Origin of the sequence: Cellulomonas sp. C5510, from assembly GCF_019797765.1 — a bacterium.
In the GTDB taxonomy this organism is placed as follows: Bacteria; Actinomycetota; Actinomycetes; order Actinomycetales; family Cellulomonadaceae; genus Cellulomonas.
The window spans coordinates 2,457,457-2,572,799 of the sequence record NZ_CP081862.1 but is presented as its reverse complement, the minus strand read 5'-3'; the positions used below and the strand labels follow the sequence as shown (position 1 = coordinate 2,572,799).

General features: G+C 75.8%; 98 protein-coding genes (2 of these 98 only partly in view). 71 read left to right on the top strand and 27 right to left on the bottom strand.

The annotated features are described in order from the left end of the window. The 5 genes in view from frr to dxr are tightly spaced (at most 25 nt apart) and all read left to right on the top strand, a layout consistent with a single transcriptional unit that may run on beyond the window. Positions 1–56: the final stretch of a ribosome recycling factor gene (gene frr / locus K5O09_RS11910; RefSeq protein WP_222169746.1), read on the top strand. It extends 502 nt beyond the left edge of the window; only the last 56 of its 558 coding nucleotides appear in the window; its start codon lies beyond the left edge, outside the window; its stop codon occupies positions 54–56. Continuing rightward, entirely contained in the window at positions 56–910 is an 855-nt protein-coding gene (locus K5O09_RS11905) for a phosphatidate cytidylyltransferase (protein WP_222169745.1), read from the top strand. The genes frr and K5O09_RS11905 overlap by 1 nt, the downstream gene beginning before the upstream one ends. 13 nt (positions 911–923) lie before the next feature. Beyond that, positions 924–2,048 (top strand): 23S rRNA (adenine(2503)-C(2))-methyltransferase RlmN, encoded by a 1,125-nt coding sequence (gene rlmN / locus K5O09_RS11900; RefSeq protein ID WP_222169744.1) that lies wholly within the window; start codon positions 924–926, stop codon positions 2,046–2,048. Then, entirely contained in the window at positions 2,048–2,605 is a 558-nt protein-coding gene (locus tag K5O09_RS11895; protein ID WP_222169743.1) for a DivIVA domain-containing protein, read from the top strand. The genes rlmN and K5O09_RS11895 overlap by 1 nt, the downstream gene beginning before the upstream one ends. 25 nt (positions 2,606–2,630) lie before the next feature. Further along, a complete protein-coding gene (dxr, locus tag K5O09_RS11890) occupies positions 2,631–3,815 on the top strand; it encodes a 1-deoxy-D-xylulose-5-phosphate reductoisomerase (RefSeq protein ID WP_222169742.1) in 1,185 nt (394 codons plus the stop codon). Between the two features lie 30 nt (positions 3,816–3,845). Here dxr and K5O09_RS11885 read toward each other — a convergent pair whose 3' ends face one another. After that, the gene (locus K5O09_RS11885) at positions 3,846–5,264 is read right to left on the bottom strand and encodes an FAD-binding oxidoreductase (RefSeq protein ID WP_222169741.1); all 1,419 of its coding nucleotides are present in this window, start codon (positions 5,262–5,264) and stop codon (positions 3,846–3,848) included. Positions 5,265–5,572: 308 nt separating this feature from the next. Here K5O09_RS11885 and K5O09_RS19435 point away from each other — a divergent pair, with 308 nt between their 5' ends. The 4 genes from K5O09_RS19435 to K5O09_RS11865 all read left to right on the top strand — a co-directional run bounded on the left by K5O09_RS19435 (position 5,573) and on the right by K5O09_RS11865 (position 10,265). Next, complete coding sequence (locus K5O09_RS19435; protein WP_222169740.1) at positions 5,573–6,790, top strand: diguanylate cyclase; 1,218 nt, start codon at positions 5,573–5,575, stop codon at positions 6,788–6,790. 15 nt (positions 6,791–6,805) lie between these two features. After that, positions 6,806–8,122 (top strand): RIP metalloprotease, encoded by a 1,317-nt coding sequence (locus K5O09_RS11875; protein WP_222169739.1) that lies wholly within the window; start codon positions 6,806–6,808, stop codon positions 8,120–8,122. Between the two features lie 94 nt (positions 8,123–8,216). Further along, a complete protein-coding gene (ispG, locus tag K5O09_RS11870; protein WP_222172757.1) occupies positions 8,217–9,353 on the top strand; it encodes a flavodoxin-dependent (E)-4-hydroxy-3-methylbut-2-enyl-diphosphate synthase in 1,137 nt (378 codons plus the stop codon). Between the two features lie 6 nt (positions 9,354–9,359). Next, positions 9,360–10,265 (top strand): GNAT family N-acetyltransferase, encoded by a 906-nt coding sequence (locus K5O09_RS11865; protein WP_370635438.1) that lies wholly within the window; start codon positions 9,360–9,362, stop codon positions 10,263–10,265. Between the two features lie 30 nt (positions 10,266–10,295). Here the strand turns inward: K5O09_RS11865 and K5O09_RS11860 are convergent, their stop codons facing one another. Continuing rightward, the gene (locus K5O09_RS11860; RefSeq protein WP_222169738.1) at positions 10,296–11,462 is read right to left on the bottom strand and encodes an LCP family protein; all 1,167 of its coding nucleotides are present in this window, start codon (positions 11,460–11,462) and stop codon (positions 10,296–10,298) included. Positions 11,463–11,641: 179 nt separating this feature from the next. Then, positions 11,642–12,535 carry an Fpg/Nei family DNA glycosylase gene (locus tag K5O09_RS11855; protein ID WP_222169737.1) on the bottom strand — a complete coding sequence of 298 codons (894 nt, stop codon included), beginning with the start codon at positions 12,533–12,535 and terminating at the stop codon, positions 11,642–11,644. Positions 12,536–12,590: 55 nt separating this feature from the next. Here K5O09_RS11855 and K5O09_RS11850 point away from each other — a divergent pair, with 55 nt between their 5' ends. Further along, positions 12,591–14,402 (top strand): proline--tRNA ligase, encoded by a 1,812-nt coding sequence (locus K5O09_RS11850; RefSeq protein WP_222169736.1) that lies wholly within the window; start codon positions 12,591–12,593, stop codon positions 14,400–14,402. Positions 14,403–14,561: 159 nt separating this feature from the next. Here the strand turns inward: K5O09_RS11850 and K5O09_RS11845 are convergent, their stop codons facing one another. Then, positions 14,562–15,746 (bottom strand): DUF4439 domain-containing protein, encoded by a 1,185-nt coding sequence (locus K5O09_RS11845; protein ID WP_222169735.1) that lies wholly within the window; start codon positions 15,744–15,746, stop codon positions 14,562–14,564. 260 nt (positions 15,747–16,006) lie between these two features. Between K5O09_RS11845 and rimP the strand changes: the two genes are divergently transcribed. The 5 genes from rimP (at position 16,007) to rbfA (ending at position 21,688) form a co-directional block, all read left to right on the top strand. Next, complete coding sequence (gene rimP, locus K5O09_RS11840) at positions 16,007–16,624, top strand: ribosome maturation factor RimP (protein ID WP_222169734.1); 618 nt, start codon at positions 16,007–16,009, stop codon at positions 16,622–16,624. Between the two features lies 1 nt (position 16,625). Then, the gene (nusA, locus tag K5O09_RS11835) at positions 16,626–17,750 is read left to right on the top strand and encodes a transcription termination factor NusA (protein WP_222169733.1); all 1,125 of its coding nucleotides are present in this window, start codon (positions 16,626–16,628) and stop codon (positions 17,748–17,750) included. Beyond that, entirely contained in the window at positions 17,747–18,118 is a 372-nt protein-coding gene (locus K5O09_RS11830) for a YlxR family protein (protein ID WP_222169732.1), read from the top strand. The genes nusA and K5O09_RS11830 overlap by 4 nt, the downstream gene beginning before the upstream one ends. Before the next feature lie 174 nt (positions 18,119–18,292). Then, entirely contained in the window at positions 18,293–21,142 is a 2,850-nt protein-coding gene (infB, locus tag K5O09_RS11825) for a translation initiation factor IF-2 (protein WP_222169731.1), read from the top strand. A 93-nt stretch (positions 21,143–21,235) separates the two neighbouring features. Then, on the top strand, positions 21,236–21,688 hold the full coding sequence (gene rbfA / locus K5O09_RS11820) for a 30S ribosome-binding factor RbfA (protein WP_222169730.1): 453 nt from the start codon (positions 21,236–21,238) through the stop codon (positions 21,686–21,688). Positions 21,689–21,742: 54 nt separating this feature from the next. Here rbfA and K5O09_RS19220 read toward each other — a convergent pair whose 3' ends face one another. Further along, positions 21,743–21,973: a hypothetical protein gene (locus K5O09_RS19220; RefSeq protein WP_255595355.1), complete on the bottom strand. Its 231-nt coding sequence runs from the start codon at positions 21,971–21,973 to the stop codon at positions 21,743–21,745. A 123-nt stretch (positions 21,974–22,096) separates the two neighbouring features. Here K5O09_RS19220 and K5O09_RS11810 point away from each other — a divergent pair, with 123 nt between their 5' ends. The 7 genes from K5O09_RS11810 to K5O09_RS11780 all read left to right on the top strand — a co-directional run bounded on the left by K5O09_RS11810 (position 22,097) and on the right by K5O09_RS11780 (position 29,948). Further along, complete coding sequence (locus K5O09_RS11810) at positions 22,097–22,732, top strand: TetR/AcrR family transcriptional regulator (RefSeq protein ID WP_255595354.1); 636 nt, start codon at positions 22,097–22,099, stop codon at positions 22,730–22,732. Continuing rightward, the gene (gene truB, locus K5O09_RS11805) at positions 22,729–23,685 is read left to right on the top strand and encodes a tRNA pseudouridine(55) synthase TruB (RefSeq protein ID WP_222169729.1); all 957 of its coding nucleotides are present in this window, start codon (positions 22,729–22,731) and stop codon (positions 23,683–23,685) included. The genes K5O09_RS11810 and truB overlap by 4 nt, the downstream gene beginning before the upstream one ends. Before the next feature lie 166 nt (positions 23,686–23,851). Next, complete coding sequence (locus K5O09_RS11800; RefSeq protein ID WP_222169728.1) at positions 23,852–24,856, top strand: bifunctional riboflavin kinase/FAD synthetase; 1,005 nt, start codon at positions 23,852–23,854, stop codon at positions 24,854–24,856. 92 nt (positions 24,857–24,948) lie between these two features. Continuing rightward, positions 24,949–25,218 (top strand): 30S ribosomal protein S15, encoded by a 270-nt coding sequence (gene rpsO / locus K5O09_RS11795; protein WP_154730160.1) that lies wholly within the window; start codon positions 24,949–24,951, stop codon positions 25,216–25,218. Between the two features lie 214 nt (positions 25,219–25,432). Further along, positions 25,433–27,667 carry a polyribonucleotide nucleotidyltransferase gene (locus K5O09_RS11790; RefSeq protein WP_222169727.1) on the top strand — a complete coding sequence of 745 codons (2,235 nt, stop codon included), beginning with the start codon at positions 25,433–25,435 and terminating at the stop codon, positions 27,665–27,667. Position 27,668: 1 nt separating this feature from the next. Beyond that, positions 27,669–28,997 carry a pitrilysin family protein gene (locus K5O09_RS11785; protein WP_222169726.1) on the top strand — a complete coding sequence of 443 codons (1,329 nt, stop codon included), beginning with the start codon at positions 27,669–27,671 and terminating at the stop codon, positions 28,995–28,997. A gap of 114 nt (positions 28,998–29,111) precedes the next feature. Continuing rightward, on the top strand, positions 29,112–29,948 hold the full coding sequence (locus K5O09_RS11780) for an AraC family transcriptional regulator (protein WP_222169725.1): 837 nt from the start codon (positions 29,112–29,114) through the stop codon (positions 29,946–29,948). On the opposite strand, the gene K5O09_RS11775 is transcribed toward K5O09_RS11780, so the two are convergent. Continuing rightward, positions 29,945–31,120, bottom strand: a complete 1,176-nt coding sequence (locus tag K5O09_RS11775; RefSeq protein WP_222169724.1) for an MFS transporter — start codon at positions 31,118–31,120, stop codon at positions 29,945–29,947. The genes K5O09_RS11780 and K5O09_RS11775 overlap by 4 nt on opposite strands. 304 nt (positions 31,121–31,424) lie before the next feature. On the opposite strand from K5O09_RS11775, the gene K5O09_RS11770 reads away from it, so the two are divergent. The 8 genes from K5O09_RS11770 (at position 31,425) to K5O09_RS11735 (ending at position 39,111) form a co-directional block, all read left to right on the top strand. Next, on the top strand, positions 31,425–32,759 hold the full coding sequence (locus K5O09_RS11770) for a folylpolyglutamate synthase/dihydrofolate synthase family protein (RefSeq protein ID WP_222169723.1): 1,335 nt from the start codon (positions 31,425–31,427) through the stop codon (positions 32,757–32,759). After that, complete coding sequence (folP, locus tag K5O09_RS11765) at positions 32,756–33,655, top strand: dihydropteroate synthase (RefSeq protein WP_222169722.1); 900 nt, start codon at positions 32,756–32,758, stop codon at positions 33,653–33,655. The genes K5O09_RS11770 and folP overlap by 4 nt, the downstream gene beginning before the upstream one ends. Then, positions 33,652–35,046: a M20/M25/M40 family metallo-hydrolase gene (locus K5O09_RS11760; protein ID WP_222169721.1), complete on the top strand. Its 1,395-nt coding sequence runs from the start codon at positions 33,652–33,654 to the stop codon at positions 35,044–35,046. Before folP ends, K5O09_RS11760 begins: the two co-directional genes overlap by 4 nt. Beyond that, positions 35,030–35,653, top strand: a complete 624-nt coding sequence (gene folE / locus K5O09_RS11755) for a GTP cyclohydrolase I (protein ID WP_222169720.1) — start codon at positions 35,030–35,032, stop codon at positions 35,651–35,653. The genes K5O09_RS11760 and folE overlap by 17 nt, the downstream gene beginning before the upstream one ends. Continuing rightward, a complete protein-coding gene (locus K5O09_RS11750; RefSeq protein WP_222169719.1) occupies positions 35,650–36,420 on the top strand; it encodes an SDR family NAD(P)-dependent oxidoreductase in 771 nt (256 codons plus the stop codon). The genes folE and K5O09_RS11750 overlap by 4 nt, the downstream gene beginning before the upstream one ends. Continuing rightward, positions 36,420–37,778, top strand: a complete 1,359-nt coding sequence (locus K5O09_RS11745) for a hypothetical protein (protein WP_222169718.1) — start codon at positions 36,420–36,422, stop codon at positions 37,776–37,778. The genes K5O09_RS11750 and K5O09_RS11745 overlap by 1 nt, the downstream gene beginning before the upstream one ends. Before the next feature lie 11 nt (positions 37,779–37,789). Then, entirely contained in the window at positions 37,790–38,557 is a 768-nt protein-coding gene (gene dapB, locus K5O09_RS11740; RefSeq protein ID WP_255595344.1) for a 4-hydroxy-tetrahydrodipicolinate reductase, read from the top strand. A 95-nt stretch (positions 38,558–38,652) separates the two neighbouring features. Continuing rightward, a complete protein-coding gene (locus tag K5O09_RS11735; RefSeq protein WP_222172753.1) occupies positions 38,653–39,111 on the top strand; it encodes a hypothetical protein in 459 nt (152 codons plus the stop codon). 75 nt (positions 39,112–39,186) lie between these two features. Here K5O09_RS11735 and K5O09_RS11730 read toward each other — a convergent pair whose 3' ends face one another. From K5O09_RS11730 to K5O09_RS11720, 3 genes are all read right to left on the bottom strand, one after another. Further along, the gene (locus K5O09_RS11730) at positions 39,187–40,977 is read right to left on the bottom strand and encodes a bifunctional diguanylate cyclase/phosphodiesterase (RefSeq protein ID WP_222169717.1); all 1,791 of its coding nucleotides are present in this window, start codon (positions 40,975–40,977) and stop codon (positions 39,187–39,189) included. Positions 40,978–41,210: 233 nt separating this feature from the next. Beyond that, positions 41,211–41,771, bottom strand: coding sequence for a GNAT family N-acetyltransferase (locus K5O09_RS11725; RefSeq protein WP_222169716.1), 561 nt, complete (start codon positions 41,769–41,771; stop codon positions 41,211–41,213). A gap of 6 nt (positions 41,772–41,777) precedes the next feature. Further along, entirely contained in the window at positions 41,778–43,250 is a 1,473-nt protein-coding gene (locus K5O09_RS11720) for an NAD-dependent succinate-semialdehyde dehydrogenase (protein ID WP_222169715.1), read from the bottom strand. A 671-nt stretch (positions 43,251–43,921) separates the two neighbouring features. Here K5O09_RS11720 and K5O09_RS11715 point away from each other — a divergent pair. The 4 genes from K5O09_RS11715 (at position 43,922) to K5O09_RS11700 (ending at position 48,792) form a co-directional block, all read left to right on the top strand. Then, positions 43,922–45,415, top strand: coding sequence for an HNH endonuclease signature motif containing protein (locus K5O09_RS11715; protein ID WP_222169714.1), 1,494 nt, complete (start codon positions 43,922–43,924; stop codon positions 45,413–45,415). 169 nt (positions 45,416–45,584) lie between these two features. Next, positions 45,585–46,244, top strand: coding sequence for a DUF6518 family protein (locus K5O09_RS11710; protein ID WP_222169713.1), 660 nt, complete (start codon positions 45,585–45,587; stop codon positions 46,242–46,244). Positions 46,245–46,529: 285 nt separating this feature from the next. Beyond that, complete coding sequence (locus K5O09_RS11705) at positions 46,530–47,813, top strand: P1 family peptidase (RefSeq protein WP_222169712.1); 1,284 nt, start codon at positions 46,530–46,532, stop codon at positions 47,811–47,813. A gap of 160 nt (positions 47,814–47,973) precedes the next feature. Then, positions 47,974–48,792, top strand: a complete 819-nt coding sequence (locus K5O09_RS11700) for a thymidylate synthase (protein ID WP_222169711.1) — start codon at positions 47,974–47,976, stop codon at positions 48,790–48,792. A 7-nt stretch (positions 48,793–48,799) separates the two neighbouring features. Here the strand turns inward: K5O09_RS11700 and K5O09_RS11695 are convergent, their stop codons facing one another. Next, on the bottom strand, positions 48,800–49,120 hold the full coding sequence (locus K5O09_RS11695; protein WP_222169710.1) for an AzlD domain-containing protein: 321 nt from the start codon (positions 49,118–49,120) through the stop codon (positions 48,800–48,802). Beyond that, positions 49,117–49,863, bottom strand: a complete 747-nt coding sequence (locus K5O09_RS11690; protein ID WP_370635437.1) for an AzlC family ABC transporter permease — start codon at positions 49,861–49,863, stop codon at positions 49,117–49,119. Before K5O09_RS11690 ends, K5O09_RS11695 begins: the two co-directional genes overlap by 4 nt. Positions 49,864–50,144: 281 nt before the next feature. Between K5O09_RS11690 and K5O09_RS11685 the strand changes: the two genes are divergently transcribed. The 10 genes from K5O09_RS11685 (at position 50,145) to K5O09_RS11640 (ending at position 61,596) form a co-directional block, all read left to right on the top strand. After that, positions 50,145–51,104 carry a carbohydrate ABC transporter permease gene (locus K5O09_RS11685; protein WP_222169709.1) on the top strand — a complete coding sequence of 320 codons (960 nt, stop codon included), beginning with the start codon at positions 50,145–50,147 and terminating at the stop codon, positions 51,102–51,104. Next, positions 51,101–52,072 (top strand): carbohydrate ABC transporter permease, encoded by a 972-nt coding sequence (locus tag K5O09_RS11680; RefSeq protein WP_222169708.1) that lies wholly within the window; start codon positions 51,101–51,103, stop codon positions 52,070–52,072. Before K5O09_RS11685 ends, K5O09_RS11680 begins: the two co-directional genes overlap by 4 nt. Positions 52,073–52,183: 111 nt before the next feature. Continuing rightward, positions 52,184–53,557 carry an ABC transporter substrate-binding protein gene (locus tag K5O09_RS11675; RefSeq protein WP_222169707.1) on the top strand — a complete coding sequence of 458 codons (1,374 nt, stop codon included), beginning with the start codon at positions 52,184–52,186 and terminating at the stop codon, positions 53,555–53,557. Further along, positions 53,554–54,378, top strand: coding sequence for a glycerophosphodiester phosphodiesterase family protein (locus tag K5O09_RS11670; RefSeq protein ID WP_255595343.1), 825 nt, complete (start codon positions 53,554–53,556; stop codon positions 54,376–54,378). The genes K5O09_RS11675 and K5O09_RS11670 overlap by 4 nt, the downstream gene beginning before the upstream one ends. A gap of 59 nt (positions 54,379–54,437) precedes the next feature. Further along, on the top strand, positions 54,438–55,358 hold the full coding sequence (gene dapA / locus K5O09_RS11665; protein ID WP_222169706.1) for a 4-hydroxy-tetrahydrodipicolinate synthase: 921 nt from the start codon (positions 54,438–54,440) through the stop codon (positions 55,356–55,358). Positions 55,359–55,373: 15 nt separating this feature from the next. Continuing rightward, positions 55,374–57,059 (top strand): ribonuclease J, encoded by a 1,686-nt coding sequence (locus K5O09_RS11660; RefSeq protein ID WP_222169705.1) that lies wholly within the window; start codon positions 55,374–55,376, stop codon positions 57,057–57,059. A gap of 60 nt (positions 57,060–57,119) precedes the next feature. Next, positions 57,120–59,825, top strand: coding sequence for a DNA translocase FtsK 4TM domain-containing protein (locus K5O09_RS11655; RefSeq protein WP_370635435.1), 2,706 nt, complete (start codon positions 57,120–57,122; stop codon positions 59,823–59,825). A gap of 57 nt (positions 59,826–59,882) precedes the next feature. Next, the gene (pgsA, locus tag K5O09_RS11650; RefSeq protein ID WP_222169704.1) at positions 59,883–60,539 is read left to right on the top strand and encodes a CDP-diacylglycerol--glycerol-3-phosphate 3-phosphatidyltransferase; all 657 of its coding nucleotides are present in this window, start codon (positions 59,883–59,885) and stop codon (positions 60,537–60,539) included. Next, a complete protein-coding gene (locus tag K5O09_RS11645) occupies positions 60,536–61,087 on the top strand; it encodes a CinA family protein (protein WP_222169703.1) in 552 nt (183 codons plus the stop codon). The genes pgsA and K5O09_RS11645 overlap by 4 nt, the downstream gene beginning before the upstream one ends. Before the next feature lie 170 nt (positions 61,088–61,257). Continuing rightward, a complete protein-coding gene (locus K5O09_RS11640; protein WP_222172749.1) occupies positions 61,258–61,596 on the top strand; it encodes a helix-turn-helix domain-containing protein in 339 nt (112 codons plus the stop codon). 94 nt (positions 61,597–61,690) lie between these two features. Here K5O09_RS11640 and K5O09_RS11635 read toward each other — a convergent pair whose 3' ends face one another. Beyond that, the gene (locus tag K5O09_RS11635; protein ID WP_222169702.1) at positions 61,691–62,500 is read right to left on the bottom strand and encodes a DNA-formamidopyrimidine glycosylase family protein; all 810 of its coding nucleotides are present in this window, start codon (positions 62,498–62,500) and stop codon (positions 61,691–61,693) included. Positions 62,501–62,566: 66 nt separating this feature from the next. Further along, positions 62,567–67,648 carry a DEAD/DEAH box helicase gene (locus K5O09_RS11630; RefSeq protein ID WP_255595340.1) on the bottom strand — a complete coding sequence of 1,694 codons (5,082 nt, stop codon included), beginning with the start codon at positions 67,646–67,648 and terminating at the stop codon, positions 62,567–62,569. Positions 67,649–67,772: 124 nt separating this feature from the next. Between K5O09_RS11630 and K5O09_RS11625 the strand changes: the two genes are divergently transcribed. From K5O09_RS11625 to rny, 6 genes are all read left to right on the top strand, one after another. After that, positions 67,773–68,006, top strand: a complete 234-nt coding sequence (locus tag K5O09_RS11625) for a DUF3046 domain-containing protein (protein ID WP_222169701.1) — start codon at positions 67,773–67,775, stop codon at positions 68,004–68,006. A 66-nt stretch (positions 68,007–68,072) separates the two neighbouring features. After that, on the top strand, positions 68,073–70,355 hold the full coding sequence (locus K5O09_RS11620; RefSeq protein WP_222169700.1) for a phage holin family protein: 2,283 nt from the start codon (positions 68,073–68,075) through the stop codon (positions 70,353–70,355). Beyond that, positions 70,352–71,176: an MBL fold metallo-hydrolase gene (locus K5O09_RS11615; protein ID WP_255595337.1), complete on the top strand. Its 825-nt coding sequence runs from the start codon at positions 70,352–70,354 to the stop codon at positions 71,174–71,176. The genes K5O09_RS11620 and K5O09_RS11615 overlap by 4 nt, the downstream gene beginning before the upstream one ends. Before the next feature lie 238 nt (positions 71,177–71,414). After that, a complete protein-coding gene (recA, locus tag K5O09_RS11610) occupies positions 71,415–72,455 on the top strand; it encodes a recombinase RecA (protein ID WP_222169699.1) in 1,041 nt (346 codons plus the stop codon). A 731-nt stretch (positions 72,456–73,186) separates the two neighbouring features. Beyond that, positions 73,187–73,636, top strand: a complete 450-nt coding sequence (locus tag K5O09_RS19215) for a regulatory protein RecX (protein ID WP_255595335.1) — start codon at positions 73,187–73,189, stop codon at positions 73,634–73,636. Between the two features lie 304 nt (positions 73,637–73,940). Next, the gene (rny, locus tag K5O09_RS11600) at positions 73,941–75,488 is read left to right on the top strand and encodes a ribonuclease Y (RefSeq protein WP_255595333.1); all 1,548 of its coding nucleotides are present in this window, start codon (positions 73,941–73,943) and stop codon (positions 75,486–75,488) included. 56 nt (positions 75,489–75,544) lie between these two features. On the opposite strand, the gene K5O09_RS11595 is transcribed toward rny, so the two are convergent. The 4 genes from K5O09_RS11595 to K5O09_RS11580 form a co-directional block, all read right to left on the bottom strand. Next, positions 75,545–76,441: an amino acid ABC transporter permease gene (locus K5O09_RS11595; RefSeq protein ID WP_222169697.1), complete on the bottom strand. Its 897-nt coding sequence runs from the start codon at positions 76,439–76,441 to the stop codon at positions 75,545–75,547. Positions 76,442–76,490: 49 nt separating this feature from the next. Beyond that, positions 76,491–77,141, bottom strand: a complete 651-nt coding sequence (locus tag K5O09_RS11590; RefSeq protein ID WP_222169696.1) for an amino acid ABC transporter permease — start codon at positions 77,139–77,141, stop codon at positions 76,491–76,493. A gap of 75 nt (positions 77,142–77,216) precedes the next feature. Beyond that, positions 77,217–78,092 (bottom strand): glutamate ABC transporter substrate-binding protein, encoded by an 876-nt coding sequence (locus K5O09_RS11585; protein ID WP_222169695.1) that lies wholly within the window; start codon positions 78,090–78,092, stop codon positions 77,217–77,219. A 139-nt stretch (positions 78,093–78,231) separates the two neighbouring features. Beyond that, on the bottom strand, positions 78,232–79,020 hold the full coding sequence (locus K5O09_RS11580) for an amino acid ABC transporter ATP-binding protein (RefSeq protein WP_222169694.1): 789 nt from the start codon (positions 79,018–79,020) through the stop codon (positions 78,232–78,234). Positions 79,021–79,175: 155 nt separating this feature from the next. Here K5O09_RS11580 and miaB point away from each other — a divergent pair, with 155 nt between their 5' ends. Continuing rightward, on the top strand, positions 79,176–80,786 hold the full coding sequence (gene miaB / locus K5O09_RS11575) for a tRNA (N6-isopentenyl adenosine(37)-C2)-methylthiotransferase MiaB (RefSeq protein ID WP_222169693.1): 1,611 nt from the start codon (positions 79,176–79,178) through the stop codon (positions 80,784–80,786). Between the two features lie 73 nt (positions 80,787–80,859). Here the strand turns inward: miaB and K5O09_RS11570 are convergent, their stop codons facing one another. Next, complete coding sequence (locus K5O09_RS11570; RefSeq protein ID WP_255595330.1) at positions 80,860–81,366, bottom strand: YbjN domain-containing protein; 507 nt, start codon at positions 81,364–81,366, stop codon at positions 80,860–80,862. Continuing rightward, positions 81,363–81,941, bottom strand: a complete 579-nt coding sequence (locus K5O09_RS11565) for a YbjN domain-containing protein (RefSeq protein WP_222169692.1) — start codon at positions 81,939–81,941, stop codon at positions 81,363–81,365. The genes K5O09_RS11570 and K5O09_RS11565 overlap by 4 nt, the downstream gene beginning before the upstream one ends. Positions 81,942–82,125: 184 nt before the next feature. Between K5O09_RS11565 and K5O09_RS11560 the strand changes: the two genes are divergently transcribed. From K5O09_RS11560 to K5O09_RS11530, 7 genes are all read left to right on the top strand, one after another. Further along, complete coding sequence (locus K5O09_RS11560; RefSeq protein WP_222169691.1) at positions 82,126–82,614, top strand: YbjN domain-containing protein; 489 nt, start codon at positions 82,126–82,128, stop codon at positions 82,612–82,614. Then, the gene (locus K5O09_RS11555) at positions 82,611–84,629 is read left to right on the top strand and encodes an HSP90 family protein (RefSeq protein WP_222169690.1); all 2,019 of its coding nucleotides are present in this window, start codon (positions 82,611–82,613) and stop codon (positions 84,627–84,629) included. Before K5O09_RS11560 ends, K5O09_RS11555 begins: the two co-directional genes overlap by 4 nt. After that, entirely contained in the window at positions 84,626–86,614 is a 1,989-nt protein-coding gene (locus tag K5O09_RS11550) for a hypothetical protein (RefSeq protein ID WP_222169689.1), read from the top strand. Before K5O09_RS11555 ends, K5O09_RS11550 begins: the two co-directional genes overlap by 4 nt. 43 nt (positions 86,615–86,657) lie before the next feature. Continuing rightward, positions 86,658–87,446 (top strand): hypothetical protein, encoded by a 789-nt coding sequence (locus K5O09_RS11545; RefSeq protein WP_222169688.1) that lies wholly within the window; start codon positions 86,658–86,660, stop codon positions 87,444–87,446. Then, positions 87,443–88,399, top strand: coding sequence for a tRNA (adenosine(37)-N6)-dimethylallyltransferase MiaA (gene miaA / locus K5O09_RS11540; RefSeq protein WP_222169687.1), 957 nt, complete (start codon positions 87,443–87,445; stop codon positions 88,397–88,399). The genes K5O09_RS11545 and miaA overlap by 4 nt, the downstream gene beginning before the upstream one ends. Beyond that, positions 88,396–89,358: a diaminopimelate epimerase gene (gene dapF, locus K5O09_RS11535; protein WP_222169686.1), complete on the top strand. Its 963-nt coding sequence runs from the start codon at positions 88,396–88,398 to the stop codon at positions 89,356–89,358. The genes miaA and dapF overlap by 4 nt, the downstream gene beginning before the upstream one ends. A 101-nt stretch (positions 89,359–89,459) precedes the next feature. Next, positions 89,460–89,873, top strand: a complete 414-nt coding sequence (locus tag K5O09_RS11530; protein ID WP_255595327.1) for a thioredoxin family protein — start codon at positions 89,460–89,462, stop codon at positions 89,871–89,873. Between the two features lie 13 nt (positions 89,874–89,886). Here the strand turns inward: K5O09_RS11530 and K5O09_RS11525 are convergent, their stop codons facing one another. Continuing rightward, positions 89,887–90,498 (bottom strand): class I SAM-dependent methyltransferase, encoded by a 612-nt coding sequence (locus tag K5O09_RS11525; RefSeq protein WP_222169685.1) that lies wholly within the window; start codon positions 90,496–90,498, stop codon positions 89,887–89,889. Between the two features lie 120 nt (positions 90,499–90,618). On the opposite strand from K5O09_RS11525, the gene hflX reads away from it, so the two are divergent. The 3 genes from hflX to K5O09_RS11510 all read left to right on the top strand — a co-directional run bounded on the left by hflX (position 90,619) and on the right by K5O09_RS11510 (position 95,605). Continuing rightward, on the top strand, positions 90,619–92,172 hold the full coding sequence (gene hflX / locus K5O09_RS11520) for a GTPase HflX (RefSeq protein WP_222169684.1): 1,554 nt from the start codon (positions 90,619–90,621) through the stop codon (positions 92,170–92,172). A gap of 56 nt (positions 92,173–92,228) precedes the next feature. Then, positions 92,229–94,403, top strand: a complete 2,175-nt coding sequence (locus tag K5O09_RS11515; RefSeq protein ID WP_255595324.1) for an ATP-dependent DNA helicase — start codon at positions 92,229–92,231, stop codon at positions 94,401–94,403. Between the two features lie 230 nt (positions 94,404–94,633). Then, positions 94,634–95,605, top strand: coding sequence for an L-lactate dehydrogenase (locus K5O09_RS11510; protein ID WP_255596361.1), 972 nt, complete (start codon positions 94,634–94,636; stop codon positions 95,603–95,605). Here K5O09_RS11510 and K5O09_RS11505 read toward each other — a convergent pair. After that, complete coding sequence (locus K5O09_RS11505) at positions 95,553–96,596, bottom strand: LysR family transcriptional regulator (RefSeq protein ID WP_222169682.1); 1,044 nt, start codon at positions 96,594–96,596, stop codon at positions 95,553–95,555. The genes K5O09_RS11510 and K5O09_RS11505 overlap by 53 nt on opposite strands. Positions 96,597–96,677: 81 nt before the next feature. Between K5O09_RS11505 and K5O09_RS11500 the strand changes: the two genes are divergently transcribed. Continuing rightward, positions 96,678–97,742 (top strand): aminotransferase class V-fold PLP-dependent enzyme, encoded by a 1,065-nt coding sequence (locus K5O09_RS11500; protein ID WP_222169681.1) that lies wholly within the window; start codon positions 96,678–96,680, stop codon positions 97,740–97,742. Positions 97,743–97,880: 138 nt separating this feature from the next. Here K5O09_RS11500 and lexA read toward each other — a convergent pair whose 3' ends face one another. Then, positions 97,881–98,621, bottom strand: coding sequence for a transcriptional repressor LexA (lexA, locus tag K5O09_RS11495; RefSeq protein WP_222169680.1), 741 nt, complete (start codon positions 98,619–98,621; stop codon positions 97,881–97,883). Between the two features lie 293 nt (positions 98,622–98,914). Here lexA and K5O09_RS11490 point away from each other — a divergent pair, with 293 nt between their 5' ends. From K5O09_RS11490 to K5O09_RS11480, 3 genes are all read left to right on the top strand, one after another. Continuing rightward, entirely contained in the window at positions 98,915–99,352 is a 438-nt protein-coding gene (locus tag K5O09_RS11490; RefSeq protein ID WP_222169679.1) for a LysM peptidoglycan-binding domain-containing protein, read from the top strand. Positions 99,353–99,945: 593 nt separating this feature from the next. Further along, positions 99,946–100,461, top strand: a complete 516-nt coding sequence (gene nrdR, locus K5O09_RS11485; RefSeq protein ID WP_255596360.1) for a transcriptional regulator NrdR — start codon at positions 99,946–99,948, stop codon at positions 100,459–100,461. Positions 100,462–100,539: 78 nt separating this feature from the next. Further along, entirely contained in the window at positions 100,540–102,579 is a 2,040-nt protein-coding gene (locus K5O09_RS11480; protein ID WP_222169678.1) for a S9 family peptidase, read from the top strand. 190 nt (positions 102,580–102,769) lie between these two features. Here the strand turns inward: K5O09_RS11480 and K5O09_RS11475 are convergent, their stop codons facing one another. The 4 genes from K5O09_RS11475 to K5O09_RS11460 form a co-directional block, all read right to left on the bottom strand. After that, positions 102,770–104,470 (bottom strand): AMP-binding protein, encoded by a 1,701-nt coding sequence (locus K5O09_RS11475; protein ID WP_222169677.1) that lies wholly within the window; start codon positions 104,468–104,470, stop codon positions 102,770–102,772. A 61-nt stretch (positions 104,471–104,531) separates the two neighbouring features. Next, on the bottom strand, positions 104,532–105,581 hold the full coding sequence (locus K5O09_RS11470) for an aldo/keto reductase (protein WP_222169676.1): 1,050 nt from the start codon (positions 105,579–105,581) through the stop codon (positions 104,532–104,534). Between the two features lie 25 nt (positions 105,582–105,606). Continuing rightward, the gene (gene serA / locus K5O09_RS11465; protein ID WP_222169675.1) at positions 105,607–106,803 is read right to left on the bottom strand and encodes a phosphoglycerate dehydrogenase; all 1,197 of its coding nucleotides are present in this window, start codon (positions 106,801–106,803) and stop codon (positions 105,607–105,609) included. A 118-nt stretch (positions 106,804–106,921) separates the two neighbouring features. Beyond that, a complete protein-coding gene (locus tag K5O09_RS11460) occupies positions 106,922–109,153 on the bottom strand; it encodes an AAA family ATPase (RefSeq protein WP_222169674.1) in 2,232 nt (743 codons plus the stop codon). A 348-nt stretch (positions 109,154–109,501) separates the two neighbouring features. Here K5O09_RS11460 and K5O09_RS11455 point away from each other — a divergent pair, with 348 nt between their 5' ends. The 3 genes from K5O09_RS11455 (at position 109,502) to K5O09_RS11445 (ending at position 112,302) form a co-directional block, all read left to right on the top strand. Further along, positions 109,502–110,437, top strand: coding sequence for a proteasome assembly chaperone family protein (locus K5O09_RS11455; protein ID WP_222169673.1), 936 nt, complete (start codon positions 109,502–109,504; stop codon positions 110,435–110,437). 55 nt (positions 110,438–110,492) lie between these two features. Beyond that, the gene (locus K5O09_RS11450; RefSeq protein ID WP_222169672.1) at positions 110,493–111,785 is read left to right on the top strand and encodes a nitrate/nitrite transporter; all 1,293 of its coding nucleotides are present in this window, start codon (positions 110,493–110,495) and stop codon (positions 111,783–111,785) included. A 313-nt stretch (positions 111,786–112,098) separates the two neighbouring features. Continuing rightward, on the top strand, positions 112,099–112,302 hold the full coding sequence (locus tag K5O09_RS11445; protein WP_146952335.1) for a cold-shock protein: 204 nt from the start codon (positions 112,099–112,101) through the stop codon (positions 112,300–112,302). A 184-nt stretch (positions 112,303–112,486) separates the two neighbouring features. On the opposite strand, the gene K5O09_RS11440 is transcribed toward K5O09_RS11445, so the two are convergent. Next, the gene (locus tag K5O09_RS11440) at positions 112,487–113,272 is read right to left on the bottom strand and encodes a spermidine synthase (protein ID WP_255595309.1); all 786 of its coding nucleotides are present in this window, start codon (positions 113,270–113,272) and stop codon (positions 112,487–112,489) included. A gap of 231 nt (positions 113,273–113,503) precedes the next feature. On the opposite strand from K5O09_RS11440, the gene K5O09_RS11435 reads away from it, so the two are divergent. The 3 genes in view from K5O09_RS11435 to K5O09_RS11425 are tightly spaced (at most 38 nt apart) and all read left to right on the top strand, a layout consistent with a single transcriptional unit that may run on beyond the window. Beyond that, positions 113,504–113,941 carry an SAV_6107 family HEPN domain-containing protein gene (locus tag K5O09_RS11435; protein ID WP_222169670.1) on the top strand — a complete coding sequence of 146 codons (438 nt, stop codon included), beginning with the start codon at positions 113,504–113,506 and terminating at the stop codon, positions 113,939–113,941. Continuing rightward, positions 113,938–115,287 carry a DNA polymerase IV gene (locus K5O09_RS11430; RefSeq protein WP_222169669.1) on the top strand — a complete coding sequence of 450 codons (1,350 nt, stop codon included), beginning with the start codon at positions 113,938–113,940 and terminating at the stop codon, positions 115,285–115,287. The genes K5O09_RS11435 and K5O09_RS11430 overlap by 4 nt, the downstream gene beginning before the upstream one ends. Before the next feature lie 38 nt (positions 115,288–115,325). After that, positions 115,326–115,343, top strand: partial view of a DUF3040 domain-containing protein gene (locus tag K5O09_RS11425; RefSeq protein WP_222169668.1) — the 5' portion only. 372 nt of this gene lie beyond the right edge of the window; only the first 18 of its 390 coding nucleotides appear in the window; its start codon is at positions 115,326–115,328; its stop codon lies off the right edge, out of view.

Genomic DNA, 115,343 nt, shown 5'->3' with positions numbered 1-115,343 from the left:
TCGACCTGGTCGACCAGCTCCTGTCCTCCAAGGAGTCGGAGCTGCTCGAGGTCTGATGTCCGCTCCACCCGCCGTCGCCCCCGCCCCCGGCACCTCGCGTGCCGGGCGGGACCTGCCCGTCGCCATCGCCGTCGGCCTCGGTCTGCTGGTCGCCGTCGCGGCGTCGCTGTTCCTCCGCAAGGAGGTGTTCGGCGTCGTCGCGGTCCTCGCCGTCGGGGCGGGGCTGTGGGAGCTGGCGCAGGCGTTCGCGCGGCGGGGCGTGCACATCCCGGTGCTCCCGCTGCTGGTCGGTGACGTCGGTGTGCTCGTGTCGGCGTACGTCGCGGGCATGGAGGCGCTCTTCGTCGCGTTCGTGCTGACCGTCGGCGGGCTGGTGGTCTGGCGGGTGCTGGACGGCAGCGGCGCCGCGGCCGTGCGTGACGCGACAGCCGGCGTGTTCGCGGCGGCGTACCTGCCGCTCATGGCGGGTTTCGTCGTGCTGATGCTCGCGGCGGACGACGGGCCCCTGCGGGTCGCGCTGTTCATCCTGCTGTGCGTCGCGAACGACACCGGCGGGTACGTCGTCGGCGTCCTGATCGGGCGGCACCCGCTGGCGCCGTCGGTGAGCCCGAAGAAGACCTGGGAGGGCCTGCTCGGCTCGGTGGTGCTGGCGTGCGTCGTCGGCGTGCTGGGCGTGCACCTGATGTTCGACGGCGATCCGGCCGTGGGCGCGCTCCTGGGCCTGGCGACGGTCGCCGTGGCCACGCTCGGGGACCTGGGCGAGTCGATGATCAAGCGGGACCTCGAGCTCAAGGACATGGGGACGCTGCTGCCGGGGCACGGCGGCGTCCTCGACCGCATCGACTCCATGCTGCTCGCGGCGCCCGTCGTGTACCTGCTGCTCGAGGCGCTCCAGCCCGTCGCAGCCTGATCCGGGGGGACCCATGAACGCCACACCCGTCGCACTGAACCTGTCCGCGCCCACGCGCGGCGCCCGCGGGAAGCCGCCGAAGCACTTCGTGGACCTCACGCCCGAGGAGCGGGTCGCGGCCGTGACGGAGCTGGGGGAGAAGCCGCTGCGCGCCAAGCAGCTCGCGACGCACTACTTCAGCCACCTGACGGCCGACCCGGCGGCGATGACGGACCTGCCCGCCGCCAGCCGCGACAAGCTGGTCGAGGCGCTGTTCCCGCCGCTGCTGACCGCGGCGCGCACCATGCAGGCCGACGGCGGCACGACCGTCAAGACGCTGTGGCACCTGTTCGACGGTGCGAAGGTCGAGTCGGTGCTCATGCGGTACGCCCACCGGTCGACGCTGTGCGTGTCGAGCCAGGCGGGCTGCGGCATGGCGTGCCCGTTCTGCGCGACCGGTCAGCTCGGGCTCACCCGCAACCTGTCGACCGCCGAGGTCGTCGAGCAGGTCCGGCACGCCGCCGCGGCGTTGGCGGCCGGGGAGGTCCCGGGCGGCCCGACGCGGCTGTCGAACGTCGTGTTCATGGGCATGGGCGAGCCGCTCGCGAACTACAAGACGGTGATGGAGACCGTGCGCCGGCTGACCGCGCCGGTCCCGCAGGGCCTCGGCATGTCGGCCCGCAACATCACGGTCTCCACGGTCGGCCTCGTGCCGGCGATGCGGAAGCTCGCGGGCGAGGGCATCCCGGTGACGCTGGCGCTGTCGCTCCACGCCCCGGACGACGAGCTGCGCAACGAGCTGGTGCCGATCAACACCCGGTGGAGCGTCAAGGAGACCATCGACGCCGCGTTCGAGTACTTCCAGGCGACGGGCCGGCGGGTGTCCATCGAGTACGCGCTCATGCGCGACATCAACGACCAGGCGTGGCGCGCGGACCTGCTCGGCACGGAGCTGAACCGCCGGGGACGCGGCTGGGTGCACTGCAACCCGATCCCGCTGAACCCCACGCCGGGGTCGAAGTGGACGGCGAGCGATCCTGCCGTCGAGCAGGAGTTCGTGGCACGCTTGCGCGCACACGGCATCCCCACCACCGTCCGCGACACCCGCGGGTCCGACATCGACGGTGCGTGCGGGCAGCTGGCGGCTGAGGAGGACTGATGAGCGGCGGCACCATGTTCCGGCGGGTGACGGGCGTGCGCACCGGGTACCACCCGGAGGAGGTCGACGACTTCTTCGCGCACGCCCGCAGCGTCTACGAGCAGGGGCCGTCCGGCGCGCTGTCCAGCACGGACGTCCGCACCGTCGCGTTCGACCTGGTGCGCCACGGCTACTCCACGACGGCGGTCGACGCGGCGCTCGACCGGCTGGAGGCGGCGTTCGTCGCCCGCGCCCGCGCGGACTTCATCGCGGAGCGCGGCCGGCAGGCGTGGCTGGAGCAGCTCGCCGAGCAGGCGCGCACGCTGTACGGCCGGCTCACGCGGCCGGACGGCGAGCGGTTCTCCCCGCCGAAGGGCCGGCAGCCGGGGTACCTCGCCGAGGACGTCGACGCGCTGTGCCACCGGCTGGTCGCGTACTTCGACACCAACACCCCGCTGGCGGCGCAGGAGGTGCGCTCGGCGGTGTTCCGGCGCGCGAAGGGCGGCAGGGCGTACGCCGAGGGACCCGTGGACGCGTTCTTCGAACGCGCCGTCGACGTGCTGCTCGCCGCGGAGTAGCCCGGCCTCGGGCAGGATGGTGCGGATGAACGCGCGCACCGTCGTCCTGCTCGGCTCCACCGGTTCGATCGGCACCCAGGCCGTCGACGTCGTGACCCGGAACCCCGACCGGTTCCGGGTGACCGGTCTCAGCGCCGGCGGGGCGGACCCCGTGGCGCTGGCCCGGCAGGCGGTGGCGCTCGGGGCGCAGACGGTCGCGGTGGCGGACCCCGACGCCGCGGGCGCGGTGTTCGCCGAGCTCGTCCGCGCGTCCGCCGACGCGGGGCTGCGGCAGATGGGCGTCGAGGTGCTCACCGGCCCGGACGCGGCGACGCAGCTCGCGGCCCGTGGCGCGGACGTGGTGCTCAACGGGATCACCGGCTCGGTCGGCCTGGGTCCGACGCTCGCCGCCCTGGAGGCCGGCAGCACGCTGGCGCTGGCGAACAAGGAGTCCCTGGTGGCCGGCGGGCCGCTGGTACGCGCCGCGGTGCAGCGCCCCGGGCAGGTCGTGCCGGTCGACTCCGAGCACTCGGCGATCGCGCAGTGCCTGCGGGGAGGCGCCCGGTCCGAGGTGCGGCGCCTGGTGCTGACCGCCTCCGGGGGACCGTTCCGCGGCCGGTCCCGCGCGGAGCTCGCGGACGTGACGCCGGCGGACGCCCTGGCCCACCCCACCTGGTCGATGGGGCCGGTGGTCACGGTCAACTCCGCGACCATGGTCAACAAGGGGCTGGAGCTGATCGAGGCGCACCTGCTGTTCGACGTCCCGGTGGCGGACATCCAGGTGGTGGTGCACCCGCAGTCCGTCGTGCACTCGATGGTGGAGTTCGCCGACGGGTCGACGATCGCGCAGGCGTCGCCGCCGGACATGCGGCTGCCGATCGCCCTCGGCCTGTCGTGGCCGGACCGCGTGCCGGACGTCGCCACGCCGTGCGACTGGACCCGGGCGGGGTCGTGGACGTTCGAGCCGCTCGACGAGGACGTGTTCGGCGCGGTGGCGCTCGCCCGGGGCGCGGTCGCGGCGTCAGGGACGCACCCGGCGGTGTACAACGCGGCGAACGAGGAGGCCGTCGCGGCGTTCCTCGACGGCAGGCTGCCGTTCCTCGGCGTGGTCGCCGTGGTCGAGGAGGTGCTCGCGGCCTACGGGGGCGGTCCTGCCGGTTCGGTCGCGGACGTGCACGCGGCGGAGGCGTGGGCGCGCGCCCGGGCCCGGGAGCGCGTCGCAGCCGCCTGACGGTGGCGCCCGGACCGCCCGGCGCGACGCTCAGGCCCCCGGCAGCGGGACCAGCGCGCGCGCCAGACGGCTCGGCCGGCCGGTGAGCCGTTCCTCCGCGTCCGCCACTGCCGCCCCGCGCCGGCCGGCGGCGATGCCCGCCCACCGCACCGGTTCCGGCCCCCAGGGCGGTGACCGGTGCCCGACCCACGGCAGCCGGGTCAGCGCCGAGTCCGTGCCGGTGAGCAGGTCCGCGAGGGTCCGGCCGGCGAGGTTGGCGGTCGCGACGCCGTCGCCGCCGTAGCCGCCCGCCCAGGCGAGGCCGTCGTCCGCGAGCCCGACGGACGGGTGCCCGTCGCGGGACACGCCGAGGGGTCCGCCCCAGGCGTGCGTGGTCCGCGCGTCCCGTACGGCGGGGAACAGCTCCACCAGGGCGCCGCGGAGACTCCGCGTGACCCGCGGGTCCTGGTCGAACGCCGGGTCGACGGCCGAACCCCAGTGGTAGGGGGCCCCGCGGCCCCCGAACGCGAGCCGGTCGTCCGCCGTGCGCTGCCCGTGGACGAGCAGGTGCCGGGCGTCGGCGAACGTCTGCCCGCGCTCCAGCCCCATGAGGTCCCACGTGCTCGTCGGCAGGGGCTCGGTGGCGATCATGAGCGAGTACAGCGGTGCGAGCACGCGGCGCGTGCCGGGCAGCGTCGCCGTCCACGCCTCGACGGCGCGCACGACCTGGCGCGCCCGGACGGTCCCCTGGTCGGTGACGACGGCGCGGGGGGAGATCCGCAGCGCGCGGGTGCCCTCCACGAGGCGTGCGCCGCGGGCGGCCACGACGTCCGCGAGGCCGCGGACCAGCCGCGCTGGCTGCACCCGCGCGCAGTCCGGCGTCCACGTGCCGCCGAGCACGTCGTCGGCGCGGACGTGCTCGGCGACCTCCGCCGGGCCGAGCAGCTCCACCTCGTCGCCCCAGCGGCCGGCGTCGTCGGCCCCGGCGGTGAGACGCTCGAGCTGCGCCGGGGTGCGGGCCAGGGTGACCGCCCCCCCGTAGGCGAAGTCGCAGTCGATCTCCTCGGCGGCGGCCACGCCCCCCACTTCGACGACGGTGTCCCGCATCGCCGACCGCATGGACCGCGCGGCGTCCTCCCCGTGCCGGCGGGCGATCACGCCGGCGGGTACGGGGAAGCGCGCCGAGCACCAGCCGCCGTGGCGGCCGCTGGCGCCGTAGCCCGCCACGGCCTGCTCGACCACGAGGACGTCCAGCGCGGGGTCGGCCTCCAGCAGGTAGTACGCGGTCCACAGGCCCGTCAGGCCCGCACCGACCACGACCACGTCGGCGGTGGTGTCCCCGTCGAGCGGGTCGCGCTGGTCCAGCGGCCCGTCCGCGGACACCTGGTCGAACCACAGCGACAGCCCGGCGAGGTCCCGCCCCGCCGTCCACGCGAGCGACGCCCCGCCCTCGGGCCCGCCGCCCGTCACAGGACCGCCGCCGGGCGGCCACCGTCGTGCGGCGGTCTCCGGTCGGGCTGGGTCGAGCGGGCCCGGCGGGACGTGCCCCGCGGCACCGCCCCGGGCTGCGATCCGGGAGTCACGGCGCCGATGGTCACCCGCGGGGAACGGTCCGCGCAAGCGCTCCGCCCGTCCCGCGGCGACGCCTCCTGCCGGCCCGGTCGCGACGCGCCGGAATCGCCGGGCGGGTGATCCGCGGGTGAACCCGCCCTGCGGCACCGGCGCGGGGCGGGCGGGCGAGGTACCGTGCCTCGACCCTGACCACCCCGGAGAGCGCTATGTCCGCACCGTCGCCCGCCCCGCGGGACCTGCCCGTGGCACGCCGGTCCGGCGACCCGACGCTCGGGCTGATCCGCCGCGTGCTGCTGGTGTGCCTGGGCGCGGGTGCGGTCGCGATCGCCTCGGTCGCCGTGGCCCGGTGGGACGACCCGCTGCTGCGGGTGGTCTCCCCGGTGCTGTTCGTCGTGGTGCTCGCGTTCGGCTGGGTGCTGCTCCGCCGCCCGCGGACGACGATCCCCGTCGCCCGGCTCGTGCTGTCCGCCTTCGACGGGCTGTGGCTCGGCGTCCTGGCCGCCCGCCTCGGCGCGGACCACGGCGGGTGGGACGCGTTGTTCCCCACCACGTTCATGGGGCTGGCGCTGTTCGTGGTCATCGGCTTCCTCGTCTACCCGACGCGGTTCGCGGTGCTGCACGCCGGCGTCCTGGTGGTCGCCACGCCGGCGGTGGGGATCGTGGCGCTCGCCGTCGGGCCCGACGACGGCCGGCGCGGCGCCCACGGCGTGGACCTGCTGCGGTACGCGATGTACCTCGCGGTGCTCGCGGCCATGGTCTGGGTGCTGTCCCGCACCAAGGAGCACGCGACCCGGGCGTTCCTCGTCGCGGAGCACGCCAGCGCGGAGGCGGCGAGCATGCGCGAGATGGCGTACCGGGACGCGCTGACCGGCGCGGCGAACCGCCGCCGGCTCGAGGAGGAGCTGGCGTACCAGGCACGGGTCGTCGGGTCCGGGCTGGACGTCGCCCTGGTGTACCTGGACCTCGACCGGTTCAAGCTCATCAACGACACCCTGGGCCACGCCGTGGGCGACCGGGTGCTCGTCGCCGTGGCCCACACCCTCGAGCAGCAGGTCCGGTCGGGGGACCTCGTCGCCCGGCTCGGGGGCGAGGAGTTCGTCGTCGTCGCCCCCGGCATGGGCCTCGGGGACGCCCGCGAGATGGCCGAGCGGCTGCGCGGGCTGCTCCCCGGGGCGGTGCAGCGCGCCGCCGACGTGCACGTCACGGCGAGCCTCGGCGTGACGTCCCTGCGCCCGGGCGAGGATCCCTCGACCGCCATCGAGCGCGTGGACGCCCTCATGTACCGCGCCAAGCGCTCGGGGCGGGACCGGGTCGCCGCCGACGACACCGCAGGCAGCACCACCGACGTCCAGCCGGCACCCAGGTCGAGGGGGCAGGATGTGGGGTCGTCCGACCGTCGCCGACCGGCGACCGACCACCGCTGAACGGGAGCGTGCCGCATGGCCTACGTGATCGGCGTGCTCGTGCTCGTCGTGGGCATCCTGGTGTCCATCGCCCTGCACGAGGTCGGTCACATGGTGCCCGCCAAGCGCTTCGGCGTGCGGGTGAGCCAGTACATGGTCGGCTTCGGCCCGACGCTGTGGTCCCGCACGCGGGGCGAGACGGAGTACGGCGTCAAGGCGGTCCCGCTGGGCGGCTACGTCCGGCTGATCGGCATGTACCCGACGCCCGAGGCCGTGGGGAACCCGCCGGTGCGCGGGTTCTTCAGCAGGATGGCCGCCGACGCCCGCGAGGCCAGTGCGGAGGAGATCCGGCCGGGGGAGGACCACCGCGCGTTCTACCGGCTCTCGACCCCGAAGAAGCTCGTCGTCATGCTCGGCGGCCCCGTGATGAACCTCGTCATCGCGGTGGTGCTGCTCGCGGTGGTGCTCATCGGCATCGGCACGTCCGGGGCGAGCACCACGCTGGCGTCCGTCAGCCAGTGCGTGCTCCCCGCCGACTCGACGGCCACGGAGTGCTCGCCGTCCGACCCCGCCGCGCCGGGCGCCGCCGCGGGCCTGCGCCCCGGGGACACGGTCGTCGCGTACGACGGCGTGGACATCACGAGCTGGGACCAGCTGTCCGGCCTCATCCGCGGCACCGGTGACGAGGCGGTGCCCGTCGTCGTCGAGCGGGACGGCGAGCGGGTGACGCTGTCCGTCACGCCGGTGGTGGCCGAGCGCCCGGTGGTCGGGGACGACGGCCGGGTGGTCACCGGCGACGACGGCGAGCCCGTGACCCGCAGCGTCGGGTTCCTCGGCGTCAGCCCCGGCACCGAGCTGCAGCGCCAGCCGGCGTCCGAGGTCGTGACCCTGACCGCCGACGCCGTGTGGCAGACCGGCAAGGCCGTCGTGACGCTCCCCGTGAGCCTCGCGGGCATCGCGCAGAGCGCGTTCGGCGGCGCGGAGCGCGACTCCGGCGGGGTGCTCGGTCCCGTGGGCATCGCCCGGCTCGCCGGCGAGGTCGCGTCGAGCGACGCCCCGGGCGTGGGCGTGGCCGAGCGCGTGTCGGCGATGCTCAGCCTGCTCGCGTCGCTCAACATCGCGCTGTTCGTCTTCAACCTCATCCCGCTGGTCCCGCTCGACGGCGGGCACGTGGCCGCCGCCCTCTGGGAGGGCACCAAGCGCACCGTCGCCCGGGTGCGGGACCTGCCCCGCCCGCGTCCCGCCGACGCCGCGCGCCTGCAGCCGGTCGCGCTCGCCGTCTTCGTCCTGCTCGGGGGCATGGGCCTGCTCCTCGCGTACGCCGACGTCGTCGCCCCCGCCTCCCTGGGCTGACGCGCTGACGCGCGTCGCCGCCCCGGCGCGGTACGGGTGCACGCACGGCTCGCGGTGCGATGATGAGGCGGTGAGCACCCCCATCAGCCTGGGCATGCCGGAGGCCCCCGCCCCCGTGCTGGCCCCGCGGCGGCCCACCCGGAAGATCCGCGTCGGCAAGGTCGAGGTCGGCGGCGACGCGCCCGTCAGCGTGCAGTCGATGACGACGACCCTGACGTCCGACGTCAACGCCACCCTCCAGCAGATCGCCGAGCTGACCGCCGCCGGGTGCGACATCGTGCGGGTCGCGGTGCCGAGCCAGGACGACGCCGACGCCCTGCCGGCCATCGCCCGCAAGTCGCAGATCCCCGTGGTCGCGGACATCCACTTCCAGCCGCGGTACGTGTTCGCGGCCATCGACGCAGGCTGCGCCGCCGTCCGCGTCAACCCGGGCAACATCCGCAAGTTCGACGACCAGGTCAAGGAGATCGCCCGGGCCGCGCAGGACGCCGGAGTCTCCCTGCGCATCGGCGTCAACGCCGGCTCGCTCGACCCGCGGCTGCTCGCGAAGTACGGCAAGGCGACGCCGGAGGCCCTCGTGGAGTCGGCCGTGTGGGAGGCGTCGCTGTTCGAGGAGCACGACTTCCACGACTTCAAGATCTCGGTGAAGCACAACGACCCGGTCGTGATGGTGCGCGCCTACGAGCTGCTCTCCGAGCGCGGCGACTGGCCGCTGCACCTCGGGGTCACGGAGGCGGGCCCGGCGTTCCAGGGCACCATCAAGTCGGCGACGGCGTTCGGGGCGCTGCTCAGCAAGGGCATCGGCGACACCATCCGCGTCTCCCTGTCCGCGCCGCCGGTCGAGGAGGTCAAGGTCGGCATCCAGATCCTCCAGTCGCTCAACCTGCGGCCCCGCAAGCTGGAGATCGTCTCGTGCCCGTCGTGCGGGCGGGCGCAGGTGGACGTGTACACGCTCGCGGAGCGCGTCACCGCCGGGCTCGAGGGGCTGGAGGTGCCGCTGCGCGTCGCCGTGATGGGCTGCGTGGTGAACGGCCCGGGCGAGGCGCGCGAGGCGGACCTCGGCGTCGCGTCGGGCAACGGCAAGGGCCAGATCTTCGTGCGCGGAGAGGTGGTGCGCACCGTGCCGGAGTCCGCCATCGTCGAGACGCTCATCGACGAGGCCATGCGGATCGCCGAGAGCATGGACGCGGCGCAGGACGGCAGCGGCGGGCCCGTCGTCACGGTCGGCTGATCCGTGGTGCGCGGCGTCGAGGAGGACCTGGCCGCCGGCGGTGGGCCCGCCCACGCGGGGGAGCCACGCCTGCTCGACGACACCGACGTACCCGCGGCGCTCGCGGTCTGCGCGCAGGACCCGGTCGCCGCGGTGCTCGCCACGACGCGGTTGGAGCAGGCCGCGCTGCACGGGCTGCGGCGCGTCGGCGGGCAGCTCTGGGGCTACGACGCCGGAGGGAGGCTCGCGGCCGTGTGCTGGGCGGGGGCGAACCTCGTGCCCGTCGTCCCGGACGCGGCCGTGCGGGAGGACGCGCTCGACGGCTTCGCGGCGTTCGGGCGTGCGCAGGGCCGGCGGTGCTCCTCCGTCGTCGGGGACGCGGCGGCCGTGCTCGGGCTCTGGGACCGGCTGGCGCCGTCGTGGGGTGCCGTCCGGGAGGTCCGGTCGGACCAGCCGTCGATGGTCATCGACCACGCGCCCGCCGTCGATCCCGATCCGGCGGTGCGGCGCTCGACGCCCGGGGAGTACGACCTGGTCCTGCCCGCCTGCGTGCGGATGTTCACCGAGGAGGTCGGGTACTCGCCGGTCGCGGGCACCGGCGGCGCCTACGAGGCGCGGGTGCGGTCGCTGGTCCGCGAGGGGCGGTCGTTCGTGAGGATCGAGTCCGGGGCGTCCGGTCCCCAGGTGGTGTTCAAGGCGGAGCTCGGGGCGGTCGCGGGCGGGGTCGCGCAGGTGCAGGGCGTGTGGGTCGACCCGGCGCGGCGCGGCGAGGGGCTCTCGGAGGCGGGCATGGCGGCCGTGGTCACGCTGACGCGCCGCGCCGTGGCGCCCACCGTGTCGCTCTACGCGAACCACTACAACGAGCGAGCCCTCGCGGCGTACCGCGCCGTCGGCTTCCGCCAGGTCGGCACGTACGCGACGGTGCTGTTCTGAGGCGCCTGCCCGGCGTGGGCCGGCGGGGCGTCAGGGCGCCGTCGTGACCGCCGCGCCCGCCGGGTCGGTCCCGTCGCCGGTCGGCTCGCCCGCGAGCGGCTGATCCGCGTTCAGCCGCTCCCAGAGGGCGTCGGCGTCCGACGTCCACACCACGCGGTCGGGGTCGGACGGCGCCTCCGCGACCGGCACGGTCACCGGCGCGAGAGTCGCGGGGTCCACGTCGCGCAGCGTCAGCGCGATGCCCGCGAGCGACCGCAGACCGAGGCCGTCGCTCACGGACAGGGACCGGCTCACCGCGGTGAGCACCGGCATGAGCGTGCCCGGGTCGGTCAGCAGGTCGGTGGACTGCACCTGGGCGGCCAGGGCGTCGATGAGCTGCTGCTGCCGCTCGATGCGTGCCAGGTCGGAGCCGAGCTCCAGGCCGTTGCCGGTACCCGTACGGGCGCGCAGGAACGCCAGGGTCGTGGTGCCGTCGAACGTCTGCGGGCCGGCGGGGACGTGCAGGCCCGCCTTGGGGGAGTCCATCGCCTCGGGCAGGTCCATCGGTACCCCGCCGAGGGCGTCCACGACGTCCCGGACGCCGTCCATCTTCACGACGATGCTCTCGTCGGTGCGGACGCCCGAGTTCTCCTCGAACGTGCGGCGGGTGCACGCGGCGGCCGCGGCGAGGTTGCCCGTGCTGCCGGCCCCGATCATGAACGCGTCGTTGAACATCGCGGACTCGCGCGGTCTGCTCGTGCTGCCGTCCTCGAGCGTGCACGCCGGGATGCGGACGAGCGAGTCCCGGGGCACGGACACCAGGTCGACCCGCGTCCGGTCGGCGGAGAGGTGCACGAGGATCGTCGTGTCCGACCTCATGCCCTCGACCTCGCCCGCCAGCTCCGCGTTCTCGCCGTCCCGGCTGTCGGTGCCCATGACGAGGATGCTGAGCGGCCGGCCGGCGTACCCGTCGGCGGGCGGCGGCTCCTCGACCGCCCGGTCGTCCGCCAGGAACGCGTCCACGTCCGCGTGCTCGATCCCCGCGTCCACCGAGGCGTACAGCGCGGCGGCGCCGGAGACGCCCGAGAGCGCGACCGCCGCTGCGGTCGCGCCGGCGACGCGGGCGACCCTCCCGCGGGTGCGGGGCGGCCGGGCGTGGCGGACGGACCGGGCGGCGGCACGGGTGTGCCGGGCGGTACGGCGGCTGGCAGCGGTCATCCTCCGAGGCTAGGGACGCCGCGCGCGCACCGGTGGGTCACGGGGTGCAGCCCCCGCCAGGATCCTGTGCGCGAGGCGTGAAGACCACCGACGGCGGCGCGGCGGCCCTCGCGGCGCCGCGGCCCGCCCGGATCGGAGGGCCCGCCCGGCTCAGCGGTGCGCCCGGGTCAGCGGCCCGCTCAGCGCAGCAGCCGCGACATCCGCCGGTCGGCCAGCGGCGTGCCGCCGGTCTGGCACGTCGGGCAGTACTGGAGCGAGGAGTCCGCGAACGACACCTCGTGGACCGTGTCCCCGCACGGCACGCCGTCCCAGCCGGGGCAGGGCAGTCCCGTGCGCCCGTGCACGCGCATGCCCCGGCGCTTGGCGTCCTTGAGCTCCGCGGCCGGCCGGCCCGCGGACGCGGCGACGGCCTCCCGCAGCACCCCGACCGTGGCGGCGTGCAGCCGGGCGACCCGCTCGGTGTCGAACGACCGCGTCAGCGCGAACGGGCTGGTGCGCGCCACCAGCAGGATCTCGTCGGAGTAGGCGTTGCCGATCCCCGCGATCGTGCCCTGGTCGCGCAGGAGGCCCTTGACCTGCTGGTTGCGGGCGGCCATGAGCTCCGCGAGCCGCTCCGGCGTGAACTCCGGCGACAGCGGCTCCACCCCGAGCGTGGCGACCTGCGGGACGTCGGCCGGGTCGGTCACCACGGACACGGCGAGCCGCTTGCGGGTGCCGGCCTCCGTCAGGTCGAACCCCGAGCCGTCGTCCAGCCGCACCCGCAGCGCGAGCGGCGACCGCCCGGGGCGCACCGGCGTCGCCGGCAGCGACTCGGACCAGCGCAGCCACCCCGCCCGGGCCAGGTGGAAGACCAGGTGCAGCGCGTCCCCGCCGGCGGGCGGGCGGATCCCGAGGTCCAGCCACTTGCCGTGGCGCCCCGCGGAGACGACCTCCCCGCCCGTGAGGTCCTGCGGGGCGGGGCGGAACGTCTTCAGCGCGCTGATCGCCCCCACCTCGACGCCCGCGACGGTGCGCCCGACGGCGCGCTCGCGCAGGAACGCGGCCAGCGACTCGACCTCGGGGAGCTCCGGCATGACCCCATGGTGGCGCAGACGTCCGACACCTGCCGCTCCCACTAGGCTGCGGCCCATGCTGCTTCGCCTCTCCACGCTCTTCGTCCGCACCCTGCGCGAGGACCCGGCCGACGCGGAGGTGGCCAGCCACCGGCTGCTCGTCCGCGCGGGCTACATCCGCCGCGCCGCCCCCGGCATCTACACGTGGCTGCCGCTGGGCCTGCGGGTGCTGGGCAAGGTCGAGCAGGTCGTGCGCGAGGAGATGGCCGCCGCCGGCGCGCAGGAGGTGCACTTCCCGGCGCTGCTGCCCAAGGAGCCCTACGAGGCGACGGGCCGGTGGGCGGAGTACGGGCCGAACATCTTCCGCCTGAAGGACCGGCGTGAGGCCGACTACCTGCTGGCGCCCACGCACGAGGAGATGTTCACGCTCCTGGTCAAGGACCTGTACTCCTCGTACAAGGACCTGCCGCTCACGCTGTTCCAGATCCAGACGAAGTACCGCGACGAGGCCCGCCCGCGCGCCGGGCTGATCCGCGGGCGCGAGTTCGTCATGAAGGACGCGTACTCGTTCGACGTCGACGACGCCGGGCTCGAGGCGTCCTACCAGGCGCAGCGCGACGCGTACGAGCGGGTCTTCACGCGCCTCGGCCTCGAGTACGTGGCCGTGGCCGCGACATCGGGCGCGATGGGTGGCTCCCGCTCCGAGGAGTTCCTCACCCCGACGGCGATCGGCGAGGACACCTTCGTGCGGTCCCCCGGAGGCTACGCGGCGAACGTCGAGGCCGTCACGACCGTCGTGCCCGACGCCGTGCCGTGGGACGACGCGCCCGCCGCGCACGTCGAGGACACCCCCGACACCCCGACGATCGACTCGCTCGTCGCCCTCGCGAACGCCCGCTTCCCCCGCCCGGACCGGCCGTGGACCGGGGCGGACACGCTGAAGAACGTCGTTCTCGCGCTCGTGCACCCGACCGGGGAGCGCGAGCTGCTGGTCGTCGGGCTCCCCGGGGACCGCGAGGTCGACCTCAAGCGCCTGGAGGCCGCGGTCGCACCGGCCGAGGTCGAGCCGGCCGTCGAGGCCGACTTCGCCGCGCACCCCGAGCTCGTCAAGGGCTACATCGGCCCGGCCGTGCTCGGCCCGAACCGTGAGGGCCTGGCGGCCGACGCCGAGGGCCGCACCGCCGTGCGGTACCTGCTCGACCCGCGTGTCGTGCCCGGCACCCGGTGGATCACCGGCGCGAACGAGCAGGGTCGCCACGTGTTCGACCTCGTCGCGGGGCGGGACTTCACGGCCGACGGCACGGTGGAGGCCGCCGAGGTCCGCGCCGGCGACCCGGCCCCGGACGGCTCCGGCCCGCTGGAGCTCGCCCGCGGCATCGAGATCGGCCACATCTTCGCGCTGGGCCGCAAGTACGCCCAGGCGCTCGGGCTGACCGTGCTCGACCAGAACGGCAAGTCCCAGGTCGTCACGATGGGCTCCTACGGCATCGGCGTGAGCCGCGTGCTCGCCGCGCTGGCGGAGGCCAACCACGACGACCGCGGCCTCGCGTGGCCGGCCCAGGTGGCGCCCGCGCTGGTGCACGTCGTCGCGACCGGCAAGGACGCCACGGTGTTCGAGGCCGCGGAGTCGCTCGCCCGCACGCTCGACTCGCGCGGCATCGAGGTGCTGTACGACGACCGCCCCAAGGTCTCGCCCGGCGTGAAGTTCGCCGACGCCGAGCTGCTCGGGGTGCCGCTCACCGTCGTGGTCGGACGGGGCCTGGCGGACGGGGTCGTGGAGGTGCGGCCCCGCGTCGCGACCCCCGACGGCCCGCAGGCCGAGCAGGTGCCGGTCGCGGACGCGGCGGACCGCGTCGCGGAGCTGGTGGACGCGCTCCTGGCGCGCTGACCCGGGCCGGCCCGCTCCGTCCCGGGCGAGCGCGGACCCGACCCGACCGGCCCCGCCCCTCGACGCCGGCGGGGCCGCACGCGTCGCGGCGTTCCGCCGGACCCCGCGGCGAGGGCAACCCCGACTGCGGGGGAGGCGTGCGGCCGACCCGCGCGCGGGTCAGCCCGCGGTCGGCGTCGGCGTCGGGGCGGTGGGCGGCAGGCCCGGCAGGGCGGTGGGCGTCGCACCCCACGCCAGCGCCGCGACCGCCGAGGTGCGCAGGCCGTCGACCGCGGCGGTGCGGTCGGCCGTCGACGCGCCCGTGCCGAGCATCGCGTCGGCGTGGACGGCAGCCAGGTCGGTCAGCAGCCCGGCCGCGAAGGTCCGCACGGCCTCGGCGGTCGACACGTCGCCGTCCAGCTCGTAGGCGACGCGGCGGGGGTCCTCGGCGGTGCCCGCGACGCCGACGGCCTCCGCCCAGGCGGCCGCGGCGGCGCGGTGGGCCTCGGCGGCGGACCGGGCACGCGCCCGCTCGTCGTCGGCGAGCCGGGCGGCGGCGACCTCGAACCCGTAGCCGGCTTGGTCCTCGGCGAGCACGAGGGCGAGGGCGTCGGTGCGGTCCAGGTCCGCGCCGAGCGCGTCGGAGGATCCCGTCGCAGGCGGCTCCGGGGAGGCCGACGCACCGGCCGACGTGGACGCCGACGGCAGCGCCGCCGACCCGTCACCCGAGCCCGACCCGTCCGCGTCGCCGCCGGTCGTGAAGCCGTCCTCAGGTTCGGCGTCGACCACGGGCGGCTCCGTGCCGAGCGCGGCCGCGAGCCGGTCCGTCAGCTGGGCGCGGGACGCGGCGACAGCGGCGAGCAGCCGGGCCAGGCCCGGGTCGTCCGCCGTCCGGGCTCCGGCGCGCGCCTCGGAGGCCGCGTCGCCGAGCAGCGCCAGGACGTCGGCGGGGCCGGCGGCCGGGCCGGTGGCCGTCGGCGTGGGCGGCTGCGTCGCGCCCCCGGGCTCCGGGAGGCCCGACTCGTACACCCCGCCGAGGGCCGCCACCTGGTCCGCGGCCGTCGAGGAGACCAGGCCCAGGACGACGGCGACGGCCTCGTCGGCGCCCGAGGTGGCGGCGCCGGCCGCGTCGACCAGGGCCAGGGCGTCGTCGACGGCGTCCCGCCGGACCTGCTCCGCGGCGTCCGGCGCGGGCTCGGCGGGCGGGTCGGTCTCGAGGCGCAGGCCGCAGCCCGACAGCAGCGCGGCGGTGCCGAGCGCCAGCACGCCCGCCAGGGCGCGGACGCGCCGGGACCGGGCAGGTCCGGGGCGCGCGGCGGGGCGCGGGACGGGGCGCGTCAGCAGGCGCGGGGCGGTGCGGGGCATCGCGGGCGATCCTGCCACGGCGGCCCGCCACGCGGCCGGACCCGAGGTCCCGGCGGGGGCCGGTGTCGCGCACGTCGCACCCGTGCGCGGCTCCGTCGGGAGGGTGCGGCGCCCCGGAGTCAGTACGCTGGGCGCAGCACGCGGTCCGCCGCGCGCCGCTCCACCGTGCAGGACCGACAACCACACAGCGTCGACGTCCCCGGTGTCGGCGTGCGCGCGACGAGGCCGCACCCCGCCGAGGACCGACACAGGAGGTCAACATGCCCGCGCCCGTCAGCGCGCAGCGCATCCGGGAGACCATCGAGCCGGTGGTGGCCGCCGCCGGGCTGTGGCTGGAGGACGTCGAGCTCGCGCGCGACGCCGGCCAGCCGGTGGTGCGCGTCGTGGTCGACGCGGTGGAGGACGCCGAGGAGGCCGTCGACCTGGACGGCGTCGCCGCGGTGTCGCGCACCGTGTCCGACGCGCTCGACGCGCTCGACGGCCTGCCGGACCGGTACACCCTCGAGGTGTCGACCCGCGGGGCCGACGCCCCGCTCACCGCGCGCCGGCACTACGCCCGCGCCCTCGGGCGGCTGGTCGTCCTCGGTCTGGCCGACGGGACGGTGCTGGCCGGCCGCCTCGTGGACGTCGTCGCCGGCGGGGCTGACGGGGCCGACGGGGCTGACGGGGCCGACGGGGCCGACGGTGACACGGTGGTCGTCACCCCCGTGACCCCGGGACTCAAGGGCCGGCCCGCGAAGGTCGGCGACCCGGTGCGGGTCCCGCTCGAGCGGGTGCGCGAGGGCCGGGTGGAGGTCGAGCTCGTCAAGGACGGCGGGCGCGGCGAGGACGGCGCCGGCGACGGCGCGGCGGACGGGCCGACGGGCCGGGAGGACTGACGTGGACATCGACATGCAGGCGCTGCGGCTCATCGAGCGCGAGCGCGACATCAGCCTGGACGTGCTGGTCTCGGCCATCGAGCAGGCGCTGCTCTCGGCCTACCACCGGACGCCGGACGCCTACCCGGACGCCCGCGTCGAGCTCGACCGCCGGTCCGGGCACGTGACGGTGTGGGCGCGGGAGCGCACGGTGGTGCCCGCGCCCGACGCCTCCGACGTGGACGCCGACGCCGCCGCGACGGCCGTGCCGCCGACCACGACGGTGACGGGCCCGGAGTTCGACCACACGCCGGCGGGGTTCGGGCGCATCGCGACGGCCACGGCCCGCCAGGTGATCGTCCAGCGGCTGCGCGACGCCGAGGACGACCAGGTGCTCGGGCAGTTCCGCGGCAAGGAGGGCGAGGTCCTCGGGGGCGTGATCCAGCAGGGTCGTGACCCGCGCGTGGTGCTCGTCGACGTCGGCGGCACGGAGGCGGTGCTGCCCGCGCACGAGCAGGTGCCCACGGAGCAGTACGTGCACGGCGAGCGCATCCGCGCGCTGGTGCTGGACGTCTCCCGCGGGGCGAAGGGGCCGCAGATCACGCTGTCGCGCACCCACCCGAACCTCGTCCGCAAGCTGTTCGAGCTGGAGGTCCCGGAGATCGCCGACGGCCACGTCGAGATCACGGCGCTGGCGCGCGAGGCCGGCCACCGCACCAAGATGGCCGTGCGCTCGACCGTCCCCGGGCTCGGGGCGAAGGGCGCGTGCATCGGCCCGCTCGGGGCCCGGGTGCGCGCCGTGATGGCCGAGCTGCACGGCGAGAAGATCGACATCGTCGACCACTCGGACGACCCGGCCCGCATGGTCGCGAACGCCCTGTCGCCGGCGCGGGTGCTGTCGGTCACGGTCGTCGACCCCGCTGCACGTGCCGCCCGCGTGGTGGTGCCGGACTACCAGCTCTCGCTGGCGATCGGCAAGGAGGGCCAGAACGCGCGGCTGGCGGCGAAGCTGACCGGGTGGCGGATCGACATCCGGTCCGACGCGCAGGAGCCGGCCGAGGGCGCGGGGGCGCCCGCCAGGGCCGACGACGGCGCGCCGGAGGGCTCCGCGGGCCCGGCCCCGCGTGCCGCCGGTCGAGCAGAGTGACCTCGCGCGCTAGACTGGACGCGGCTGGGCCGGACGCCCGGCTCTCCTCGCCGAGCAGGCGCCACCCCCGACACCCCGCAGCGCACGTCGCCGCGCCGGTGGTCGTGGGCCCGGTGCGCACGTGCGTGGGGTGCCGGACTGCCGGACCGAGGTCGGCTCTGCTGCGCGTGGTCGCGGCGGCGTCGGACACGGGTGAGACCGTGCTCGTCGTCGACGTGCGTCGCGCGCTGCCGGGCCGGGGGGCGTGGCTGCACCCCGATCCTCACTGCCTCGAGCTCGCCGAGCGCCGACGTGCGTTCCCGCGGGCCCTGCGACTCGCGGGGCCGCTGGACACGTCCGCGGTCGGGGAGCACCTCGGGGCGGGGTGAGGCACGACCGTCGCCGCCGGGCGCCTGCCCGGTGGCATGTGCACCGTCGAACAGGAAAGCGGGTCGAAGAGCCGATGGCTGCCCGATGAGCACGCACCGATGAGTACCCAGCGATGAGTACCCAGCACTAACGACGGTCCACCCTGTCCTGGGCGGGCCGAGACAGGGAGAGATGTGGCCAAGGTCCGCGTCTACGAGCTCGCCAAGGAGCTCGGAGTCGACAGCAAGACCCTCATGACCAAGCTGAACGAGCTCGGTGAGTTCGTGCGCTCGGCGTCCTCGACGATCGAGCCGCCGGTGGTCCGCAAGCTGCGGGACACCTACCCGGCCGGTGGCGGCGCCAAGCCCGCCCCCGCCCGCCCGGCCCCGGCCGCCGCCCCCGCGGCGTCCGCCCCGGCACCCTCGCCGGCCCCGGCGGCCCGCCCCGCGGCGTCCGCCCCGGCGGCGACCCCCGGCCCGGCGCAGCGCCCGGCCCCCGAGGCCCCGGCCGCGTCCGCACCGGCGGAGCCCACGGCCCCGGCCGCCCCCGCCGAGCAGGCGGCTCCGGCGGCCCGTCCGGCCGCCCCGCGTCCGGCCGCCCCGTCGCCGCGTCCCGCGGCGCCGTCGCGCCCGACCGAGGGCGGTGACGGCCGCTCCGGTCGTCCCGGTGGCGCCCCGCGTCCCGGTGGGCCGCGTCCGGGCAACAACCCGTTCGCGCCCTCGCAGGGCATGCCGCGCTCCGGTGGCCCGCGTCCCGGTGGCCCGCGTCCGGGCAACAACCCGTTCGCGCCCTCGCAGGGCATGCCCCGTCCCGGCGAGCGCCGCTCCGAGGCGCCTGCTGCGTCCGCGGGTGCCGGCGACCGCCCGGGTGGCCCGCGTCCCGCGGCGCCGCGTCCCGGTGCCCCGCGGCCGAACCCCGGCATGATGCCCGGCCGCAGCACCAGCGGCGTCGGCCGTCCCGGTGACCGTCCCGCCCGCGCGGGCGGTGGCGGTGGCCGTCCCGGCGGTGGCGGCGGCTACGGCGGTGGCGGTGGCCGTCCCGGTGGTGGCGGCGGCTTCGGCGGCCGTCCCGGCGGCGGTGGCCGTCCGGGTGCCGGTGGCCGCGGCTCGACGCAGGGTGCCTTCGGGCGCGCCGGCGGCCGTCCCGTCCGCGGACGGAAGTCGAAGCGGGCGAAGCGCCAGGAGTTCGAGCAGATGCAGGCGCCGTCGCTCGGCGGCGTGCAGGTGCCGCGCGGGAACGGCTCGACCGTCATCCGCCTGCGCCACGGCTCGTCGCTGAACGACTTCGCCGACAAGATCGACGCCAACCCGGCCTCGCTGGTCACGGTGCTGTTCCACCTCGGTGAGATGGCCACGGCGACGCAGTCCCTCGACGAGGACACCTTCGGCACGCTGGCCACCGAGCTCGGCTACGTCGTGGAGATGGTCTCGGCCGAGGAGGAGGACCGCGAGCTGCTCGGGGCCTTCGACATCGACCTGGACGCCGAGCTCGAGGGGGAGTCCGACGAGGACCTGTTCCCTCGCCCGCCGGTCGTCACGGTCATGGGTCACGTCGACCACGGAAAGACCAAGCTCCTCGACGCGATCCGCTCCACGGACGTCGTCGCGGGCGAGGCCGGCGGGATCACGCAGCACATCGGTGCCTACCAGGTCCGCACGGAGCACGAGGGCCAGGACCGGGCCATCACGTTCATCGACACCCCGGGTCACGAGGCGTTCACCGCCATGCGTGCCCGTGGTGCGCAGGTGACGGACATCGCGATCCTCGTGGTCGCGGCGGACGACGGCGTGATGCCCCAGACCATCGAGGCGCTCAACCACGCCCAGGCGGCGAACGTGCCGATCGTGGTCGCGGTCAACAAGGTGGACAAGGAGGGGGCCAACCCCGCCAAGATCCGCCAGCAGCTCACCGAGTACAACCTGGTGGCCGAGGAGTACGGCGGCGACACGATGTTCGTCGACGTCTCCGCCAAGCAGCGGATGGGCATCGACGACCTCCTCGAGGCCGTGCTGCTGACCGCGGACGCCGCGCTCGACCTGCGGGCCAACCCCGACAAGGACGCCCGCGGTGTCGCCATCGAGGCGAACCTCGACAAGGGCCGCGGCGCCGTCGCGACCGTGCTGGTCCAGTCCGGCACGCTGCACGTCGGTGACGCGATCGTCGCGGGCACGGCCCACGGCCGCGTCCGGGCGATGTTCGACGAGCACGGGGACAACGTCACCGAGGCGGGCCCGGCCCGTCCGGTGCTGGTCCTCGGCCTGGCGTCGGTGCCGAGCGCCGGCGACACCTTCCTGGTGGCGCCCGACGAGCGGACCGCGCGGCAGATCGCCGAGAAGCGCGAGGCCGCCGAGCGTGCCGCCCTCCTGGCCAAGCGCCGCAAGCGCATCAGCCTCGAGGACTTCACGCAGGCGCTCCAGCAGGGCAAGGTCGAGACCCTCAACCTGGTCCTCAAGGGCGACGTGTCCGGTGCCGTCGAGGCGCTGGAGGACGCGCTGCTCAAGATCGACGTGGGCGACGAGGTCGACCTGCGGGTCATCCACCGCGGTGTCGGTGCGATCACGCAGAACGACGTCAACCTCGCGACGGTCGACAACGCGATCATCATCGGCTTCAACGTCAAGTACGCGGAGCGGGTGGAGGAGCTCGCCGAGCGCGAGGGCGTGGACGTCCGGTTCTACTCGGTCATCTACCAGGCGATCGACGACGTCGAGGCCGCCCTCAAGGGCATGCTCAAGCCGGAGTACGAGGAGGTGCAGCTCGGTACCGCCGAGGTGCGCGAGGTGTTCCGCTCCTCCAAGTTCGGCAACATCGCCGGTTCGCTGGTCCGGTCCGGGGAGATCCGCCGCAACTCCAAGGCGCGGGTGCTCCGGAACGGCAACGTCATCGGTGACAACCTCACCATCGAGTCGCTCAAGCGGTTCAAGGACGACGCCACCGAGGTCCGCGAGGGCTACGAGTGCGGTATCGGCCTCGGGTCGTACAACGACATCACCGAGGGTGACGTCATCGAGACCTGGGAGCTGCGCGAGAAGCCGCGTTCCTGACAGGTCCCGCTTGCGGGTCTGCCCCCACGCACGGAGCGTGGGGGCAGACCCGCGGTCGTCCGTCCGCGACGCGGGCGGTGAGAGGAGTTCGACATGGTGGACCACCCCCGGGCCCGCAAGCTCGCGGACCGCATCCAGCAGGTCGTCGCGCAGATGCTCGACACCCGCGTCAAGGACCCGCGCCTGGGTTTCGTGACGGTGACCGACGTCCGCGTGACCGGTGACCTGCAGCACGCGAGCGTGTTCTACACGGTGCTGGGCGACGACGAGGCCCGCGAGGGCACGGCCGCGGCACTGGAGAGCGCGAAGGGCCTGATCCGCTCGGAGGTCGGCAAGCAGACCGGTGTGCGGCTGACGCCGACGCTGGAGTTCCACCTGGACGCCGTCCCCGAGACGGCGGCCCACCTGGACGCGGCGCTGCTCGAGGCGGCCCGGCGCGACGCCGAGGTGTCGCAGCTCGCGCAGGGGGCGCGGTACGCCGGCGACGAGGACCCGTACCGCCGCCCGGCGGACGAGGACGAGGACGAGGCGGACGCCGCGCGCTGACCCCGGGTCACGTCCCGGCCCCGGCTGCGGCCCGGCTCCGGTCGTCCCGGGTGCTCAGGGCGCGGCGTACCCGCTGCCCTCCGCGGCGAGCGCCAGCCACGCCGGCCCGGCGGCCAGCGCCGTCGGGCCCGCGGGGAGCAGCACCCGTGCGCCGATGCGCGGCGCGACCAGGCCGGCGAGCGGTGCGACCACCATCGGCGCCGCCGTCCACGACAGGGTGCGCAGGCCCGCCTCCAGCGGGGAGCAGCCCTGGGCGACCTGCAGGTACTGCGCGAGCAGGAACACCGCGCCGAACGCGCCGAGCGGGCGTGGGGGTGCGGGCCTGCGCCGACATCCGCCTCCAGTGAGCATCGACTGATCACTGTGACCGGACAGGGTCGCTAGTTATCGACTGATAACCTGTCGCGCATGGATGTCGACGCCCGGAGCACCGTCGCCCGCGCGCCCCGGATGTCGGGCGAGCGGCGCCGCGAGCAGATCCTGGCCGCCGCGATGACCGTGTTCGCCGAGGGCGGCTACGCCGGGACCACCACCGACCAGGTCGCGCGGGCCGCCGGCGTCTCGCAGCCGTACGTCGTCCGGCTGTTCGGATCCAAGCAGCGCCTGTTCCTCGAGCTCTACCGGTCCGCCACCGGCCGCGTCCTGGAGGCGATGGCCGCGGTGGCCCCGGGCCCGGACGCCGTCGAGCGCACCGGCCGCGCGTCCATGGAGCTCATGGCCGACCGCGACCTGCTCCGGGTGCTCATGCACGGCTTCACGTCGGACGACGCCGAGGTCGGGCAGCTCGCGCGGCACACCCTCGGCGAGGTCTTCCGGCTGTTCCGGGCGCGCGTCGGGGCCGACGTCCCCGACGCCGACGAGACCGCCCGCCGGTTCGTGGCCGACGGCATGCTCTTCAACGTGCTGCTCAGCTCGGACGGCTTCGCGCACGCCGGCGAGGACGCCGGCCTCGACGCCCTGCTGCGCTGCTTCGCCCCCGAGGTGGTGGCCGCGGCCGCCGGGGAGGTGCCGGCCGCCGGTGCCGCGGCGGGGGAGCGCGCATGAGCCCCGCGCGTGAGCAGCGCCGCCCCGACCGCCCCCGCCGCCCCACCGCCCCGGACGGCCTGCTCGTCGTCGACAAGCCGCAGGGCTGGACCAGCCACGACGTGGTCGCGAAGGTCCGCGGGCTCGCCGGCACCCGCAAGGTCGGGCACGCGGGGACGCTCGACCCCATGGCCACCGGCGTGCTCGTGCTGGGCGTCGGCCGGGCCACCCGGCTGCTGACCTACGTGGTGGGCGCCGACAAGGAGTACACCGCCACCGTGCGCCTCGGCGTCGCGACCACGACGGACGACGCCGAGGGCGAGGTGCTGACCCGCGCGGACGCCTCCGGCGTGACGCGAGCCGCCGTGGAGGCGGGCGTCGCCGCGCTCACCGGCCCGATCCAGCAGGTCCCGAGCGCCGTCAGCGCGATCAAGGTGGACGGGCAGCGCGCCTACGCCCGGGTCCGCGCCGGGGAGGACGTCGAGCTCGCCGCCCGGTCCGTGACGATCCACCGGTTCGACGTGCACACGGTGCGGCCCGCCGTCGACGCGGGTGTGCCGGCGGTCGACGTGGACGTCACCGTGGTGTGCTCCTCCGGGACCTACATCCGCGCCCTGGCCCGTGACCTCGGCCGCGCGCTCGGCGTCGGCGGCCACCTGACCGCGCTGCGGCGCACCCGCGTCGGCGGCTACCCGGTGGCGGACGCCCGGACGCTCGAGCAGTTGGACGCGTGGCCGGCGGACGTCCCGCTGGACACGCTGCCCCTGGCGGACGCCGCCCGCGCGACGTTCCCCGTCCGCGAGCTCACCGGGGACGAGGCGCGTGCCCTGTCGTTCGGGCAGCGGATCCCCGCGTCGGGCTCGGGGGCGGGCGTCACGGTCGCGGCCGTGACGCCCGACGGGGAGCTGGCGGCGCTGCTCGAGGACCGCGGGCCGCACGCCCGCCCGGTGCTCGTGTTCGCCGCCGCGTCCTGACCCCGGCGCCGCGGGCGTCCCCGGCCGGGCCGGCCGCTCGCTCCTGCCGCGCCGGTCGGTGCGCCGGCGGCGGAGGCACCCGTCGCGCCGTGGCAGGCTTGTCCCCGCGCCGCGACCGCCGGCGCGCTCGACACGCGCCACGCGGCGCCGACGGACGGGAGTGCGTGTGCAGCGCTGGACGGACCTGGCGCAGGTCCCCGCGGACTTCGGGCCGTCGGTGGTGACGATCGGCAACTTCGACGGCGTCCACCGCGGTCACGTCGGCGTGCTGACGCGCATGGTCGCCGATGCGCGTGCCGCGGGCGCCCGGTCCGTCGCGGTGACGTTCACGCCCCACCCGCAGCAGGTGCACCGCCCCGAGACCGCCCCGCCGCTGCTCACGGGCGACGAGGACCGCCTGGAGCTGCTCGGGCAGACCGGCCTGGACGCGGTGCTGCTGCTGACGTACACGCTGGAGTTCGCCCAGCAGACCGCCGAGGAGTTCGTGCGCCGCTACCTCGTGGACGGGCTGCACGCGCGGACGGTCGTCGTCGGGCGCGACGTGCGGTTCGGACGCGGCAACGCCGGGGACCTCGCCACGATGACCGAGCTCGGGGAGCGGTTCGGCTTCGGCGTCGAGGTGATCGAGGACGTCGTCCCGGACGGGTCCGAGGTGCGCGAGCTCGGCGACGCCCTGGCCGACCCGCTGCGTCGCCGGTGGTCCTCGACGTGGGTGCGGGAGCTGCTCGAGGCGGGCGACGTCCGGCAGGCCGCGCGCGTGCTCGGTCGCCCGCACCGGATGCGCGGGACGGTGGTGCACGGCGCGAAGCGGGGCCGGGAGCTCGGGTTCCCGACGGCCAACCTGGCACCCGGCTCCGACGGGATGGTCCCCGCGGACGGGGTGTACGCCGGCTGGCTGCGCCGGCCCGCCGTGGCGCCGGGGTCGCCGGACGCCGTGCTGCCCGCCGCGGTCTCCGTGGGCACCAACCCGACGTTCGACGGTGCGCGGCGCAGCGTCGAGGCGTACGTGCTCGACCGCACGGACCTGGACCTGTACGGCGAGCAGGTGGTGGTCGAGTTCGTCGAGCGGCTGCGGCCGACGCTGCGCTTCGACTCCGTGGACGCGCTGGTCGCGCGCATGCACCAGGACGTCGAGGGTGTCCGGGGCGTGCTCGCCGGCGCCGCCGGCTGATAGACTCGCACAGCCGTCAGAACGGCCGCGGACCGAGAGCGCCCGGGTGGACCTGCCCCGGAGCACCGCGCAACGAGACAAACTGGAGAGCCGTGCCCCTCGACAGCGCCACCAAGAAGTCCATCATGGCCGAGTACGCCACCCACGAGGGTGACACCGGCTCGCCGGAGGTCCAGATCGCCCTGCTGACGCAGCGCATCAACGACCTGAACGAGCACCTCAAGACGCACAAGCACGACCACCACAGCCGTCGTGGGCTGCTGCTGCTGGTCGGCCAGCGTCGTCGCCTCCAGGGCTACCTGCAGAAGGTCGACATCGACCGCTACCGCAGCCTGATCCAGCGGCTCGGCCTGCGCCGGTGACCGCCTGACCGGCCCGGACCCCGTGCGGGGTCCGGGCTGGTCGCGCGTCGGGCCCCGGCCCGGCGCACACGTCCCACCCAGCAAGACACCAGCAACGACGGGTGCCGGTCGACGCGTCCGGTCCTCGGTAGTGGTTCCCGGAACGCGTGTCCGGGCTCCTCGATCGAAGACCGCCGTGACCGGTCCGGCGCCCTCAAGACGAAGGAGGGCACCCGTGGAGGGTCCCGAGATCCAGTTCGCCGAGGCCGTGATCGACAACGGCCGCTTCGGCACGCGCACCGTCCGCTTCGAGACCGGCCGCCTCGCCAAGCAGGCCGCCGGCTCCGCGATGGCCTACCTCGACGGCGAGACGGCCCTGCTGTCCGCCACGACGGCGGGCAAGCACCCCAAGGACCAGTTCGACTTCTTCCCCCTCACGGTGGACGTCGAGGAGCGGCAGTACGCCGCCGGCAAGATCCCCGGCTCGTTCTTCCGTCGCGAGGGTCGCCCCTCGACGGACGCGATCCTCGCCTGCCGGCTGATCGACCGCCCGCTGCGCCCCCTGTTCGTCAAGGGCCTGCGCAACGAGGTCCAGGTCGTCGTCACCGTCCTGGCGATCCACCCGGACGACGCGTACGACGTGCTCGCGATCAACGCCGCGTCCATCTCCACCCAGATCTCCGGCCTGCCGTTCTCCGGCCCGGTCGGCGCCGTGCGCATCGCGCTGATCGACGGCCAGTGGGTCGCGTTCCCGCGGTACACCGAGCGCGAGCGCGCGACGTTCGAGATCGTCGTCGCGGGTCGCGTGGTCGGCGACGACGTCGCGATCGCGATGATCGAGGCCGAGGCGCCCGAGAAGTCCTGGAACCTCATCAAGGACGCCGGCGGCGTCGCCCCGACCGAGGCCGTCGTGGCCGAGGGCCTCGAGGCCGCGAAGCCGTTCATCCGCTCGCTCGTCGTGGCGCAGCAGGAGCTCGCCGCGCAGGCCTCCAAGGAGACCCGCGAGTTCCCGACGTTCCCGGACTACCAGCCGGACGCGTACGAGGCCGTCGAGGGCGCCGCGGAGGGCAAGATCCGCGAGGCCATGCAGATCGCCGACAAGCAGACCCGCGAGGGCCGCCTGGACGAGATCAAGGCCGAGACGCTCGACGCCCTGGCCGCCTCGTTCGAGGGGCGCGAGAAGGAGCTGTCCGCCGCTGTGCGCTCCGTGACCAAGAAGGTCATCCGCCAGCGCATCCTCACCGACGGCTTCCGCATCGACGGCCGCGGCCTGCGGGACATCCGCACGCTGTCCGCCGAGGTCGAGGTGCTGCCCCGCGTGCACGGCTCGGCGCTGTTCGAGCGCGGCGAGACCCAGATCATGGGTGTCACCACGCTGAACATGCTCCGCATGGAGCAGCAGCTCGACACGCTGTCGCCCGAGACGCGCAAGCGCTACATGCACAACTACAACTTCCCGCCGTACTCGACCGGTGAGACGGGCCGCGTGGGCTCGCCGAAGCGGCGCGAGATCGGCCACGGCGCGCTCGCCGAGCGGGCGATCCTGCCCGTGCTGCCGTCGCGCGAGGAGTTCCCCTACGCGATCCGCCAGGTCTCCGAGGCGCTGGGCTCCAACGGCTCGACCTCCATGGGGTCCGTCTGCGCCTCGACCCTGTCGCTGCTGAACGCGGGTGTGCCGCTGCGCGCGCCCGTCGCCGGCATCGCCATGGGCCTGGTGTCCGACACGGTCGACGGCCAGACCCGCTACGCGGCGCTGACCGACATCCTGGGCGCCGAGGACGCGTTCGGCGACATGGACTTCAAGGTCGCCGGCACCCGCGAGTTCGTCACGGCCATCCAGCTCGACACCAAGCTCGACGGCATCCCCGCCTCCGTGCTGGCCGACGCGCTGACCCAGGCCAAGGAGGCGCGCCTCGCGATCCTCGACGTGCTGAACGAGGCCATCGACGTCCCCGACGAGATGTCCCCGAACGCCCCGCGCGTCATCACGGTGAAGGTGCCGGTCGACAAGATCGGCGAGGTCATCGGCCCGAAGGGCAAGATGATCAACCAGATCCAGGAGGAGACCGGCGCGGACATCTCCATCGAGGACGACGGCACCGTCTACATCGGCGCGACCGACGGCCCCTCGGCCGAGGCGGCGCGGGCCGCGATCAACGCGATCGCCAACCCGCACATGCCGGAGATCGGCGAGCGCTTCGTGGGCACGGTCGTCAAGACGACCACCTTCGGCGCGTTCATCTCGCTCTCCCCGGGCAAGGACGGCCTGCTGCACATCTCGCAGATCCGTCGCCTGGTGGGCGGCAAGCGCGTCGAGAAGGTCGAGGACGTCCTCGGCGTGGGCCAGAAGGTCCAGGTCGAGATCGGCGAGATCGACCCGCGCGGCAAGCTGTCGCTCCACGCGGTGGTCGAGGACGAGGCGCCCGCCGAGGGTGCCGACTCCGCAGCGGCCGAGCCGGCCGACGCCTGACGTGCCCCTGCACCTCCCTCTGGTCGCGCCCGGGCAGCCGGGCAGCGACCTGACCGCCGGGCAGGCGGGTGACGGCGAGCTCCGTCGCTCCGTCCTGCCCGGCGGGGTGCGCCTGCTCACCGAGCACGTCCCCGGGATGCGGTCCGCGTCCGTCGGGGCGTGGGTGGGCGTCGGCTCGCGCGACGAGTCCGACGGCCACCACGGGTCGACGCACTTCCTCGAGCACCTGCTGTTCAAGGGCACCGCGCGGCGCACGGCGATGGACATCGCCGAGGCGTTCGACGAGGTCGGCGGCGAGGCGAACGCCGCCACGGGCAAGGAGCACACCTGCTACTACGCCCGGGTGCTCGACGAGGACCTCCCGATGGCGGTCGACGTCATCGCCGACATGGTGACGTCCGCCCGCCTGGACCGCGACGAGCTCGAGACCGAGCGCGGCGTGATCCTCGAGGAGCTCGCCATGAACGACGACGACCCGAGCGACGTCGTCCACGAGCGCTTCGCCACCGTCGTGCTCGGCGACCACCCCCTCGGGCGCCCGATCGGCGGCACGCCGGACACCATCCGCGCGGTCCCGCGGGACGCCGTGTGGGCGCACTACCGGCAGCACTACCGCCCGGCGACCCTGGTCGTCACCGCGGCCGGGAACGTCGACCACGACGCGCTGACCGAGCAGGTCGTCCGCGCCCTGCACGACGGCGGCTGGTCGCTCGCCGACGGCGAGGCGCCCGCCGCCCGCCGGGGCCCGTCCGAGGCGCTGCCCGTCACCGCCGGGCCGTCCCGGGTCACGGTGCGGCGCGCCACCGAGCAGGCGAACGTCATCGTCGGCGGCACCGGTCTGACGGCCACGGACCCCCGGCGCTTCACGCTGTCCGTGCTCAACGCGGTGCTCGGCGGCGGCATGTCGTCGCGGCTGTTCCAGGAGATCCGCGAGAAGCGGGGCCTGGCGTACTCCACCTACTCGTTCGCCTCCGGGCACGCCGACACCGGCGTCTTCGGGCTCTACGCCGGATGCACCCCCGGGCGCGTCGACGAGGTGACCGACCTGCTGGTGGCCGAGCTGGAGCGGCTCGCGGACGGGGGCATCACCGACGCCGAGCTGCGACGCTCGGTGGGCCAGCTGTCCGGCGGCCTGGTGCTCGGTCTCGAGGACTCGGGGTCGCGCATGAGCCGGCTCGGGAAGTCCGAGCTGGTGCACGGCGAGCTGCTGTCCACCCAGGAGTCGCTCGACCGCGTGCGCGCGGTCACGGCCACGGACGTGCAGGAGCTGGCCGCGGACCTCGCGTCCCGCCCGCGCTCCGTGGTCCGGGTCGGCCCGTTCGGCGACTGACGGCCCTCGCGACGGGCCCGGCACCACGCGGTGCCGGGCCCGTCGCGCGTCCCGGGGACGCACCGGGTCCGAGGTCCCGTTCCCCTGGCGGCGTCCCCGGGCGATCATGGGGACATGGTCGCCGCCACGTCCGCCCGCCACTCCCTGTCGCTCGCGCCGGGACCCTCCGGTCTCGTCGAGGCGCTCTGGGTGGCGCGCGGTCCCCACGGCGCGCCGCCGCGCGTCGCCCTCCCGGACGGGCGACCGGCCGCGGTGGTGCGGCTCGGCGGCCCCGTGCGCTGGATCGACCCGCTGACCCGGGACGCCGAGGTCATCGGGTCGGTGCTGCGCGGACCCCGTACCGCGCCCCAGGTCGTGCTCGCCGCCGACCCCGCGGTGCCGTCGTACGAGGTCGGGGCCCGGCTCGCCCCGTGGGCGCTGTCCGCGCTCGCCCCCGACGGCGGGCTGCTGGTGGACGACCACCGGGGCCTGGCCGCCGCGCTGGGGCTCGACCCCGCCGAGCTCGCCGGGCGCCTGGGCGACGGGCACGACGAGGAGGCGACGGCGCGGGCCCTGGAGGACCTGCTCGTCGGGGCGGTCCGCCGTCCGGTCCCCGCGGGCGACCGCGCCGACCTCGAGCGGGTGGTGCAGCTCGCCGACGAGGAGCGCGGGCTCGTCCGCGCGATCGACCTGGCGCGCTCGGTCGACCGCTCGCTCGCATCGCTGCACGCGCTCTTCGCGGAGCGGGTCGGGCTGACCCCGTCGGCCTTCCTCGCCGGCGTGCGCATGTCCTGCGCCGTGCGCGAGCTCGGCGTCGACGACCGCGGCGACGCCCGCCGGGTGGTCGAGGTGCTGCGCAGCTACGCCGACGCCGGCTACCCGCAGCGCGAGGTCGAGCGGTTCACCGGGCTCAGCCCGCTGGAGCTGCGGCGCTCCGTGCGCGGCATGGAGGAGGTCCTGGGGACCGTCTAGGGTGACGCGTCGGTCGGTGCCGGCTCGTGCTCGTCCAGGTCGTTGCGTGCGACCGGCGATGCGACCACCCAGAGAGCGGAGGCGATGGCACCGGCCGCCGAGACCCACAGCACGCCACGTGCGCCGACGATGGTCGCAAGGCCGCCGCTCGCAGCGCTGCTCATCGGCAGCATCCCGCCGAGGACGACCTGGATGCTGGCGTTCACGCGTCCGAGCATGTGGTGCGGGGTGAGCCTCTGCCGCACGGTCAGCACCGCGACGTTGTAGATCCCGCGCCCCACGGCCCCGAGCAGCAGCCCGAGGACCGGTGCGGCGAGCCAGGGGCCTGGTCCCGCCAGGGGGACGAGCGCAGCCGGGAACGCGAGCAGCGCCGCTCCTCCGACGACGGTCCGCGTGGTCCCGTGCCGCCTCGCGACCGACCCGACGACCAGGTTCCCGACGACACCGCCGACGCCGCTCGCGGCCAGCACCAGGCCGACGGTGCTGCTGGGCAGTCCGAGATCGCGGACGAGCAGCACCGTCGTCATCGGCATCCCGAGCCCGATGAAGAAGCCGAGGAGCGCCGAGGCGAGCAGGACCTGCCGCAGCACCCTGCTTGCCGTGACGACCCGCATCCCGGTCAGGACCTCCCGCAGGAGATCACGCTCGTCCCGGTGGGTCGTGCGGGGCCGGTCGTGGCGGATGCGGCCGGTGCCCAGCGCCGCGAGGGACTGCGCCGTCGCGGCGGCGAGCAGCGTGGAGCCCGCCCCCAGGCTCTGGACGAGGATGCCGCCGAGGGCCGGACCTGAGGCGTAGGAGGCGCTGCGGACCGCCTGAAGGCGACCGTTCGCCACCATGAGGCGGTGCCGCGGCACCAAGGAGGGGATGAGGCTGAGGTACGCGATGTCGACGAACACGCCGCAGGTGCCGACGGCCAGCGCGGCGAGGCACAGGGCGGCCACGCCGATCCCGGACCAGGCACCGACGGCGAGGGAGGCGAGGAGCAGCGCGCGCCCGAGGGTGCCGACGACGATCACGGGTCGCGCGGGCCACCGGTCGACCCAGGCTCCGACGGGAAGCCCCAGCAGGACCGTCGGCGCGGTGAGGCACGCCGTGAGCATCCCGATCTGCCAGGCGCTGGCGTCCGCTGCGTAGAGCGCGAGGAGCGGCAGCGTGAAGCCCGCCAGCTGCATCCCGATCTGCGCCGTCCCGTCCGCCCCGAGGAGGGTGGGCAGGTCGTGTTCCGCACGCCGGGGACCGCGGGCGGATCGGGGTCCTGTTCTGAGCATGACACCCTCTCGGCGATACCGGACATTCGTGACAATGTGCTTCGCCGTCACGTCCGTGGTCGCGCGGCTGTGTGACCTGGCTTTGACACCGCTTCGGCTCCGGGCGAGCGTAGTGATTCCGATGCACACGTCAGGCGACCTGCTGTCGATTGTGTGCAAGGTCGGACGTGGGGGGACGAAATGCACGAGGGTGTGGGGTGACGGGGCCATGACGGAAACAGCGACGACCGAGCGGGTGTACGCAGCGCTCGGGGATTCTGTGCGGCACAACCGCGTCGGCGAACAGTTCGGGCTCACCGCCGTGAGCGAGGTGCTCCGGCGGCTCGGGAACCCTCACCACGGGCTGCCGGTGGTCCACGTCGCCGGTTCGGCGGGCAAGGGCTCGACCTCCCGGATGATCGCCGAGCTGCTCGCCGCAGCCGGCATGCGGGTCGGTCTCGCCACCAAGCCCCACCTCCACTCCGTCGCGGAACGGTTCGTCGTCGACGGGGTGCCCGAGGACGACGAGGCGCTGCTCGCACGCGCTGCCCGGGTCGGCCCGGAGCTGGCGGGGGTCGGAGCGAGCTGGTTCGAGGTCGTGACCGCCTTGGCGCTCGAGCATTTCGCGAGATCGCGAGCCGATGTCGCGGTCGTCGAGACGGGGATGGGAGGTCGTGACGACGCCACCAATGTCGTCGAGGCCGCCTGCTCGGTGATCACGAATGTCGGGGACGAGCACCTGGACCTGCTCGGCGGGGATGTGCTGTCGGCGGCCGTCCACAAGGCCGGCATCATCAAGAGCGGTATTCCGGTCGTCAGTGGCGTCACCGAGCCCCGGGTCCGGGACGTCGTCCGCGAGCGCGCTGACGCGCTCGGCGCCCCGTTGCTCGAACGAGGTCAACAGATCGAGCTCTCACCGGTGCGAGAGCGGGGGTGGGCCGGCTCCGTGTTCTCGGTCCGGATCGGTGAGGAGCCCCTGCCAGGCGTCGAGCTCGGGGCACTGGGCGCGCACCAGGCGGAGAACGCCGCTCTCGCGATCGCGGCCGCGCGGACCGTCGTCCCGGACCCCGAGCGGCTCGGACCCGACGCGATGCGTTCCGTCCTGCGGTCGCTGCGGATCCCCGGGCGTCTGGAACAGGTGCTGGAGCGCCCGCGGGTGCTCCTCGACGCGGCGCACTGCGCCCCCGAGTTCGCGGCGCTCGCGGTGGCGCTGCGTGCCCTCGACGGCGTCGGGCGGCGGTCGGCGCTCATCGCGCTGTCGTCCAGCCAGACGCCTGCCCGGGCGCTCGCGCCGCTCGCGGGGGTCTTCGACCGTGTCACGTTCTGCTCGTACTCGGGGTGCACCGAGTTCGGCGAGGTGCGAGGCCGGGACCCGCGTGAGCTCGCCGCGGCGTTCGCTGCGCTGGACCCGGCGGCCCGCGTCGACACCGGTGCCGATCCCGTCTCGTCGTTCGACCGGGCGCTGAGGCGGAGCGCTGACGGCGACCTGCTGTGCGTGACGGGGTCGTTCTCGCTGCTGGCCCCGGTGCGAGCAGCTCTCGGGCTGACGGGCGCTCGGGCATGACCGGGCGACCCGGCAGGGTCCGGGCGATCCTGCGCCTCGGGGGTCTGCAGATCGAGTGGGGGAGCCGGACGTACGTGCTGGCGATCGTGAACGCCACACCGGACTCGTTCAGCGGGGACGGGTTGTCCGCCCGTGGCGAGGGAGCGTACGCCAGGGCGGCCGGACAGGCGGTCGACGACGGTGCGGACCTGGTCGACGTCGGCGGGGTGCCGCTCTACGCCGGTGCCGGCCCGGTCAGCCGCGACGACGAGCTCGCTCGGGTGGTGCCGGCGGTGCGCGAGATCGTGGACGCCCTGCCCGGTGTACCGGTGTCCGTGGACACCTCGGACGCCGAAGTGGCACGGCGGACCCTCGACGAGGGTGCGGTGCTGATCAACAGCGCGTGGGGACTGCACACGCGCGACGGCCGCTGGAACCGGGAGCTGGCGCGTGCCGTGGCGGAGCGCGGTGCCGCCATCGTCCTGACGCACAACACGCGCGTGGAGCGCATCGTCCAGGAGACGTACGGCCCCCGGTGGGACGTGGGCTACGACGACCTGGTGCGTGAGGTCGTCGAGGACCTGCGCCGCCAGATCGAGGTGGCTGCGGAGTGCGGGGTCGCCGCGGATCGCGTGATCGTGGACTGCGGCCCGGGTCTGGGCAAGGGCCCCGAGGACAGCCTGCTCGCCGTCCGTGAGCTGCGCGCTCTCGCACCACTGGGCGCCCCGGTCCTCCTGGCGCACTCGCGCAAGAGCTTCCTCGGTCGTCTGGTGGGTGGGCGGCCGCACGAACGCGACGCGGCGACCGTGGCGGCGACCACCTGGGGCATCGCCCAGGGTGCCGACATGATCCGGGTGCACGACGTCCGCGCCAACAAGCAGGCGGCCTTGGTCGCCGACGCGCTGGTCCGCGGATGACACGGGCGGGCGCGTGGACCTGCCGGTGCGCTCAGCGACGTGGCGGCGACCAGGAGGAGGTCGTCCGCCGGCTGTCCGACCTGGTGCGGCTGGACACGACGAACCCGCCGGGGAACGAGTCGCTGGTCACGGAGTACGTGGCGGGCGAGCTCGCCGCGGTGGGTGTGCCAGCCGTGGTGCTCGAGTCAGCTCCGGGTCGGGCGAACCTGGTGGCAAGGCTGCGGGGAGCGGGGACCGGGCCGACCGTGATGCTCCTCGCCCACGCCGATGTCGTGGGCGCGTCTCCCGTCGGCTGGACCCACCCGCCCTTCTCCGGTCGGGTGGTCGACGGTGAGGTGTGGGGACGCGGCAGCCTCGACATGAAGGCGCACCTCGCGAGCTGGCTCACCCTCGTCGCCGGCCTGGCGGAGCACCGCGTCCCGCTCGGCGGCGACGTCGTGCTCGTGGTGACGGCCGACGAGGAGGCGGGCAGCCGGCTCGGGGCGCACTGGCTCGTCGAGAACCACCCCGATCTCGTCCGCGCCGATCTCGCGTTCTGCGAGGGCGGCGGGCAACGCATCCCGACGGCGGCGGGGCCGCTCTACACCGTCCAGGTGGCGGAGAAGGGCACCGCCACGGTGCGGGTCACGGCGTCGGGCACGGGAGGACATGCGTCGGTGCCGCGGGCGGACAACGCCGTCCTGGCGCTCGCCGACGCGTTGCACCGTCTCGGGCGATCCCGCACGCGGTCGCTCCCCACGGAGACGACGGACCTGATGCTCGAGGTCCTCGCCGCCAGCACCGCCGACCCGCACGTGCGCTCCGCGCTGCTCGACGTCCGGCGGCAGCCGACCTTCGAAGCGGCCGCGGGCCTGCCGCTGGTGCCGTTCCTGCGTGACTTCGTGGTGGCTGGGCTGCACAACACCGCCGTTCCGACGCGGCTCAGCGCCAGCGACCGGGTGAACGTCGCACCCGCAGAAGCCTCCGCGGTGCTGGACTGCCGTCTCGTCCCCGGGCAACGGCCGGAGGACTGGGTGGAGCACCTTCGGGCTGTGCTGGGCGGGCAGGTGCGGGTCGATCTCATCCGGGGCCGGGCCGGTCGGGAGGGGCCACCGGCCGACGAGCTGCTCACCGTGGTCGACGAGGTCCTCGACGAGGTCGACCCGGGGGGCCGGGCGCTGCCGTACCTGAGCTCCGCCGCCACGGACGCACGGGCGTTCCCCGGGATCCCGGTGCTGGGCTTCTTCCCGTCGGCCAGCGACCGCGACCTGATGCGACTGATCCACGGCGTCGACGAGCGCGCCCTGATCAGCGACGTCATGCACGGGCACCGGATCACGGGAGGACTCGTCATGCGCCTGTGCGGCGCGCAGATCGACCACGCGGAGGAGTGCCATGCTGGAGTGCAGTGACGACGGGGCGACGAGGGACGTGCGCGCGTTCGGGACGACGCCGCGTGCGGAGGCCGACCTCCTCCGTGCCGAGGCGGCTCTCGCCGACTTCGTGCGGGCGATGGGGGTCCCCGCGGACGCCCCGGCCACGCGGGCGACGCCCCGCCGGATGGCGCGGGCGTACGCCGAGTTCCTCACACCCCGGGCTTTCGAGCTCACCACCTTCGACAACGACGAGGGGTACGACGAGCTCGTCCTCGCTCGCAGCATCCCGGTGCGGTCGGTGTGCGAGCACCACTTCCTCCCGTTCGCCGGGGTGGCGCACGTCGGGTACTACCCGGGGGCGCGGATCGTCGGGCTGTCCAAGCTGGCCCGCGTCGTGGAGCACTTCGCGTGCCGGCCGCAGGTCCAGGAGCGGTTGACCCGCCAGGTCGCGCTGGAGCTCGAGCATGAGCTGCGACCGTCAGGTGTCGGCGTGGTGATCGAGGCGTCGCACTCGTGCATGACGCTGCGAGGTGCGCGGTCCTCGGGTTCGACCACGGTCACGTCGACGCTGCTCGGCACGCTGCGCGACAACCCGGGAACGCGTCAGGAGTTCCTGTCGCTGCTGCCCACGGGCACACGATGAAGGGCACCGTCGCGTTGGTGGCCGGCGGCGCGGGACACGCCGGGAGCTGCATCGCCCAGACGCTGCTCGACCGTGGGGCGACCGTGATCGCGCCCAGCCGGTCCCTCAGCCGGCTGAGCGCGCTCGGGGCCCGGCTCGACGCGCGTGGACCCGGCGAGCTGCACCTCGTCCGGGCGGACCTCGCCGACACCGCCGAGGCGGAGTCGTTGCGCGATCTCGTGCTGGAGCGGCACGGTCGGCTCGACTCGGTGATCGCGTCGCTGGGTACGTTCGAACGCGAGGCGCGGATCGACGAGATGGACCGCGCGACCTGGGACCGCCTGGTCTTCGACAACCTCACACCGCACTTCGTGGTGGCTCGCACGTTCGCCCCGGTGCTCGCCGACAGCGGCGGCGTCTACGTCACGCTGGCGGGGATCACCGCGAACGAGCCGATGACGTTCGCTGCCCCGATGTCGGTGACCGGCGCCGGCTTGCGGATGCTCCTTCGCGTGCTCGCGGCGGAGTACGCAGGTACGGCGATCCGGTGCCACGAGGTGACGCTGCTCGCGCCGATCCTGGACCACTGGTTCGGCTTCGCGCCGCAGCCGGGGTGGCTGACCGCGGACGAGGTGGGCCGCTTCGTCGCCGACGTCCTCGACCCGGGTTGGGCCCACCCGGACCGGCTGCTCCTGTCCCTCCCGGAGCCCGACTCGCCACGCGTGTGGCGACGACCGACGCCGCCGCGCCCGGTCGAGCACCGGACCTCGGCCGCGCGGGGGCGGTGATGCGGTTCGAGAACAGCCTCACCCGCGGGTTCCTCGCTGCGTGCGGGCCGGTCCGCGAGCTGCGGCGTCTCCAGGACGAGGGTGGGTTCCGGGAGGGCGCCCCGCTGCTCTCACGACCCGCGCTGCTGTCCGGGACGGAGACGGCCGAGCTCTCCGCTGTGGCGCAGGAGCTCCTCGTACTGCTGCAGGAGCTGCCGAACAGGCTGTACGACGGCGACCTGACCGCCTACCTGCGGGCTGTGGGCGCCGAGGACGTCGTGCTCGACGCGCTGGCGGCCGAGACGGGTGTCCCGACCGAGCTCATGGGCCGGGCCGACCTCTACCGGCAGCCCGACGGGACGTGGCAGGTGCTCGAGTGCAACGTCGGCCACCGCATCGGCGGGTGGACGGTGGACGAGATCGTCCGCCGTGCCCTGCGCGAGCCGGAGGTGGCCGGCTTCGCCGCTGAGCACGCCCTGGGATACCCCGGCACCCGGGCTCGGATGGTCGCGGCGATCCGGACGAGCGCGGGCCGGACCGACCCGGTGGTCGCGGTACTCGGGGCGCCCGCGTCGATGCGCCCGGGCGAGGACTGCTTCCCCTCGGTGGTGCGCGGGCTCCGGGCGGCGGGTCTCGACGCGGTCGGCGGTCACCTGGGGCAGCTCACCCGGACCCGCACGGGCAGGCTCGCGGTCGGCACCCGCGGCGTCGACGTCGTGTTCCGCATGTTCGGCCTCCCGGAGGTGGCCTCCGACCCCGCGGTGCTGCCCGCGCTCCGCGACGTCGGTGCCGCTGCGCGCGCCGGCAAGGTCAGCGTGCTCAGCGGCATCCACTCGGAGCTCGCGATGAGCAAGGCGAACCTCGCGCTGCTCAGCGACCCGCTCCTCCACGACCGCTTCACCGCGGGCCAGCGGCGTCTCGCCGAGCGGGTGATCCCCTGGACCAGGGTGCTGCGCCCCGGGATGACCACGGCCGCCGACGGGTCGCGGGTGGACCTGCTGCCCGACGTGCACCGACGCCGGGTCGACCTGGTCCTGAAGCCCGCCGCGGGGTTCGGCGGCCGTGGGGTCGTCGCGGGCTGGACGCGTCCGCAGCAGGCGTGGGACCGGCTCGTCGACGACGCCGTCGGTCACGGGTACGTCGTCCAGCAGCGGGTCCGGCCCGCGACCGAGCGCTTCCGTTCCTTCGACGGTGCCGCGGAGGAGGACGTCGTCCTCAACTGGGGCCCCTTCAGCATCGGCGGAGGCTACGCCGGGTGCCTGGTGCGAGGTCTGACCGCGGATGCGGGTGCGGTCGTGAACAACGACTTCGGCGCGCGGTTCACCGGGGTACTCAGCGGGCCCTCGGAGCCGTCGCCGGGTGCGCGGCGGTCGCACTAGGGTGGCGTCCCGTGACCGGAACCCGTGACCTCGAGCCGATCCCCGTCGCCGTGCTGGGTGCCTCCGGGCGCATGGGCCGCACGGTCGTCGCGGCCGTGGAGGCCGCCCCGGACCTGGAGCTCGTGGCCGCGCTCGACCACGGTGACGACGTCGGCCGCGTCGCTGCCGCGGGTGCCCACGTCGCCGTGGACTTCACGGTGCCCGCCGCGACCGAGGGCAACGTGCGCGCGCTCGTCGGCCAGGGCGTGCACGCCGTCGTCGGCACGACGGGCTGGTCGCCCGAGGCGCTCGCCCGCGTCGAGGCGGATCTCGCCGAGCAGCCCGGCGTCGGGGTGCTGATCGCCCCGAACTTCGCGCTCGGCGCGGTGCTCGCCATGACGTTCGCGGCGCAGGCGGCCCGGTGGTTCGAGTCCGTGGAGGTCGTCGAGCTGCACCACCCCGACAAGGTCGACGCGCCGTCCGGGACGGCCCGGCACACCGCCGAGGCCGTCGCCCGCGCCCGGCGGCAGGCGGGCCTCGGACCGGTGCCGGACGCGACGACGGCGGCGCTCGACGGAGCGCGCGGGGCGGACGTCGACGGCGTGCGCGTGCACGCGGTCCGGCTGCGCGGCCTGGTCGCGCACGAGGAGATCCTGCTCGGCAACGCCGGCGAGCAGCTCACGATCCGGCACGACTCGTTCGACCGGGTGTCGTTCATGCCGGGCGTGCTGCACGCCGTCCGGACCGTCGGGTCCCGGCCGGGGCTTACCGTCGGGCTCGAGCACTACCTGGACCTGTGACCGTGGAGGACGACCGGGTGGAGGACGCGGACGCACGGGACGGCGCGGCTGCGGGCAGCGGCACGGACGGTCCGCCCCGGCGGAACCGGACCGCGCTGGTCGCCGCGCTCGCGCTGACGGCGCTGCTGGCGCTGTACGTGTGGCTCGTCGCCGGACGCGCCGTCGCGCTCATGCGCACGGGCGAGCCGGTGGGCGTCGGGCTGGGGGTCGCGTTCGCGGTGCTCCCGCTGCTCGTGCTCGTCCTCGTCGCGCGGGAGTGGCTGCTCGCCGTCGACGTGCAGCGCATGGCCGACACGCTCGCGGCGCGCGGCGAGCTGCCGGTCGACGAGCTGCCGCGCAGCCCCGGCGGCCGCATCGACCGGGTGGCCGCCACGGAGGCGTTCGAGCTGGCGCGCGCCGAGGCGGAGTCCGCGGCCACCGGCGACTGGGGGCCGTGGTACCGGCTCGCGTTCGCGTACGACGCGGCGGGGGACCGCCGGCGTGCCCGCGCCGCGCTCCGGCACGCCTCGCGGCTGCACCGCGGGCGGACCGGGGAGCCGCGCGGACTCGGCTGAGGCGGGCGTCCGCCGGTCGCGTGCGGACGGCTCGCCAGGGCTCGACCGGCGGTGCGGGCGGTGCCGGCGGGGCGCTCAGCGCGCGAGGTAGGCCGCGAGGGCGTCCGGCGGCATCGGGCGCGCGACGTGGAAGCCCTGCATCAGGGGTACGCCGGCGGCGCGCAGCGCGTCCACCTGCTCCGCCGTCTCGACGCCCTCGGCCACCACGGGGAGACCGCGGTCGGCCGCCAGCCGGTGCACGAGCTCCACGATCAGCGCGTCCACGGGGTCGTCCAGCATGTGCGCGACGACCTCGCGGTCGATCTTCACCGCGTCCACGGGCAGCCGGGTGACCTGCCGCAGGGCGCCGAACGCGGCGCCGAGGTCGTCGAGCGCGATCGGCACCCCCGCCGCCCGCAGCTCCCGCAGCGCCGGCTGCGCGCGGGCCAGCTGGGCGTCGGTCGCGGCCTCGGAGAGCTCGAGCCGCACCGTTCCCGGCGCCACGCGGACCTCCGTGAGCACCCGGAGCACGCGGTCGGCGAGCAGCGGCTCGTCCAGCGCGGCGGGGGACAGGTTGACGTTCACGGTCTCCGGCGCGCGGTCGCCGAGCGTCGCCCGCCACCCCGCCAGGTCACGGCACGCCGCGGCCAGCACCCACAGGTCGAGGTCCAGCGCCCGTCCCGCCGCTGCGGCGCGGGCGAGGGGCTCGGCGGGACCACCGAGCTCGCCGTCGTCGTCGCGGCAGCGCAGCAGCGCCTCGACCTCGCGCGCGACGCCGTCCGCCGTGCGGGCGATGGGCTGGTAGTGGACCTCGAGGCCCCACCACGCCGAGCCCTCTGCCGCACGCCCCCGGTCGTCATCGTGCCGGGCGCCGTCGCCGCGGCCCTGGCGCGGGACCCGGCCGTCTGCGGTCGCGAGGTCGGCGCCAGCGAGCCGCACGCGGTCCCCGCCCGCCTTCTTCGCCCCGTACATCGCGAGGTCCGCCTCCCGCAGCAACCGGTCGCTGTCCACCAGCGGGCCGGCGCCGACGGCGAGCCCCACGCTCGCCCGCGAGTGCGCCGCAGCGGGCAGCGCGGGGTCGCTCGCGGCGAGCGCCGCCCGGAGGGTCTCGCCCAGCCCGAGCGCCGACGAGCGCCACGGCGCCGCGGCCGTCTGCGGCTCGAGCAGGCGGGCGAGCGCGAACTCGTCACCGCCCAGGCGCCCGACCACGTCCCCCGGCAGCGCAGCCGCCGCGAGGCGCTCGGCCACCGAGTGGAGCAGGGCGTCCCCTGCCGCGTGGCCGAGGGAGTCGTTGACCTCCTTCAGCCGGTCCAGGTCGACGAACGCCAGGACGACGGCGCCCTCGCCGCGCTGCGCCCGCGCGCAGAGCTCCCGCAGGCCGTCGACGAACCAGGCACGCGACGGCACGCCGGTCAGGTGGTCGTGGGAGGCCTCGTGCGCGAGCTCGGAGGCCAGCGCCTCCATCAGCGTCGTCGGGTCGAGGACGCCCACCGGCTCATCGTCCGGCCCGAGCACCACCATGTCGGAGTAGCCGTCGCTCTGCGCCAGCCGTTCGGCGGCCTCCGTGAGCGACGCCGACACCGGCACCCGCGGGGCGTCCCAGCGGGCGACCTCCGCGACCGGGCGGCGGCCCCACAGCGATCGCCCGAAGCCGTAGCGGCCCGTCATCGTCGTCAGGAAGTCCTTGCGCGCCACCAAGCCGTGCGGTCCCCCCGGCTCGCGCGGCGCCACCAGCACCGACGAGACGGTCCAGCGGGTGCGGAAGCCGACGTCGACGGCCTCGCAGGGGTCGGTCGGGGCGACGACGACGGGCTCGGACGTGAGGTCGGCGAGCGCGCGTCCGCGGTCGACCCGCCGCCAGGCGGCGAGCGTCGGGGGAGGGGCCACTCCTGGACGATCGTCGTCGCGCCGACCGGCATGAGCCCGCGGCGCGCGCCGACGGCACGTGTTCGCGCACCGTTCACCGGGACGTCCACCCGGACACCCGGTGTGCGCCACGGGCGGGTGACGGGCGCGCGGGCGGGTGACGGGGGCAGGTGCGGGCGGCGTCCGTGCAGGTGCGGGCGGCGTCCGTGCGGGTGCGGCCGAGACGGCCGCGGGCAGCGGCGCGCCGCCGCCGGTCAGATCGCGGCGCCCCACAGGTGCTCGGTGATCTCCCGGGGGTCGTCCTGCTCGCCGAGCACCCGGCGTCCACCCACGTCACCGAGCCCCGCGGAGCCGAGGAACTGCTCCCGGGCCACGTCGCCCCGGATCACCCATGTCTGCACCGACGTCGCGCCGTCCTCGTCCCGCAGCAGGTCCACGACCGCGGCGAGCAGGCGCGACCCGTGCCCCTGCCGGCGCTCGGTCGGCTCCACCTCGAGCGCCAGGATCTCGCCGCCCGGGGTGTCGTCCCCGGTGCCGGGGGGCGCGACCACCGGGACCACGGAGGCGAAGCCGACGAGCCGCGGCCCGTGCATCGCCACGAGCACGCGGTACCCGCGTCCCGGGGGGCTGGTGATCGCCGCCCGCCACTGAGCAGCGAGGCGCGCCGGGTCGACCGCGTCCAGCACCTCGGCCCCCAGCGTCTCGGCGTGCGTCGCCCGCCAGGCGGCGAGCTGCACGGCGGCGATCGTGGTCTCGTCGCCGGGGACCGCTGGGCGCACGGACACGTCGGACGTCGCGGAGGTGAGGGGGCTCATGGCGGCTCACAATGCCACGTACAGCGGCTCCAGGTACTCCTCGATGCCGGCCTCGCCGCCCTCGCGCCCGACGCCCGACGACTTCACGCCGCCGAACGGGGCCGACGCGTCGGACACCATCCCCCGGTTGATCCCGAGCATCCCGGTCTCGACCCGCTCCGCCAGGCGCATCACCCGGGAGACGTCGCGGGTGCACGCGTAGGCGACGAGGCCGAACTCGGTCGCGTTCGCCAGGCGGACGCCGTCGTCCTCCGAGCCGAACGTCACCACCGGGGCGACCGGGCCGAACACCTCCTCGCGCACCGTCCGGGCGTCCTCGGGGACCCGGTCCAGCACGGTCGGGCGGTAGAAGTACCCGCGTCCGCCGGGGCGACCGCCGCCGGTACGGACCCGCGCCCCGGCGTCCGCCGCGTCGGCGACCAGCTCGTCGACCCGGTCCACGGCCGAACGCTCGATCAGCGGGCCGACGGTCACGTCCGGGTCGGTCCCGCGGCCGACGACCAGCCGCTCGAACGCCGCGGTCAGACGGTCCGTGAACTCGGCCGCCACCGGCTCCTGCACCAGGAAGCGGTTCGCCGCGACGCACGTCTGGCCGGCGTTGCGCATCTTCGCCTGCACCGCGGCCTCGACGGCCAGGTCCAGGTCGGCGTCGTCGAACACGAGGAAGGGAGCGTTGCCGCCGAGCTCCATCGACGTCCGCAGCACGCCGTCCGCGGCCTGCTTGAGCAGCGTCCGCCCGACCTCCGTGGACCCGGTGAACGACAGCTTGCGCAGCCGCGGGTCCGCGATCACCGGTCCGGTCACCGCCGCCGAGGACGACGTCGGCACCACGTTCACCACGCCGGTCGGCAGGTCCCGGGCATCCAGCTCCGCGCGCACCAGCTCGGCGAAGTACGCCGTCGTCAGCGGCGTCAGCCCGGCCGGCTTGATGACCACCGGGCAGCCCGCGGCCAGAGCCGGCGCGACCTTGCGGGTGATCATCGCGATCGGGAAGTTCCACGGCGTGATCAGCAGCGCCGGGCCGACGGGTCGGCGCAGCACCAGCTGGTGGTGCGTGCCCGCCGGTGCGCGCCGTGCGAGCCCGTCCAGGCGCACCGCCTGCTCCGCGTACCAGCGCACGAACTCCGCGGCGTACTGCACCTCGGCGCGCGCCTCCGCGAGCGGCTTGCCGCCCTCCGCCGTGATCAGTGCCGCCAGGTCCTCCGCGCGCGCCGTCATCGCGTCGAACACCGACCGCAGCACGTCCGAGCGGGTGCGCGGAGCGACCTCCCGCCATGCCGGGAACGCGCGGTGCGCTGCGTCGAGCGCCGCCAGGCCGTCCTCGGGCGTCGCATCGGCGACCTCGAACAGCACGTCCGTCGTCGCCGGGTCCGCGACCGGGAACGTGCCGCCGCCACGGGCGTGACGCCACTCGCCGCCGATCAGCAGGCCGGTCGGCGTGTGTGCGGCGACGTACGGCGGCAGCGGCGAGGTCGTCATGCGTCCAGTGTGGATCCGGAGGGACGCGCGGGCACCTGCGGGCCCCCGCGAGCCGCCGCGCGGGGGGCGGGTGCGGGGCTGCCAGGGCCCGTGCGGTCCTCCACAAGCGGCGGCGCGGGTTCGGCTGTGGAGGGGGCGCGGGACGTGTCGGGGGTCGCCGGTAGCGTCGTCGTATGCCATCTGACCTGCGAGGACGCCCTCCGGCGACGCGTGCGCGGGGCGCCTCGACCGGTGCGCCCGGGGCCGCCGGCGCGCGGACGGCGTCCGCTCCGAACCGTCGTGCCGCTCCGAGCCGTCGTGCCGCTCCGAGCCGTCGTGCGTCGACCACCCGTGTCGCGGGCGGCGCGGGGGATCGCGGGGTGCTCCGGGGTGATGCCGGTGCGCGTGGTGTCCCGCCCGGCACCGGTGGCGGGCGCGTCGCCCCGGGAGGTGTGCCGGGGCGCGGGACGGCTCCCCGGAGCCGTGTCCTGCGGCCGGTCCGGGCGTGGCGGGTGGACGTGTCGGTCCGCACCGCGAGCGGCATCCCGCTGGCCGACCCGTCCGCCCGTCCGCCGTCCCGCACACGCGCCCTCGTGCCGGACGGCGGACGTGCGCGCGGTCGGTCCGGCACCGGCGCCCGGGGCGCGTGGACGCCCGCGGGGCCGACTGCGGCCGCATCGCCGACGGTCCCCGTGCTCGACCCCGTGGCGCGCTTCCCGTTCCGGCCCGGTGCAGGCGGGGAGAGGGACGCGGCGGTCCTCCGGACCACCGACCCGCCGGTCGCGGCGATGGCCCCGGGGCCCGAGCTCGCCGCGCTCGTGGCGGACCTGGACCCGGACGGCGTCTCCGACCACGGCCTCGTCGAGCTCACGGCCGCCGCCGTGCGCCTCACCTCCTGGGCGCACGCCGTTGCGGCGCGGTACGCGGCTCTGCTGGCCGAGCGGCCGTCGATGAACCCGCCGTGGTCGCGCCTCACGCGCCCGCCGGCGGAGTCGTCCGTCGCCGGCGACGAGCTCGCGATGAGGCTCGCGTGGTCCTCGCGCGCGGCCGGCCGCCTGGTCCGCGACGGGCGCGCGTTCGGCCACCACCTCGGGGCCACGGGTGATGCCCTCGCTCGTGGTGACCTCGATGCCGTCCGCGCCCGCGTCCTCGTCGACCGGCTGGACGATCTCCCGCTCGTGGTCGCCCTGGACGTCCAGGAGGCGGTGCTCACCCGGGCGCACTCCCGGACCGCCGCGCAGCTCCGCGCGGACGTCGAGCGTGCGGCGATCGCCGTGGACGCCCGCGACGCCGCCGCACGGCGCGAACGCGCCCGGACCCGACGGCGTGTCGACAGGCCGCGGGTGCTGGCCGACGGCATGGCCGGTCTCTGGGCGGTGCTGCCGGCTGCTGATGCGATGCGGCTGGACTCCGTGCTCGGGGCCGCGGCGCGGACAGCTCGCAGTGCCGGCGACCCGCGCACGCTCGACCAGCTCCGCGCGGACGGCCTGGTGGACCTCGTCCTGCACACCGCGTGCGCCGAGCCGGACGACCGGACCGTGGCCCGGTCGTCACCGGGATCCGTGGGAACCGCCGCACGACCGAGCGACCCGTGCCCGGACGGCCGACCGCGGTGCCCGGCGCGACGGGGCAGCGCCCAGATCCGCGTCACCGTCCCGCTGACGACCCTCATGGGTGAGGACGACGAGCCGGCGCACCTCGCCGGCTACGGACCCGTCGACGCCGGGACCGCCCGGGCCCTCGCCGCGGGAGGGGTCTGGCGGCGGCTCGTCACCGACCCGCTGTCCGGCGCGGTCCTCGACCTGGGTCGGACCCGCTACCGACCGACGACGGAGCTCGCCGAGCACGTCGTCGCGCGGGACCGCACCTGCGCCCGGCCGGGCTGCGGCGTGCCGGCGGAGTCCTGCGACCTCGACCACACGCTCGAGTTCCACGCCCTGCCCGCGAGCGATCCGGACGAGAGCCGCGCGCTCGGCTCGACGGGAGCCGGCAACCTCGGCCCGCTGTGCCGGCGGGACCACCGCCTGAAGACCGACGGAGGCTTCGTCCTGCGCCAGGTGCGGCCCGGCGTGTTCGAGTGGCTCACGCCGACCGGTCACCGGTACCGCTGCGTGCCCGGTCTCGACCCCGCGCTCGCCCTGCACCCGCCACCGAGGGACCCGTGGCCGTCACCGCCACCCTTCTAGACCGACCACCGGTCGTCCGCGTCGGGTTCCCGCTCGGCCGGTGGCCGCCCCTGGGCGTCGCGGCCCTCCCGAACAGGCCCGGCTCGTACGCCCGCGGTGGGAAGCCCGGTCGGTCGCTGTCCGGCCGAGGTCGGACGACGTGCGTGCCCCCATGCGGTCGGATGGGTGCGTGCCGACCACGAGCCCACACGCCCCCGCGACCGCCGCCCAGCCCTCCGGTGCCCTCCGCACGGTGGGGTGGCCCGCCGGGCTCGCCCTCGCGGTCGCCGCGGGCCTGCTCGCCGGGACGCTCACCTCGTTCGGGCAGACGCTGCTCGGCGACACCCCGTTCCAGGGGCTGGCCATCGCCGTCAGCCCCTGGCTCGTCGCGCCCTTCCTCGTCGGCGCGACGGCCCGCCGGTCGGCCACCGCAGCGCTCGCCGGCCTCCTGACCTGCGCCGGGCAGGTCGCCGGGTACTACGTGGCCGCGGACCTCCGGGGGTTCGCGGTCGGCTCGGCGTCGATCCTGCTGTGGAGCCTCGCCGGTGCGATCGGCGGTCCGGTCTTCGGCATGGCGGGTCGGCTGTGGCGGAGGACCCGGTCCGATGACCCGCGGAGGGCGGGCGCCGGCGCGGCGCTGCTCGCCGGCTGCTGGCTCGCGGAGGCGCTGGTGACCTACCTCGTGGTGCTGCACCGCCCGGAGGAGGCGCTGGTCTTCGCCCTCGTCGCCGGGTTGCTGGTCGCGCTGCTCGGTCGCGGGGGAGGCCACCGGGCACTGCTGATCCGGCTGCCCGTCGCCGTCGCTGCGGGAGCCGCGGGGTTCGCGGCGCTGCACGCCGTGGTCGGCTGACCGGCGCCACCAGCGGGCGGTCGACGAGCGGGACAGGTGCTGGCAGGCCCCTGTGAGACGGCGGCCCGGACGGGGTGGCGCGTCCGCGTGAGACGCGGCCCGGACGGGATGGCGCGTCCGCGTGAGACCGCGGCCTGGAACGCGAGCGAGGGTCGCGGGACGGCGCGGTGCACCGACGGTTCAGCCGTGGCCGGGTCGTCGTCCGGCGCGGTCTTCCCGGCAGCGTCCGCGCAAGCCCCCGTCGCGTCCGGCACGCCGGGTCCGCGCACGTGGCACGGTGGAGCCATGACCGAGTCAGCGCAGGCAGCCGCGCCCGACGACTCCAGCCCCGCGCGCGCCCCCGAGGTCCCCCCGGCGGAACGCGTCGCCGCTCCCGCTCCGTCCCGCGGTGACGGCGGGGTCGCCCCGTCCTCGGGCAGCATCACGGATGTCACGGGCGTCCGGGTGGGGCAGGTGACGCGGGCGGGTGACGGGTGGCTCACCGGCGTGACGGTGGTCCTGCCGCCGGCCGGCACCGTCGCCGGCGTGGACGTGCGAGGCGGTGGACCCGGCACGCACGAGACCGACGCGCTCGATCCCCGCACGCTCGTCCCGACCGCCGACGCGGTGGTGCTGACGGGTGGCTCGGCGTTCGGGCTCGTGACGGCGCACGGGGTGCAGCGGTGGCTCGCCGAGCACGACCGGGGATACCGCGTCGGCACGTCGCCCGGGGAGGTCGTGCCGATCGTGCCGGCGGCGGCCGTGTTCGACCTCGGCCGCGGCGGGCGGTTCGACGCCCGGCCGGACGAGGCGATGGGGTACGAGGCGGCCGCCGCGGCCGCCGTTGCCGCGGAGCACGACCCGGTCGACCGCGGCACGGTCGGGGCGGGCACCGGCGCGGCGATCGCGATGCAGACGCGCAAGGGCGGTGTCGGGACGGCGTCCGTCAGGTTGCCGGCACCGTGGGACCAGGTGGTCGTCGGGGCGCTCGCGGTCGTCAACGCAGCCGGCGCACCCGCCGGGTCGCCGAGGTCCTGGCCGACTCCCGCGTCCGCCGCGCCACCGCCCGCGTCCGCCGCGCCGACTCCCGCGTCCGCCGCACCACCGCCCGCGTCCGCTGCGCCGCCGACGGCCTCCGCCGCGCCACCGCCCGCGTCCGCCGCGCCACCGACGACCTCCCCCCGCGCCGCTGACCCGGCCCGGTCGGGGTCCGGCGCGGACTCCGTCGCGCCGCGGCTCCGCGGTCACCAGGCCCCGCCCGCGCCGCTGAACACGACGATCGCCGTCGTGGCGACGAACGCGGCGCTCGACCCGGCGGAGACGTCACGCACGGCGACGGCGGCGCACGCCGGTCTGGCGCGGGCCCTCGACCCGGTCCACACGCTCGTCGACGGCGACACGGTGTTCTCGCTCGCGACGGGCGAGCTGGCGTTGCCGGCGTCCCGGCCGGAGCGGGTCGTGGCTCTCGTGCAGCTGCAGGCCGCCGCCGCGCACGCGCTCGAGCTGGCCGTCGCCGACGGGATCGCCTCGGCGACGGCCGTGCGCACGCCGGTGGTCGACCTCCCCGTGTGGGACGGGCCGACCCGGTAGGGATCCGCGCCCCGTGCCCGCGCCCCCGGGCGACCCTGCGCCGCGATCTCGCGCTCGCGCCCGCGCGCCCGCACCCGCCGCGCTCCGCGGGAGGCGCGGCCCGGCGGACGGGCCGCGTGCCGCTGCCGGGGCGTCGGTGGCCGCGCCTACGATGGCCCGCATGACCGTCGAGCACCGCGCCGTGACCCGCACGCCCTACGAGGACCTGCTCGCGCTCGTGCTGGACACCGGCACGCCGAAGGCGGACCGCACCGGCACGGGCACGCGGAGCGTCTTCGGTCACCAGATGCGCTTCGACCTGTCGGAGGGCTTCCCCCTCGTGACGACGAAGCGCGTCCACCTGCGCTCGGTGGTGGGGGAGCTGCTGTGGTTCCTGCGCGGCGACTCGAACGTGCGGTGGCTGCAGGAGCACGGCGTGCGCATCTGGGACGAGTGGGCGGACGCGGACGGCGAGCTCGGGCCGGTGTACGGCGTGCAGTGGCGGTCGTGGCCCATCCCCGGCGGCGGCACGGTCGACCAGCTCGCCCAGCTGCTCGAGAACCTGCGGCGCGACCCGGACTCGCGGCGTCACGTCGTCTCGGCGTGGAACGTCGCGGACATCCCGTCGATGGCCCTGGCGCCGTGCCACGCGTTCTTCCAGTTCCACGTCGCGGACGGCCGGCTGTCCTGCCAGCTCTACCAGCGTTCCGCGGACCTGTTCCTGGGCGTGCCGTTCAACATCGCCTCGTACGCGCTGCTGACGCACATGGTCGCGCAGCAGGTGGGCCTGGAGCCGGGCGAGTTCATCTGGACCGGCGGCGACTGCCACATCTACGACAACCACGTCGAGCAGGTGCGCGAGCAGCTGACGCGCGAGCCGTACCCGTTCCCGACGCTGCGGCTGCGGCGCGCGGAGTCGCTCTTCGACTACTCGTTCGACGACGTGGTGGTCGAGGACTACCAGCACCACCCGGCCATCAAGGCCCCGGTCGCCGTCTGACGCGGGCTCAGGGCATCCCGAGGTAGCGGAGCAGGGCGGCGGTCGCCGCCGCCAGCAGCACGACGACGACGAACGGCGCCCGCAGCAGCAGCGCCACGGCGGCGACGACGAGCGCGACGAGCCGGGCGTCGAGGACGAGCACGCCGTCGGTGGTCCCGACCTGCACGGCGACCAGGGCGGCGAGCAGCGCAGCGGTGACGAGCGCGGCGGTCCGGGTCACGCGGGGGCGGGCGAGCACCCGGGCGGGCAGCAGGTGGCCGGCGACCTTCGTCGCGAGCACGACGGCGGCGGACGCGAGGACCGCCACCCAGACGGTGAGCCGGCTCACGGCTGCACCACCGGCCCCGCGGTCCCGTCGGATCGGCCTGCTTCCCGGACCACGCCGCCGTCCCCGCTCACCCTGCCGTCCCCGGGGCCCGCCCCGTCGGGGTCCCCGAGGACGCCGACCACGACGGCCAGGGCCGCCGCCGCGAGCACGGGCACGCCGGCCGGGACGACGGGTGTCAGCGCGAGCGCAGTCGCCGCCGCCGCGACGGCCACCACCCGCACGGTCCGGGTGCGGGGCCCGGCGAGACGCGGCCAGAGCAGGGCGAGGAACGCCGCGACGGCGGCCGCGTCGAGGCCGTAGCGCCGGGGGTCGCCGAGGGCGTCACCCAGCAGCGCGCCGAGCAGCGTGAACGCGTTCCACAGGACGAACACCCCGGCGCCCGTCCACCAGAACCCGGCGCGCGTCGACGCGGGGCCGGGCTGGGCGGTGGCGACCGCGGTGGACTCGTCGATGGTCAGGTGGGCGGCGAGCAGCCGTCGCCACCCGCGCGTGCCGAGCAGCGGCGCGACCTGCACCCCGTAGAGCCCGTTGCGCACCCCGAGGAGCCCGGCGGTCGCGACCGCCGCACCGACCCCGCCGCCGGCGCCGAGCACGCCGACTGCCGCGAACTGCGACCCGCCGCTGAACATCAGGAGGCTCAGCGCCATGGTCTGCGCCAGGTCCAGCCCGGCGGCGACGGACAGCGCCCCGAACGACACCCCGTACAGCCCGGTGGCGAGCGACACGGACAGCGCGGTCCGCACGGCGCTCCGCACCGCTGCGTCGGGAGCGGCCCCCGGGTGCGCAGCACCCGGCCGGCGCGGCGGACGGGGTCGCGGCAGCACGAGCCGAGGGTAGGACGCCGCCCGTCGGCGGCGTCGCGCTGACCGGCGGGTGGACGTCCGTCGCCGCAGGTGAACGGGGGGACAAGGCTGGCCGAACGTCGGAGCGGACCCCTGTCGCCCGCGCCGGACCACGGCGCAGAGTGGCGAGGGCCGCAAGGGCGCGGGCCGCGACCTGATCCCGACCCGATACGGACTCCTTCGTGACCACTGCCGATGTCCTCGCCCCGCCGCCGGCGTCCGCGCCGGCCCGCGCGCCGGTGGCGCGCACCGGGGCCCTGCGTTCGCGCCGCCGCCGGTCGGCGCTCCTCTGGTTCCTCCTGCTGGCGGGGCCGAACGTGGCCCTGCTGCTCGTGTTCGTGTACCGGCCGCTGGTGCAGTCGTTCTACCTGTCGACCCTCCAGTGGAACCTCGGATCCCCGGTGGCCCGCCAGATCGGGCTCGGCAACTACGTCGAGCTGTTCACCTCGCGCGGCTTCGCCCAGGTCGCGGGCACGACGGTGGTGTTCACGGTTGCGACTGTCGGCGGCGCCCTGGTGCTGGGTCTCGGCCTGGCGCTGCTGCTGAACCAGCGGCTCCGCGGCCGCGGGTTCGCGCGGACGGTGGCGTTCGCGCCGTACGTGCTGTCGGGCTTCGCTGTCGGCATCCTGTGGCTGTTCATCTTCGACCCGCGCTACGGGCTGATGCGTGAGGTGCTCAGCTGGGTCGGGGCGAGCTCCCCGCAGTGGTACACCGAGCGCCCGTGGCCGCTGGTCATGGTGATCGTGGTGTACCTGTGGAAGAACCTCGGCTACGTCGCGCTCATCTACCTGGCCGGGCTGCAGTCGGTCCCGCAGGACCTCAAGGACGCCGCGGCGCTCGACGGGGCGTCCCCGGCGCGGACCCTGCGGTCGATCGTCCTCCCGCTGCTGACGCCGACGTCGTTCTTCCTGCTCGTGACGATGATGCTGGCGTCGCTGCAGTCCTTCGACCTCATCAAGGCCATGACCCAGGGCGGTCCGCTCGGGTCGACGACGACGCTCATGTACTCCGTGTACCAGGAGAGCTTCGTCAACGGCCGGGCCGGCTACGCCTCGGCCGTCGCGACGGTGCTGTTCGTCGTGCTGCTCGCCGTCACGGCGGTGCAGATGCGGTTCGTCCAGCGGAAGGTGCACTACGCATGAGCGTCCTGACCCCCCGTCGGCCCGTGGCCGAGGACGGCCCGCGCCGGACCCCGTCGCAGGGCGGACCGGACGAGTCCGCCGCGCCGGACGCCGATCTGCCCGCCGGCCGTCGCCCCCGCCCCACCCCGCACGGCTCCCGGCCAGGGCGTCGCCGCCGTCCGCCGGTTGCCGGCTACCTGACGATGGTGCTCGCCACGGTGGTGCTCGGTGCCCCGCTGGTGTGGATGCTGCTCGCGAGCGTCAAGTCGTCGGGCGAGCTCTACCAGGTGCCGCTGCAGTGGCTGCCGGAGGCGCCGAGCCTCGACAACTACGCGCAGGCGGCGAGCACCGTGCCGCTCGGCCGGCTGCTGGCGAACAGCATCGGGATCACCGTGGTCGGGGCGGGCCTCAAGGTCGTGCTCGGGCTCGCCTGCGCCTACGCCCTGGTGTTCCTCGACTTCCCGTTCAAGAAAGTCGTGTTCGGGCTCGTCATCGCGACTCTGATGATCCCGCCGCAGGTGACGATCATCCCGAACTACACCCTGGTGGCGGGTCTCGGCTGGCTGAACACCTACCAGGGCATCCTCGTGCCGGGTCTGGCGAGCGCGTTCGGCACGTTCCTGTTCCGGCAGCACTTCCTCACGCTCCCCGGCTCGATCCTCGAGGCCGCGGAGCTGGACGGCGCGGGGCACTGGCGGCGGCTGTGGCGGTTCGTCGTGCCGATGAGCACGCCGACCATCGCGGCCGTGACCCTCGTGTCCGTCGTGACCGAGTGGAACGACTACCTGTGGCCGTTCCTGGTGATCGACCGGGCCGACCGCATGACCCTGCCGATCGGCCTGACCCTGCTGCAGAACATCGACGGCATGACCAACTGGGGCGTGCTGCTGGCCGCCACCACCGTCGTGACGCTGCCGATCCTCCTCGTCTTCCTCCTCCTCCAGCGCCGGCTCGTCGCCGGCCTCACCGCGGGCGCCGTCACGGGCTGAGCCCCGTCGCGCCGCCCGTCACCCCACCCCCCTGACCGGCGGGTGCGCCCCTGCGCGCCCGTCCCCCGAGCACCGGACCCCCGGTGCACGACCCCCTGAAGGAGCACTCACGTGTCCCACCCCCGCAGCCTCCTGCGTGACCGCCGCGTCACCGTCGGACTGGCCGCTGCCGTCGCCGGCGCCACGCTCGCCCTGACCGCCTGCGGCGGCCCCGCCGTGGGCGCCGGCTCGTCGGACGGCGAGACGTCGGCCGACGCGACCGACTGGTCGCAGGTCGAGCCCGCCTCCGAGATCACCTGGTGGTCGAACCACCCCGGCCAGTCGCAGGCCGTCGAGGAGCAGCTCATCGAGGCCTTCGAGGCCGAGAACCCGGACATCACGGTGAACCTCGTGACCGCCGGCGCCAACTACGACGAGGTCGCGCAGCGGTTCCAGGCCGCCTCGCAGACGGACGAGAAGCCGGACCTGGTCATCGCGTCCGACGTGTGGTGGTTCCGGTACCACCTGAACGACCAGATCATGCCGCTCGACGACGTCTTCGAGCACCTCGACGCGGACGCCGACGACTTCCAGCCCGGCCTGTACGGCGACTACGAGTACGACGGGCAGCACTGGGCCGCGCCGTACGCCCGGTCGACGCCGCTGTTCTACTACAACAAGACGATGTGGGACGCCGCGGGGCTGCCGGACCAGGGCCCCGAGACGTGGGAGCAGCTCCAGGAGTGGAGCACCGCGCTCGACGAGCAGGTGCCCGACGGCGGTTCGCCGTTCGGTCTCAGCCTCGGCACGTCGTGGTCCGCCTGGTGGTTCGAGAACATGATCTGGGGCCAGGGCGGCCAGTACTCCGACGAGTTCGACGTGACCCTCGACTCCGACGAGGCGCTCGCAGGCGGGCAGTTCCTGCGCGACCTGTTCCACGGCGACGACGCGATCGCCACGGTCTCGGCGGACGACTCCATGGCGGACTTCGCGTCCGGCCTGATCGCGTCGACCATCGGCTCGACGGGCTCGCTCAAGGGCGCGCTCGACGCCGCGTCGTTCGAGGTGGGCACGGCCTACCTGCCGGACGGCCCGCAGGGCGGCGGCACGCCGACCGGCGGCACGGGGCTGGCGATCTCGTCGTCCAGCACCCCGGAGGAGCAGCTCGCCGCGGCCATGTTCCTGGAGTTCCTCACGAACACCGAGAACACCGCCACGTTCTCCCAGGCCACGGGCTACATGCCGGTGCGGACCTCGGCTGTCGAGTCCGACACCATGAAGGCCGTGTACGAGGAGTTCCCGCAGTTCCGGACGGCCGTCGACCAGCTCGCCGAGAAGGCCCGCCCGCAGGACTACATCCGGGTGTTCGTCCCGGGCGCCGACGCGCTCCTCACGGACGCCATCGAGCAGATCGTGCTCGAGGGCACCGACCCCGCCGAGGCGTTCGACTCCGTCACGCCGCAGATCGAGACGGCGTACCGCGAGAACGTGGAGCCGTACCTGTGACCGAACCGTCGCAGGACCGGACCGGGGTCGCCCTCGCGGGCGGCCCCGGTGCCGGGGCGCCGCCGGTGCTGGCGTCGCGCCCGCGGGTCATCGCCCACCGCGGCAACTCGGCGGTCGCGCCGCAGAACACCCTTGCCGCCTTCGAGGCGGCGTGGCGCGCAGGGGCGGACAGCATCGAGATCGACATCCAGCGCACGGCCGACGGCCACGTCGTCGTGATCCACGACGACACGGTGGACGCCACGACGGACGGGCAGGGGAGTGTCGCCGAGCTGCCGCTCGACGCGCTGCGCGCCCTCGACGCCGGCTCCTGGTTCGCCGCGGCGTACCGGGGCCAGCGGGTGCCGACGTTCGACGAGGTGCTGGAGCTGCTGGTGCGGCGGCCGGGCATCGAGCTGCTGCTGGAGCTCAAGGGGGTGTGGACGACCGAGCAGGTGCACCCCGTCACCGAGGCCATCCGCAGGGCCGGGCTCACCGGCCGGGTGGTCGGCCAGAGCTTCTGGCCGGAGTCGGTGGCAGCGCTCGCGGAGGCCGACCCGGCGCTGCGGCGGGGGCTGCTCGTGTTCGAGGTGCCGGACGGCGTCGACGAGCTGGTGCGGCTGTGCACCGGCCTCGGGGTGATGACGTGCAACCCGTACGGCCCGCTGCTCGTGCAGCACCCGGAGCTGGTCGCGCGGCTGCACGCGGCCGGGCTGCAGGTCATGGTCTGGACGCTCGACGAGCCCGAGCACTGGGCCGTCGCAGCGGCGCTGGGGGTCGACGCGGTGATCACCGACCGGCCCGACCGCCTGGCCGGCTGGCTGGCGGCGCACCCGTCCTGACCCCGCGACGGGGTGGACGCGCAGCGCGGGCGGGGGGTGTGGGGCGGTACCGTGACCCCATGCTCCCCGCCACCCCGTCGCGTCCGTTCGGCGCGGTGCTCACCGCCATGGTGACGCCCATGCGGGACGACGGCTCGGTCGACCTGGACGCCGCCGTCTCCCTCGCCACGCACCTCGTGGACCACGGGCACGACGGCCTGGTGCTCAACGGCACCACGGGGGAGTCCCCCACCACGCACGCGCCGGAGAAGGCCGACCTGGTGCGCGCCGTCGTCGACGCCGTCGGCGACCGGGCGGCCGTCGTGGCGGGCGCGGGCTCCAACGACACGCTGCACGCGGTGCGCATGGCGGAGCAGGCCGCGGAGGCGGGCGCCGACGGCCTGCTCGTGGTCAGCCCGTACTACTCGCGCCCGTCGCAGCCCGGGGTGGTCGCGCACGTCACCGCGGTCGCCGACTCCACGCCGCTGCCCGTGATGCTCTACGACGTCCCGGGCCGCACCGGCGTCCGGCTGGCGCAGCCCACGCTCGACGCGCTCGCCGCCCACGACCGCGTGGTCGCCGTGAAGGACGCGACCGGCGACGTGTACGCCGCCGCGAAGGCCGCCGCGCGGACCGGGCTCGCCTGGTACAGCGGCGACGACTCGCTGCTGCTGCCGTTCCTGGCGCACGGCGCCGCGGGCATCGTCTCGGTGGTCGGCCACGTGGCCGGCCCGCAGCTCGCCGCGATCACCGCGGCCCACGACGCCGGGGACAACGCCCGCGCGCTCGAGATCTTCCTGTCGATCGCACCGGCGGTCGACGCGCTCAACGGCCAGGGGTTCCAGGCGGTCGCGGCGAAGGCCGCGGTCTGGTCCCTCGGGCTCATCCCGTCCCGACACGTGCGGCTGCCGAACGTGGCCGCACCGGACGACGACGTCGAGGCGGTCCGCGCCGGCCTACGCGCCGCGGGCCTCGCCGACGTCCTCGCCACCACGCAGTGACAGACCAGGAGAAGAATGTCCCACCCGCACCCTGACCTCGGCCTCCCGCCCACGCTCCCGGAGGGCGGCCTGCGGATCGTGGCCCTCGGCGGCCTCGGCGAGGTCGGCCGCAACATGGCGGTCCTCGAGTACGGCGGCCGCCTGCTCGTCGTCGACTGCGGTGTCCTCTTCCCCGAGGACCACCAGCCCGGCGTCGACCTGATCCTGCCGGACTTCGACTACATCTCCGACCGGCTCGACGACATCGACGGCATCGTCCTGACGCACGGGCACGAGGACCACATCGGCGCCGTGCCGTACCTGCTGCGCCTGCGGCAGGACATCCCGCTGATCGGCTCGCAGCTCACGCTGGCGTTCGTCGAGGCGAAGCTCAAGGAGCACCGCATCACGCCGCTGACCCTCGCGGTCAAGGAGGGGCAGACCGAGCAAGTCGGCGCGTTCTCCTGCGAGTTCGTCGCGGTGAACCACTCGATCCCGGACGCGCTCGCCGTCGCCGTGACGACCCCGGCCGGCACGGTCCTGCACACCGGCGACTTCAAGATGGACCAGCTGCCGCTCGACGGCCGGATCACCGACCTGCGCGCGTTCGCGCGGCTGGGGGAGAAGGGCGTCGACCTGTTCATGGTCGACTCCACCAACGCCGAGGTGCCGGGCTTCGTCAGCCCGGAGCGGGAGATCGGGCCGGTGCTCGACAGCGTGTTCGCCACGTCCGCCCGCAAGATCGTCGTCGCGTCGTTCTCCTCGCACGTGCACCGCGTGCAGCAGGTCCTCGACGCCGCCGCGGCGCACGACCGCAAGGTCGCGCTGGTGGGGCGCTCGATGGTCCGGAACATGACGATCGCCGCCGAGCTCGGGTACCTCAAGGTGCCCGACGGCGTCCTCGTGGACGCGAAGCGCCTCGGCGACCTGCGCGACGACGAGCTGGTGCTCATGTGCACCGGGTCGCAGGGCGAGCCGATGGCGGCGCTGTCGCGGATCGCCAACAACGACCACAAGATCTCCGTGGGCCCCGGCGACACGGTGATCCTCGCGTCGTCCCTGATCCCCGGCAACGAGAACGCGGTCTACCGGGTCATCAACGGCCTGACCCGGCTCGGGGCGCGCGTCGTGCACGGCGGCAACGCGAAGGTGCACGTCTCCGGCCACGCCAGCGCCGGCGAGCTCCTGTACTGCTACAACATCCTGCGACCGCGCAACGTGATGCCGGTCCACGGCGAGGTCCGCCACCTGGTCGCGAACGGCGCCCTCGCCGTGAAGTCCGGGGTCCCGGCCGACCGGGTCGTGCTCGCGGAGGACGGTGTGGTCGTCGACCTGGTCGACGGGCGCGCGAGCGTCGTCGGCGCGGTGCCGTGCGGGTACGTGTTCGTCGACGGCTCGAGCGTCGGCAACATCACCGAGACCGACCTCAAGGACCGCCGGATCCTCGCCGACGAGGGCTTCATCTCGATCTTCGCGGTCGTGAGCTCGACGGACGGCAAGGTCCTGGCGACGCCGACCATCCAGGCACGCGGGTTCGCCGAGGACGACGCGGTGTTCGAGACGATCCTCCCCGACGTCGTGACGGCGCTGGAGGACGCGACGCGGTCCGGAGCGGTCGACACGCAGCAGCTCCAGCAGGTCGTGCGGCGGGTCGTGGGACGCTGGGTGTCGAACCGGCTCCGCCGCCGGCCGATGATCATCCCGGTGGTCGTCGAGGCCTGACGCGGGCCACGCCGGGGCGCCTGCGGCGCAGGACGTCCCGGCGCGGCTACCGTGAGGATCATGGCCGCACGTCCGTCCTCCACCGCCACCCGTGCGGCTGCGCCGTCGTCGCGCGCCCGCGCCGCGGCTCCGGCGGGGCGCTCGTCCGGCTCGCGCGGCCCTGCACCCGCCCCGCGGCCCGCTCTGCCGGTGCGGATGGTCCGGGGTCTGTGGATGGGCTGCGCGCACGTCGTCGGCGGCGCCGCACGACGCATCGGCCACGGTGCCCGCGACCTCGACCCGGCGCTGCGGCGTGACGGGGCGGCGTTCTTCCTGCTCGCGCTCGCCATCGTCGTCGCCGCGCGGGAGTGGTGGGGCCTCGACGGCATGGCCGGCGACGCCGTGCACGTGGTGGTCGCGGGGACGTTCGGACGCGTCGCGGCCGCCGTCCCGGTGGTGCTGGTGGGCATCGCGGTCCGGCTCATGCGGCACCCCGACCGCAACCAGGCGAACTCGCGCATCACGATCGGGCTGACGGCGATCACGTTGGCCGCCTGCGGGCTGGTGCACGTCCAGCAGGGCCTGCCGGCGCCGTCCGGCGGCTTCGAGGCGGTCCGGGACGCGGGCGGCATCGTCGGCTACCTGGTCGGCACCCCCCTGGTCAGCCTGGTCACCGTGTGGGCGACCGTGCCCCTGCTGGTCCTGCTCGCGTTCTTCGGCGTGCTGGTCGTCACGGCGACCCCGGTGAACCAGATCGGCCCGCGCCTGCGCGCCCTGTACGACCGGCTCACGGGCAACCACCGCGACGAGGAGCCCGAGGACGACGACGCCCCGTTGGTCATCAACGCCGGGCACACCGCCGTCGAGGAGCCGCCCGGGAAGCCGTCCCGCCGCGGGCTGCTGGCGCGGCTGCGGCGCGCCGCCGCAGCCCCCGTCCCGGACGACGACCGGCTCGACGGGTACGCGGGTGACGAGGCGTTCGAGCGTGCCGCGTACGTCGAGGCGCGCCGCCGCGAGGAGGAGGCGACCGCCGTCCTCGAGCCGGAGGAGCTCGACGCGCCCGGGACGGCCGACGCCTCGGCGTCGCACGGCGGCACGGTCCCGCCCGGCACCGCGCCGACGGAGGCCGTCACGGCGGTGTCGACGTCGCACGAGCCGGTGCCGCCGCCGACCACGGGCGTGCCCCGCGGCGAGCAGCCGATGCTCGGCGGCGACGTGCTCTACACCCTCCCGTCGGAGGACTCGCTGGCGAAGGGCGCGCCGCACAAGGTCCGCTCCGCCGCGAACGACCGCGTGGTCGAGGCGCTGACGAGCGTCCTGGAGAACTTCGAGATCGACGCTCAGGTCACCGGCTTCACGCGCGGGCCGACCGTCACGCGGTACGAGGTCGAGCTCGGCAAGGGCGTCAAGGTCGAGCGCGTCACGGCGCTCAGCAAGAACATCGCGTACGCCGTGGCGTCGGCTGACGTGCGCATCCTGTCGCCGATCCCCGGCAAGTCCGCGATCGGCATCGAGATCCCCAACACCGACCGCGAGACCGTGTCGCTCGGCGACGTGCTCCGGTCGAGCGCGGCGCGGCGCTCCGAGCACCCGATGGTCATCGGCGTCGGGAAGGACGTCGAGGGCGGCTACGTCACGGCGAACCTCGCGAAGATGCCGCACCTGCTGGTCGCCGGCGCGACCGGCGCGGGCAAGTCGTCGTTCGTGAACTCGATGATCGTGTCGATCCTCATGCGGTCCACGCCGGACCAGGTGCGCATGGTGCTGGTCGACCCGAAGCGCGTCGAGCTCACGATCTACGAGGGCATCCCGCACCTCATCACCCCGATCATCACCAACCCGAAGAAGGCCGCCGAGGCCCTGGAGTGGGTGGTCCGGGAGATGGAGGCGCGGTACGACGACCTCGCGATGTTCGGGTTCAAGCACATCGACGACTTCAACGTCGCGGTGAAGGCCGGCAAGGTGAAGCCGCTGCCCGGCTCCGAGCGGAAGATCGCGCCGTACCCGTACCTGCTCGTGATCGTCGACGAGCTCGCGGACCTCATGATGGTGGCCCCGCGGGACGTCGAGGCGTCGATCCAGCGGATCACCCAGCTCGCGCGCGCCGCCGGCATCCACCTCGTGCTCGCCACGCAGCGCCCGTCGGTCGACGTGGTCACCGGCCTCATCAAGGCGAACGTGCCGTCGCGGCTGGCGTTCGCGACGTCGTCCCTCACCGACTCCCGCGTCGTCCTGGACCAGCCGGGTGCCGAGAAGCTCATCGGGCAGGGCGACGCGCTGTTCCTCCCGATGGGCGCGGCGAAGCCGATGCGCACGCAGGGCGCCTGGGTCACGGAGTCGGAGATCCACACCGTCGTCGAGCACGTGAAGCAGCAGCTCAAGCCCGTGTACCGCGAGGACGTCGCGGCGGCGCCGGCCAAGAAGCAGGTCGACGAGGACATCGGCGACGACCTCGACCTGCTGCTGCAGGCCGCGGAGCTGGTCGTCACGACGCAGTTCGGGTCGACGTCGATGCTCCAGCGCAAGCTCCGCGTCGGGTTCGCGAAGGCGGGTCGCCTCATGGACCTGCTGGAGTCGCGCGAGATCGTCGGCCCGTCCGAGGGCTCGAAGGCGCGCGAGGTGCTCGTGACCCCCGACGACCTGCCGGGGACGCTCGCGATGCTCCGCGGGGATCCCGGTGGCGAGCCCGCCGGGGAGGGGGACCGGTACGCGGCTCCGGACGGCCGGATGCCCGGCGAGCCCCCCGAGGCCGTCGACTACTTCGACGACGCCGACGACCTGCGCTGACCTGCTCGCGCGGCGCTGCGCTCGGAGGCAGGGGACAGCTGCCCGTAGGCTGTCGGGGTGAGCCGCCCTTCGCCGTGGAACGTCGCCAACGTCCTGACGGTGCTGCGCATCGTCGTGGTGCCGTTCGTGGCGTGGGCGCTGCTCGTGGACGGCGGCGAGGACGTCGCCTGGCGCCTCGTCGCGACGGCGCTGTTCGCCCTCGCGGCGGCGACCGACCGGGTGGACGGGTACCTGGCGCGACGGTTCGGGCTGGTGACCGACCTCGGCAAGCTGCTCGACCCGATCGCCGACAAGGCGCTCATCGGGACCGCCCTCGTGGCGCTGTCCTGGTTGGGGGAGCTGTCGTGGTGGGTGACCGCGGCGATCCTCGCGCGCGAGCTGGGCATCACGGCGATGCGGTTCTTCCTGCTGCGCTACCTCGTGCTGCCGGCGTCGCGAGGCGGGAAGATCAAGACGGTGCTGCAGTCGCTGGCGGTCGGTCTGTACCTGCTGCCCCTCGGCTCGCTGCCGGCGTGGGTGGACGTCGTGGCCGCTGTGCTCATGGGAGCGGCCGTCGTGGTCACGCTCGTGACCGGTGCCGACTACGTGCGCACCGCGGTTCGGGTGCGCCGGGAGCACGCCGCGGGCGGGGATCCGGACGCCACGCTCCGGGCGGCCGAGACCGGGACGACGTCGCCCCGCGGTGACGGCGGGGCGGTGGCGTCGCCGCGATGAGCCTGCCGTCCGGGCACGGTGACGCCGGGCGCGCGGCCGCGCTGCTCGCGGCGCTGCGGGAACGCGGCTGGACCGTCGCGGTCGCCGAGTCGCTGACGGGTGGGCTGGTCGCCGCCGAGCTGGTCGAGGTCCCAGGGGCGTCCCGGTCGCTGCGCGGCGGGGTCGTGGCGTACACCACGGACGTGAAGGGCTCGGTGCTGGGCGTCGACCGGGAGCTGCTCGCCGCGCGCGGCGCGGTGCACCCCGAGGTCGCCCGGCAGATGGCGGAACGGGTGCGTCCGCTGCTCGGCGCCGACGTCGGGCTCGCGACCACAGGTGTCGCCGGTCCGGACCCGCAGGACGGGTTTTCACCCGGGACCGTCCACGTCGCGGTGTCGACGCCGACGGGCTCGGTGGTGCGCACGCTGGCGCTGGCGGGCGACCGCGAGGCGATCCGGGCTGCGACCTGCGACGCCGTCCTCGCGGAGGCGCTGCGGGCCGTGCGGGAGGCGCCCGGGGGCGGTGGTCCGGGAACACGGGGCCCGGCGCCCGCGTTGGACCACACGTGATGAACACCAGGCCGTCCGCCCGTCCCGGCGCTGCCCGACGCGGCGGCGACATGTACGGTGGGAGCCTCCCCACGCGGGGCCATAAGGGTGTCGCACTCGTCAGGACCGCGCCCGCGGGCGCCCCGGCGGTGCGGCAGGAGCAGGATCGGGACATGAGAGGAGGACGCCGGATGGTCGTGTTGCGCCGAGAGATCGGTGACGTGCTGCGGGATGCCCGCCAGCGGCAGGGTCGGACCCTGCGCGAGGTGTCCTCCGCCGCCCGTGTCTCGCTGGGCTACCTCAGCGAGGTCGAGCGGGGTCAGAAGGAGGCGTCGTCGGAGCTGCTGGCCAGCATCTGCGAGGCGCTCGACGTACCCCTGTCGCTCGTGCTGCGCGAGGTGAGCGACCGCATCGCCGTCGCCGAGGGTCTGCTGATCCCCGACACGGTCCCCGTCGACCTCGCGTCGGCTCTCGGCGGCCAGGACAGCTCCTGGACCCGCCACCGTCCGGAGCTCGCACCGGTCGGCTGAACCCGCGGGGACGATGCCCCCACGCACACGCGACGCCCGGTCGCTCCCGCCCTTCGCTCGGCGGGACGGCCGGGCGTCGTCGCGTCCGGGGCGGTCAGTGGTGGGCCGTCGCGGGGCGCTGGCACACCCCGCAGAAGTACGCCGGACGCTCCCGCGGCGGGGCCCCCGCGAGCCCCCGCCGCACCGGTGCGCCGCAGCGGCGGCACGGCTCGCGCAGGCGCCCGTGGACCCACGTCGTGCGGCCCCGGTACGTCTCGCCCGTCGTGCTGGGGAGCGGGGTGCCGACGGAGCGGAGCATGATCGCCCGGGCGACGCGCAGCAGCCGGCCGGGGTCCGCCACCTCGTCGGCGGGGGTCCACGGCCAGATGCGCTCGAGGAACAGCGAGTCGGCCATGTAGATCGTCCCGATGCCGGCGACGACGGTCTGGTCGAGCAGCACCTCGCACACCGGTGTCGCGCCGCGGGCCTCCCAGCGCCGCAGCGCCTCGGGCAGGCCCGTCGTCTCGAAGTCGTCGGCCAGCAGGTCGGGTCCCAGGTGACCGATGAGGGTGTGCTCGTCGCGCGTCGGCACGACGTCGAGCATCCCGATCAGCTCGCCGACCGCCGTCCACGTCGCGGCGCCGAGCACCGCCCGGACGGCCGGGCCGGCCGCGCGAGCGCCGGGCGTGCCGGTGCGGGCCACCCGCCACGACCCGTCCATCCGCAGGTGCGTGTGCAGGGTGCGGCCGTCGTCGAACCGCGTCAGGAGGTGCTTGCCGTACGACGCGGTGCCGAGCACGGTGCGCCCCACCAGGTCCACCGTGGCGGCGGTCGGCCAGCGGAGGTCGGCGCGCACGAGCTCGCGGCCGGCGAGCGCCTCGTCGAGCCTCCGGGCGGTGCGGCGCAGGATGTCGCCCTCAGGCACGGCGGTGCCCCCTGCGTCCCCTGTGCCCGCGGTCGGGAGCGCCCGCTGCGGGCGGCGGGTCGGCGGTCACCGCGCACCGCGCAGCCGCAGCCCCCGGGGCGTGGCCCCGAACCCGGCCGCGGCGAGCGCCCGCCCGAGCGGTGTCCCCGAGGCACCGAGCAGCTCCTCGCCGTCCGCGCGCACGAGCGTGACGCGACCGAGCCGGCCCTCCCGCACGGCGTCGGCGAGGCGTGCGGTCGCGAGGCGCAGCACGTCGTCGTCCTCGGTGAAGGTCAGCACGGTGCGGCCGCCGCGCTCGAGGTACAGCGCGAGCTCCCCGTCCACCAGCACGACGACGCTGCCCGCCTTGCGCCCCGGCCGGTGACCGGTCGACGCGTCCGCGCGCGCTGGCCAGGCGAGCGCGGCACCGTACGGGTTCGCGGGGTCGGTCGCGGCGAGCAGCGCGACGGCGCGGTCGGCGTCGGGCGGCGCGGACTGCTCGGCCAGCCGCTCCAGCGTGCGGGCGTCGGCGCGGAGCTGGTCCACGGCGCCGGGCAGCGCGAACTGGGAGCCGCCCAGGTGCTCCACGAAGTAGCCGCGCCGCACCTGTCCCGCCTGCTCCAGCGCGGCCAGCACCCGGTAGACGGCGGCGAACTGCCCGGAGATGCCCTCAGCGGGCGCGACGGCGCGGGTCAGCACGCCGTGGCGGTCGAGCAGCTGCGCCGCCAGCGCGTGCGCGCGCCGTGTCGGGTCGGTCTCCCGCGGGGGCAGCATCGACCAGCGTCCACCACCCTCGCCCGCCGCGGGGACGCCCGGCGCGGGCACGCCGGCGAGACCCGGGCTGCGCAGCCCGAGGCCGGAACCGCGCAGGCCCGGTCGCCCGCCGTAGCGGCCCATGGTCAGGGCGCGGGCCCGCGGGGACGCCCCCGGCCCGGCGGGGGCGCGGTGCGCCGTCCGTCCGCCGGCGAGCCGGGCCCGCAGCGGGGCCAGGCCGTCGTTGGTGACCAGCCCCGCCCAGACGAGGTCCCACAGGGCGTCGACGACGGCGGACTGGCTCGCCGGCTCCTCGAGGTCGCCGGCCACCCGGGAGGCGAGCGCCCCGGCGAAGTACGCGCCACCGCCCTGCAGCGCAGCCACGAGGGCCCGGTGCAGCGGGGTGGCCAGGTGGGCGGCGGCGGGGTCGTCGTCCGGGGCGGCGAGCGGCGGCAGCGTCAGGTCGGCCGTGCCCGCGAGGTGCAGGCTGACCAGGCCGTCCCGGCCGGGGAGCGTCCCGTGACCCGCCCACAGCACCTCGCCGGCGGCGGTCAGCTCGTCCAGGAGCGCCGGCGAGTAGTCCGCCACGCGGGCGGGCAGCACCAGCGACTCGAGCGCCGACGCGGGGACGACCGCGCCCGCGAGCTGCTCCACGGCCCGCGCGAGTCCGTCGGCCCCGCGCAGGGCGCCGGGCGCCGGGCGGTCGGCCCGGGCGGTCGCGTGCTGCCACACGGGCAGGAACCGGCCGAGTGCCACCTGGGGCACCGGCTCGACCTCCGAGCGCAGTGCCGCCAGCGACCGGCGTCGCAGCGTGCGCAGGACGTCGGCGTCGCAGTACTCGTCCCCGACGCCGCCGAGGGCGTCCGGTCGCAGCCGGCCCTGGACCACCACGCCGGCGCGTTCCAGGGGCCGCAGTGCGGACTGCACGACCGCCGTGCCGAGACCGAACCGCGCTGCCGCGTGCGCCGCGGTGAACGGCCCGTGCGTGCGGGCGTGCCGGCGCAGCAGGTCGCCGAGCGGGTCGGGCAGCACCTCCGTGAAGACCTCCGGGACGCCGACCGGCAGAGCGACCCCGAGGGCGTCGCGCAGCCGGCCCGCGTCCTCCACCGCGGCCCACTGCTCCGCGCCGGCGCCGCTCACGCCCGAGATCCTCACCCGGATGAGCCGCCGCGCGCGCTCGAGGTCCGCGAGCCAGCCCGCCACGTCGCCGCGGACGTCCTCCCGGGTGCGGGCCTCGACACCGTCCAGCGGCAGCGGGCCGTGCCGGCGCAGCACGTCCGCCACCTGCTCGGCGGTGCGCGCCTGGCGGTCCGGGTCGGTGCCGGTGAGCTCCGCCTCGGTGCGCAGCACCGCGTCGGGGTCGAGGAGGTCCGCCACCTGCGAGCCGCCGCCCCCGCCGAGCAGCTCCTCCAGCAGCGTGGGGTCGAGGGTGAGTGCGGCCGCCCGACGCTCGGCCAGCGGGGCGTCGCCGTCGTACAGGAACTGCGCCGTGTACCCGAACAGCAGCGACTGGGCGAACGGCGACGGCCGGGCGGTCGTCACCTCGACGACCCGCACGCGCCCGGCGGAGACGTCCCGCATCAGCTCGACGAGCGCGTCGATGTCGAAGTCGTCCTGCAGGCACTCGCGCACGGCCTCCAGGAGGATCGGGAAGTCGGGGTACCGCGACGCGACGCCCAGGAGCTGGGCGGACCGCTGCCGCTGCTGCCACAGCGGCTGGCGCCGGTCGGGCCGGCGGCGCGGGAGCAGCAGTGCGCGCGCCGCTGCCTCCCGGAACCGGGCGCCGAACATCGCGGAGCCCCCGAGCTCGGTGCGGACGGCGTCGGCGACCTCGTCGGGCTCGATGAGCAGGTCTCCGGCGTCGACGGGCACCGGGTCCGCGAGGCCGCCGGGCGCGCTCGCCGCGGCACCGTCCGTCGACCACGCGTCGGGCGCGGACCAGCCCAGCAGGTCGCCGACGGGGTCGGATGCGGCGGCGAGCACGTCGGGCAGGCGCAGCACGATGCCGTCGTCGGCGTGCATCGCGGCGGCGTCCACGCCGAACCGCTCCCGCAGCCGGGCCCCCAGCACCAGCGCCCACGGCGCGTGCACCCGGGCGCCGTAGGGGGAGTGGACGACGACGCGCCAGTCCCCGAGCTCGTCCCGGAACCGCTCGACGACGACGGTGACGTCGCTGGGCAGCGCACCCGTCGCGGCGCGCTGCTCCCGCAGGTAGCCCAGCAGGTTGTCCGCCGCCCAGTCGTCGAGACCGGCCTCCCGCACCCGCGCTCGGGCGTCGGCGTCGGGCAGGTCGGCGACCTCGCGCGCCCACGCCCCCATCGCCCGGCCGAGCGACGCGGGGCGCCCCTGCGAGTCGCCCTTCCAGAACGGCAGCCGGCCGGGCACGCCCGGCGCCGGCGTGACCAGCACGCGGTCGGGCGTGATGTCCTCGATGCGCCAGGTGCTCGACCCCAGCGTGAACGTGTCGCCGACGCGCGACTCGTAGACCATCTCCTCGTCGAGCTCGCCGACCCGCTTGCCGCCGCGGGTCCGTCCGCCCGAGCGCTCCGGGTCGACCGGGACGTCGGCGGTCTCCGAGCCCGACGCGAGGAACACGCCGTACAGCCCGCGGTCCGGGATCGTGCCGCCGCTGGTGACGGCGAGTCGCAGCGCGCCCGGCCGCGCGCTGAGCACGTCCGTGGCCCGGTCCCACAGGATGCGGGGACGCAGCTCGGCGAACTCCTCGCTGGGGTACCGGCCCGCGAGCATGTCGAGCACCGCGCGCAGCGTGGCGTCACCCAGCGTCGCGAACGGGGCCGCCCGCCGCACGACCGCGGCGAGCTCGTGGACGGTCCAGTCCTCGGTGGCGACCATCGCCACGACCTGCTGCGCGAGCACGTCGAGGGGGTTCGCGGGCACCGCGACGGGCTCGATCTGACCGGCCCGCATCCGCAGCGCCGTCACCGCCGCGGGCACGAGGTCCCCGCGGAACGTCGGGAAGACCACGCCGTGCGACACGGCGCCGACCTGGTGGCCCGCCCGGCCGATGCGCTGCAGCCCGCTCGCGGCGGACGGCGGGGCGCCGACCTGGACGACGAGGTCCACCGCGCCCATGTCGATGCCGAGCTCCAACGACGACGTCGCGACGACCGCGGGCAGCCGCCCGGCTTTGAGCTCGGACTCGGTGCGGGTGCGCTCGGCGCGGCTCATCGAGCCGTGGTGCGCGCGGGCGAGGATCGTCGTGGCGTCCCGCACGTCGACGCCGACGGCCGTGCCGGACTGCGCCGTGACCTGCGCGGCCCAGAGCGTGCCGGGGTCCGGCACGTCCTCGCCCTGCCGCTCCGCCCACACCTCGTTCATGCGGGCGGTGAGCCGCTCGGCGCCGCGGCGGGAGTTGGTGAACACCAGGGTCGACCGGTGCTCGGCGACCAGGTCGACGACCCGCTCCTCCACGTGCGGCCAGATGGACGGGCGGGTGCCGCCCTCGGCCGCCGCCTGCCCCGTGAGGTCGCGCTCGCCCGGGGCCAGGGGGGCCACGCCGTCCCCCGGCGCGGGTGCGCCGGGGCGCCCGCCGGACCCGTCGCCGGGCAGCGGCGCGGCCAGGTCCGTGAGGTCGGGCACCGGCACGACGACGTCGACCCGGATCTCCTTGCTCGACGGCGGCTGCACGACCACGACCTCGCGGCCGCCCTCGGCCGGGGGCCGCCCGCCCGACAGGAACGCCGCGACGCGGTCGACCGGCGTCACCGTCGCGGACAGCCCGACGCGCTGGGCCGGACCCGGCCCGCCGGGTCGGTCGAGCAGCGCGTCCAGCCGCTCCAGCGACACCGCGAGGTGCGCACCCCGCTTGGTCCCGGCGACGGCGTGGATCTCGTCGAGGATGACGGTCCGCACGCCCGCGAGCCCGGCGCGCGCGCCGGACGTGAGCACGAGGAACAGCGACTCGGGCGTGGTGATGAGGATGTCGGGCGGCTTGGTCGCGAACGCCCGGCGCTCGCTCGGCGGGGTGTCCCCGGTGCGCACGCCGACGCGCACCTCCGGGAGCGTCACGCCGCGCCGCGTCGCGGCCTGCCGGACGCCGACGAGCGGCGACCGCAGGTTGCGTTCCACGTCGGTCGCGAGCGCCTTCAGCGGCGAGACGTAGAGCACGCGGCAGCGCTGCAGCGGGTCCGCGTCCGGGTCCGGCGCGCCGTCGGGTCCGCCGGAGGGCTCCGCGACGATCCGGTCGAGGGCCCAGAGGAACGCCGCGAGCGTCTTGCCCGAGCCGGTCGGCGCGACGACCAGCGCGTGCCGTCCCGTCGACACCGCGTCCCACGCGCCGGCCTGCGCGGCGGTCGGGCCGGCGAACGCCCCGCGGAACCAGTCCCGGGTCGGCGCCGAGAACCGGTCGAGCACGTCGGTGCCGGTGGGGGCGTCCGGCGGCGGGGGTGGCGTCACCCCGTCATTCTGGCGCGGGCCACCGACAGCCGCCCTGCCGGCCGGTGTGAGCCGGGCGCGCCGCGCACGTACGCTCGGCCGGGGCGGTCCGGTGGACCGCCCCGGCGGAGGGACGGGAGGCGCGGTGCGGTACCGGGAGTTCTGGCAGCTGGTCGACGAGGTGCTCGGCAGCGCCCACGGCCGGGTGCTCGTGCACGAGCTCGTCCTGCCGCGGCTCGACGGCCGCACGGCGGAGCAGGCGCTGGACGCCGGAGTGGAGCCCCGGGACGTGTGGCACGCGCTGTGCGACGAGCTGGACGTCCCCGACCCGCAGCGCTGGGGCGCCGACCGCCACCGGCAGGCACCGCCGCGCCGCTGAACCGGCGCTGTCGCGGAGGTCGGCGGGACCGGTCCGCGGGCGGCGCCCGCGTGGCAGGCTGGGACCGTGCCGTCCGACGACCCGCGCCCGCGTCGTGGCTGGTGGTCGGTCACGCTCAGCGACGTCGGCGACGCACTGCTCGGGCTGGTCACGACGGCCGTCGGCCTGGGCGTCGCCATCGCGGTGGTGGACGGGGTCCGGGCGACCAACCCCGGCGCGGTGGTGCTCGCCGCGCTGCTGGTCGGCGCGGGGGACCTGGTGCTGCGCCCGCCGCTGCGCGTGCTCGCGCGGGTGGGCGGTGCCATGGGGGCGCTGGTCGCCGGGCTCGGCGCGCAGGTGGCGGTCGTGTGGCTGGCGCTCTCGCTCGGCCCGGGCCTCGAGGTGCGCAGCGCGTGGGCCGTCGTCCAGGTGCTCGTCATCACGGCCTGCGTCATGGCGGTGGGCCGCTGGGTGTGGGGCGCGTCCGACTCGGACTACGTCGTCGGGGACGTCCTGCGGCGCGCCCGCGCGCGGGCACGCCGCGCGGGGGAGGGCGGCGGCGCCGTCCCCGACCACCGCCCGCCCGGGCTGCTGGTCGTCCAGCTCGACGGCGTGGGCACGGCGGTGCTGGAGCAGGCTCTCGACGCCGGGCTGGCCCCCACGATGGCGCGCTGGCTCGAGTCCGGCAGCCACCGGCTGACGAGCTGGTGGGCGCAGGCGCCCTCGACCACGCCCGCGAGCCAGGCCGGGCTGCTGCACGGCGCCGCCGACGCGATCCCCTCGTTCCGGTGGTGGGACCGTGAGGCGGGCCGGCTCGTCGTCACCAACCACCCCGACGACGCCGCGATGGTCGAACGGCGGCTGTCCGACGGCCGCGGGCTGCTGGCCGACGGGGGAGCGGCCGTGTCGACGATGTTCTCCGGCGACGCCGCCCGGCAGCTCCTCGTCATGAGCCAGGCCCGGCGCGGCATCGGCCCGGGGACCTCCTACCTCCGGTTCTTCGCGAGCCCCTTCGTGCTGGCGCGCGCCGTGACGCTCACCGTCGGGGAGATGGTCAAGGAGCTCTACCAGGGCCGTCGCCAGCGGGTCCGCGACGTGCGTCCGCGGGTGCCGCGCCGCGGCTGGTACGTGGTGCTGCGCGGTGTCACGAACGTGCTGCTGCGTGACCTCGCGACGTCCCTCGTCGCCGAGCAGCTCGTCCGCGGTGCGCCCGTGGTGTTCGTCGACCTGGTCGACTACGACGAGATCGCCCACCACGCCGGGCCCACCCGACCGGAGTCGCTGCGTGCGCTCGACGGTCTCGACGGAGTGCTGGACACGCTGCAGCGGGTCGCCGCCGCGGCCCCGCGCGACTACCGGGTGGTCGTGCTGTCCGACCACGGGCAGGCGCTCGGCCCGACGTTCGCGCAGGTCGCCGGCGAGCCGCTGGTCGAGGCCGTGCGGCGCCTCGTGTCCGCCGGCCGCGAGGAGCCGTCGTGGGGCGGGACGCCCGGCGCTGCCGGGGGCGCGGGCGGAGGGCGCGCCGGGGCGCGGCACGGGGGCCCGGGCGGTGCCCCGGAGGTCGACGCCGTCCAGGCCGCCTCCGACGAGGAGTGGGGGCCGCTCAACGCCTTCCTGTCCTCCGCGGCCTCGCGCCACGGGGAGGACCGCGCGGTCGTGCTCGGTCCTCCCGGCAAGGACCGGCGGGACGGCGAGCGCACCGCGGCCGGGGACGGTGCCCCACCCCCCGAGGTCGCGGTGACCGGCTCGGGCAACCTCGGCATGGTCTGGTTCCCGCGCGAGCCCCGGCGCCTGGTGCTGGAGGAGATCGAGACGCGCTGGCCGGGACTGGTCCGCGGACTCGCCTCGACGCCGGGCATCGGCCTCGTGCTCGTCGACACCGCCGCGCGCGGGCTCGCCGCGGTGGGGACCGGTGGCATCGCGTGGCTCGAGCCCGACGGGGCGGACGGCCTGCCCGCGGTGGACGGCACCGACCCGGTGGCCCGCTACGGTCCCCGCGCCACGGCGGACCTCCGGCGGCTCGGGCGCCTGGGCCACGTCGGGGACCTCGTGGTCCTCTCCGACGTCACGCCCGGCGGGCGGGTGCACGCCTTCGAGGGCCAGGTCGGCTCGCACGGCGGTCTCGGGGGCCCGCAGAACCGGGCGGTCCTCCTGCACCCCGCGGAGCTGCCGGTCGACGACGACCTGCTCGAGGACGTGGACGGCGAGCGCATCGCCGTCGGCGCCGACCGGGTCCACCACCAGCTGCTGCGCTGGGCCACCGCGCTCGGGCTCCGCCGGGACGCCACGCCGCCTGCTGCCGCCGGGGAGGAAGGTGCGGCGCCGGCAGCGGGGCCCGCGGGGCGGCTCCGTCCCGGGGACGGCTCGTGACCTCCGGCGCCGCCCCCGGGACCGCCCCGGCGGCCGGGGCGACCCTGCGGTGGCTCGGGCACGCGACGGTCGTGCTCGACGTCGGCGGCGCCCGCCTGCTCACGGACCCGCTCCTGCGCCCCCACGCCGGGTTGCTGCGCCGCCGGGCGCCCGCCCCCCGAGCCGCGGACTGGGCGGGTCCGAGCGCGGTCCTGGTGTCCCACCTGCACCACGACCACGCGGAGCTCGGGTCTCTCCGGCTGCTCCCCGGGGTGCCCGTGCTGGCGGCCGGGGCCAACGCGCACTGGCTCGCGCACCAGGGCCTGGACGCGGTGGGGCTGGGGCCGGAGGAGTGGTGGACGGTGCCCGGGACGGACGTCCGGGTCCGTCTGGTGCCGGCGGTGCACGGGCACCGGCCGATGCCGCACCGGCCGAACGCGGCGCACGGCTTCCTCGTGGTGGCACCCGGCCTGCGGGTGTGGTTCGCCGGGGACACCGCGCCCTACCCGCAGATGCGCCGCCTGCCGGAGCTGGCCGGTGGTCCGCTCGACGTCGCGCTCGTGCCCGTCGGCGGCTGGGGACCGCGGTTGTCGGGCGGGCACATGGACCCCGTCCAGGCCGCGGAGGTCTGCGAGCAGGTCGGTGCGCGCTGGGCGGTCCCGGTGCACTGGGGGACGCTGCACGCTCCGGCCTCGCGCCGGCTGCCGCCCGGGTGGATGGACCGCGCGGGCCCGGCGTTCGCCCGGGCGCTGGACCGCGGGGCGCGCGCGCGGCCGCTGCTGCTGGCGCCGGGCCAGGCGGTGCGGCTGGGGGAGGCGGAGGGGCTGTCGGGCCTCGTCTGACGCCGCACGACACGCCGGGGCGCGCGGATGTCGAGTCGAACAGGTGTTCGGGTACTGTGGCCGACGTGACGCGCCGCGGGTCGGGCGCGGGCCGCGGAGCCGTCCACAGGTGGGACGGCGGCGGGGCCTGTGGACGACGCGGGGTGCATGTCGGTGGTCGGGCATAGCGTCACAGCACGACACGGAGACCAGCCCCCGCAGGCGCAGCGCGACGCTGCACGAGACGACGAGGTGTGACATGCCCGCTCCCCAGGACCGCGAGAAGGCCCTCGAGGCCGCACTCAGCCAGATCGACCGCCAGTTCGGCAAGGGCTCGATCATGCGCCTCGGCGAAGAGGGGCGTGCCCCTGTCGAGGTGATCCCGACCGGCTCGATCGCCCTCGACGTCGCGCTCGGCATCGGTGGCCTGCCCAAGGGCCGCGTCGTCGAGGTGTACGGCCCGGAGTCCTCCGGCAAGACGACCGTCGCGCTCCACGCCGTCGCGAACGCGCAGCGCGCCGGCGGCATCGCGGCGTTCATCGACGCCGAGCACGCGCTGGACCCGGACTACGCGAAGAAGCTGGGTGTCGACACCGACGCCCTGCTCGTCTCCCAGCCGGACACCGGTGAGCAGGCGCTCGAGATCATGGACATGCTGATCCGCTCGGGTGCGATCGACATCATCGTCATCGACTCCGTCGCGGCGCTCGTGCCCAAGGCGGAGATCGAGGGCGAGATGGGCGACAGCCACGTCGGCCTCCAGGCCCGCCTCATGTCGCAGGCGCTGCGCAAGATCACCGGTGCGCTCAACGCCTCCGGGACGACGGCGATCTTCATCAACCAGCTGCGCGAGAAGATCGGCGTGTTCTTCGGCTCGCCCGAGACGACGACCGGTGGCAAGGCGCTCAAGTTCTACGCCTCCGTGCGCATGGACATCCGGCGCATCGAGACCCTCAAGGAGGGGTCGGACGCGGTCGGCAACCGCACCCGCGTCAAGATCGTCAAGAACAAGATGGCGCCGCCGTTCAAGCAGGCCGAGTTCGACATCCTCTACGGCGTCGGCATCTCCCGTGAGGGCGGCCTCATCGACATGGGTGTGGAGCACGGCTTCATCCGCAAGTCCGGCTCCTGGTTCACCTACGAGGGCGACCAGCTCGGTCAGGGCAAGGAGAACGCGCGCGGGTTCCTGCGTGACAACCCGGACCTGGCGGCGGAGATCGAGAAGAAGATCAAGGAGAAGCTCGGCATCGGTGCGAAGGTCGACGTCCCGGCCGGCGCGGAGGTGAAGGTCGACTTCTGATGCCGGCCGAGCACGATCAGGTCGCGCGGCCGGCCGGACGCGGTGCGTCCGGCCGGCCCGGGCCGTGGGACGTCCCGGAGGCCGCTGACGGGTCGGCGTGGGACGACCGCTCCGCGGCCGACCCGTCGGCCTGGGACGACGAGCCGGCAGTGCGGGACGACCGCCCGGCCGCAGCAGCCGAGGCGCCCGAGCGGCACGTCGCGCCCTCCGTGTGGGACGACGACCGACCCGTGCCGTCCGTGTGGGAGGACGTGCCCGAGCGGCCGGCATCGCAGGACGCGCCCGAGCGGTCGGCATGGCAGGACGTGTCCGAGCGAGTTCACGACCGTCCCGCCCGGATGCCCGCTGAGCACGGGCCGGCCGCCGACACGACCGCTGCCGAGCGGCCCAGCGCTCGTTCCGCCACTCACCCCTCGGTGCGCCCCACCGCCGCCGAGCTCGCGGAACGCGTGGCCGAGGTCCTCGCCCGGCCGACCGGCGACGGTCCGACCTCCGCGCGGCGGGCGTCCGGAGCGCGTGGCCGGTCGGCAGGCTCCCGGGACGTCGGCGGCGTCCCGTCCGACGAGGGGGATGCCGACCGTGGTCCCGGGTCGTCCCGGAGCCGTTCCGGCGCGGGAGGCCCACGCCCCACGCGGGGGCGGCGCAGGGCACCGGCGGGCGAGCCCCCGGCGAGCGGCCCCGCGGCGACGGACGCCGAGCCCGACCCCGAGTCGGTCGCACGGTCCGTCGCGTTGCGCCTGCTGACCGGGGCGCCGCGCAGCCGGGCGCAGCTCGCCGAGGCGATGGCACGCAAGGACGTCCCGGAAGAGGTCGCCGAGCGGGTGCTCGACCGTTTCACGGACGTGGGGCTCGTGGACGACAGCGCGTACGCCGAGATGCTCGTCCGCACCCGGCACGCCGAACGGGGGATGTCGCGGCGCGGCATCGCGCAGGAGCTGCGGCGCCGCGGCGTCGACGACGTGACCGCCCGCGACGCGCTCGCGCAGGTGGACGACGAGGACGAGGAACGGGCGGCGCGCGCGCTCGCCCGCAAGAAGCTCTCCGCCACGCGCGGCCTCGACCGGGAGACGCGGCTGCGGCGCGCGTACGGCGCGCTCGGCCGCAAGGGCTACGGCGGCGAGCTCGTCGCCCGCGTCGTGCGCGAGGAGCTGGCGGCGGAGGCCGCGGACCTCGACGGCTGACGCCGGCGCCGAGCCCCGTCGCCCGCGCCGACCACCGTGCTCGGCGGTCGCAGCGATCGTCATCGCGTGCGCCGTCCGGGCGCAGGCGGCCCGGCTCGTCGCCGGCACGCCCGCGGTGCCGCACGGCGGCTCGCCCCCGTCCGTGCGTCGTGCGTCGTGACGCCCGGGGCGGGGTGGAGAATGGACCGTCGTGCCGGCAGCCGGGCGCGCCGCGCCGAGCGGTGCCCGACGGCCCGCGCGACCGAACCGATCCCAGTCGCCAGGGCCTCCCGGCCTCGGCCCGTCCCGGACGAGGAGCGTGCCCGTGCAGGACGTCGCGGTCGTCATCGGCCTCCTGCTGGCGTGCCTCGTCGCCCTGGTGCTCGTGCTCGTCGCCCGGCGGGAGGCGGCAGCGGTCCGCCGGCAGGCGCACGAGGACGTGCAGTCCATCCGCGACGAGGCGCGCGCCTCCCTGGCGGACGCGCAGCGTCGCGAGGTCCGTGCCACAGGGCGTGAGGAGTCCGCGGCGGTCGCGGAGCGTGCGGCCACGGCGCGCGAGCGGGCGGCCGCCGAGCAGGAGCGCGCAGCCGCGGCAGCGCGGGAGGCCGCGGAGGAGCTCCGGCGCGGCGCGGCGGACGCGCGGGCGGCCGCCGAGCGGGACGCGGCGGAGCTGCGGGCATCCGCCGCGCGCGAGGCGGCGGAGGTGCGGTCCCGCGCCGAGCGGGAGGCGCTCGACCAGCTCGAGGCGGCCTCGGGGCTCACCGCCGAGGAGGCGCGCGCGGAGCTGGTGCGCCGGGTCACGGCGGAGGCCCAGGCGTCCGCCGCCGCGACGGTCCGCCGCATCGAGGCGCAGGCTCGGCGCACCGGGGACGCCCGGGCGCGGCGGGTCCTCGCGACCGCCGCACAGCGCACGGCGGTCGCGACGAGCAGCCAGAGCACCGTGACGCTGCTGCCGCTGCCGTCGGACGAGATGAAGGGCCGGATCATCGGCAAGGAGGGCCGCAACATCCGGCTGTTCGAGGCGCTCACCGGTGTCAACGTGCTGGTCGACGACGCACCCGACGCCGTCGTGCTCTCGTGCTTCGACGCGGACCGCCGCGAGGTCGCCCAGGTCGCCCTCGAGGCGCTCATGGCGGACGGGCGGATCAACCCGCAGCGCATCGAGGCCGCGTACGCCGAGGCGGTCGCGGGCGCCGACGACCGCGCGGACGACGCCGGGCTCGCGGCGGCCGAGCGTGCCGGCGTCCGCGGTCTGGACACCGAGCTCGTGCGCGTGCTGGGCCGCCTGCGGCTGCGCACCTCGTTCGGGCAGAACGTGCTGGACCACGTGGTCGAGACGGCGCTGCTGGCGGCGCAGGTCGCCGGGGAGCTCGGTGCGGACGTCGAGGTCGCGCGCCGTGCCGCGCTGCTGCACGACGTCGGCAAGGCGCTCACCGGGGAGGTGCCCGGCACCCACGCGACGGTCGGCGCGGCGCTGGCGGAGCGCCACGGCGAGTCGCCGGCAGTGGTCAACGCGATCGCCGCGCACCACGACGAGGTGCCCGCGGAGACGGTCGAGGCCGTGCTGGTCCAGGTGGCGGACGCCATGTCGGCGTCCCGCCCGGGTGCCCGCCGCGAGGACGTCGACCAGCACGTCGAGCGGCTGGAGAAGCTCGAGGAGCTCGTCGCCGGCCACGCGGGCGTGCGTCGTGCGCTGGCCATGGCGGCCGGGCGGGAGATGCGGGTCGTCGTGGAGCCGTCGCAGGTCCCGGACACCGACCTCGGGCAGCTCGCGGTGGAGATCGCCCGGCACATCGAGCGGGACCTGTCCTACCCGGGCGAGATCACCGTGACGGTGGTGCGCGAGGTGCGCGCGAGCGCGACCGCCGGCTGACCCGCGCGCGCCCGCGGACCGCCGTCCCGCAGGAGCGCCGCCGTGCCGCCGGACCGTCAGACCGCCGACCCGGTACCCCCAGGGCCCCCGCCGGCGGTCGCGGCCGCCGCCGCGGTGAGCGCCGGGTCCGTGCCGGAGCGCCCGGCGGTGCGCGCGCTGCGGCCCTGCAACCACACCGCGAGCCGCGTCAGCGACAGGTTCACCACGAGGTAGGTGCCCGCGCCGAGCACGAACAGCGCCACGTAGTACCGGTTCCCGAAGTACTGGGCGTTGTTCTGCATGGCCTTGAGCAGCTCGGGGTAGCCCACGATGAACCCGAGCGACGAGTCCTTGAGCAGCACGACGAGCTGCGCGACGAGGCTCGGGAGCATGGTCCGCACCGCCTGCGGGAGCAGCACGAGGCGCATCGTCTGCCACCGCGACAGCCCGATCGCCGCGGCCGCCTCCGACTGGCCGCGGGGCAGCGAGGCCAGGCCCGCCCGCAGGATCTCGGCGATGATCGCCATGTTGTACACGGTGAGACCGAACACCACGGCGGCGAACGCGTCCCACCCGAAGCCGAGCAGCGCGAACAGCATCATCAGCAGCACGGGCAGGCCGCGGAACAGCTCGATGACGACGGTCGCGGGCGCGCGCAGCCAGCCGATCCGGGTGGTGCGCCACATCGCGAGCACCAGCCCGAGCACCAGGGCGAGCGGCGCGGCGACCACCGCCGCGCGCAGGGTCGCGCCGAGCCCGACGACGACCATGGAGCGCCAGACGTCCTCGGCGGTCTGGTTCTTGGGCGGGTCGTAGAGGACGTCCCAGCGGTCGGCCCCGAACAGGCCGCGCTGCTCGGCGTACCGGTAGGCCAGGGCGAGCAGGACGATCAGCGCGAGCGCGCCGGCGACCGAGCCGATGCGTTCCCGCCGGCGGGCGCGCGGGCCGGGCTGGTCGTACAGGACGGAGCTCATCGCGGTTCCCCCTCGGGCTCGTGGGTGCGGCGGTCGTGGCGGGTCGGGGTCACCGGGCGAACGCCACCTTCCGCTCGAGCACCCCGGCGAGGTAGCCGGCCGGGATGGTGAGGACGAGGTAGAACACCGCGACCCCGGCAAGCGCCTGGATGGCCTCGGCGGGGTTCGCGAGGGCGACGCGGCGGCCGGCGGCGGTGAGCTCGACGACGGCGAACCCGGCCGCGACGGAGGTGTTCTTCGCGAGCGCGATGAGGACGTTGATCAGCGGCGGCACCACGGACCGCACCGCCTGCGGCAGCACCACGAGCCCGAGGGTCTGCCCGAAGGTCAGCCCGATGGCCCGGGCGGCCTCCGCCTGCCCGACCGGCACGCCGTTGATGCCGGATCGCACCGCCTCGCAGACGAACGCCGACGTGTAGGCGGACAGCGCGATGACGGCCGTCCAGAACCCGAGCGGCGGCAGGATCCCGAACTGCGGCGCGACGAACACGAGGAAGAAGAACACGAGGGTGAGCGGCGTGTTGCGCAGCAGCTCCACCCACGCGACGGCCGCGCCCCGCAGGGTCGGCAGCGGCGACACGCGCAGCGCGGCGAGGACGGTGCCGACCACGAGCGCGAGAGCGCCGGCCAGCAGCGTGAGCTGCAGCGTCAGGCGGAAGCCGTTCAGGTAGGCCGGCAGGTTGTCGGCGATCAGGTCCACGCAGGGTCCTCCACGGCGTGCGGCGGGAGCGGGACGGGTGGCGCCGGGCGGGGTCGCCCGGCGCCACCCGCGGCGTCAGTACCGGTCGACGGCCGGCGGCTCGGGCGTCGGCAGGACGGTGCCGGCCGTGGCCTCCCACGCCTCGGTCCACGTGCCGTCCTCATACGACTGCTCCAGCACGTCGTTGATCCACATCCGGAAGTCGGTGTCGTCGAGCGCGAGCCCGATGCCGTACGGCTCCTCGGTGAAGGGCTCGCCGCGCACCTCGAAGGTGGGGTCGTCCGCCGCGAACCCGGCGAGGATCACGTTGTCGGTGCTCATGGCGTCGACCTGGCCGCCCCGCAGCGGCTCGAGGCAGTCGGAGTACGCGCCGAACGGCACGACCTCGGTGTCCGGGAAGTTCTCGAGCAGGTTCGCCTCGGGCGTCGAGCCGGAGACGGTGCAGACCTTCTTCCCGGCGAGGTCGTCCGGGCCCTGGATGTCCTCGTTCTCCGCGAGCGTGAGGATCGACTGCCCGGCCTCGTAGTACGGGCCGGCGAACGACACGACCTCCTTGCGCTCGTCGTTGATCGTGTACGTCGCGATGACGATGTCGACCTGGCCGGACTGGATGAACGACTCCCGGTTGGAGGAGATGGTCTCGGTCCAGTCGATGCCCTCCTCGGGGATGCCGAGCGCGCCGGCGATGATCCGGCCGATCTCGACGTCGAAGCCCTCGGGCGTGCCGTCCGGCCCGACCAGCCCGAACAGCGGCTGGTCGAACTTGGTGCCGATCGTGAGGGAGCCGGCCTCGGCGAGCTCCGCCATCGTGGACCCCTCGGGGAAGTCGGCGGCCTCGACGTCGGAGACCTCCGGGCTGGCCCCGTCGCCGTCGTCCGAGCCGCCGCAGGCGGTCAGGGCGAGGACGGAGGCGGCGGCCAGGGCGATCGGTCCTGCGGTGCGGGTTCTCATCGGGCTCTCCTCGGGTCGCGTATCGGTCGTGTCGTGTCGTGTCGTGCCGGGTTCCGGTCGGTGCGGTGTCGCCAGGGGCGGTCGGGCGGGTAGGGGTCGGGGGACGCCGGTCCGGGTCGCGCAGGGCCCGGGGGGCCGGTCAGTGGGTGAGGATCTTCGACAGGAAGTCGCGGGCGCGGTCGCTGCGCGGGGCCGTGAAGAACGTCTCGGGGTCGGCCTCCTCGACCACCGCGCCGCCGTCCATGAAGACGACGCGGTCGGCCGCACGGCGGGCGAACCCCATCTCGTGCGTGACGACGACCATCGTCATGCCCTCACCGGCCAGAGCCACCATGACGTCGAGCACCTCGTTGATCATCTCGGGGTCGAGGGCGGAGGTCGGCTCGTCGAAGAGCATCACCTTCGGCTCCATGGCGAGCGCCCGGGCGATCGCGACGCGCTGCTGCTGCCCGCCGGAGAGCTGGGCGGGCAGCTTGCGGGCCTGGCTCGCGACGCCGACGCGCTCGAGCAGCTCCATCGCCCGATCCCGGGCCTCGGACGCCCCGAGGCGCCGCACCTTGCGCAGGCCGAGCGTGACGTTCTGCAGGACGGTGCGGTGCGCGAACAGGTTGAACGACTGGAACACCATGCCGACGTCCGCGCGCAGCCGCGCCAGCTCGCGTCCCTCCGCGGGCAGCGGCCGGCCGTCGAGCGTGATCGTGCCGGACTCGATGGTCTCGAGCCGGTTGATCGTGCGGCAGAGCGTCGACTTGCCGCTGCCGGACGGGCCGATCACGACGACCACCTCGCCGCGGTGCACGGTGAGGCTGACGTCCTGCAGCACGTGCAGGTCGCCGAAGTGCTTGTTGACGTGGTCCAGGACGACGAGGGGCTCGCCGCCGGGCGGGTGTGCTGCTGCGGGGGCCGGGGCCGGGTCGGGCTGCGCCATCCTCGGAACCTAGGCGGCGGATGTGACAGGCGCCACCCGTTCGGGTCACGGGACGGTCACAGGATCGCCGTGACCGGGGCCCTCGGGCAGCGTCGGCGCACCGGGTCGCGGCCGCTCGCGAGGGCCCGCGGGGGACGGACGTACCCTTGTCCGCGATGAGCACGACGACCACGCCCCCCGCCGCGACCGGCCTCGCGGACCTCGCCGTCCCGACCGCCGGTGCCGCCCCGCGCACCTACCTCGTGAAGACGCTCGGGTGCCAGATGAACGTGCACGACTCCGAGCACATGGCGGGCATGCTCGAGCAGGCCGGCTACGTCGCCGCGTCGCCGGAGGCCGCGGCCGCGGAGGACGCCGACGTCATCGTCATCAACACGTGCGCGGTGCGCGAGAACGCCGCCGACCGCCTGTACGGCAACCTCGGCCGGCTCGCCGGGGCGAAGCGCTCGCGCCCCGGCGGGATGCAGATCGCCGTGGGCGGCTGCCTCGCCCAGAAGGACCGCTCGGGGATCGTCGAGCGCGCGCCCTGGGTGGACGTCGTGTTCGGCACCCACAACCTCGACGTGCTCCCGGTCCTGCTGGAGCGGGCGCGGCACAACCGGGCCGCCGAGGTCGAGATCGAGGAGTCGCTGCAGGTCTTCCCCTCGACACTGCCGACGCGCCGCGAGTCGGTGTACGCGGGCTGGGTGTCGATCAGCGTCGGGTGCAACAACACGTGCACGTTCTGCATCGTGCCGCACCTGCGGGGCAAGGAGCGCGACCGGCGTCCGGGCGACGTGCTGGCCGAGGTCTCCGCGCTGGTGGAGCAGGGCGCGATCGAGGTGACGCTGCTCGGGCAGAACGTGAACTCCTACGGCGTCGAGTTCGGCGACCGCGGCGCGTTCGCGAAGCTGCTGCGCGCCGCCGGCGCCACCCCCGGGCTCGAGCGGCTGCGGTTCACCTCCCCGCACCCGGCGGCGTTCACCGACGACGTCATCGCGGCGATGGCGGAGACGCCCGCCGTGATGCCGAGCCTGCACATGCCGCTGCAGTCCGGCTCCGACCGCATCCTGCGGGCGATGCGGCGGTCCTACCGGTCCGAGAAGTTCCTGGGCATCCTCGACCGGGTCCGCGAGCGGATGCCGCACGCCGCGATCACGACCGACATCATCGTCGGGTTCCCCGGGGAGACCGAGGAGGACTTCGCGGAGACGCTGCGGGTGGTCGAGGCGTCCCGGTTCTCCTCCGCGTTCACGTTCCAGTACTCGCCGCGCCCCGGCACCCCCGCGGCCGACCTGCCGGACCAGCTCCCGAAGGCCGTCGTGCAGGAGCGCTACGAGCGCCTGGTCGCGCTGCAGGACCGCATCGCGCTCGAGGAGATGCAGGCCCAGGTGGGGCGCACGGTCGAGGTGCTGCTGGCCGAGGGCGAGGGACGCAAGGACGGCGAGACCCGGCGCCTGTCCGGTCGCGCCGCCGACAACCGCCTCGTGCACCTGTCCCTGCCCGACGGCCTGGACCCCGGCGACGCGCCCCGGCCCGGCGACCTGGTCACGGTCGACATCACCCGGGCGGCTCCGCACCACCTGGAGGCCGACTCCGGGGCGCACGGCGGCACCTTCGCGGTGCGCCGCACCCGCGCGGGCGACGCGTGGGAGCGCGGGCAGCAGGGCGGGGACGACCACGCGCACAGCGGCGCGGGCGACGCCTGCGGCACCGGGGCGGGAGCCGGCGGACCGGCGGCGCCGGTGCTGCTGGGCCTGCCGACGGTCGGCGCCGGGCCGCGCTGAGGTGCGCCGAGCCGCGCGGGGGACGACCCCTGCGCGGGTGCCGCCCGGTGCCGCTCCGGTACCGGGCGCGGTGTCAGACCTGCGGCGGCAGCAGCGTCTCGAACGACGCGAACGCCTGCACCCCGGTGCCGAGGCCGCACGACACGAGCTGGTCGAGCTGCTCGTCGGTGACGCCGTGCTCCAGGTCGGTCGACACCTCGCTGTACACCGCGACCTGGCCCTCCTCCTCGCGGAGGTAGAGCTTCGGCCAGATGCGCTCGCGGTTCCAGTCGTTCAGGGCGAGCGCCACGGTCCGCCGGCCGTCCACCGGGAGCTGGCGGTGCCACCGGCCCCGGACCTGGAGGATCTCCTCGTGCTCGCCGAGCAGCAGGAACCAGAACCGCGAGTCGTTCCAGACACCGGTCAGGTCGCCGTCCTCGTCGACGCGGAAGTGGTAACCCCGCGCGGAGAGCGTCGCGGCGACGCGGTCGCGGGTGAGCGGCGTGGGCCGGGCCTGCGGGGCGACGCGCCGCTCACCGGGGCCCTGCGCGGTGCGCGGCGCGAGGACGCGGGACAGCCACCCGGGCGTGCGCGCCGTCACGGGGCCACCGCCGCCGGGTCGGGGTACAGCTCGTCGATCGCGTCGAAGAACGTGCTGGACGTCGACACACCGCAGAACAGGAGCTGGCTGAGCTGCTCGTCGGTCGCGCCGTGCTCCAGGTCGGTGGACACCTCCGCCACGACGTGCACCATGCCGTTGTCGCGGACCCGCACGTACGCCTTCGGCCAGATCCGCTCGGCGTTCCACTCGGTGCAGGCGTCCAGCACCTCCTCGAGGCGCTCGATCGCGATCTCCCGGTTCCACTGCCCGCGGACCTGGAGGATCTCCTGCTGGTCGCCGAACAGGAAGAAGTAGAACAGCCGTCCCCGCCACAGGCCGCCCAGGTCGCCGTCGTTGTCGACGAAGTAGTGGAAGTCGTGGTCCTCGAACCACCGTCGGACGCGCTCGGGCGTGAGCGGTGCGGGCCGGCCGTCGTCGACGGTGACCGTGCCGGGACCCGTCCCCGTGCGGCTGCCGCGGCCCGGCACGGGCGCACCGGAGGCGCCCCCGGGCTGCGGCGCAGGACCCGGTCGGTCCGGGTCGCGGCGCGACCGGCGATTCCGGAACAGACCCATGCCGGAAACCCTACCTGCGGCCGCCGACGACGCCAGGGATCGGCGGCCGTGGCCGTGCGCAGGCCACCGCCCGGGCCCGGGTCCTGGGCTTAGGCTCGTCCGAGCAGGGGGTGGCGCGCCCACCACCTGCCCCGACGCCAAGCAGCGGCGCCCCCTGTGCGCCGCACGAGCACTGAGGACGGACATGGGGTTCTTCACCAAGCCGGAGGTCACGGGCTCGGCGCCTGCCCCGCAGACGCTGTCGCACGACCGCATCACGGCCGTGCTGGACGCACGCGACATGCGCTACGGGGTCGACGACGACGGCGACATCGGCGGCTACTGGGACGGGCACCTGTTCTACTTCTTCCGTCTCGGCGGCCAGCAGGAGTACCTGCAGGTCCGCGGCCGCTGGAACCGGAAGGTCGCCGTCGACGAGTACGCCCGCGTCGTCGACCTCGTCAACTCCTGGAACTCCGAGAAGCTGTGGCCCAAGGGCTACGTCCGCGCGGAGGGCGAGGTGGTCGGCGTCTACGCCGAGCACACCGTCGACTACGAGCACGGACTCACGGACGAGCAGCTCGACCTGCACCTCGCCTGCGGCATCACCACCGCCCTGAGCCTGTTCGAGCACCTCGACGAGCAGTTCCCGGAGCAGGCCGCCGCGGCGAAGGCGGAGCTCGAGGCCGAGTGACCGCACCGCTCGAGCCCACCACCGGGCGGGCGTTCCAGGTCGACCTGCACGGCGTCGTCGACCTGCTCGCCCGCCACCTGTACTCCGGCCCCCGCGTGTACGTGCGCGAGCTGCTGCAGAACGGCGTGGACGCGATCACGGCGCGGCGCGCAGTGGACCCTGGGTGCCCGGCGACCGTGCGGCTGCGGCCGCTGGCGGACGGCTCGCTCGCGGTGGTGGACTCGGGCGTCGGGCTGACCCGCGCGGAGGCCGAGGAGCTGCTGGCGACGGTCGGCCGCTCGTCCAAGCGCGACCTCGACCTCGGGCTGGGCCGGGAGGAGTTCCTCGGGCAGTTCGGCATCGGCCTGCTGTCGGCGTTCATGGTCGCCGACGAGATCGAGCTCGTGTCCCGGTCCGCCCGGGATCCGGCAGCGCCCGCGATCCGCTGGGTGGGGCGCGCGGACGGCTCGTACGACCTGGCGGAGCTGCCCGCGGCGGACCTGCCGCCGGGCAGCTCGGTGCTGCTGCGGCCGCGGCGGGACCTCGAGCACTGGCTCGCGGGGGAGACCGTGGCGGCGCTCGCAGCGGAGTTCGGGTCGCTGCTGCCCGTCGACGTGGCCGTCGAGGTGCCGCTCGGCGGGCCGGGCACGACGAGCGGGGACGTGTCCGGCGCGGGCGAGAACCAGGCCGGCGACCCGGCCACCCGGGCGCGGCAGCTCGCCGACGGCCGGGCCCGGCGGGGGCACGCGTGGCGCCGCGTCACCGTCACCGACCTGCCGTGGGCGCGCACGCACGCCGACGACGCCGAGCGGACGCGAGCGCTGCAGCGGTACTGCGAGCGGACGTTCGGCTTCACGCCGCTGGCGCACCTCGACCTGGAGGTCCCGCTCGCCGGCGTCACCGGCGTCGCCTTCGTGCTGCCGGCCGCGGTCCCGCCCGGCGGCGGTGGCACGCACCGCGTCTCGGTCAAGCGGATGCTGCTCGGTGCGCGCGTGGAGGGGCTGCTGCCGGACTGGGCGTTCTTCGTGCGCTGCGCGATCGACGCCTCCGCGCTGCGGCCCACGGCGTCGCGCGAGCAGCTCTACACCGACGAGGTGCTGCTCGCGACGCAGGAGGCGCTCGCCGGGCAGGTCCGGGACTGGACCCTGCGCACGCTCGAGTCGGGGACAGCGCTCGCGCGGCAGTTCGTCGCCACGCACCACCTGGCGGTGCGGTCGCTCGCGCTCACGGACGACACGATGCTCGACCTCGCGGCGCGGATCCTGCCCTACGAGACGACGGACGGGACGCTGACCCTGGCCGAGGTCGCGCAGGAGCACGGGCGGGTCGTGTTCGCCCCGACGCTGGAGGACTACCGGCGGATCGCCCCCGTCGCGCGGGCGCAGGGCGTGGCGGTCGTGAACGCCGGCTACGTCTACGACGCCGACCTGCTGGCACGGCTCGCCGGGCGCAACCGCCTCGGCGTCGAGGTGCGCCCCCTCGGGGCGGGTGACATCGCCCAGGTGCTCGCCGCGCCGACGCCGGAGCGGGAGCTGGAGACGCTCGACGCCGTGCGCGCGGCGGGCGCGGTGCTGCGCCCCCAGGACTGCGACGTCCTGCTGCGCACGTTCGAGCCGGCGGACCTGCCGGCCGTGCTCCTGCACGACCGGGACGGCGACCACCAGCGCGACCTGCACGCGGCGATGGCGGAGGCCGACGACGTGTGGAGCGACGTGCTCGCCGGGTTCGCCGAGCCCGCCGCCGCCCGCCGGCTCGTGCTGAACGACGCGAGCCCGGTGGTCCGGGACCTCCTGGCGGCCCCGCCCGGCGAGGTCGCGGCCGCGGGGGTCCGCTCGCTGTACGTCTCGGCGCTGCTGCTGGCCGGCGAGCCGCTGCGCGCCCGGGAGTCCGAGCTCATGACCGGGTCGCTGGCGGTGCTGCTGCGCGCCGGCCTGGGGTCCGCGGGGCCCGCCGGCGCGGGCGCCGGACGGCAGCACGACGAGGACCACGAGCCCGACGAGGACGCCGGGGGACCGGCGGGACAGGAGCGCGCGTGAGCCGCACGCTGGACGACGCCAACCGCGAGATCTCCCGGGTGCGGCAGATGCCGTACGGGCTCGCCCGGACGCAGGCCGCCGAGCGGCAGGTGCGGCTGGTCGACGCCGAGGGGCCGGACGCCGCCCGGGCGTACGCGCTCAGCACGCTCGTCGAGGCCTACCAGTGGGGCGGGGAGGTGGACCGGTCGTTCGTCGCGTTCGCCCGGCTGCTGCGCTGGTGGGACGAGCACCCGGAGCACTTCGACGCGCAGGACCGCCACGCGCTGTTCTGGTCGTTCAAGTGGATGGTCAGCGCGCTCGCGGACTTCCCGACGGTGCCCGCCGAGCAGATCGACCGGACGCTCGCCGACATGGAGCGCCGCTACGCGCTCGCCGGCAACGGCATGGACGCGGTGGCGTACGAGCGCTTCGCGTGGGCGCGCCAGCGCGGCACGGCGGACGCGGAGACGGCGTACCAGGCGTGGGTGGCGACGCCGCGGGACGACTGGTCCCAGTGCGAGGCCTGCGACCCCGGTGACCGCGCGGCGTGGCTGCTCGCCACCGACCGCGTGCCGGAGGGCATCCGCCTGATCGAGCAGACGCTCACCCAGGACCCGTCGTGCGCGTCGGAGCCGGCCGACATGCTGTCCTACCTCGCGGAGGCGTACCTCGACACGGGGCGACCGCGCGACGCCGCCCGCGCGCACCGCCGGGCGGTCGCGGCGCTGGCCGAGGCGGAGTCCGACATGGTCGGCGCCCGCGGGCGGCGCATCCGGCTCCTGGCGCGCGGTGGTCAGCCCGACCGGGCCCTGCGCGCGATCGAGGCGGACCAGCAGTACCTGACGGGAGGGGACACCCCGTACTCGCGCCTGGCGTTCTCGCGCCTCGTCGGGGCGGCGACCCACGTGCTGCGTCCGGAGCACGGGGACCGGCCGCTGCGGCTGGACCGGGTCCCCGCGGCGACGGTCGCCGAGCTGGACGACTGGCTGCGCGCGCAGGCCGGGGAGCTCGCGGCACGGTTCGACGAGCGCAACGGCACGCCGTCCGAGACCGAGGCGGTCGAACGGGCGTGGCGGACCGAGCCCGCCGCCGACGTGCTGGACCTCGACGTGCTGCCGCGCGGGCTCGGGAGCGCCAGTGCCGCGGGTGGCGGCGCAGCGGCCCCGTCCCCGCACCTCGCGCCCGCGGACGAGGTCGGCGCGCACGGCGCGGGTCGGGGGACGCACGCGCAGCACGCCGCCCCGGACGCGCTCGTCGCGGAGGCCGAGCGCCTCGTCGCGGAGGGCGACCCGGAGGCGGCCGCCGCCGCGTACCTCGACGCGGCCGTCGCGGCCGAGCACGCGGGGCTGCTCGCGGACTCCGGCTTCGCCTACGCCGAGGCCGCGCACTGCGCCCAGGTGCTCGGTGACGACGACGGGGCGTCGGCGGGCTACGCCGCGGCGGTCCCGCGCCTGCGCGCCGGGGGCCTGCCGCCCGCGGTCGTCGCCCCGGTGGTCGTGCAGTGGGCGCGCGCGGCCGCCGCCACCGGCGACGCCGCCGCCGTGCTGAGCGAGACGGACGACCTGACCGCGTCGCTCGCTGCGCGCCTGGACGCGCCGCCCGCCGCGGACGAGGACCGCGCGGAGGCCCTGGTCGCGCGGGAGCAGGCGGCCGACCGCCGCGCCGCGGCCGACCTGGAGGACGCCGCCGCCCGGCTGCTGGCCACGCTCGGCGGCGACGGTCGCGCGCAGGACGCCGCGGCACGAGCGCAGCGGGCCGCCGAGGCGTACGCCGCGCTCGGTGCGCCCGTCGACGCCGCGCACGCGTTCTGGCTGGCCGGCCGCCTGCACGACGGGCTCGGCCGCGTCGACGAGGCCGTGTGGCACCTGGAGTCCGCCGTCGAGGGCTTCACCGCCGCCCGGCAGCGGGGCCCGCGGGGCGAGGCCGCGAACGACCTGGTCGATGTGCTGCGCCGCTCCGGGCAGGACGCCCGGGCCGACGAGCTCGCGCGCTCGCTGACGTCCTGAGCCGGGGCCGCGCGGACGCCGCGCGGCGGGATACGGTCGGGGGGTGCGACCGGCCGTGGTGTTCCTGCCCGACACGGCGCTGCTCGTCCCCGGCGCGGCCGGCCGGGAGGACCCGGGGGCCGCGCTGCGCGAGGAGGCGCTCGCGCTGCTCGGCGCGGCGGTGCCCGAGCTGCCGCCGGACGTGCCCGCCGATCCGGCCACCGGCGTGCCGGTCGGGCGGGCTGCCGGCGTGCCGGCCGGGCGGGCCGCGTCCGCCCCGGTGCTCGTCGTCGCACCGGGGCACGTGCACCGGACGCTGCGCCACCCGGTCGCGACCGGCCTCGGTGCGGCCGGCCTGCCCGCGGGCAGGCCGGACGCACCGCCCGGGCCCGACGCCCGCCGCGCCGACGTGCCGGCGTCGGTCGCGCTGACGCTGCTGCGCGCCGCCGGCGTGACGGCCGCCGTCGACGTGGTCGAGCTCCCGCGCGACCCCGACGGCGACGCGCCGGACGTCCCGGACGTCCCGGTGGGGGTGGTGCTGCTGGTCGTGGTCGGCTCGCCGAGCGCCCGGCACGGCGACGCGGCGCCGCTGGCGGAGGACCCCCGCGCGGCGGACGCCGACGCGGCGCTGCTGGCCGGGCTGGCCGGCGGTCCCGCCGCGCTGGCGGAGGCACTGGACGCGCTCGGCCCGCGGGCGGCCCGCGAGCTCGCGGTGTCCGCGTGGCCGACGTGGCGCGTGGCCGCTGCCGCGGCGGAGGGGCCCGTGCGGGTGTCCGGCCCGCGGGCCGAGGTCGTCGCGGGCGCGTGGCACGTCGTGGCGGCCTGGCGCCCGCACGCGCAGGAGGCCCTGTGACCCTCGTCGTCGCGGTCGTCGGCCCGACGGCCACCGGCAAGTCCGACCTCGGCCTGGCGCTCGCGGAGCGCCTCGGGGGCGAGGTCGTCAACGCCGACGCGCTGCAGCTCTACCGGGGGCTGGACATCGGCACCGCGAAGCTGGCGCCGGCCGAGCGCCGCGGCGTCCCGCACCACCTGCTCGACGTGCTCGACCCCACCGAGGACGCGAGCGTCGCCGCCTACCAGCGCGACGCCCGCGCGGCCGTGGCCGACATCGGGGCGCGCGGCCGGCGCCCGGTCGTGGTCGGCGGCTCGGGGCTCTACGTCCGGGCCCTGCTCGACCGCATCGAGTTCCCGGGCACCGACCCGGAGGTCCGCGCCCGGCTCGAGGCCCGCGTCGAGGCGGAGGGTGCCCGCGCGCTGCACGCGGAGCTGGCGGCCGTCGACCCCGTGGCGGCGGACAGCATCGGACCGCGCAACGCCCGGCGGATCGTGCGCGCGCTGGAGGTGGTCGCGCTGACCGGCAGGCCGTACTCCGCGAACCTGCCGGGGCACGACTACGCCGTCCCGGCGGTGCAGATCGGTCTCGACTGCGACCGGGCGGTGCTCGACGCGCGCGTCGAGGCCCGGGTCGACCGGATGTGGGCGGCCGGGCTCGTCGACGAGGTGCGCGGGCTCCTGGAGAGCGGGATCGGCCGGACCGCGGCCCGCGCCGTGGGGTACGCCGAGGTGATCGCGGCGCTGCGGGACGAGATCACGCTGGACGAGGCCCGCGCGCAGGTCGTCGCCGGGACGCGGCGTCTCGCCCGCAAGCAGATGGGGTGGTTCGGGCGCGACCCCCGGGTGCACTGGCTGGACGCCCAGGACCCGGACCTGCCGGAGCGCGCGCTCGCCCTCGTGGCGGCCGCGGACGCCGGTGAGCTCGGCCTCGCCACGGCCGACCCGGCGCCCCGCCGTAGTCTGGGCTCATGACCGTCCCCACCGCCGCGCCCGCGACCGCCACCTCCTCCCGGGTGCTGCGCGCGACCAAGGGGCACGGGACCCAGAACGACTTCGTGCTGCTGGACGGCCGCGACGGCGTCGACCTCGACGCGGCGCTCGTCCGGGCGCTCGCCGACCGGCGCGCGGGCGTGGGGGCGGACGGCGTGATCCGGCTGGTCGCCAGCACCGACCTGCCCGAGGGCGCCGCCGCGCTCGCCGAGGACCCCGCGGCCACGTGGTTCATGGACTACCGCAACGCCGACGGCTCCGTGGCGGAGATGTGCGGCAACGGCGTCCGGGTTGTCGCGGCCTACGCGCGGGCGCTCGGGCTCTGGGACCCCGCCGAGGGCGAGCTCGTGCTCGGCACGCGCGCCGGCGTCCGTCGCGTCCGCGAGGTCGAGGGGCCGGCCGGCGAGCTCTGGTACGCCGTCGACATGGGCGCGTGGCGCCTGCCGGGCGGCACCGAGGCGGTGTCCGCCGGCTTCGACGCCCAGGTCGCGGTGGCCGGGCTCGACGTGCCCCGGCCGGCGCTCGGCGTCGACCTCGGGAACCCGCACACCGTGCTCGCTCTCGCCGGGGACGCCGAGCTGGACGCCGCCGACCTCACGCGGGCGCCGGCCGTCGAGCCGGTGCCCCCGCACGGCACCAACGTCGAGCTCGTCGTGCCCCTCGGCGAGGAGCGGGACGCCGACGGCACCGTGCTGGGACGCCTCCGGATGCGGGTGCACGAGCGGGGCGTGGGGGAGACCCGGTCCTGCGGCACCGGCGCGTGCGCCGCGGCGCTCGCCGTGCGCACGTGGGCCGGGCCGCAGGCGCCCGACGTGTGGCTGGTCGACGTCCCCGGCGGCACGGTGCGGGTCACGGCGCTCGCGGACGGCCACGTCGAGCTCGCCGGGCCCGCGGTGCTCGTCGCGGACGTCGACGTCGACGTCGCGGCGCTCGCGGGCTGAGCACGGGCGCAGGACCGGCCGCCGGCCGCCGGCCGCCCGGGAACACCGCGGCGGCGACGAGGCGTTCCGACTCCGTGACCCCCGATCCCCGGCCGCATGACGTGGACGCACCGGCGCGTGAGGTGCTCCCGCCGGAGGCCCCGCCGTCCGGCGCGCTCCCGCCCGGCGCCGTCCCTCCCGGAGCCGCCGCGGTGGGCGCGGCGGGGCAGCCCCTCGACGCGGGCGCGCTGCGCCACCCGCTCGGCGCCGCGGCCACGTTCGTGCAGCTCTCCTCGGCGTTCTGCGCCCCGTGCCGCGCGACCCGCCGGATCCTCGAGCGCGTCGTCGCCACGACCGAGGGCGTCGTCCACGTCGAGGTCGACGTCGCGGACCGGGCCGACCTCGCCGAGCGGTTCGCGGTGACGCAGACGCCGACCGTCGTGCTGCTCGACGGCGGGGGGCGGCCCGTGGCGCGCGTGACCGGCGTGCCGTCGCTCGCGCAGGCCCGCGCGGCCGTGGCGGCCGTCGCCGGCTGACGTCCGCCGCCGGTCAGCCCGCGGCGACCACCCGCAGCACCCGGAACCCCCGGGACGTGGCGACGCGGTCGACGTCCGCCTCGCCCCCCAGCTCCTCGCCCAGCCAGCGCAGCAGGGAGTCCGACCCGAGGTTCTTCGCGACGACCAGGTACGCCTCACCACCGGGGACGAGCCGGCGCAGCCACTGGCGGAGCATCGCGTGCAGGGTCTCCTTGCCGACGCGGATCGGCGGGTTCGACCAGATCGCCGCGAACCGCACGTCGTCCGGGACGTCCTCCGGGCGCACCGCGCGCACACCGCCCAGCCCGTGGGCCGCCGCGTTGCGGCGCGTGAGGTCGAGGGCGCGTTCGTTGACGTCGACGGCCCACACGCGTGCCGCCGGGGCGGCCAGCGCGAGGCTCAGCGCGACCGGTCCCCACCCGCAGCCGAGGTCGAGCAGGTCGCCGGTGCGCGGCGGTCCGGGCACGTGGCGCAGCAGCACCTCGGTGCCCGCGTCGAGGTGGTCGGGGGAGAACACACCACCGGCGGTCTCCACGGCCAGCTCCCGGCCGGCCAGCTGCACGGTGCGGCGGCGGAGCTCGCCGTCGGACGCGGGCTCGGCCGTGAAGTAGTGCTCGGGGCTCACGCCCGCGACCCTACCGGCGTCCGCCGGTGGCGAATTGCCTCGCGTCGCCTCCCGGGGCGCGAGACACTGGAGCCCGGGCGCCGACGACGGACGCCCAGCCGCCGACACCGAAGGACCCGCGTGACCGATCCCCAGACGCCCTCGACCCGCGACCAGGACCGCACCGGCACCCCGGCGGACCCACAGCAGGCCGCGCGTGACGCCCAGCGGGTCGCCGACGACGTCGTCGCGCGCGTGCTGGCCCGGGCGGGCACGGCGCTCCAGGACGGCGCCACCGTCCACACCGCGCACGACGGGGAGCAGCTCGACCTCGAGGAGCGCACGTCGCTCCGCCGGGTGGCGGGGCTCTCGACGGAGCTCCAGGACGTCACCGAGGTCGAGTACCGGCAGCTCCGGCTGGAGCGCGTGGTGCTCGTCGGGATCTGGGGCGGCCCGGGCACGACGCAGGAGACCGCCGAGATCTCCCTGCGCGAGCTCGCGGCGCTCGCCGAGACGGCCGGCTCGCAGGTGCTCGACGGGCTGCTGCAGCGCCGGTCCACCCCCGACCCCGGCACGTACCTCGGGTCCGGCAAGGCCGCGGAGCTCGCGGGCGTCGTCCTGGCGGTCGGCGCGGACACCGTGGTCGTCGACGGCGAGCTGGCACCCTCGCAGCGCCGCGCGCTGGAGGACGTCGTCAAGGTCAAGGTCGTCGACCGGACGGCGTTGATCCTCGACATCTTCGCCCAGCACGCCAAGTCGCGGGAGGGCAAGGCGCAGGTCGAGCTCGCGCAGCTCGAGTACCTGCTGCCACGGCTGCGCGGCTGGGGCGAGTCGATGTCCCGGCAGGCAGGCGGCCAGGTCGGCGGCGCCGGGGCCGGCATGGGCTCCCGCGGACCCGGTGAGACGAAGATCGAGCTGGACCGCCGCCGCATCCGCAACCGGATGGCGAAGCTGCGCCGCGAGATCGCCGCCATGGAGCCCGCCCGTGCGACCAAGCGCGCGTCGCGCCGCAAGAACGCGATCCCGTCGGTCGCGATCGCCGGCTACACCAACGCCGGCAAGTCCTCGCTGCTGAACCGGCTGACCGACGCCGGCGTGCTGGTCGAGAACGCGCTGTTCGCCACGCTGGACCCGACCGTGCGTCGCGCCCAGGCCTCGGACGGCCGCGTGTACACGCTGGCGGACACGGTGGGCTTCGTCCGGAACCTGCCGCACCAGCTCGTGGAGGCGTTCCGCTCGACGCTCGAGGAGGTCGCGGACGCCGACCTGGTGCTGCACGTCGTCGACGCGTCGCACCCGGACCCCGAGGGGCAGATCGCCGCCGTGCGGCACGTCTTCGCGGACATCCCGGGCGCCATGGACGTGCCCGAGATCATCGTGCTCAACAAGGCCGACCTCGCCGAGCCGGAGGCGCTCGCCCGCCTGCGCTCGCGCGAGCACGGCGCGGTCGTCGTCTCCGCGCACACCGGCGACGGGATCGACGAGCTCCAGGCCGTCATCGCCGACCAGCTCCCGCGCCCGGGTGTCACGGTCGACGTGGTGATCCCGTACGACCGCGGCGACCTCGTCCACCGGGTGCACGAGACGGGGGAGATCGACGTGGAGGAGCACACCGAGCTGGGGACGGCGCTGCGGGGGCGCGTCGACGCCGGCCTCGCGTCCGAGCTGACGGCCGCGGCGGTCCGCGGCCGCTGACGCCCGCCGACGACCCCGCGTGCGGGGTTGTCGGCGCGCGCGACTACCCTGTCCGGGTGCCTGATCCAGCCCCGGACGTCGACCACCTGCTCGACGTGGCGGTGGCGGCGCTCGGCGGCGCACCGCGCGAGGGCCAGCGGCGCATGGCCCGGGAGGTCGCCGACGCCATCGAGGCCGGCCGGCACCTGATGGTCCAGGCGGGCACCGGCACCGGGAAGTCGCTCGGGTACCTGGTCCCGTCGGTCCGGCACGCCGTGCTGGCCGACGAGCGCGTCGTGGTCTCGACGGCCACGCTCGCCCTGCAGCGTCAGGTCATGACGCGCGACCTGCCGCTCGTCGCGGACGCGCTCGCCCCGGAGCTGCCGCGGGCCCCGCAGGTCGCCCTGCTCAAGGGCTGGCACAACTACGTCTGCGTGCACAAGACCGCGGGCGGCTACCCGCCGGACGACCAGGGCATGCTGTTCGACCTGGGGGACCGCGGCGCGGCCGACCACCCCGCGACCTCCGAGGCGACGGACGGCGAGCCCGCGGAGAAGGAGTCGCTCGGGGCCCAGGTGGTCCGGCTGCGGGAGTGGGCGGAGGCCACGGAGACGGGCGACCGGGACGACCTGGTGCCCGGCGTAGGTGACCGCGCGTGGCGGCAGGTCTCCGTGACGGCGCTGGAGTGCCTGGGGCAGCGGTGCCCGGTGCTCGACGAGTGCTTCCCCGAGCGGGCGCGGGCCGCTGCCCGGTCCGCCGACGTCGTCGTGACGAACCACGCGATGCTCGGGATCGCGGCGTCCGGCTCGCCCGGCGTGCTGCCCGAGCACCAGGTGCTGGTGGTCGACGAGGCGCACGAGCTCGCCGACCGCGTCACGGCGCAGTCGACCGCGGAGCTGTCGGTGGCCACCGTCGAGCACGCCGGCAGGATGGCGCGCCGCCACGCGGGTGTCGCGACGACCGACCTCGACGGTGCTGCCACGGCGCTCGGTACCGCCCTGATGCAGCTGCCCGAGGGCCGGTTCGCCCAGGGGCTGCCGGAGGGCACGCGCGCCACCGTGGCGATGGTGCGGGACGCCGCGCGGTCGCTGCTCACCGCCCTGCGTCCGGAGAAGCCCGCCGCGGGCGAGAGCGCCCAGCCGGACCCGGGCCTGAAGATCGCGACGTCCGCGGTGCTGGCGCTGTTCGAGGTGGCCGAGCGGATGGCGGCGGACCCCGACGACCAGCGCTTCACCGTCCTGTGGTGCTCCCGCGGGGAGCGCGACGGGGCGACCCGGCTGTACGCGGCGCCCCTCGCGGTGAACGGCCTCATCCGCACGAACCTGCTCGCCGGGAAGGCGTCCGTGCTGACCTCGGCCACGCTCAGCCTCGGCGGGGAGTTCCGGCCGATGGCGCGGGCGATCGGCCTCGAGGGGGCGGGCGAGGCGGCCGCGGCGACGGCCTCCGTGGCGACGCCCGCGGCGGTGCTCGGGGCGCCGGGCGGGAGCGAGGGGACTGACGCGGGGGGTGCGGCGTCCGCGGGGGAGGCGTCCGCTCGCGGGCGGGCGGGCACCGAGGGGACCGGGTCGTCCGCGACCGCGACGCTGCCCTGGCACGGCGTGGACGTCGGCAGCCCGTTCGACTACCCCCGCCAGGGCATCCTCTACATCGCGCGCCGCCTGCCGCCTCCCGGACGCGAACCGGCGACCGACGCGCAGCTCGACGAGATCCAGGCGCTCGTCACCGCCGCCGGCGGACGCACCCTCGGGCTGTTCTCGTCGCGTCGCGCCGCGGTGGCCGTCGGCGAGGCGATGCGCGACCGGCTGGACGTGCCGGTGCTCGTGCAGGGCGAGGACCAGCTCCCGACGCTGGTGCGGCGGTTCGCGGAGGACGAGGCCACGTGCCTGTTCGGCACGCTGTCGCTCTGGCAGGGCGTCGACGTCCCGGGCCGGGCGAACCAGCTCGTGATCATCGACCGCATCCCGTTCCCCCGCCCGGACGACCCGGTGCGGTCGGCCCGGTCCGAGGCGGTGGCAGCGGCCGGCGGCAACGGGTTCATGTCCGTGGCGGCCACCCACGCCGCGCTCCTGCTCGCGCAGGGGGCAGGGCGCCTCATCCGCTCCGTGGACGACCGGGGCGTCGTCGCCGTCCTCGACCCCCGCCTCGCGACGGCGCGCTACGGGGAGTTCCTGGCGCGGTCGCTGCCGGCGTTCTGGCGCACCACGGACCGCGAGGTCGCGCTCGGGGCCCTGCGCCGGCTCGCGCAGCCCTGACCGGCCGGGCCTGCCCGCGCGGCCCCGACCGACCGGGCCGGCCCGCGTGACCCCGCGTGCGGGCCGCGGCGCCGTGACACGCGTCGCAGCCCAGCGGGCGCGCAGCCGCCCCGGGGGCGGCTAGCCTCGTGCGCAGCAGCGCGCCGGCCGGCGCCCGCTGCCGCAGCAGCACCACCAGGAGGACCGCCGTGACCGATCAGACGAACGACGTCGAGGGCGACGAGCTCGGACTGCCCGGGACCGCCGCCGGCCCGCGCCGCACCACCAAGCTGGCCGTCGTGGGCGCCGGTGCCGTGGGGTCGACGATGGCGTACGCGGCGCTGATGCGCGGGGCGGCCCGCAGCGTCGTGCTGTACGACATCAACAAGGCGAAGGTCGAGGCCGAGGCGCTCGACCTGGGTCACGGCATCCAGTTCATGCCGATGGCCGAGGTGGTCGGGTCCGACGACATCGCCGCGTGCGCGGACGCCGACGTCGTCATGGTCACCGCCGGGGCGAAGCAGAAGCCCGGCCAGACCCGCATCGACCTGGCCGAGGCCACGATCTCGCTGGTCAAGAAGATCCTGCCGTCGCTCGTCGAGGTGGCCCCCAACGCGGTCTACGTGATGGTGACCAACCCGGTCGACATCGTGACGTACGCGGCGCTGCGGGTCTCCGGGCTGCCGCCGACCCAGCTCTTCGGCTCCGGGACCGTCCTGGACTCCTCGCGGCTGCGGTACCTCATCGCGCAGTACACCGGGGTCGCCGTGCAGAACGTGCACGCGTACATCGCGGGCGAGCACGGCGACACCGAGCTGCCGCTGTGGTCGTCCGCCACGATCGGCGGCGTCCCCCTGCTCGACTGGAACGCCATGGACGGCCACGTGCCGCTGACGCGCGAGGTGCGCGACTCGATCGCCCGCGAGGTGGTGGACTCCGCGTACCGGATCATCGCGGGCAAGGGCGCGACCAACTACGCCGTGGCGCTGGCCGGTTCCCGCATCATCGAGGCGATCGTCAAGGACGAGCGGCGGATCCTGCCCGTCTCCTCGCTGCTGGACGGCTACCACGGCATCTCGGACGTGTGCCTCTCGGTGCCGTCGGTGGTGGGGCGCTCCGGCGTGGGCGAGCGGCTCCAGGTGCCGATGTCGACGGACGAGCTGGCGGGGCTCAAGCGGTCGGCCGAGTCGTTGCGAGCGGTGGCGCGGCGCTTCGGGCTCTGAGCGACCACGCGGCCGGGGCGGGCTGCCAGTCCGTGGCACGCTCGGTCCGGCCACGCGGCCGGACGTGGGGGTGCTGCACGCCCGAGGCCGCGGCGCGCAGGGCGGCGAGCGCGGCGGCGACCGCCGGCACTCGCGCGGTACCCGGGGCGGCGACGGCTTCGACGACCCGCGACGTGCCGGGGCGCGCGGGGTGGACCGTGACGCCGGGCTGCGGAAGGGCGGCGAGCGCGAGCCCGGGCAGCGTCGCCACTCCGAGGCCCGCGCGGACCAGGCCCAGCACGGCGAGGTAGTCGTCGGTGGCGAAGTCCACCCGGGGCGCGAACCCGGCACGCGCGCAGGCACCCACGAGCTGCGCCCGGCACTGCGGGCACCCCGCGATCCACGGGCGGTCCGCGAGGGTGTCGAGACGGACCGGCTCCCCGGGAGGGTGACCGTCGGCGTCGGGCAGCACGACGAGCACGTCGTCCTCCAGCAGCGGCACCCGGAGCAGGCTGCTGCCCTCGCCGTCGTCCGGCGGTGCGGTGTCCGCGTCCCGGAACGTCAGGGCGACGTCGACCCGTCCGGCGGCGAGCTCGGCCAGCGCCTCGGGCGGTTCCGCCTCGGCGAACGTCGTGCTCAGCCCGGGGTGCTCGGCGCGGAGTGCGGCGAGGGCGGCGGGCAGCAGGGTGGCGGCGCCCGAGGGGAAAGCTGCGACGCGCACCCGGCCGGCCCGCAGCGAGGCGACCGCGGCGACCTCCTCGAGCGTGGCGTCGAGCGCCGACTGCACGGCGACCGCGTTGCGGGCGAGCACCAGCCCGGCCTCCGTCAGGCGGACCCCGCGGCCCGCGCGGACGACGACCGGCGTGCCGATCGCCCGCTCCACCGCCCGGAGCTGCTGGCTCGCCGCGGGCTGCGTCAGCCCGAGGGTGCGTGCGGCGGCGGTGACGCTGCCGGTGTCGTGCACCGCCCTCACCAGGCGGAGGGCGGCGGCGTCGAGCGGGCGAGGTGGCATCCACGGAGCATAAGCCGCATGCATGGCTCGGCGAGGAACTCGCGCTTGTCTGCATGGCACCCTCCCGGCAGAGTCTCCGGCATGCGATCCCTCGACGAGCTGCGAGCCGACTTCGACCCCGCGCCGGGCTACCTGAACGCCGCGACGGCGGGCGTCGCGCCGCGCCGCACGACGCAGGCGATCCGGGACGACCTGGACCGCTGGGGGAGCGGCCGGCTGGACGTGCCGCGCTACGAGGCGGCGGTCCGGGAGGCGCGGGCGTCCTTCGCGCAGCTCGTGGGGGTGGACCCGGCACGCGTCGCGATCGGGTCGCAGGTCTCTGCGATGACCTCGCTCGTCGCGGGCTCCCTCCCCGACGGCGCGCGGGTCGTCTGCGTGGACGGCGACTTCACCTCCGTGGTGTTCCCCTTCCTCGCGCAGGGCGACCGCATCCGCGTCGAGCACGTCCCGCCCGCGGGGCTGGCCGACGCGATCGTCCCGGGCGTGGACCTCGTGGCCTACGCGCTGGTCCAGTCGGCCACGGGGGAGGTGCTCGACGACGAGGCCGTGGTCGCCGCCGCGCGCTCGGCCGGCGCCCGCACGCTGTGCGACCTGACGCAGGCGGCCGGGTGGCTCCCGGTGGACGCCGGCCGGTACGACGTGTCCGTCACGGCCGCGTACAAGTGGCTCTGCGCCCCGCGAGGCGCGGGGTTCCTCACGGTGCGCGAGGAGGCGCAGGACGCGCTGCGCCCGGCGCAGGCGGGCTGGTACGCCGGCGACGACCCCTGGGCCTCCTGCTACGGACCCGCGATGCACCTGGCGTCCGACGCGCGCCGGTACGACGTCTCCCCCGCGTGGCAGGCGTGGCTGGGTGCGGCGGAGTCGCTCGACGCGTTCGCCACGACCGACACCGCCGCCGTGCGGGCGCACGGGGCCGGACTCGCCGACACGCTCCGCGCGGGACTGGGTCTGGAGCCCGGCGGGTCCGCGGTCGTCAGCCTCGCGGACCCCGACGGCAGCCGCCTGGCCGCGCTCGAGGCGGCCGGCTGCCGCGTCGCAGGCCGGGCCGGGCGGGTCCGGCTGGCCTTCCACGTCTGGAACGACGAGGAGGACGTCGCCCGCGCGCTCGGGGCGCTGACGCGGACGGGCGGAGCCCTCCCGGCCTGAGCGTGCGCGGGGGACGTCCGCAGGAGCGCGCGCCCGGCCGCGCGGTGCACCTCGGCCGCGGGGCCGCCCGGGGGCGCGCGGCCCCGGGCGCGACGACCAGGAGCCGCCGCCCGCGAGGAGCTGACCGGGACCGGGCCGCTAGAGCGCGCGCAGCACCGAGACGACGCGGCCGAGCACCTGGGCGTGGTCGCCGTCGATCGGCGAGTACGCCGGGTTCTGCGGCAGCAGCCACACGTGGCCGTCGGCCCGCTTGAGCGTCTTGACGGTCGCCTCGCCGTCCAGCATCGCGGCGACGATCTCGCCGTTCTCGGCGACGGGCTGACGGCGGACGACCACCCAGTCGCCGTCGCAGATCGCGGCGTCCACCATCGAGTCGCCCACGACCTTGAGCAGGAACAGCTCGCCGGCACCGACGAGCTGGCGGGGGAGCGGGAAGACGTCCTCGACCAGCTGCTCGGCGAGGATCGGGCCGCCCGCGGCGATCCGCCCGACCACCGGGACGTACGCCGCCTCGGGGGCGCCCTCGCGGGCCGCGCTGTCCTCGTCGCCCAGGCCCGTCACGCCCGGCAGCGGGGCGACCCCGCGCGAGTCGTCCGGCTGGACGACCTCGATGGCGCGCGGCCGGTTGGGGTCGCGCCGCAGGTAGCCCTTGCGCTCGAGCGCGGTGAGCTGGTGCTTGACGCTCGACGGGCTGGTGAGCCCGACGGCGTCGCCGATCTCACGCATGCTCGGCGGGTAGCCGCGGGACTCGACCGAGGCCCGCACGGTCTCGAGCACCAGGCGCTGGCGCGGGGTCAGGCCGTCGCCGTCCGCGTCGAGCTCGACCACGGCGGACCCGTCGGCCGCGCCCGCCGTCGCGCCGGTTCCCTCGATCGCCATCTTCGCTCCCGTCCTCGTGGCGCCGGTGCCCGCTGCACCCGTCCGCCGTGCCGGGTGACGACGCAGGCGACGGGCTCCCGACCTGCCCGGCGGCGTCCGCCCGGCGGTCGTGTCAGACCCTCGTGGTGCGCTGTACCCGACGTCCCCGAGCGTAGGGCGCGTGCACGGGTGGATCAAACACCTGTTCGATCGTGTCTCGACATCCTGCGCCGGGTGTGGTTCAGTTCGTACAGACGTTCGAACGAACAGGTGTTCGACGGGTCGCGCGGCGGCCCAGGAGGGAAGTGGTGGAGATGAGCGCCATCGCAGTGCACCCGCGGCTCGCGACGCGTCCCGCGGCCGACCGACCGGCCCGCCCCCGCCCTGTCGCCGTCCGCTCGGCGGCGGCGCAGGCCGAGGGCCGGGCGCGTCCGGCCGCCCGCGTGACCGCCACCCCGGAGGCGTCGCTGCACCTGACGCGCCGGGGGCGCGCCGTCCTGCTCGTCCTGGCTCTGCTCGTGGTGCTCGGGGGTGTCGTCGGAGGCCGCGCGGTGGCCGACGGTCCGCGGCAGGCCACCGAGGTCACCACGCACGCCGTGGTGGCCGGGGAGACGCTGTGGCAGATCGCCACCGACGTGGCGGCGCCGGGTGAGGACGTGCGTGACGTCGTGCTGCGGCTGCAGGAGCTCAACGGGCTGCCCGACGCCTCGCTGCTGGCAGGTCAGGTGCTGCTGCTGCCCGCGGGCTCCTGACCTGCGGGTCCTGCTCGATCGGCGCCTCCTCGAATAACGGCATGTGAGGCTTGCGTAATTGAGCCGGGTCCCTCTACTGTGGTGCCACCTCGAACGGCTGGCTGGGGGGCTCGCCGCGAGGGACGCGTCGTCGTCGGCATCGTCGGTCCATCCCGTCGCCCGGCGCGAGGCGTGCAGCAACCGTCCGCGCGAGGCGAGTCGCCCGGACGAGACGGGACGGGGGCGTCCCCACGGGGGTGGCCGTAGACGCGGCCACCCCCGTCGTCACGTCCGGACCGTCCGCACACGTCTGTCCGCAGCTCACGTTGTGCCCGTGCGGGACGCAGCCGGCACGGTCCGACCGCCGCCACCAGCAGGTGCCCCTGCGCGCGACCAGCGTCCCGGACGGCTCCGCCTCGGCTCCTGCGCGGGTCGCGTGGGCCCGGCGCGACCCGCCCAGGGTCGAGGTCGGGGCGGGCGTCCCCGGGGAGGTCGCGCGGACGGGACGGTGTTGCACCTGGCGCGGCGCGGGTCTTACCGTGTCCCGGTCGTCCGGGAGGGCACGGCGCCCGCCGCCGCGCCGGCCGCACGATCCGGACCTGCTGGAGGCCCTCATGCACTGCCCGTTCTGCCGCCACGCGGACTCCCGCGTCGTCGACTCCCGCACCTCGGACGACGGTCTGTCCATCCGTCGGCGCCGGCAGTGCCCGCAGTGCAACCGCCGCTTCACGACGATCGAGACGGCGAGCCTCTCCGTGGTGAAGCGGTCGGGGGCCACCGAGCCGTTCAGCCGCGAGAAGATCGTCAACGGCGTGCGCAAGGCGTGCCAGGGCCGGCCGGTGAGCGAGGACGACCTCGCGCTGCTGGCCCAGCGCGTCGAGGAGACCCTGCGCGCCAGCGGTTCCGCCGAGCTGGACGCGTACGAGATCGGCCTCGCGATCCTCGGGCCGCTGCGCGACCTGGACGAGGTCGCGTACCTGCGCTTCGCGAGCGTCTACCAGGCGTTCAGCAGCCTCGACGACTTCGAGGCCGCGATCACGGTGCTGCGTGCCGAGAACGAGGTGGCGGACGCCGCGCGGGCGGCGGGGGCCGCCGCAGCGGGCGAGGGCGACGCGCCGGGCGTCTCCTGAGCAGGTCGGCGCGGCCTGCTGCGTGACCGTCGGCGTCGTGGTCCGGACCGGGGCGCCGGGCGTACTACCGTCGGTCGGGTGATCCCCACCGACCTCTCGCTGCTGCACGTCCCCGGAACCCCCGCGCTCGCGCCCGACGGCTCGTACGCCGTCGTGTCGCTCACGGCGCCTGATCTCGACCTCGACGAGTACGCCGGCCGGCTCTGGCGCGTGCCGACGGACGGTTCCGGTGAGCCCGTCCGGCTCACCCGGGGCCACCGCGACACCGACCCCCGGATCTCGCCGGACGGCCGGTGGGTCGCGTTCCTGCGAGCCGAGCCGAAGGGCCGCCCGCAGCTCCACGTCGTCGAGACGTCCGGCGGCGAGCCGGTGCGGCTCTCGGACGCCCCGCTCGGCGTGCAGACCTCTCGCTGGTCACCGGACGGCTCGGTGCTGGCGTTCGTCGCCCGGGTGCCCGATGACGGCCGGTACGTCGCCGGCGAGGACGCGGGCGCCGAGCGGCCGCGGCACATCACGTCCTTCCCGTACCGCAGCGACGGCGTCGGCTTCACCCGGGACAAGCGGCGGCAGCTCTTCGTGGTGGACGTGCCGGCCGACCCGGCGGTCCGCAGCGCACCGGCCGACGGTGACGGGACGGCGGTCGCCCGCCAGGTGACGTCGGGTGACCTGGACGTCGAGCAGGCCGAGTGGTTCCCCGACGGCCGGCACGTCGTCGTGGTCGCGGCGCGTCACGCCTCCCGCGACGAGGACCTCCGGTCGGACGCCGTCGTCGTCGACACCCGCGAGGGCGCCGACCCGGCACCGCGCGCGCTGACCGACGCGGACGCCGGCAGCCGCCTGGCGGTCTCCGCCGCGCTGCCCGCCGCGGACGGGACGGCGCTGTGGCTGCTCGCGCAGGACATGGGGACGTCCGGGCGGGACTTCGTCGCCCGGCAGACCGGCCTGTACCGGCTCGGCCTGACCGGGGGCACGGGTGGAGCCGACGGGCCGCGGGCGGACGGGCAGCCGGCGCGGCTGACCGACGAGGAGGCGGTGGACCTGGACCCGGGGACGTTCGCGGTCACGGCGGACGGGGTCCTGGCCGGGGTGCTGCACCGCGGCTCGGTGCTGCTGCGCGAGCTCCGCGCCGACGGCTCGGCGCGGGACCTCATGACCGGGGAGGTCGCGGTGCACGGCGTGGCGGCCGCGCCGGGGACCACCGTGGCCGTGGTCGCCGCAGCCGGCCCGCTGACCTCGGGCGACCTACACGCGGTCGACCTCGTGACGGGCACCACCCGGGCGCTGACCGACTGGTCCGCACCGTTGCGGGCGACGGGCCGCGTGCGCGCGCCGCGGGAGGTGACGACCACCGCGCCGGACGGCTACCCGGTGCACGGGTGGGTGGTCACGCCCGACCCCGACCGGTTCCCTGGCCCGCACCCGACGATCCTCATGATCCACGGCGGCCCGTACGCGCAGTACACGGTCGGGCTGTTCGACGAGGTGCAGACCCTGGCGGAGGCCGGGTACGCCGTCGTGTACGGCAACCCGCGCGGCTCAGCAGGCTACGGCTCCGCCCACGGCTCGGCGATCCGCCACGCGTTCGGCACCGTCGACACCGACGACGTGCTCGCGCTGCTCGACGCCGCGCTGACCGACCCGGCGCTGGACGGTGGCCGGGTGGGCGTCATGGGCGGCTCGTACGGCGGCTACCTCACGGCGTGGCTCACCATGCGCACGGACCGGTTCGCGGCGGCGATCGTCGAGCGCGGCTTCCTCGACCCGGTGAGCTTCGTCGGGTCGAGCGACATCGGCTGGTTCTTCGGCCTGGAGTACCTCGGCGACGGGGACACGGACGAGGCCCGTGCGGCCGTCGCCGCGCAGTCGCCGATGGCGCACGTCGCCCGGGTGACGACGCCGACCCTGGTCATCCACTCCGAGCAGGACTGGCGCTGCCCTGTCGAGCAGGGTCAGCGCTGGTTCGTGGAGCTCAAGCGGCGCGGTGTGCCCGCCGAGCTGCTGCTGTTCCCGGGCGAGGGCCACGAGCTGACCCGGTCGGGCCGGCCGCAGCACCGGCTGGTGCGCTTCGAGCACGTGCTCGCCTGGTGGGCCGCGCGCCTGCCCGTCACCACGGCCTGACGGCCCGTCGGTCCGGCCGGAGCCCGCGAGGTCGTCACGTCGGTCCGAGGTCGTCACGTCCACGTGACGACCTCGGCCGGGTGTGACGACCTCGCGCGGGGCGCTGGCGACGTCGCGCGGGGCGCTGGCGACGTCGCGCGGGGTGCGGCGGCGTCGTGTCGGGACGGGTGCCGGCGGTGCCGGCCGGGTATCAGGCCGGGCTGGTGGCCGCGAGCAGGTCGTCGCGGACCACCCGGCGCAGCACCTTCCCGATCTGGGAGCGCGGCAGGTCGGCGAGGATGACGATCTCCCGCGGGACCGCGTACCGCGCGAGCCGCTCGGCGCACCACTCGCGCACGGCCTGGAGCTCCACCTGGGCGTGGCCGAGCTCCATGACCACCGCGGCGACGACCTTCTCGCCCAGGTCCCCGCCCGGCAGGCCCACGACGGCGACGTCGCGCACACCGGGCATCGTGCGGAGCTTGTCCTCCACCTGCGACGGGTACACCTTGAACCCGCCGGTGACGATCATCTCCTTGATGCGGTCGACGAGGACGACGAATCCGTCGTCGTCGAGCCGCACGACGTCGCCCGTCCGGAGCCAGCCGCCGGGCAGGAGCTGCTCGGCGGTCTCGTCCGGCCGGCCCCAGTAGCCCTGGAACACCTGCGGCCCGCGGATCAGCAGCTCGCCCTGCTCGCCGGGCGCGACCTCGCGGGTCGGGTCCTCCTGGTCGACGACGCGGACGTCGGTGCTCGGGAACGGCAGCCCGAGCGCACCGGGCCGGCGGGCGGGGGACAGGGGCGAGCCCAGCGCGACGGGGGAGGTCTCCGTCATGCCGTAGCCCTCGATGACGAGGCCCCCGGTGAGGCGCTCCCAGCGGGCGGCGGTTTGCGGCGACAGCGACATCGCGCCCGAGATGGCGTACCGGAACGACGTGAGGTCCGCGGAGCGCGCCTCGGCGGCGGCCGCGAGCCGGTCGAGCATCGGGGGGACGGCAGGCAGGAACGTCCCGGGCCGGCGGCGCTGCGCCGCGAGGACGGCCTCGGGGTCGAACTTCGGGAACACCACGAGCGTGGCGCCGACGCGGGTGGCGTAGGTGAGGCAGAGCGTGAGCCCGAAGGCGTGGAAGAACGGCAGCACGCCGAAGATCGTCTCGGTGCCCGGCTCGGCGCCGGTCCACGCCTGGCCCTGGACTGTGTTGGCGACCAGGTTGCGGTGCGTGAGGACGGCGCCCTTCGGGGTGCCGGTCGTGCCGCCGGTGTACTGCAGCAGGGCGACGTCGTCGGCCGTGGGCCGGGGGTGCGAGGAGGGCAGCGGCTCGGCCGTCGCCACCAGGCGGTGCCACACCGGCGTGCCGGCCGGAGGCGCGGCGCGCAGGGCGTCGCGGGTGCGGCGCGCTGCCGGTAGCGGGAGCCGGAGTGCGAGCCGCTTGGCGGCGGGCAGGTCGGCGGACACGTCGACGGCGACGACCGTGCGCACGTCCGTCCCGGGCTGGGCCTCGAGCGCCGCGGCGACGGTCTTCTCCCAGACCAGCGCGACGGTGGCGCCGGAGTCGGCGAGCTGGTGGCCGAGCTCGGCGGCGGTGTAGGTCGGGTTGTGCTCGACGACGACAGCGCCGAGGCGCAGCGTGGCGTAGAACGCGACCACGTGGGAGGCGCAGTTCGGCAGGGCGATCGCCACGCGGTCGCCGGCGCGTACGCCGAGGTCGCGCAGGGCGCCGGCCGCGCGGGCGACACGGTCCGCGAGCTGCGCGTACGTGGTGGTCGCGCCGAGGAAGTCGAGGGCCACCCGGTCGGGCCAGGTCGCGGCGGAACGCTCCAGGGCGACGACCAGGGGCTCGTCGGGCACCGCGACCTGCGGGGGGACCCCGGGAGCGTAGGAGGCGTGCCACGGACGGGAGAAGTCGCTCACGAGCACACCGTAACCTACGCAGCCGTAAGTTACGCGGGCGTAGCCTCAGGCAACCGCGGATTCACAGGTTCGACGACCGCGAGCCCCACAGGTTGATGCCCGCGTCCACCGCGTGCCGGTCGATCTCCGCGAGCTCCGCGTCGGTCAACGCCGGCCCGTGGACCGCTGCGAGGTTCTCCTCGAGCTGTTCCGGCGTGCGCGCCCCGAGCGCCACCGACGTCACCCGCGGGTCCCGCAGCACCCACGCGATCGCGAGCTGCGCCAGGGACTGCCCGCGCCCCTCCGCGACCGCGGCCAGCGCCCGGACGCGGGCCAGGTTCTCCTCGCTCAGGTACTCCGCCCGGAGCGGACCGCCCCGGGCGGCGCGGGAGTCCTCCGGGACGCCGCCGAGGTACTTCCGCGTGAGCATCCCCTGGGCGAGCGGGGAGAACGCGACGACCCCCATCCCGGCCTCCCCGGCGACGTCGAGCAGGCTCCGGCCGCCGGCGGCCTCGTCGGGCTGCTCGACCCAGCGGTTCAGCATCGAGTAGGACGGCTGGTGCAGCGCGAGCGGCAGCCCCATCGCGTCCGCGACCGCCAGGGCCTCCCGCGTGCGGCGGGCGGAGTACGAGGAGATGCCGGCGTAGCGCGCCCGCCCCGAGTCGACGGCGGTCCTGAGCGCCCCGATCGTCTCCTCCAGCGGCGTGGCCGGGTCGAACCGGTGGCTGTAGAACACGTCGACGTGGTCGACGCCGAGCCGGCGCAGCGACTGGTCCAGCGACGCGAGCAGGTACTTGCGGGACCCGAACTCCCCGTACGGCCCGGGCCACTGCCGGTAGCCGGCCTTCGTCGCGAGCAGCAGCTCGTCGCGGTAGGGCGCGAGGTCCGAGGCCAGCAGCCGGCCGACGGACTCCTCGGCCGCCCCCGGCGGGGGACCGTAGTTGTTCGCGAGGTCCAGGTGCACGACGCCGAGGTCGAACGCCCGCAGCACGAGCGCGCGCTGGTCGGCGTACGGCGTGGCGTCGCCGAAGTTCTGCCACAGGCCGAGGGTCACCGCGGGCAGGTCGAGTCCCGTGCGGCCGGCGCGGCGCAGGGGGAGACGGTCGTGGCGCTCGGGGTCGGCGAGGTGCATGCCCCCGACCGTAGCGGCGCCCGCCTCAGTCGACGACGCGCAGGCGGATCGTCTCCGGCCGCGACCGCAGCGCCGCCACGACGTCGGGCTCGACGGCGACGGCGTCGGTCACCACGTAGCCGACCTCGCCGCGCGTCGCGAGCAGCTGGCCCTCGATGTTCGCGCCGTGCTCGGCGAGGGTCTGGTTGACGGCCGCCAGCACGCCGGGCACGTTCCGGTGCAGGTACGTGAGCCGGTGCACGCCGGGACGGTGCTCGAGGGTGAGGTTCGGCAGGTTGACGCTGAGCATCGTGGTCCCGGTGCTCATGAAGTCACGGAGCTTGTTCGACACGAACTGGCCGATCGCCTCCTGCGCCTCCTCCGTGGACCCGCCGGTGTGCGGCGTGAGGATGACGTTCGGCAGGCCGCGCAGCTCGGACTCGAACGGGTCGCCCTTGCGCTTCGGCTCCACCGGGAACACGTCCACGGCCGCCCCGGCGACGTGCCCCGAGAGCACCGCCTCCCGCAGCGCGCCGTAGTCGACGACGAACCCGCGGGACAGGTTGAGGAACACGGCCCCGGGGCGCATCCGCGCGAACTGCTTCGCGCCGAACAGCCCGGCGTTCCCGCTGCGGCCGTCGACGTGGAGGGTGACGATGTCGGCGACGTCCAGCAGCTCGTCGAGCGTCTCCGCGCGGCGGGCGTTGCCGAGCGCGAGCTTCTCCGCGGTGTCGTAGAACACGACCGACATGCCGAGGTTCTCCGCCAGCACGGACAGCTGGGTGCCGATGTTGCCGTAGCCCACGATGCCGAGCGTGCGGCCGCGGACCTCGTGCGCGCCGTCCGCCGACTTGTTCCAGACCCCGTCGTGCATCGACCGGTCGAGCACCGTGAGGCGCCGGGTCAGCGCGATGATGTCCGCCAGCGCGATCTCGACCACCGACCGCGTGTTGGAGAACGGCGCGTTGAAGACCGCGACGCCGCGCGACGCCGCGGCGTGCAGGTCGATCTGGTTGGTGCCGATGCAGTACGCCCCGACGGACACGAGGTCGGACGCCGCGTCGAGCACGGCCTCCGTCACCTGCGTCTTGGAGCGGATGCCGAGCAGGTGCACGCCCTGGAGGGCCTCCACCAGCTCGGACTCGTCGAGCGCGCCGGAGCGCGTCACGACCTCGTAGCCGGCGGACTCCAGGATGGTCCGGGCCTGGGGGTGCAGGTTCTCGAGCAGCAGGGCGCGTGGCACGGACCCTATGGTGCGCCTCGGCGTCGCACGCTCCAAGCCGGTCCCGGTCCTCGGACACGCGGGGCCCTTGCGGGCGCCCGGGACGTGCCCGTCAGCACCCCGGGGCCGTCCGCGCGGGTCAGGCCTCCCAGCCCGCGGGCAGCGACCGGGCGTGGACGACACGCAGCGCCTGCGTCGGGCGGGTCATGGCGACGTAGAGGTCACCCGCGCCGCCCTTGAGGACGTCCGCCGGCTCGACGAGCACCACCACGTCGAACTCCAGGCCCTTCGCCTGCGTCGGCGTCATGAGCGTCAGCGGCGCGTCGAGGTCCGGTGCGCCGGCCCGTGTCCCCCCGACCCCGGGCAGCGCCGCGGCGAGGGGCGGCAGCGCCTCGGGTGCCGCGATGACGGCGACCCGGCCGGCGCCCGATGCGTCGCGCACATCCGCGAGGGCCGCCGCTGCGTGGCGCGCGACCGCGTCGACCACGCCGCCGGCGTCCACCTGCTCGGTGCGCAGCGCGTCGTCGACGTCGCGGGCGGAGGTCGCCGGCGTCAGCGGCAGGCCGGCGGCGCGTCCCACGCGCTCGGCCGCGGCGGCCACCGACGCGGGGGTGCGGTAGTTCACCGTCAGCTCGGCCAGGCGCCAGCCGCCCGCCAGCATCCGGTCGAACGTCGCCGCCCAGTCGCGCGTGCCCGCCGCCGTCGACGTCTGCGCGACGTCGCCGACAACCGTCAGGGACCGGGTCGGCACGCGACGCAGCACCATCCGCCACGCCATCGGCGACAGCTCCTGGGCCTCGTCCACGACCACGTGGCCGTAGGTCCACGTGCGGTCCGCCGCGGCGCGCTCCGCGGTGGTCAGCGCCGGGCCGGTGGCCGCGAACCGGTCGGCGAGCAGCTCCGCCGACACCAGGCCGGTGCCCGAGTGCTCGAGCACCTGCCGGGCGTAGTCGAGCTCCTGCGCGCGCTGCGCGGCGTCGTGCTTGGCCTGCGCCCGCGCCGCCTGGTCGTCCTCGCCCAGCAGCTCGGCCGCCTCGTCGAGCAGCGGGACGTCCGCGGCGGTCCACGGGGCGTCGGCGTCGCGCAGGAGCGCAGCACGCTCGTGGGCGGACAGCTCGGGTGCGGCCGCGTCGAGCCGGGCGGGGCGGCTCAGCAGTGCCGACACGAGGCCCTGGGGGGTCAGCGGCATCCACGCGAGGTTCAGGGCGATCCGGATCTCCCGGGTCGTGCGCAGCTCCTCGACGATCTCGCCGCGCTCGTCAGGTGCCACCGACCAGCCGAGCTGGCTGACGTACTGCTCGGCCAGCCGGCCCAGCATGTCCCGGACGAACGTGACCCGCGCCTGGTTGTGCGGGCGGTGCCCGCGGCGGGCGTGCGCGATCGCCGACCGCACGTCGGACGGCCGGACCACGACCGTCCGGCCGTCGATCGTCACGGACGTCGGCCGCTCCGGGACCCGCTGGCGCTGCCGGACGGCGCGTTCGACGATCCGCCGCCACACCAGGCGGCCCTTGATCTCCGCGACCGCGTCGTCCTCCTCGCCCGTCGCCACGACGCCCGGGAACAGCTCCGCGACGGTCGTCGACACGACGCCGGTCTCGCCGAGCGAGGGCAGGACCTGGTCGATGTAGCGCAGGAACGTGCGGCTCGGCCCCAGCAGGAGCACGCCGGAGCGCTCGAGCGTCCGGCGGTGGGCGTACAGCAGGTAGGCGGCGCGGTGCAGCGCGACCGCGGTCTTGCCGGTGCCGGGACCGCCCTGCACGACCAGTGCGCCGGCGAGCTCCGCGCGGATGATCGCGTCCTGCTCGGCCTGGATCGTCGCGACGATGTCGCCCATCCGCCCGGTGCGGCGGGCAGCGAGCGCCGCGAGCAGGGCGCCCTCGCCGGACAGCGCCCCCAGGCGCTCCGCGGCGTCGCCGTCCGCGAGCACGTCGAGGTCGAGCACCTCGTCCTCGACGCCGGTGACACGGCGCCCCCGCGTCACCAGGTGCCGGCGCTGCACGACGCCGTCGGGCCGGGCCGAGGTCGCCCGGTAGAACGACTGCGCGGCCGGGGCGCGCCAGTCCGTGAGCATCGACGCGTGCTCGTCGTCGGTGAGCCCGATGCGGCCGATGTACCGCCGGCCGCCCTCGGCGAGGTCGAGCCGGCCGAACGCCAGCCGGTCCTCCACGGCCTCGAGCCGCGCGAGCCGGTCCTCGTACAGCGTCGCGAACGCGTCGCGCTCGGAGCGGTTCTGCGGCGAGCCCGACGGCCCGACGCGGCGGACCTCCGCGAGGCGCTGACGGGTGTGGTCCCGCAGCGCGTCGAGCCGCGCGTAGAGCTGGTCGACGACCTCCTGCTCGGCGGCCAGCTGCGCCTCGATCCCGGTCACCGGTGCTCCCGTCCGTCGTCCCTCTGCGCCGTCCTCGGTCCCGCCCCGCACGGTCGCCGCGCGCACGCCGTGCACGCCCGCGCGAGGGGTTCCCGGGGCGAGCGGCCGTCCATTATCCGCCATCGGGGGGGTCGCGTGTCACCGGCGACCGGGGGACGTGCGAGGACGGGCTCCCCAGGGAGGCGGAGGTCCCGCCGGACGGGGCCTGCGGCCGGACGGCGGCGTTCGCCCGTGGCGGACGCGGAGCGTGGGAGGCGTGCGCGGGAAGCAAGCGCCGTCGCACGCTGTTGACGTGCACGGAGGGCCGTCGACCCAGGCGCCCGGCAGCGACGTCACCCAGGAGGACCCATGCTGGACCCGAGCGAGATCTACGCCGTCGACCCGGCGGTCGCCGCCGAGGTCGAGGCGCGGAGCGCCGGCGGCAGCGGCCCGGTGCTCGTGCACGCCGTCCGCGGCTTCGTCGACGCCGGCGGGGCCGGCCGGCTCGCCGCGGAGCACCTCACCGAGCAGCTCCCCACGGAGCGGCTGGTGACCTTCGACGTCGACCAGCTGCTCGACTACCGCTCCCGCCGCCCGACCGTGACGTTCGAGGGCGACCACTGGGGCGAGTACGACGAGCCCGAGCTCGCCGTCGACCTGGTGCGTGACACCGGCGGCGTGCCGTTCCTGCTGCTGCACGGTGTCGAGCCCGACGTGCAGTGGGAGCGGTACGTCGCGGCGGTGCGGCAGATCGTCGAGCGCTTCGACGTGCCGTTGACCGTCGGCCTGCACGGCATCCCGATGGGCATCCCGCACACCCGGCCGATGTCGGTCACCGCGCACGCGAACCGCCCCGAGCTCGTCGCGGGCCACCCGTCGTGGTTCGGCACGGTCCAGGTGCCCGCCGACGCGAGCTCCCTCCTGGAGATCCGGCTGGGGCAGAGCGGGCACGACGCGATGGGCTTCGCGGTCCACGTGCCGCACTACCTGGCGCAGTCGCCGTACCCGCAGGCGTCGATCACGGCGCTCGAGCACGTGCAGCGGGCGGCCGGCCTGGAGATCGACCTCGGCGCCCTGGTCGAGTCGGCCGAGGAGACGCGGCTCGAGGTCGAGCGCCAGGTGGCCGAGTCGGAGGAGGTGGCGGCGGTCGTCCACGCGCTCGAGCAGCAGTACGACGCGTTCACGCGGAACATCGGCCGGCCCAGCCTGCTGGCCGAGAGCGCCGAGCTCCCCACCGCGGACGAGCTCGGCGAGGAGTTCGAGCGGTTCCTCGCGGAGCAGCGCGGGGACGGCACCGGCCTGTAGGCGCCGGCGCGCGCCCGTCCGGGACGGGCCCCGCAGCACGGCAGAATGGTCCGACGTGACCTCCGACCGCCGCGCCCTGTCCGTCTGGGGCGTGGCGGTCGTCGCGTACGTGGTCGCGGTCATGAACCGGTCGTCCTTCGGTGTCGCGACGCTCGAGGTCACCGACCTGTTCGGGGTGTCCTCCGCGCTGCTGGCGACGATGGCCGTCTCGCAGCTGGTCGTCTACGCGCTGCTGCAGGTGCCCGTCGGCGTGCTGCTGGACCGCTACGGGCCGCGCGCGCTGGTCGCGACCGGCGCGGGCGTGATGGCCCTCGGCCAGGCGGTGCTGGCCCTGGCCCCGTCGGCGGGCCTGGTGCTCGCCGGCCGCGTGCTGGTCGGGGCGGGTGACGCGCTGACGTTCGTGTCGGTGGTCCGCCTGGTCCCCGCCTGGTTCGCCGTGCACCGGGTCCCCCTGATGACGCAGCTCACGGGCAGCCTGGGCCAGGTCGGGCAGGTGCTGTCCGCCGTCCCCCTCGTCGCCCTGCTGCACGCGCAGGGCTGGCGGGCGACCTTCCTGTCCGTGGCTGCCGCGGGAGTCGTGGCGTGCGTGGCGGTGCTGGCCGTCGTGCGTGACGCGCCCGCGCCGAGCGCGGAGGTCGTGGACCGCGGCGGGCGCCGCGCCGGCCTGCTGAAGCGCCGGCGCGCCGCACGGACGACGCCGCCCCGGCAGCCGGGTGCCCTCCGGGCCGTGCTGCGCGACCCGGGCGCTCGGCTGGCGTTCTGGATGCACTTCTCCGGTCAGTTCAGCAACCACGTGGTCGTGCTGCTGTGGGGGTACGCCTTCTTCGTCGAGGGTCAGGGCCGGACGCCGGGCGAGGCGAGCGCGCTGCTCACGGTCAACGTCGTCGCCGCCGTCGTCGCGGGGCCGCTCGTGGGGCTGCTCGTGGGACGGCACCCCCGGTCACGCACGCCGCTCGCGGTCGGCACGCTCGTCGCTGTCGGCGTCGCGTGGCTGGCGGTGGCGGTGCCCTCGGGCCCGGTCCCGTTGGTGGTGCTCGTCGTGTTCGTCGTGGTCGTCGCCGTCGGCGGCCCGACCTCGCTCGTGGCGTTCGACGTGGCGCGGTCCTGCACGCCGCCCGAGCGCCTCGGCACGGCCACCGGCTTCGTCAACACCGGCGGCTTCGTCGGGGCGCTGGCGACCATGCTGGTGGTCGGGGTGGTGCTCGACCGCGTCGGCGGCGAGACGCGGGACCTCGACGCGTTCCGCGCGGCGTTCGCGTGGGTCGCACTGCCCTGGGTCGTCGGGATGCTGGGGATGCTGCTCGGCCGCCGGCCGGCCCGCCGCGCGCACCCCGGGCTGGCCGTCTAGCGGGTGGTCCCGGACGCCGACCACCCGGTCGGTGTGAGCATCTCGTGATCGCACCGTGACCGGATCGTTGTCGAGGAGGCGCCTCGGGGCGGGGAAGAACCATGGCGCGGTGCTGACCTGCGTGAGAGGATCGCGGTGTTGCAGTGACGTACTGACGCTTGACCGGCGCCGCCGGGAGGCCCTCAGGGCCACCCGCACGGCACCTTCCAGCCATCCGGCTGGTCCACCCGGTGCAGGACGCGGGATAGGCATTGCGGCACGGCGCGGGGCACGAGGTCCCGCACCGTCACCGGATGGACAGAAGGACAAGAACATGGCACAGGGTGCTGTCAAGTGGTTCAACGCTGAGAAGGGCTACGGCTTCATCGCCCAGGACGGCGGCGGCGCCGACGTCTTCGTCCACTACTCGGCCATCGACTCCCAGGGCTACCGGAGCCTCGACGAGGGTCAGCGCGTGGAGTTCGAGATCACGCAGGGCCCGAAGGGCCCGCAGGCGGAGAAGGTCCGCCCGCTCTGACCCGCGAGGTCCGGTCCAGCCGGGCGGGCTGAGGCCCGCGCGGACGACCTGACGACGAGGCCGCACTCCCTCGGGGGGTGCGGCCTCGTCGTGCGTCGGGGCTCGACGGGCACCGGCCCGGACCGGTGCGGGCGCGCGCGGGCGCCGTGCCGGGCGCCTGTGCTCGCCGTCGTGCGCGTCCCCGCTACAGGTCCACGCCCGGCTCGGGCTCGACCTCCGGGGCGGCGTCCCGCAGCGGGGCCGCCCGGCCGGTGAACGCCCGGAGCTCGTCGCCCGTCAGGAGGCGAGCCGGGACGGGGAGCGACCGCAGCTCCCGCGCGAGGCCGGCGTCGGCGAGCAGGTCCGGGTCGTCGGTCGCGGCGAGCACCACGTTCCCGTAGCGGCGGCCCCGCAGGACCGCCGGCTCGGCGACCGCCGCGACGTGGCGGAAGCCCGTCGCCAGGGTGGCCGCCTCCGCGCGCGCGAGCGTCAGCGGGGGCCGGTCGGCGCAGTTCACGAGGTACAGGCCGCCCGGCCGCAGCACGCGCACCACCTCCTGCACCACCTCCTGCGTGGTCAGGTGCGCCGGGGTCCGGTCTCCGGCGAACACGTCGCGCACCACCACGTCCGCGCCGGTCGACGGCAGGGTGGCCAGCTCGGCGCGGGCGTCGCCCGCCCGCAGCCGCAGCGCGGGGGAGCGCGGCAGGTCGAACCAGTCGCGCACGAGGGCGACGAGCACGGGGTCGAGGTCGACGGCGAGCTGCCGGGCGCCCGGGAAGCGCGCGTGCACCCACCGTGCGAGGGCGCAGCCCGCGGCGCCGAGGTGCACGGCCCGCACCGGCCCGGTCACCGCCGGGAGGTGCTCCAGCACCGCGGCCATCTGCTGCATGTACTCGAACTCGAGCCGGGACGGGTCGGCCAGGTCCAGGTGGGAGCTCGGGACGCCGTTGACGAGCAGGGTGACGGCGTCCGGGTCGTCGGGGGAGCGCACCAGCTCGGCGGTGCCGGTCGCGATGGGTACCGGCCCGACGGGCCAGGCGCCGGGGTCGCCCCGGCGCGGGGACCGTGTCGGTGGTCGGTGCGAGGCTGAGGTCGTCCGGGCGGGTCGTCCGGGGCCGCCGGACCTGCCGGAGCGGTCACGGGAGGCCATCCGGACACGGTACGGGTTGACGCGTTCGAACAGGTGTTCGATACTGGGTGTGTCGAGAGAAGGAGGTGCGCGATGCCGGTCAGGACCCTTCGTGCCCCGCGGGGTGCGGCGCCGGGGCTCTCGGGCCGCACGGCCGAGCTCCTCCAGCGCGCGGACGCCGAGCTCGTGGCCGCGCAGTTCTCGACGGAGCCCTGGGAGCAGTTCACGCACGCGCACCTCGCCGCCCTGCGTGCCGGTGCTGCCGTCCTCGCCGAGCGTCAGCCGCTGTCCGGCCGTCGGGCGCCGCGTACGGTCTGGGAGCTGCTCGACGGCGTCGCGCCGGAGCTCGGCCGGTGGACGGGCTACTTCGCGGCCGGTGCCGGGCTGCGAGCCGCGGTGGACGCCGGCCGGTTCGACGCGGTGAGTGCCGAGCGCGCGGAGCAGGTCCTGTGCCACGCGGAGGACTTCCTCGACATCGTGCGCGCCCAGCTCGAGGACGCCGCTGCCGTCGGTGAGGCGCGGGCCGGATGAGCCGCGGCCCGCGGTCCCAGGACGCGCGGCGGGACTGGGGCACCGAGGAGGACGGCTGCTCGATCCTGCACGTCGACATGGACGCGTTCTTCGCGTCGGTGGAGCTCGCCCGGCGTCCGCACCTCCGTGGGCGTCCGGTGATCGTCGGCGGCTCCGAGCGGTCGGTGGTGCTGGCCGCGACGTACGAGGCGCGTGCGTTCGGCGTCCACTCGGCGATGCCCATGTCGGCGGCGCTGCGGCTGTGCCCGCAGGCCGTCGTCGTCCCCCCGGAGCACCAGGCGTACCGCACGGTCTCCGAGGGCGTGATGGCGATCCTGCGGGACGTGACCTCGCTCGTCGAGCAGGTCAGCGTGGACGAGGCGTTCCTCGACGTCAGCGGCGCGCGGCGGCGGCTCGGCAGCCCCACCCGCATCGCGGCCCTCATCCGCGAGCAGGTGCGCGCCGAGTACGGCATCACCTGCTCGGTCGGTGTCGCGGCCACCAAGTTCGTCGCGAAGCTCGCGTCCGGGCACGCCAAGCCGGACGGCGTGCTCCTGGTGCCGAAGGACGCGACCGTGGCGTTCCTGCGGGTGCTGCCCGTCGGTGCGCTGTGGGGGGTGGGCGACCGGACGGCGGCGTCGCTGGAGCGCTGGGGGATCCGCACCGTCGCGGAGCTCGCGGACAGCGACGTCGCGACGGTGCAGCGAGCCGTCGGGCGGGTGGCCGGTGCGCACCTGCACGACCTCGCGTGGGGCAGGGACCCGCGCCCGGTCCGTCCGGGGCGCGAGGAGAAGAGCGTGGGCGCGGAGGAGACCTTCGCCGCCGACGTCGCGGACATGCGGGTGGTCGAGAGCAAGGCGCTCGAGCTCGCCGACCGGTGTGCCGGCAGGCTGCGGCTGCAGCACCTCGCGGCGCGGACGGTCGCGATCAAGGTGCGCACGGCGGACTTCCGGACGCTGACGCGGTCGCGCACCCTGCCCCAGCCGACGGACGTCGGGCGGGAGATCTACCTGGCGGCACGGGACCTGCTCGCGGGGGTCGACCTGGGCGGACTGCCGGTCCGGCTCGTCGGCGTGCGGGCGGAGGGTCTGGTCGCCGCCGAGGACGTCGTCCGGCAGCCCACCCTCGAGGAGGCGGTGGCGGAGCACAGCGACGCCCGGCGGGAGGCGGAGCGCGCGATGGACCTGGTGCGGGAGCGCTTCGGGCGGTCCGCGATCGGCGCCGGAACCCCCGCCGTGGGTCGTTCGACGCGCACCGAGGGGCCCGCGGGCGCGTCGCCGCACGGGCTCGCGCCCGAGGTGTCGCCCGCGTCACGGGTGAGGCGGGCCGCTCCGACTACCGACTTCCGCGAACGGCATCTATCCTGACGTGAAGAAGTCCCGACGGCGGAGCGCGGGGGGTTGGAATGCCTCTCTCCGAGTAC

Bases quoted from the DNA above. Each gene is read 5' to 3' on its own strand.
- K5O09_RS11500 (WP_222169681.1), top strand. From the start codon at position 96,678: ATGCGATCCCTCGACGAGCTGCGAGCCGACTTCGACCCCGCGCCGGGC.
- K5O09_RS11680 (WP_222169708.1), top strand. From the start codon at position 51,101: ATGAGCGTCCTGACCCCCCGTCGGCCCGTGGCCGAGGACGGCCCGCGC.
- K5O09_RS11855 (WP_222169737.1), bottom strand. From the start codon at position 12,535: ATGCCGGAGCTCCCCGAGGTCGAGTCGCTGGCCGCGTTCCTGCGCGAG.
- dapF (WP_222169686.1), top strand. From the start codon at position 88,396: ATGACCGTCCCCACCGCCGCGCCCGCGACCGCCACCTCCTCCCGGGTG.
- K5O09_RS11645 (WP_222169703.1), top strand. From the start codon at position 60,536: ATGAGCCTGCCGTCCGGGCACGGTGACGCCGGGCGCGCGGCCGCGCTG.
- K5O09_RS11595 (WP_222169697.1), bottom strand. From the start codon at position 76,441: ATGAGCTCCGTCCTGTACGACCAGCCCGGCCCGCGCGCCCGCCGGCGG.
- K5O09_RS11505 (WP_222169682.1), bottom strand. From the start codon at position 96,596: ATGCCACCTCGCCCGCTCGACGCCGCCGCCCTCCGCCTGGTGAGGGCG.
- K5O09_RS11655 (WP_370635435.1), top strand. From the start codon at position 57,120: ATGGCCGCACGTCCGTCCTCCACCGCCACCCGTGCGGCTGCGCCGTCG.
- K5O09_RS11750 (WP_222169719.1), top strand. From the start codon at position 35,650: ATGAAGGGCACCGTCGCGTTGGTGGCCGGCGGCGCGGGACACGCCGGG.
- ispG (WP_222172757.1), top strand. From the start codon at position 8,217: ATGCCGGAGGCCCCCGCCCCCGTGCTGGCCCCGCGGCGGCCCACCCGG.
- K5O09_RS11770 (WP_222169723.1), top strand. From the start codon at position 31,425: ATGACGGAAACAGCGACGACCGAGCGGGTGTACGCAGCGCTCGGGGAT.
- K5O09_RS11895 (WP_222169743.1), top strand. From the start codon at position 2,048: ATGAGCGGCGGCACCATGTTCCGGCGGGTGACGGGCGTGCGCACCGGG.
- folE (WP_222169720.1), top strand. From the start codon at position 35,030: ATGCTGGAGTGCAGTGACGACGGGGCGACGAGGGACGTGCGCGCGTTC.
- K5O09_RS11560 (WP_222169691.1), top strand. From the start codon at position 82,126: ATGGGGTTCTTCACCAAGCCGGAGGTCACGGGCTCGGCGCCTGCCCCG.
- lexA (WP_222169680.1), bottom strand. From the start codon at position 98,621: ATGGCGATCGAGGGAACCGGCGCGACGGCGGGCGCGGCCGACGGGTCC.
- K5O09_RS11860 (WP_222169738.1), bottom strand. From the start codon at position 11,462: ATGACCGCTGCCAGCCGCCGTACCGCCCGGCACACCCGTGCCGCCGCC.
- miaB (WP_222169693.1), top strand. From the start codon at position 79,176: ATGAGCACGACGACCACGCCCCCCGCCGCGACCGGCCTCGCGGACCTC.
- K5O09_RS11640 (WP_222172749.1), top strand. From the start codon at position 61,258: ATGGTCGTGTTGCGCCGAGAGATCGGTGACGTGCTGCGGGATGCCCGC.
- K5O09_RS11760 (WP_222169721.1), top strand. From the start codon at position 33,652: ATGACACGGGCGGGCGCGTGGACCTGCCGGTGCGCTCAGCGACGTGGC.
- K5O09_RS11435 (WP_222169670.1), top strand. From the start codon at position 113,504: ATGCCGGTCAGGACCCTTCGTGCCCCGCGGGGTGCGGCGCCGGGGCTC.
- K5O09_RS11490 (WP_222169679.1), top strand. From the start codon at position 98,915: ATGAGCGCCATCGCAGTGCACCCGCGGCTCGCGACGCGTCCCGCGGCC.
- K5O09_RS11580 (WP_222169694.1), bottom strand. From the start codon at position 79,020: ATGGCGCAGCCCGACCCGGCCCCGGCCCCCGCAGCAGCACACCCGCCC.
- rlmN (WP_222169744.1), top strand. From the start codon at position 924: ATGAACGCCACACCCGTCGCACTGAACCTGTCCGCGCCCACGCGCGGC.
- K5O09_RS11470 (WP_222169676.1), bottom strand. From the start codon at position 105,581: ATGCACCTCGCCGACCCCGAGCGCCACGACCGTCTCCCCCTGCGCCGC.
- K5O09_RS11780 (WP_222169725.1), top strand. From the start codon at position 29,112: ATGGTCGCCGCCACGTCCGCCCGCCACTCCCTGTCGCTCGCGCCGGGA.
- K5O09_RS11845 (WP_222169735.1), bottom strand. From the start codon at position 15,746: ATGCCCCGCACCGCCCCGCGCCTGCTGACGCGCCCCGTCCCGCGCCCC.
- K5O09_RS11445 (WP_146952335.1), top strand. From the start codon at position 112,099: ATGGCACAGGGTGCTGTCAAGTGGTTCAACGCTGAGAAGGGCTACGGC.
- K5O09_RS11775 (WP_222169724.1), bottom strand. From the start codon at position 31,120: ATGCAGCTGGCGGGCTTCACGCTGCCGCTCCTCGCGCTCTACGCAGCG.
- recA (WP_222169699.1), top strand. From the start codon at position 71,415: ATGCCCGCTCCCCAGGACCGCGAGAAGGCCCTCGAGGCCGCACTCAGC.
- K5O09_RS11700 (WP_222169711.1), top strand. From the start codon at position 47,974: ATGACCGTCGAGCACCGCGCCGTGACCCGCACGCCCTACGAGGACCTG.
- K5O09_RS11720 (WP_222169715.1), bottom strand. From the start codon at position 43,250: ATGACGACCTCGCCGCTGCCGCCGTACGTCGCCGCACACACGCCGACC.
- K5O09_RS11850 (WP_222169736.1), top strand. From the start codon at position 12,591: ATGCTGCTTCGCCTCTCCACGCTCTTCGTCCGCACCCTGCGCGAGGAC.
- K5O09_RS11565 (WP_222169692.1), bottom strand. From the start codon at position 81,941: ATGGGTCTGTTCCGGAATCGCCGGTCGCGCCGCGACCCGGACCGACCG.
- K5O09_RS11725 (WP_222169716.1), bottom strand. From the start codon at position 41,771: ATGAGCCCCCTCACCTCCGCGACGTCCGACGTGTCCGTGCGCCCAGCG.
- K5O09_RS19435 (WP_222169740.1), top strand. From the start codon at position 5,573: ATGTCCGCACCGTCGCCCGCCCCGCGGGACCTGCCCGTGGCACGCCGG.
- rimP (WP_222169734.1), top strand. From the start codon at position 16,007: ATGCCCGCGCCCGTCAGCGCGCAGCGCATCCGGGAGACCATCGAGCCG.
- K5O09_RS11455 (WP_222169673.1), top strand. From the start codon at position 109,502: ATGCTGGACCCGAGCGAGATCTACGCCGTCGACCCGGCGGTCGCCGCC.
- K5O09_RS11745 (WP_222169718.1), top strand. From the start codon at position 36,420: ATGCGGTTCGAGAACAGCCTCACCCGCGGGTTCCTCGCTGCGTGCGGG.
- K5O09_RS11660 (WP_222169705.1), top strand. From the start codon at position 55,374: ATGTCCCACCCGCACCCTGACCTCGGCCTCCCGCCCACGCTCCCGGAG.
- K5O09_RS11705 (WP_222169712.1), top strand. From the start codon at position 46,530: ATGACCGAGTCAGCGCAGGCAGCCGCGCCCGACGACTCCAGCCCCGCG.
- truB (WP_222169729.1), top strand. From the start codon at position 22,729: ATGAGCCCCGCGCGTGAGCAGCGCCGCCCCGACCGCCCCCGCCGCCCC.
- K5O09_RS11905 (WP_222169745.1), top strand. From the start codon at position 56: ATGTCCGCTCCACCCGCCGTCGCCCCCGCCCCCGGCACCTCGCGTGCC.
- folP (WP_222169722.1), top strand. From the start codon at position 32,756: ATGACCGGGCGACCCGGCAGGGTCCGGGCGATCCTGCGCCTCGGGGGT.
- rbfA (WP_222169730.1), top strand. From the start codon at position 21,236: ATGGTGGACCACCCCCGGGCCCGCAAGCTCGCGGACCGCATCCAGCAG.
- nrdR (WP_255596360.1), top strand. From the start codon at position 99,946: ATGCACTGCCCGTTCTGCCGCCACGCGGACTCCCGCGTCGTCGACTCC.
- K5O09_RS11585 (WP_222169695.1), bottom strand. From the start codon at position 78,092: ATGAGAACCCGCACCGCAGGACCGATCGCCCTGGCCGCCGCCTCCGTC.
- K5O09_RS11875 (WP_222169739.1), top strand. From the start codon at position 6,806: ATGGCCTACGTGATCGGCGTGCTCGTGCTCGTCGTGGGCATCCTGGTG.
- K5O09_RS11810 (WP_255595354.1), top strand. From the start codon at position 22,097: ATGGATGTCGACGCCCGGAGCACCGTCGCCCGCGCGCCCCGGATGTCG.
- dxr (WP_222169742.1), top strand. From the start codon at position 2,631: ATGAACGCGCGCACCGTCGTCCTGCTCGGCTCCACCGGTTCGATCGGC.
- K5O09_RS11430 (WP_222169669.1), top strand. From the start codon at position 113,938: ATGAGCCGCGGCCCGCGGTCCCAGGACGCGCGGCGGGACTGGGGCACC.
- dapA (WP_222169706.1), top strand. From the start codon at position 54,438: ATGCTCCCCGCCACCCCGTCGCGTCCGTTCGGCGCGGTGCTCACCGCC.